The 115,343-nt window shown below is 56.6% G+C and carries 106 protein-coding genes, 1 tRNA gene and 1 pseudogene (1 of these 108 running past the window's edge); 45 read left to right on the top strand and 63 right to left on the bottom strand.

Annotation, left to right across the window (positions count from 1 at the left end):
• The 3 genes from IT444_12650 to IT444_12660 all read right to left on the bottom strand — a co-directional run.
• Positions 1 to 85: adenylyltransferase/cytidyltransferase family protein (locus IT444_12650; protein ID MCC7193618.1), on the bottom strand; the 85-nt coding region annotated here is incomplete at its 3' end.
• Between the two features lie 124 nt (positions 86 to 209).
• Positions 210 to 578, bottom strand: a complete 369-nt coding sequence (locus IT444_12655; protein MCC7193619.1) for a hypothetical protein — start codon at positions 576 to 578, stop codon at positions 210 to 212.
• Entirely contained in the window at positions 572 to 943 is a 372-nt protein-coding gene (locus IT444_12660; GenBank protein MCC7193620.1) for a hypothetical protein, read from the bottom strand. Before IT444_12660 ends, IT444_12655 begins: the two co-directional genes overlap by 7 nt.
• A 131-nt stretch (positions 944 to 1,074) precedes the next feature.
• Between IT444_12660 and IT444_12665 the strand changes: the two genes are divergently transcribed.
• The 4 genes from IT444_12665 to IT444_12680 all read left to right on the top strand — a co-directional run bounded on the left by IT444_12665 (position 1,075) and on the right by IT444_12680 (position 6,814).
• Positions 1,075 to 2,382: a DNA modification methylase gene (locus tag IT444_12665; GenBank protein MCC7193621.1), complete on the top strand. Its 1,308-nt coding sequence runs from the start codon at positions 1,075 to 1,077 to the stop codon at positions 2,380 to 2,382.
• The gene (locus IT444_12670) at positions 2,379 to 3,086 is read left to right on the top strand and encodes a hypothetical protein (protein MCC7193622.1); all 708 of its coding nucleotides are present in this window, start codon (positions 2,379 to 2,381) and stop codon (positions 3,084 to 3,086) included. The genes IT444_12665 and IT444_12670 overlap by 4 nt, the downstream gene beginning before the upstream one ends.
• Complete coding sequence (gene terL, locus IT444_12675) at positions 3,083 to 4,675, top strand: phage terminase large subunit (GenBank protein MCC7193623.1); 1,593 nt, start codon at positions 3,083 to 3,085, stop codon at positions 4,673 to 4,675. Before IT444_12670 ends, terL begins: the two co-directional genes overlap by 4 nt.
• Positions 4,676 to 4,843: 168 nt before the next feature.
• Positions 4,844 to 6,814, top strand: a complete 1,971-nt coding sequence (locus tag IT444_12680; protein MCC7193624.1) for a recombinase family protein — start codon at positions 4,844 to 4,846, stop codon at positions 6,812 to 6,814.
• Positions 6,815 to 6,862: 48 nt separating this feature from the next.
• Here IT444_12680 and IT444_12685 read toward each other — a convergent pair.
• Both IT444_12685 and IT444_12690 read right to left on the bottom strand, forming a co-directional pair.
• Positions 6,863 to 6,935, bottom strand: a tRNA-Glu gene (locus IT444_12685).
• Positions 6,936 to 7,064: 129 nt separating this feature from the next.
• Positions 7,065 to 8,276 (bottom strand): hypothetical protein, encoded by a 1,212-nt coding sequence (locus tag IT444_12690; protein MCC7193625.1) that lies wholly within the window; start codon positions 8,274 to 8,276, stop codon positions 7,065 to 7,067.
• A 147-nt stretch (positions 8,277 to 8,423) separates the two neighbouring features.
• On the opposite strand from IT444_12690, the gene IT444_12695 reads away from it, so the two are divergent.
• The 4 genes from IT444_12695 (at position 8,424) to bioB (ending at position 10,559) form a co-directional block, all read left to right on the top strand.
• Positions 8,424 to 8,606, top strand: coding sequence for a hypothetical protein (locus IT444_12695; GenBank protein MCC7193626.1), 183 nt, complete (start codon positions 8,424 to 8,426; stop codon positions 8,604 to 8,606).
• 75 nt (positions 8,607 to 8,681) lie between these two features.
• Complete coding sequence (locus tag IT444_12700) at positions 8,682 to 8,969, top strand: hypothetical protein (GenBank protein MCC7193627.1); 288 nt, start codon at positions 8,682 to 8,684, stop codon at positions 8,967 to 8,969.
• 64 nt (positions 8,970 to 9,033) lie between these two features.
• On the top strand, positions 9,034 to 9,369 hold the full coding sequence (locus tag IT444_12705; protein MCC7193628.1) for a hypothetical protein: 336 nt from the start codon (positions 9,034 to 9,036) through the stop codon (positions 9,367 to 9,369).
• A gap of 101 nt (positions 9,370 to 9,470) precedes the next feature.
• Positions 9,471 to 10,559: a biotin synthase BioB gene (bioB, locus tag IT444_12710; GenBank protein ID MCC7193629.1), complete on the top strand. Its 1,089-nt coding sequence runs from the start codon at positions 9,471 to 9,473 to the stop codon at positions 10,557 to 10,559.
• Between the two features lie 65 nt (positions 10,560 to 10,624).
• On the opposite strand, the gene IT444_12715 is transcribed toward bioB, so the two are convergent.
• The 4 genes from IT444_12715 to IT444_12730 all read right to left on the bottom strand — a co-directional run bounded on the left by IT444_12715 (position 10,625) and on the right by IT444_12730 (position 15,764).
• Complete coding sequence (locus tag IT444_12715; GenBank protein MCC7193630.1) at positions 10,625 to 12,010, bottom strand: S8 family serine peptidase; 1,386 nt, start codon at positions 12,008 to 12,010, stop codon at positions 10,625 to 10,627.
• Between the two features lie 123 nt (positions 12,011 to 12,133).
• Positions 12,134 to 13,240, bottom strand: a complete 1,107-nt coding sequence (locus IT444_12720) for a glycosyltransferase family 4 protein (protein MCC7193631.1) — start codon at positions 13,238 to 13,240, stop codon at positions 12,134 to 12,136.
• A gap of 45 nt (positions 13,241 to 13,285) precedes the next feature.
• Positions 13,286 to 14,605: an alpha-L-fucosidase gene (locus tag IT444_12725; protein ID MCC7193632.1), complete on the bottom strand. Its 1,320-nt coding sequence runs from the start codon at positions 14,603 to 14,605 to the stop codon at positions 13,286 to 13,288.
• A 94-nt stretch (positions 14,606 to 14,699) separates the two neighbouring features.
• Entirely contained in the window at positions 14,700 to 15,764 is a 1,065-nt protein-coding gene (locus IT444_12730; GenBank protein MCC7193633.1) for a LacI family DNA-binding transcriptional regulator, read from the bottom strand.
• A 256-nt stretch (positions 15,765 to 16,020) separates the two neighbouring features.
• Between IT444_12730 and IT444_12735 the strand changes: the two genes are divergently transcribed.
• Both IT444_12735 and IT444_12740 read left to right on the top strand, forming a co-directional pair.
• Entirely contained in the window at positions 16,021 to 19,020 is a 3,000-nt protein-coding gene (locus IT444_12735; protein ID MCC7193634.1) for a hypothetical protein, read from the top strand.
• 77 nt (positions 19,021 to 19,097) lie between these two features.
• Positions 19,098 to 20,033 (top strand): glycosyltransferase family 2 protein, encoded by a 936-nt coding sequence (locus IT444_12740; protein ID MCC7193635.1) that lies wholly within the window; start codon positions 19,098 to 19,100, stop codon positions 20,031 to 20,033.
• Here IT444_12740 and IT444_12745 read toward each other — a convergent pair.
• A complete protein-coding gene (locus IT444_12745; GenBank protein MCC7193636.1) occupies positions 20,030 to 20,821 on the bottom strand; it encodes a glycosyltransferase family 4 protein in 792 nt (263 codons plus the stop codon). The genes IT444_12740 and IT444_12745 overlap by 4 nt on opposite strands.
• Before the next feature lie 569 nt (positions 20,822 to 21,390).
• Between IT444_12745 and IT444_12750 the strand changes: the two genes are divergently transcribed.
• Positions 21,391 to 22,944, top strand: coding sequence for a hypothetical protein (locus IT444_12750; GenBank protein ID MCC7193637.1), 1,554 nt, complete (start codon positions 21,391 to 21,393; stop codon positions 22,942 to 22,944).
• Between the two features lie 20 nt (positions 22,945 to 22,964).
• Here IT444_12750 and IT444_12755 read toward each other — a convergent pair whose 3' ends face one another.
• The 14 genes and pseudogenes from IT444_12755 to IT444_12820 all read right to left on the bottom strand — a co-directional run bounded on the left by IT444_12755 (position 22,965) and on the right by IT444_12820 (position 37,521).
• Positions 22,965 to 23,882 (bottom strand): glycosyltransferase family 2 protein, encoded by a 918-nt coding sequence (locus IT444_12755; protein MCC7193638.1) that lies wholly within the window; start codon positions 23,880 to 23,882, stop codon positions 22,965 to 22,967.
• An 18-nt stretch (positions 23,883 to 23,900) separates the two neighbouring features.
• Positions 23,901 to 24,953, bottom strand: a complete 1,053-nt coding sequence (locus IT444_12760) for an SGNH/GDSL hydrolase family protein (protein MCC7193639.1) — start codon at positions 24,951 to 24,953, stop codon at positions 23,901 to 23,903.
• Complete coding sequence (locus IT444_12765) at positions 24,931 to 25,290, bottom strand: hypothetical protein (protein ID MCC7193640.1); 360 nt, start codon at positions 25,288 to 25,290, stop codon at positions 24,931 to 24,933. The genes IT444_12760 and IT444_12765 overlap by 23 nt, the downstream gene beginning before the upstream one ends.
• A 16-nt stretch (positions 25,291 to 25,306) precedes the next feature.
• Complete coding sequence (locus IT444_12770) at positions 25,307 to 27,151, bottom strand: carbamoyltransferase (GenBank protein MCC7193641.1); 1,845 nt, start codon at positions 27,149 to 27,151, stop codon at positions 25,307 to 25,309.
• Positions 27,152 to 27,228: 77 nt separating this feature from the next.
• Positions 27,229 to 28,275, bottom strand: coding sequence for an NAD-dependent epimerase/dehydratase family protein (locus tag IT444_12775; protein ID MCC7193642.1), 1,047 nt, complete (start codon positions 28,273 to 28,275; stop codon positions 27,229 to 27,231).
• A 124-nt stretch (positions 28,276 to 28,399) separates the two neighbouring features.
• Complete coding sequence (locus tag IT444_12780; protein ID MCC7193643.1) at positions 28,400 to 29,332, bottom strand: alpha-1,2-fucosyltransferase; 933 nt, start codon at positions 29,330 to 29,332, stop codon at positions 28,400 to 28,402.
• Between the two features lie 23 nt (positions 29,333 to 29,355).
• Positions 29,356 to 30,219 (bottom strand): FkbM family methyltransferase, encoded by an 864-nt coding sequence (locus IT444_12785; GenBank protein MCC7193644.1) that lies wholly within the window; start codon positions 30,217 to 30,219, stop codon positions 29,356 to 29,358.
• Between the two features lie 36 nt (positions 30,220 to 30,255).
• Entirely contained in the window at positions 30,256 to 31,023 is a 768-nt protein-coding gene (locus tag IT444_12790; protein ID MCC7193645.1) for a DUF268 domain-containing protein, read from the bottom strand.
• 38 nt (positions 31,024 to 31,061) lie between these two features.
• Positions 31,062 to 32,264 carry a glycosyltransferase gene (locus IT444_12795; GenBank protein ID MCC7193646.1) on the bottom strand — a complete coding sequence of 401 codons (1,203 nt, stop codon included), beginning with the start codon at positions 32,262 to 32,264 and terminating at the stop codon, positions 31,062 to 31,064.
• An 851-nt stretch (positions 32,265 to 33,115) separates the two neighbouring features.
• Positions 33,116 to 33,247 (bottom strand): annotated as a pseudogene (locus IT444_12800) (prepilin-type N-terminal cleavage/methylation domain-containing protein).
• A 319-nt stretch (positions 33,248 to 33,566) separates the two neighbouring features.
• The gene (locus IT444_12805; GenBank protein MCC7193647.1) at positions 33,567 to 34,475 is read right to left on the bottom strand and encodes a class I SAM-dependent methyltransferase; all 909 of its coding nucleotides are present in this window, start codon (positions 34,473 to 34,475) and stop codon (positions 33,567 to 33,569) included.
• A 136-nt stretch (positions 34,476 to 34,611) separates the two neighbouring features.
• Positions 34,612 to 36,192 carry a hypothetical protein gene (locus IT444_12810; GenBank protein ID MCC7193648.1) on the bottom strand — a complete coding sequence of 527 codons (1,581 nt, stop codon included), beginning with the start codon at positions 36,190 to 36,192 and terminating at the stop codon, positions 34,612 to 34,614.
• A 71-nt stretch (positions 36,193 to 36,263) separates the two neighbouring features.
• Entirely contained in the window at positions 36,264 to 36,884 is a 621-nt protein-coding gene (locus IT444_12815; GenBank protein ID MCC7193649.1) for a hypothetical protein, read from the bottom strand.
• Between the two features lie 7 nt (positions 36,885 to 36,891).
• Positions 36,892 to 37,521, bottom strand: coding sequence for an ATP-dependent Clp protease proteolytic subunit (locus IT444_12820; protein MCC7193650.1), 630 nt, complete (start codon positions 37,519 to 37,521; stop codon positions 36,892 to 36,894).
• A gap of 167 nt (positions 37,522 to 37,688) precedes the next feature.
• Between IT444_12820 and IT444_12825 the strand changes: the two genes are divergently transcribed.
• From IT444_12825 to IT444_12855, 7 genes are all read left to right on the top strand, one after another.
• Positions 37,689 to 38,567, top strand: coding sequence for an ABC transporter permease (locus tag IT444_12825; protein MCC7193651.1), 879 nt, complete (start codon positions 37,689 to 37,691; stop codon positions 38,565 to 38,567).
• Positions 38,564 to 39,400, top strand: coding sequence for an SCO family protein (locus IT444_12830; protein ID MCC7193652.1), 837 nt, complete (start codon positions 38,564 to 38,566; stop codon positions 39,398 to 39,400). The genes IT444_12825 and IT444_12830 overlap by 4 nt, the downstream gene beginning before the upstream one ends.
• Positions 39,401 to 39,455: 55 nt before the next feature.
• Entirely contained in the window at positions 39,456 to 39,896 is a 441-nt protein-coding gene (locus IT444_12835; protein ID MCC7193653.1) for a DUF420 domain-containing protein, read from the top strand.
• 148 nt (positions 39,897 to 40,044) lie between these two features.
• Entirely contained in the window at positions 40,045 to 40,980 is a 936-nt protein-coding gene (locus IT444_12840) for a hypothetical protein (GenBank protein MCC7193654.1), read from the top strand.
• Entirely contained in the window at positions 40,977 to 41,825 is an 849-nt protein-coding gene (locus IT444_12845) for a hypothetical protein (protein MCC7193655.1), read from the top strand. The genes IT444_12840 and IT444_12845 overlap by 4 nt, the downstream gene beginning before the upstream one ends.
• A gap of 95 nt (positions 41,826 to 41,920) precedes the next feature.
• Positions 41,921 to 42,760 (top strand): sulfite exporter TauE/SafE family protein, encoded by an 840-nt coding sequence (locus IT444_12850; GenBank protein MCC7193656.1) that lies wholly within the window; start codon positions 41,921 to 41,923, stop codon positions 42,758 to 42,760.
• 3 nt (positions 42,761 to 42,763) lie between these two features.
• Positions 42,764 to 43,177 (top strand): DUF1634 domain-containing protein, encoded by a 414-nt coding sequence (locus IT444_12855; GenBank protein MCC7193657.1) that lies wholly within the window; start codon positions 42,764 to 42,766, stop codon positions 43,175 to 43,177.
• Between the two features lie 276 nt (positions 43,178 to 43,453).
• Here IT444_12855 and lexA read toward each other — a convergent pair whose 3' ends face one another.
• From lexA to IT444_12890, 7 genes are all read right to left on the bottom strand, one after another.
• The gene (gene lexA, locus IT444_12860) at positions 43,454 to 44,086 is read right to left on the bottom strand and encodes a transcriptional repressor LexA (protein ID MCC7193658.1); all 633 of its coding nucleotides are present in this window, start codon (positions 44,084 to 44,086) and stop codon (positions 43,454 to 43,456) included.
• A 1,056-nt stretch (positions 44,087 to 45,142) separates the two neighbouring features.
• Positions 45,143 to 45,970 carry a Spy/CpxP family protein refolding chaperone gene (locus IT444_12865; GenBank protein MCC7193659.1) on the bottom strand — a complete coding sequence of 276 codons (828 nt, stop codon included), beginning with the start codon at positions 45,968 to 45,970 and terminating at the stop codon, positions 45,143 to 45,145.
• A 137-nt stretch (positions 45,971 to 46,107) separates the two neighbouring features.
• Positions 46,108 to 46,638: a Rieske (2Fe-2S) protein gene (locus IT444_12870; protein MCC7193660.1), complete on the bottom strand. Its 531-nt coding sequence runs from the start codon at positions 46,636 to 46,638 to the stop codon at positions 46,108 to 46,110.
• A 130-nt stretch (positions 46,639 to 46,768) separates the two neighbouring features.
• Positions 46,769 to 48,136: a glycosyltransferase gene (locus tag IT444_12875; protein MCC7193661.1), complete on the bottom strand. Its 1,368-nt coding sequence runs from the start codon at positions 48,134 to 48,136 to the stop codon at positions 46,769 to 46,771.
• Between the two features lie 254 nt (positions 48,137 to 48,390).
• Positions 48,391 to 48,873, bottom strand: a complete 483-nt coding sequence (locus IT444_12880; GenBank protein ID MCC7193662.1) for a hypothetical protein — start codon at positions 48,871 to 48,873, stop codon at positions 48,391 to 48,393.
• Between the two features lie 68 nt (positions 48,874 to 48,941).
• Positions 48,942 to 49,805 carry an RNA methyltransferase gene (locus IT444_12885; protein MCC7193663.1) on the bottom strand — a complete coding sequence of 288 codons (864 nt, stop codon included), beginning with the start codon at positions 49,803 to 49,805 and terminating at the stop codon, positions 48,942 to 48,944.
• A 61-nt stretch (positions 49,806 to 49,866) separates the two neighbouring features.
• Entirely contained in the window at positions 49,867 to 52,272 is a 2,406-nt protein-coding gene (locus IT444_12890) for a hypothetical protein (protein MCC7193664.1), read from the bottom strand.
• 123 nt (positions 52,273 to 52,395) lie between these two features.
• Here IT444_12890 and ruvX point away from each other — a divergent pair, with 123 nt between their 5' ends.
• Positions 52,396 to 52,839, top strand: coding sequence for a Holliday junction resolvase RuvX (ruvX, locus tag IT444_12895; protein MCC7193665.1), 444 nt, complete (start codon positions 52,396 to 52,398; stop codon positions 52,837 to 52,839).
• A gap of 1 nt (position 52,840) precedes the next feature.
• Here the strand turns inward: ruvX and IT444_12900 are convergent, their stop codons facing one another.
• From IT444_12900 to IT444_12915, 4 genes are all read right to left on the bottom strand, one after another.
• Complete coding sequence (locus IT444_12900; GenBank protein ID MCC7193666.1) at positions 52,841 to 53,350, bottom strand: hypothetical protein; 510 nt, start codon at positions 53,348 to 53,350, stop codon at positions 52,841 to 52,843.
• 221 nt (positions 53,351 to 53,571) lie between these two features.
• The gene (locus IT444_12905; protein MCC7193667.1) at positions 53,572 to 54,129 is read right to left on the bottom strand and encodes a hypothetical protein; all 558 of its coding nucleotides are present in this window, start codon (positions 54,127 to 54,129) and stop codon (positions 53,572 to 53,574) included.
• Positions 54,130 to 54,231: 102 nt separating this feature from the next.
• Positions 54,232 to 55,740 carry a hypothetical protein gene (locus IT444_12910; GenBank protein MCC7193668.1) on the bottom strand — a complete coding sequence of 503 codons (1,509 nt, stop codon included), beginning with the start codon at positions 55,738 to 55,740 and terminating at the stop codon, positions 54,232 to 54,234.
• A 242-nt stretch (positions 55,741 to 55,982) separates the two neighbouring features.
• Positions 55,983 to 57,311 carry an HD-GYP domain-containing protein gene (locus tag IT444_12915; protein ID MCC7193669.1) on the bottom strand — a complete coding sequence of 443 codons (1,329 nt, stop codon included), beginning with the start codon at positions 57,309 to 57,311 and terminating at the stop codon, positions 55,983 to 55,985.
• A gap of 231 nt (positions 57,312 to 57,542) precedes the next feature.
• On the opposite strand from IT444_12915, the gene IT444_12920 reads away from it, so the two are divergent.
• On the top strand, positions 57,543 to 57,935 hold the full coding sequence (locus IT444_12920; GenBank protein MCC7193670.1) for a response regulator: 393 nt from the start codon (positions 57,543 to 57,545) through the stop codon (positions 57,933 to 57,935).
• 156 nt (positions 57,936 to 58,091) lie between these two features.
• Here the strand turns inward: IT444_12920 and IT444_12925 are convergent, their stop codons facing one another.
• Entirely contained in the window at positions 58,092 to 58,352 is a 261-nt protein-coding gene (locus IT444_12925; protein MCC7193671.1) for a ferredoxin family protein, read from the bottom strand.
• A gap of 250 nt (positions 58,353 to 58,602) precedes the next feature.
• Here IT444_12925 and IT444_12930 point away from each other — a divergent pair, with 250 nt between their 5' ends.
• Complete coding sequence (locus IT444_12930) at positions 58,603 to 59,601, top strand: site-specific DNA-methyltransferase (GenBank protein MCC7193672.1); 999 nt, start codon at positions 58,603 to 58,605, stop codon at positions 59,599 to 59,601.
• 4 nt (positions 59,602 to 59,605) lie between these two features.
• Here the strand turns inward: IT444_12930 and IT444_12935 are convergent, their stop codons facing one another.
• Positions 59,606 to 60,193, bottom strand: a complete 588-nt coding sequence (locus IT444_12935) for a DNA-3-methyladenine glycosylase I (protein MCC7193673.1) — start codon at positions 60,191 to 60,193, stop codon at positions 59,606 to 59,608.
• A 105-nt stretch (positions 60,194 to 60,298) separates the two neighbouring features.
• On the opposite strand from IT444_12935, the gene IT444_12940 reads away from it, so the two are divergent.
• A complete protein-coding gene (locus IT444_12940; GenBank protein MCC7193674.1) occupies positions 60,299 to 61,228 on the top strand; it encodes an aldo/keto reductase in 930 nt (309 codons plus the stop codon).
• Positions 61,229 to 61,268: 40 nt separating this feature from the next.
• Here IT444_12940 and mch read toward each other — a convergent pair whose 3' ends face one another.
• The 3 genes from mch to fhcD are packed head-to-tail and all read right to left on the bottom strand — an operon-like array spanning position 61,269 to position 63,942.
• A complete protein-coding gene (mch, locus tag IT444_12945) occupies positions 61,269 to 62,219 on the bottom strand; it encodes a methenyltetrahydromethanopterin cyclohydrolase (protein MCC7193675.1) in 951 nt (316 codons plus the stop codon).
• The gene (locus IT444_12950) at positions 62,207 to 62,986 is read right to left on the bottom strand and encodes a formylmethanofuran dehydrogenase subunit C (protein ID MCC7193676.1); all 780 of its coding nucleotides are present in this window, start codon (positions 62,984 to 62,986) and stop codon (positions 62,207 to 62,209) included. Before IT444_12950 ends, mch begins: the two co-directional genes overlap by 13 nt.
• The gene (fhcD, locus tag IT444_12955) at positions 62,983 to 63,942 is read right to left on the bottom strand and encodes a formylmethanofuran--tetrahydromethanopterin N-formyltransferase (GenBank protein MCC7193677.1); all 960 of its coding nucleotides are present in this window, start codon (positions 63,940 to 63,942) and stop codon (positions 62,983 to 62,985) included. Before fhcD ends, IT444_12950 begins: the two co-directional genes overlap by 4 nt.
• Positions 63,943 to 64,134: 192 nt before the next feature.
• On the opposite strand from fhcD, the gene IT444_12960 reads away from it, so the two are divergent.
• From IT444_12960 to IT444_12970, 3 genes are all read left to right on the top strand, one after another.
• A complete protein-coding gene (locus IT444_12960) occupies positions 64,135 to 65,514 on the top strand; it encodes a dihydropteroate synthase (GenBank protein ID MCC7193678.1) in 1,380 nt (459 codons plus the stop codon).
• 41 nt (positions 65,515 to 65,555) lie between these two features.
• Positions 65,556 to 66,176, top strand: coding sequence for a DUF447 family protein (locus IT444_12965; GenBank protein ID MCC7193679.1), 621 nt, complete (start codon positions 65,556 to 65,558; stop codon positions 66,174 to 66,176).
• Between the two features lie 61 nt (positions 66,177 to 66,237).
• Entirely contained in the window at positions 66,238 to 67,233 is a 996-nt protein-coding gene (locus IT444_12970; protein ID MCC7193680.1) for a hypothetical protein, read from the top strand.
• An 11-nt stretch (positions 67,234 to 67,244) separates the two neighbouring features.
• Here IT444_12970 and IT444_12975 read toward each other — a convergent pair whose 3' ends face one another.
• From IT444_12975 to IT444_12985, 3 genes are all read right to left on the bottom strand, one after another.
• Positions 67,245 to 68,027 (bottom strand): hypothetical protein, encoded by a 783-nt coding sequence (locus IT444_12975; GenBank protein ID MCC7193681.1) that lies wholly within the window; start codon positions 68,025 to 68,027, stop codon positions 67,245 to 67,247.
• A 103-nt stretch (positions 68,028 to 68,130) separates the two neighbouring features.
• A complete protein-coding gene (locus IT444_12980; protein ID MCC7193682.1) occupies positions 68,131 to 68,460 on the bottom strand; it encodes a carboxymuconolactone decarboxylase family protein in 330 nt (109 codons plus the stop codon).
• A 277-nt stretch (positions 68,461 to 68,737) separates the two neighbouring features.
• Positions 68,738 to 69,076 (bottom strand): hypothetical protein, encoded by a 339-nt coding sequence (locus IT444_12985; GenBank protein MCC7193683.1) that lies wholly within the window; start codon positions 69,074 to 69,076, stop codon positions 68,738 to 68,740.
• A gap of 254 nt (positions 69,077 to 69,330) precedes the next feature.
• Here IT444_12985 and IT444_12990 point away from each other — a divergent pair, with 254 nt between their 5' ends.
• Positions 69,331 to 70,059, top strand: a complete 729-nt coding sequence (locus IT444_12990) for a DUF3467 domain-containing protein (protein ID MCC7193684.1) — start codon at positions 69,331 to 69,333, stop codon at positions 70,057 to 70,059.
• A 245-nt stretch (positions 70,060 to 70,304) separates the two neighbouring features.
• Positions 70,305 to 70,802 (top strand): glutathione peroxidase, encoded by a 498-nt coding sequence (locus IT444_12995; protein ID MCC7193685.1) that lies wholly within the window; start codon positions 70,305 to 70,307, stop codon positions 70,800 to 70,802.
• Positions 70,803 to 70,909: 107 nt separating this feature from the next.
• Here IT444_12995 and IT444_13000 read toward each other — a convergent pair whose 3' ends face one another.
• Positions 70,910 to 72,175: a hypothetical protein gene (locus IT444_13000; protein MCC7193686.1), complete on the bottom strand. Its 1,266-nt coding sequence runs from the start codon at positions 72,173 to 72,175 to the stop codon at positions 70,910 to 70,912.
• A gap of 99 nt (positions 72,176 to 72,274) precedes the next feature.
• Between IT444_13000 and IT444_13005 the strand changes: the two genes are divergently transcribed.
• Entirely contained in the window at positions 72,275 to 73,084 is an 810-nt protein-coding gene (locus IT444_13005) for a class I SAM-dependent methyltransferase (GenBank protein ID MCC7193687.1), read from the top strand.
• A 49-nt stretch (positions 73,085 to 73,133) separates the two neighbouring features.
• On the opposite strand, the gene IT444_13010 is transcribed toward IT444_13005, so the two are convergent.
• Positions 73,134 to 73,871 (bottom strand): phytanoyl-CoA dioxygenase family protein, encoded by a 738-nt coding sequence (locus IT444_13010; GenBank protein MCC7193688.1) that lies wholly within the window; start codon positions 73,869 to 73,871, stop codon positions 73,134 to 73,136.
• 181 nt (positions 73,872 to 74,052) lie between these two features.
• Here IT444_13010 and IT444_13015 point away from each other — a divergent pair, with 181 nt between their 5' ends.
• From IT444_13015 to rpiB, 4 genes are all read left to right on the top strand, one after another.
• Positions 74,053 to 76,398: a hypothetical protein gene (locus IT444_13015; protein MCC7193689.1), complete on the top strand. Its 2,346-nt coding sequence runs from the start codon at positions 74,053 to 74,055 to the stop codon at positions 76,396 to 76,398.
• 116 nt (positions 76,399 to 76,514) lie between these two features.
• The gene (locus IT444_13020; GenBank protein MCC7193690.1) at positions 76,515 to 76,883 is read left to right on the top strand and encodes a hypothetical protein; all 369 of its coding nucleotides are present in this window, start codon (positions 76,515 to 76,517) and stop codon (positions 76,881 to 76,883) included.
• 133 nt (positions 76,884 to 77,016) lie between these two features.
• Positions 77,017 to 77,415 (top strand): tetratricopeptide repeat protein, encoded by a 399-nt coding sequence (locus IT444_13025; protein ID MCC7193691.1) that lies wholly within the window; start codon positions 77,017 to 77,019, stop codon positions 77,413 to 77,415.
• A 165-nt stretch (positions 77,416 to 77,580) separates the two neighbouring features.
• Positions 77,581 to 78,030 (top strand): ribose 5-phosphate isomerase B, encoded by a 450-nt coding sequence (gene rpiB / locus IT444_13030; protein MCC7193692.1) that lies wholly within the window; start codon positions 77,581 to 77,583, stop codon positions 78,028 to 78,030.
• A gap of 110 nt (positions 78,031 to 78,140) precedes the next feature.
• Here rpiB and IT444_13035 read toward each other — a convergent pair whose 3' ends face one another.
• Both IT444_13035 and ftsY read right to left on the bottom strand, forming a co-directional pair.
• Positions 78,141 to 80,057: a S8 family serine peptidase gene (locus tag IT444_13035; GenBank protein MCC7193693.1), complete on the bottom strand. Its 1,917-nt coding sequence runs from the start codon at positions 80,055 to 80,057 to the stop codon at positions 78,141 to 78,143.
• A 244-nt stretch (positions 80,058 to 80,301) separates the two neighbouring features.
• A complete protein-coding gene (gene ftsY, locus IT444_13040; protein ID MCC7193694.1) occupies positions 80,302 to 81,234 on the bottom strand; it encodes a signal recognition particle-docking protein FtsY in 933 nt (310 codons plus the stop codon).
• A gap of 161 nt (positions 81,235 to 81,395) precedes the next feature.
• Here ftsY and IT444_13045 point away from each other — a divergent pair, with 161 nt between their 5' ends.
• Both IT444_13045 and nusB read left to right on the top strand, forming a co-directional pair.
• A complete protein-coding gene (locus IT444_13045) occupies positions 81,396 to 81,860 on the top strand; it encodes a 6,7-dimethyl-8-ribityllumazine synthase (protein ID MCC7193695.1) in 465 nt (154 codons plus the stop codon).
• Between the two features lie 8 nt (positions 81,861 to 81,868).
• Positions 81,869 to 82,363, top strand: a complete 495-nt coding sequence (nusB, locus tag IT444_13050) for a transcription antitermination factor NusB (protein ID MCC7193696.1) — start codon at positions 81,869 to 81,871, stop codon at positions 82,361 to 82,363.
• Between the two features lie 51 nt (positions 82,364 to 82,414).
• Here the strand turns inward: nusB and IT444_13055 are convergent, their stop codons facing one another.
• Positions 82,415 to 83,089 carry a hypothetical protein gene (locus IT444_13055; protein ID MCC7193697.1) on the bottom strand — a complete coding sequence of 225 codons (675 nt, stop codon included), beginning with the start codon at positions 83,087 to 83,089 and terminating at the stop codon, positions 82,415 to 82,417.
• A gap of 173 nt (positions 83,090 to 83,262) precedes the next feature.
• Positions 83,263 to 84,234 (bottom strand): hypothetical protein, encoded by a 972-nt coding sequence (locus tag IT444_13060; GenBank protein ID MCC7193698.1) that lies wholly within the window; start codon positions 84,232 to 84,234, stop codon positions 83,263 to 83,265.
• Positions 84,235 to 84,434: 200 nt separating this feature from the next.
• On the opposite strand from IT444_13060, the gene mdh reads away from it, so the two are divergent.
• The 3 genes from mdh (at position 84,435) to IT444_13075 (ending at position 90,264) form a co-directional block, all read left to right on the top strand.
• Positions 84,435 to 85,388, top strand: a complete 954-nt coding sequence (gene mdh / locus IT444_13065; protein MCC7193699.1) for a malate dehydrogenase — start codon at positions 84,435 to 84,437, stop codon at positions 85,386 to 85,388.
• A gap of 280 nt (positions 85,389 to 85,668) precedes the next feature.
• The gene (locus IT444_13070; protein MCC7193700.1) at positions 85,669 to 87,744 is read left to right on the top strand and encodes a hypothetical protein; all 2,076 of its coding nucleotides are present in this window, start codon (positions 85,669 to 85,671) and stop codon (positions 87,742 to 87,744) included.
• Between the two features lie 336 nt (positions 87,745 to 88,080).
• The gene (locus IT444_13075) at positions 88,081 to 90,264 is read left to right on the top strand and encodes a glutamine synthetase III (GenBank protein MCC7193701.1); all 2,184 of its coding nucleotides are present in this window, start codon (positions 88,081 to 88,083) and stop codon (positions 90,262 to 90,264) included.
• Positions 90,265 to 90,365: 101 nt separating this feature from the next.
• Here the strand turns inward: IT444_13075 and IT444_13080 are convergent, their stop codons facing one another.
• From IT444_13080 to IT444_13120, 9 genes are all read right to left on the bottom strand, one after another.
• Positions 90,366 to 91,631 (bottom strand): citrate synthase, encoded by a 1,266-nt coding sequence (locus IT444_13080; protein ID MCC7193702.1) that lies wholly within the window; start codon positions 91,629 to 91,631, stop codon positions 90,366 to 90,368.
• Positions 91,632 to 91,946: 315 nt separating this feature from the next.
• Entirely contained in the window at positions 91,947 to 93,509 is a 1,563-nt protein-coding gene (locus tag IT444_13085) for a F0F1 ATP synthase subunit alpha (protein ID MCC7193703.1), read from the bottom strand.
• A gap of 69 nt (positions 93,510 to 93,578) precedes the next feature.
• Positions 93,579 to 94,172 (bottom strand): ATP synthase F1 subunit delta, encoded by a 594-nt coding sequence (gene atpH / locus IT444_13090; GenBank protein MCC7193704.1) that lies wholly within the window; start codon positions 94,170 to 94,172, stop codon positions 93,579 to 93,581.
• A gap of 79 nt (positions 94,173 to 94,251) precedes the next feature.
• Positions 94,252 to 94,866: a F0F1 ATP synthase subunit B gene (gene atpF / locus IT444_13095; GenBank protein ID MCC7193705.1), complete on the bottom strand. Its 615-nt coding sequence runs from the start codon at positions 94,864 to 94,866 to the stop codon at positions 94,252 to 94,254.
• A 170-nt stretch (positions 94,867 to 95,036) separates the two neighbouring features.
• Positions 95,037 to 95,324: an ATP synthase F0 subunit C gene (locus tag IT444_13100; GenBank protein MCC7193706.1), complete on the bottom strand. Its 288-nt coding sequence runs from the start codon at positions 95,322 to 95,324 to the stop codon at positions 95,037 to 95,039.
• 235 nt (positions 95,325 to 95,559) lie between these two features.
• Positions 95,560 to 96,552 (bottom strand): F0F1 ATP synthase subunit A, encoded by a 993-nt coding sequence (atpB, locus tag IT444_13105; protein MCC7193707.1) that lies wholly within the window; start codon positions 96,550 to 96,552, stop codon positions 95,560 to 95,562.
• Between the two features lie 67 nt (positions 96,553 to 96,619).
• Entirely contained in the window at positions 96,620 to 97,090 is a 471-nt protein-coding gene (locus IT444_13110; protein ID MCC7193708.1) for a hypothetical protein, read from the bottom strand.
• Positions 97,091 to 97,136: 46 nt separating this feature from the next.
• Entirely contained in the window at positions 97,137 to 97,382 is a 246-nt protein-coding gene (locus IT444_13115) for an AtpZ/AtpI family protein (GenBank protein MCC7193709.1), read from the bottom strand.
• Positions 97,383 to 97,655: 273 nt separating this feature from the next.
• The gene (locus tag IT444_13120) at positions 97,656 to 99,047 is read right to left on the bottom strand and encodes a hypothetical protein (GenBank protein MCC7193710.1); all 1,392 of its coding nucleotides are present in this window, start codon (positions 99,045 to 99,047) and stop codon (positions 97,656 to 97,658) included.
• 292 nt (positions 99,048 to 99,339) lie between these two features.
• Between IT444_13120 and IT444_13125 the strand changes: the two genes are divergently transcribed.
• Entirely contained in the window at positions 99,340 to 102,699 is a 3,360-nt protein-coding gene (locus IT444_13125) for a hypothetical protein (protein MCC7193711.1), read from the top strand.
• 188 nt (positions 102,700 to 102,887) lie between these two features.
• On the opposite strand, the gene IT444_13130 is transcribed toward IT444_13125, so the two are convergent.
• From IT444_13130 to IT444_13140, 3 genes are read right to left on the bottom strand one after another with little or no spacing between them, the layout of a single operon-like run.
• A complete protein-coding gene (locus IT444_13130) occupies positions 102,888 to 104,012 on the bottom strand; it encodes an undecaprenyl/decaprenyl-phosphate alpha-N-acetylglucosaminyl 1-phosphate transferase (protein ID MCC7193712.1) in 1,125 nt (374 codons plus the stop codon).
• Between the two features lie 45 nt (positions 104,013 to 104,057).
• A complete protein-coding gene (locus IT444_13135) occupies positions 104,058 to 104,846 on the bottom strand; it encodes a 4-hydroxy-tetrahydrodipicolinate reductase (GenBank protein ID MCC7193713.1) in 789 nt (262 codons plus the stop codon).
• Positions 104,847 to 104,896: 50 nt separating this feature from the next.
• Entirely contained in the window at positions 104,897 to 105,187 is a 291-nt protein-coding gene (locus IT444_13140) for an antibiotic biosynthesis monooxygenase (GenBank protein MCC7193714.1), read from the bottom strand.
• 207 nt (positions 105,188 to 105,394) lie between these two features.
• On the opposite strand from IT444_13140, the gene IT444_13145 reads away from it, so the two are divergent.
• Both IT444_13145 and kdsB read left to right on the top strand, forming a co-directional pair.
• Positions 105,395 to 106,936, top strand: coding sequence for a tetratricopeptide repeat protein (locus tag IT444_13145; protein ID MCC7193715.1), 1,542 nt, complete (start codon positions 105,395 to 105,397; stop codon positions 106,934 to 106,936).
• Between the two features lie 64 nt (positions 106,937 to 107,000).
• Entirely contained in the window at positions 107,001 to 107,750 is a 750-nt protein-coding gene (gene kdsB / locus IT444_13150; protein ID MCC7193716.1) for a 3-deoxy-manno-octulosonate cytidylyltransferase, read from the top strand.
• A gap of 82 nt (positions 107,751 to 107,832) precedes the next feature.
• Here the strand turns inward: kdsB and IT444_13155 are convergent, their stop codons facing one another.
• Together IT444_13155 and IT444_13160 are read right to left on the bottom strand one after the other, a co-directional pair.
• A complete protein-coding gene (locus tag IT444_13155) occupies positions 107,833 to 108,816 on the bottom strand; it encodes a hypothetical protein (protein ID MCC7193717.1) in 984 nt (327 codons plus the stop codon).
• Between the two features lie 96 nt (positions 108,817 to 108,912).
• The gene (locus IT444_13160) at positions 108,913 to 109,665 is read right to left on the bottom strand and encodes a pyridoxine 5'-phosphate synthase (GenBank protein ID MCC7193718.1); all 753 of its coding nucleotides are present in this window, start codon (positions 109,663 to 109,665) and stop codon (positions 108,913 to 108,915) included.
• Positions 109,666 to 109,818: 153 nt separating this feature from the next.
• Between IT444_13160 and IT444_13165 the strand changes: the two genes are divergently transcribed.
• The 5 genes from IT444_13165 to obgE form a co-directional block, all read left to right on the top strand.
• Positions 109,819 to 110,859, top strand: coding sequence for a hypothetical protein (locus IT444_13165; GenBank protein ID MCC7193719.1), 1,041 nt, complete (start codon positions 109,819 to 109,821; stop codon positions 110,857 to 110,859).
• A 22-nt stretch (positions 110,860 to 110,881) separates the two neighbouring features.
• The gene (locus tag IT444_13170; GenBank protein MCC7193720.1) at positions 110,882 to 113,002 is read left to right on the top strand and encodes a heparinase II/III family protein; all 2,121 of its coding nucleotides are present in this window, start codon (positions 110,882 to 110,884) and stop codon (positions 113,000 to 113,002) included.
• Between the two features lie 90 nt (positions 113,003 to 113,092).
• The gene (locus IT444_13175; GenBank protein MCC7193721.1) at positions 113,093 to 114,457 is read left to right on the top strand and encodes an aminopeptidase P family protein; all 1,365 of its coding nucleotides are present in this window, start codon (positions 113,093 to 113,095) and stop codon (positions 114,455 to 114,457) included.
• A 147-nt stretch (positions 114,458 to 114,604) separates the two neighbouring features.
• Complete coding sequence (gene rpmA, locus IT444_13180) at positions 114,605 to 114,850, top strand: 50S ribosomal protein L27 (protein ID MCC7193722.1); 246 nt, start codon at positions 114,605 to 114,607, stop codon at positions 114,848 to 114,850.
• A 111-nt stretch (positions 114,851 to 114,961) separates the two neighbouring features.
• Positions 114,962 to 115,343 carry the 5' portion of a GTPase ObgE gene (obgE, locus tag IT444_13185; protein ID MCC7193723.1) on the top strand. The gene runs 722 nt beyond the window's last position, so 382 of the gene's 1,104 nt are visible here — the first part of the coding sequence; it begins with the start codon at positions 114,962 to 114,964; its stop codon lies beyond the right edge, outside the window.

The raw sequence follows: 115,343 nt of genomic DNA on the forward strand, positions 1-115,343 counted from the left end.
CACCGCGGCGAATCACGTCGAGGTGACCGTTTGTGAATGGGTCAAACGTCCCGGGGAAAACTGCGATCTTGGGCTTGGAGGCCATAACAAGGCGAGTATAAGGGATTTTACCCTTGCTCAGGAGGACCCGTGCGCAGCGCGAGTGACAAATCTGAAGTTCGGGTGGAAACGGGGGGAGATGATAGCCTTTCCATCAGCGAATTGACGCTTTAGGCGTGCCGCACAAATAGTGCGCGAGACAGCAGCAGAAGCCAGCCCACGACCACAATGATGGCAACAAATGACGGAATCATATAATTAAGCATTCCGCCCATTTCCTCCAGTTGCGGATTCACTGCTAGTGCAATTATGACAGCTATCTCCAGGACTACGAGATGCCACAGCGCCGCGAGAATGCTAGGGCGTCCACTGAACCACAGCAGTGTCCAGTAGATCAGCCCAAGCGTTCCGAACCCGACCAGTGAACCGACCAGCCTTCCATCGCTTCCTCGGCTACACCAATAGGCCAGCACCGCGGCGACGATGGCGAATGGCCAGATCCACCACTTGAATGCGGATGAGTGCGCCTGCGTTACCATACGCTCTTCCCAATGTTTTTCAGAGTACCCATGCTGGGATCTTTAGATATTTTGTTGTCAGGCGGACACCCCAGATCGGCACCATGAATCCGCTCAAAGAACTCAGATTTCCCCATGTAATCGCCGTGATCATACTCTTCAAAGTCACCTGTCGATGGAAGCGTATAGCCATTGATCACGGCACCCGGAGCCAGTCGCGGGGCGTCTTGGCGAGTACGGTTTCGGCCATGTCTCCATGATGCGCACTGCCACGGATAGTTCAATCGAGCGGTGGATTTTGACGCCGTCGTGAGGCGGGCGACGTTTCGTCCAAAACGCCAACATTTGAGGTATTTTCGCCACTCTCCCGTGGATGGCTTGCGCATCCACCGGCGCGGTTAATGGCGTGTTATTGCATGGCCGGGGCTACCTGCCCCATGAGGCCGGCGTTTCCGCCCGCGTTGGGCAGGCGTCTCGGCCGCCACCCCTTTCGGCACACCGCCGGAAAGGCCCCGCCATGCTCCTCCGCAAAATCCCCGCCTCCCGCATCAACCCCGCGCCTTACAACCCCCGGAAGGATTTGCAGCCGGGCGACCCCGAATACGAGAAGCTCGCCAAATCGATCGACCAGTTCGGCTGCGTGGAACCCTTGGTCTGGAATAAACGATCGGGCAACCTGGTGGGTGGCCACCAACGCTTCAAGGTGCTCCAGGCGCGCGGCGACACCCACGTCCAAGTCAGCGTGGTCGATCTTCCTCCCGACCAGGAAAAAGCCCTCAACCTGGCTCTCAACAAGATTTCCGGCGACTGGGACCCCCGGAAGTTGGCGGAGCTGCTTGAGGAGCTGACTCAAGTCCCCGAGTTCGACCTCGGTCTGACCGGGTTCGAGGTCACCGAAGCTCAGGACCTGATCGACGAGGTCCTCCGTCCTCTAGACGAGAACCGAGTGGAAGACTTCGATGTCGAGGCGGAGCTGGCGGCGCAGCGCCCGCTGGTGACCAAGCCCGGGGAGATGTTGGAGCTCGGCGACCACCGCCTCCTCTGTGGCGACTGCACGAAGGTGGAAGACGTGCAGAAGGTGATGTCCGGTTACCCCCGGAAAGCGGTGCTCTTCGCCACCGATCCGCCGTACCTGGTGGGCTACGACGGATTGAACCACCCCAGCAAGAGCACGGACAAGAAGAAGCAGAAGAACAAGAACAAAGACTGGTCTGACTCCTACGGCGTTACCTGGGACGACGCGGACGCGAACCCCGAGCTGTACGAGAAGTTCATCGGGGTCGCCATCGCCGAAGCCGTTTTTCCGGGGGCGGCGTGGTACTGCTGGCATGCGAGTCGTCGTCAGGCCATGGTCGAGGCGGCGTGGCAGAAGCACGGGGCGTTTGTTCATCAACAAATCTTGTGGGTGAAGGACCGGCCCATCCTGACGAGGTCGTGGTATCTCTGGCAGCACGAGCCGTGCTTCTTTGGGTGGGTGAAGCCCAACAAGCCACCGCGAACCAGCGATGACTTCCTGCCCACGGTCTGGCAGATTCCCACGGTGGCGGTGGGGGCGAAGACCGAGCATCCCACTTCAAAGCCCGTCGAATTGTTCGCCATCCCGATGCGGCAACACACGAAGCGCCGGGAGGTCTGCTACGAGCCCTTCGCCGGCAGCGGGAGCCAACTCATCGCCGCCGAGTCTCTAGGCCGGCGCTGCTTCGCCATTGAGATCAGCCCGCGCTACTGCGATGTCGTGGTCCGAAGGTGGATCGCCTGGGTGGGCGAAGCCAAGGCGCCCTCGGAATTGCTGAAGCGTTATCGCATCAAGAAGGAGGGCCGATGATGAACCCTTCCAATTCTCAACCCGAAGATGGCACCGAGCCGCCAGGCCTGCTGGAGCTGATCCGCAAGATCCACGCGGGCACGGTGGTCCCACGCACGCTGACCATCGAACAGCGCCGCGCCTGCGTCGAGCATCTGACCGGTGAGGGATACACCGTCGTGGAGATGGCGCAGGTGCTCAAGGTGGACGAGCGAACGATCGCCCGGGACAAGGTGGCGATTCAGCAGGCCAACGCCATCGAGCCGAGCCCCCAGTTGGTGCAACAGATCGTGGGGCGGCTAGCCAGTGAGGCGGAGCTATGCATCAGCCGCATCCGCCGGGTTACCCGCGACAAGGACACCCCGGCGGCGACAAAGGTCGAAGGTGAGCGGGCGTGCTTCCAGATCCTGGGCGCGCTGACACATCACCTGCAGAGCCTGGGCTACATGCCCACCGCGGCGCAGCGGCTCAGCGCCAACGTCTTTGTCGAAACTCCCACCGACGCCGCCATCCTGCAGGCTGAATGGGAGCGCCTCCAAGCCTTGACCCAAGACGTCGCCGGCGCCGGCCTCGACCCCAAGATTGGCCTGGTCTTCCGTCAGCTCCTTCAAGACCCCGCAAACCCAGAACCCCCGGAACCCCCGGCAACCTCGCCTTCCAAGTCTTCGGACTCGACAGAGGCGGATTCTTGCGAGGGCGACCGCGAGCAAGGAAGCAAGCCATGAATCCAACAACATCTCACCGACAATTCTTCGCGCAAAAGCTCCTGTCCACCGTCCGCCGCGATCAGGCGAGGCAATTCCTCGAGGCTTTCGGCCGCATCTACCTCCCGAAGTACTTCCAGCACCCGCCTTCGAGCATGCACAAGGAGATGCTCCAATGGCTGCAAGAGGCAACCCGGGAGCGTGGCCAGCGGATCGCGGTAGCCGCACCCCGTGGCCACGCCAAGAGCACGTTGGTCAGCCTCACCTACGTGCTATGGTCGATCTGCTTCAAGACCGATCCCTTCATCCTGATCATCTCCAGCACCACGGGTCAGGCGGAGGACCTCTTGAGCCATCTAAAGGTGGAGCTCGAGGGCAATGCGCTCCTGCAGGCTGACTTCCCCGAGGCGTGCGAACTGCCCAGCAAGCCCGGAGGCCCCCCTCGCTGGAAACAGGGCGACATCATTACCCGCAGCGGCATCCGCGTGGTCGCCTTGGGGGCCAGCAGCCGGGTCCGCGGCAGGCGGCACCGGTCACACCGGCCGACGCTCATGATCCTCGACGACCTCGAAGGCGACGAGCACACGGACTCTCCCTTCCGCCGCGCCAAACTTCTTCACTGGTTCGAGCGGGCGGTGCTGAAGGCGGGAGAAGCGCAGACCAACGTGGTGGTCGTAGGCACGCTCCTGCACTATGACTCCCTGCTGGCGCGGCTCATCGACCCCCGGAAGTCGCCGCGGTGGAGGGGGAAGAAGTACCAGGCGGTGACGGCGTGGTCGGCGCATCCCCATCTCTGGGAGAAATGGGAATCAATCTTCCACCACCGGGAGGAGCACGAGGGACAGAGCGGTCCAGATGCAGCGGGAGAGTTCTACCGGGAGCACGAAGACGAGATGCTCGAAGGCACCCAAGTGCTTTGGCCCCCGCATGAGAGCTACCTGAAGCTGATGGAGGTTCGCGCCGAGAACCGGCCGGCTTTCGACGCCGAGAAGCAGAACGAGCCGATTGACCCGGCAGACTGCCTGTTCCGGGACGAGGACTTCCACTACTGGGACGACCAGTACGCGGATGCCCAAGAACTGATCACGACGATCCGTGCCAAAGGCAGGGCCCGAATCTACGGTGCCTGCGACCCCAGCCTGGGGAAGGCCGGCCGCCACCGCGACGACACGGCCATCGTCACGCTACTGCGGGACGACAAGACCGGCATCCTGTACGTGGTGGATGCGGAGATCAGGCGGCTGGTACCGCACGAGATCATTGCGACGATCATTCAGTACGAGAGGGCTCGCTCCTTTAACTGCTTTGGTGTGGAGGCGGTGCAGTTCCAGGAGGTGTTAGCCGATCAGCTCTACAACCAGGCGCGGATCGAAGGCGTCTGCCTTCATGTCCAGAAGATCCACCACACCACCGACAAAATCGCTCGGATCCAGAAGCTCCAGCCCCTGGTCAAGATGGGCACGATCCGCTTCAGCCGGCGGCATCGGCTGCTCTTGGATCAGCTAAGGCAGTTCCCCAAGGCGGCGCACGATGACGGGCCGGATGCGCTCGCCATGGCGGTGGACATTAGTGACCGGATCTGGATCGGGCCGCAGCGGGTGGGGGTCTAGGCGTGCCCATTCGCTTACCCAACCCATAATGAAACCTATGCTTCTCAGGCGTGCGCAGGCTAGTTCTCGTTCGATATAACACGAATTTAGCCACGAATCGGCCTTGCTATCCGTCGCGATATCGACCCTATATGTCCAGCTGGATAACTACCCCGCTGGAGCTAACCCGTGCCCCAAGCAGCCGTATCTCCCAAGCGTTTTCAAGAAGGCATTACATCCGCTGGCGACCAACCCCGCTTCGCCGTTGGTTACCTTCGCCGCTCGACTGACCGCCAGGAGCAGTCGATCCCTGACCAGAAGAAATCCATTGAGCAATACGCCGAGCAGCACGGCTTCAAGACTCTGCGCTTTTACACCGACGACGCCATCAGCGGTACCAGCACCGTGGGGCGCCGGGCGTTCCAATCGCTTATGGCCGACGCCAAGAGCCGCACTTGCGACTTCCGCTTCGTGATCGTCTACGACGTCAAACGCTTCGGCCGCATCGACAACGACGAAGCGGGCTTCTACCGCCATACCCTGCGCACCTGCGGGATCGAGGTGAGGTACGTCACCGAGAACTTTACCGGCGACCGCACGGACGACCTCCTTCGCCCGGTCAAACAATGGCAGGCCCGAGAAGAATCCAAGGATCTTTCCAAGGTGACCATCCGCGGCCTGCTCTCCAAGAGCGAAAGCGGCGCCTGGATGGGGGGCGTTCCACCCCTAGGCTATGACCTCCGCTACCAGAGCGAGTCGGGCAACTTCATCACCCACGTCCGCCACATGCCCGATGGCTCAAAGCAGCTCTTTGATGAGCAGTGGAAGCGCCTGCGGTCCTTGGGCAGAGGCGAGAGCCTGGCCGTCTCCCGAAAGGACCGCTGCTTCCTGGTCCCCAGCGAGCAACCCCGCCAAGACGCCGTGCGCGAGATCTTCCGGCTCTACGTGGAAGAGAACCGCGGCTTCAAGGCGGTTGCCGACGCGCTTAACCGTGCCGGCATCCCCAGCCCACGCAGCGCAGCTTGGTCCGAAAGGATGAAAGGTAAGTGGAGCACCACGACGGTGCGTGCAATCTTGGTCAACCCCGTCTACACCGGCGACATGGTCTGGAATCGAAGGACCGACGCCCGGTTCCATCGCATCGTCGAAGGGCAAGCCATCCAGAGAGAAGACGTCTACGCCAATCGCTTGGAGCCCAACGAAGAGAGCGATTGGATCGTGGTGCCCGACTCCCACCCGGCTCTAGTCAACCGACGGATCTGGGAACTGGCCAAAGCAAAACGTGAACAGCAGGAAACCTCCAAGCAGCAGCGGGGGATCAACCCACGCACAGGCGAAAAAGCCGGCAAGCTCGAACCGGGTGGCTCAATGGGTGGCTGGACAGGCCCCAAGGCCAAGTACCTGCTCTCGGGTCTAGTCACCTGCGCCAAGTGCGGGAACCGCTACGAGGGGCACAGCCAGTACCTCAAGGGTTTTGACGAAGAGGGGAAGCGCAAGCGTCACCTGGGCTATGCCTGCGGCGGCTATATCCGACACGGTGCGAACACCTGCCAGATCGGGCGAATCGGCAAAGAACAACTCGAAGACTTGGTTGTGGCGGTGGTGCTCGACTTTTACGGCACCTACACGGGCAAGAACGCGCGCGACAAGATCGCCAAGGTCTTTGCGGGAGAGATGGGAGGAGAGGTCAGAGAAGTAGGCAAGATCCGCCAGCGATACGAGGAACGGCTCCAACAGATCGAACAGACCGTGCGCAACCTGCTGGACAATATCACCAGCGACAATCGAAGAGCAGCGGATCGACGACTGCTCGAATTGGCGGGCGAGCGGTCGGAGATTGAGCAGAAGCTCGATGACCTCAAACATCTCGCACTCAGCACAACTCAAGCCAAAGAGCTGATCGAACACACTGCGCGGTTCATTGCGGGTCTCAAGACTGCACTCATCGAGGCGCCGCTTGATCAGCGCCAAGCTGCCATCCGCCGCTGCGTGGACACCGTGGTGATTGACTATACGGCGGGCAAGGCCAGGCTGGCTCTGCGCTCTCTTCCGACCGTGGCAGGCAGCTCTACCGCGCGAGAGGTTGAGCATATCGAGGCGAATCTGTGCATATCCCCCGCAACTGCAGAACAGGCGAATGACGCACCTAAGCGCAAATAAAATGGCTCCTTACGGAGCCAGTTATCGCATATCGTTCGCGCTGGACAATACCCCCTAGGGGAGTCGAACCCCTGTATGCAGACTGAGAATCTGCTGTCCTGGGCCACTAGACGAAGGGGGCGTTGAGACCACGAATCGTAGCTATTTCACGCTCCTGGTCAACCTTGTATCGCTTCATTACGGCTCAGATCGTCAGACGGGCTTTCAGCGGTTTCCACGAACAGACGAGGTGAAATCCCACTGCGAACTGTCAGGCCAGCCGAATCAGTTGGTCCGGATCAATGGACAGATTCTTCAGCTCCGGCTGGATTTCTTTCCAGAAGCGTTTCGCGTCAGCAGCGTATCCAGCGGTCGGGCTGATGTGCGGAGCATGAGTGAGAAACCACGCTTGAAAGCGTGACATGAGCAACTCTCGCGTGTACTTGCTCACCATGCTCGCTAGTGCTACGGGCATGTGTTGCTGTTCCGAGTCCACTTCAAAGCTGATGGTCATGGCGCGTGATGTTTTTATCGCATTGCTGTCTATTGTTTCATGGATTGATTTCTTGGGCTGTGTCGCGCGCGGAGCTTTGGCTTCCAGCCGGTAGCTGCTGATCGCAGGAGTCTCGTTGAGGATGGTCAGGCTCGCTTCGGGAAAGGTCATCGACAAAAGCTCGCGGTAATGCATTCGTCCTGATTGTCGATCTACCACTACCCTCGGGTGGCACTCCCCGAAGCGATCCCAGATCGAGCGGAGGTGGCTGGCTACAAAGGTGAAACTCACCGCAGCTTTCGATCGTGTCGCTGAAACCATTTGATTGAAGCGATCCTCAAAGGTGACTGCGGCACCCAGATCCAGAACATTCACTCCCGCTTTCCGGATAGAGCCTGAAAGCAGACTGCGCGCGACTGCTATTTCACCTTCGGAGCATGTGCGGGGTAGAGATTCCCACGGCCTGTTTTCAGATGCTGCATACCAGGGCAAGTGATCCAGCTTGTGATGACTTCTTTCACCCAGCGAGTCAAGCCATTCGCTTACGTTTGCGCATTTAATACCCGCCTGTGCTGCGAATGCGAGGGCACCTCGTTCCAGATGTTCGATCGACTTGAGATGGGCTTCGCAGAACGATGGAGTATTTTCGCGACTGGAAAGGGGTTCCGTATTACCTTGTAAAGAATCAAGGCAGACGGCGGATTCATCGCTGCCATGTTTCCTTGTGGATGAGACTTTTGCAGCGGTAGTTGTTTTGGCTTTGCGTAATTTTTTAGAATCATTGACCGCGATGCGACCCTTCCGGTTTGTCAGGTCGCGGCAGACAGCATCCGCGAGCCGGTTCCAGAGCTGCGGCCCCGTAAACTCATGGATGTCCGTGTCGGAAGAATCCACGGAGAGATGCGGGATACCCAGAACCATGCGACCAACGAGCAGCGGACCAAACATAGGGCCGTATCCTGCTTCGTCAATGCCCGCGTAAACGTACATTTCAATCCTCTGACGTGATCATTCTGCCGCCGGTCCTGCCGAACTGGAATCGGAGGCGAGACGATTCTCGCTCCTTGACGAGGCGGCGGGTTCGATCATATCGGCCGTAGAAACATTTGCACCTCTTTGTGCGACTATTATGATGCGATGATGCTGACTCGCTTTTCAGCCATTGCTTCTCTGTTCGCATGGGTCGCGCCTGTGATGGCGCAGGATACCGGCCACGCCGAACGGAGCGACGGATGGCTTGGCGCAGTGTTTGCGATTGTGCTGGTGTTATGCGTAGCTGTGGTGGCGTTGAAAAGTTCCAAGCGAGGGCATCAGGATTGAGTTTCTGTTCCGCTTCATGAAAATAGCTGTGCAGTAATCGCGGAAAGATTCACTTACTCGAAAAGGAGAGCCGTCATGAACAAGCGGTCGTTAGGCGCACTGATCGCGCTGAACATCGTACTGGTGGTTGCATTGGCACTGGTGAGTTTTCTGCCTCAGCCGGCGGCGGCGCAGGCGTTTGGCAGGGCGCAATACATCATGGTCGCGGGCAGCGCCGTGGGGCGCGAGCTCGAATCGGTGATCTATATCATCGAGCTCAATACCGGGCGAGTCGCGGCGATTATCTTCCGCGGCAGCGATAATACCTTCGAGCCTATTGCAGGCCGAAACATCATGGAAGACTTAAACTCTGGAAAGCGTTGATTGTTATCCGTGTGATGATCTCTGATTTCACTGAACCCAAACATCAAGCGTTAAGGAACGCACCATGAATCGCATCCAACTTGCCTGCTTCGGATTGCTGACCTCTGCCTTTGTCCTCTCAGGAATCTTGCTGAGCGTACTGCCTGCCCGCCTCGAACCGCGTGCCAATGCGGAGTCACTCGTGGTGAGCCGGGATAACTTCACGATCATGACCGCCAAGACCCGCCAGAATGAAGAGTCGCTCTTTGTTCTGGAGAACTCATCGCAGAAGATGATCGTTTACTCGGTAGATCTTGGCCGTAAACGGATCGAGCCTTCCGGAGTTGCGGATCTGGCGAAAGTTTTTGGAATTTCCGATAAGTCGAACCGCAACGATAAAGGCGGGCGAGGCAGCCGGTGAGCAGGGGCATTTGGCCCGACATTCGATAAGATTAGAGAAATTCGATGCACGCCCCTGGTGTCATGGAGTCACCGGGGGCCGTGCTGTTTTCGAGTCACCCTATGACTTCACCAAGCTATAACGGGAATGATATCGACGCCGATCGTATCGCCGCACTCGGTCAGCGCGTGCTGGCCGGACATCTGCTATCGCGTCAGGAAGCCAGGGAGATCGCAGCTGTTCGCGGCGAAGACCTCTACGATCTCTTCTTCTGGGCAAACAAAATCCGCATCCGGTTTGTGGGACGTCAGGTGAAGTTCTGTTCGATCGTGGCAGCCAAGGTGGGTAATTGCAGCGAAGATTGCGGATATTGCTCGCAAAGCAGACATCACAAAACCCACGTTGCGCCGGCAAAGCTCACCGTGGATGAGATGATCGGCGCGATGGACCAGGCACTGTCGAACGGAGCTAATTCGTTCGGCATCGTCAACTCCGGACGCGGACCAACCGATCGAGAACTCGATTGGCTTGAGCCGTTCTACAAAAATGCGGTTGAAAACGGCAAGATTCGCCCGTGTGCGACGCTGGGGGAGCTTTCCCCTGAACACGCAGCCCGGTTGAAAGGCATGGGTGTCTTGCGGGTGAATCACAACCTTGAGACATCGCGCCGACATTTTGATCAGGTTGTTTCCACGCACAGCTACGAAGATCGTGTACGGACAATCGAAAACGCCAAGGCGGCCGGCTTATCGGTTTGCTCGGGTGGGATTTTCGGGATGGGTGAGGACTGGGAGGATCGCATTGACATGGCCCTCGATCTGCGGCGACTCGGCGCAGATGTGGTACCGATCAACTTTCTCAATGCAATCGCGGGTACACCGCTGTACAAGAAGCAGCCCGACCTGACGCCGATGGAGGCACTGCACATCATCGCACTGTATCGCTTTTTATTGCCTGATAAAGAGCTGAAGATCGCCGGTGGCCGGGAAAAAATCCTGCGGGATATGCAGAGCTGGATGTTTTTTGCGGGAGGCAGCAGTTTCCTGATCGGCAACTACCTTACGACCTTTGGTCGCTCGGCGCAGCAGGATCATCAAATGCTCGCGGACTTGGGTATGCCGTTCGAGACGTTCGATGAAGTCGAACATGAAGCGGAGCCGGTGATGAGAAACGCGGGACCAAGACAGGTTGCTCTACCAGTGGTGGGGTGAGCAGAGTTGGGTTCCAGCGGGTCGAGTTTTGTCCGGTGCAGGGCGGATAAGCCCCTGAGACAAATCTATTTTTCAATCCGCCACGCCAGTGCGTAGTCCCACTCCTCGTCGAGCTTATCCTTCCGCGTCACTTCGATGCGATACCGTCCGCGCGGCAGATTTTTTCGGTAAATCAACTCAACATTGTCGATCGAGCTGGCGGACTCATTCAGTACTTTCTCTCTGCCTTCGTCGTCTATCGCTACGAGCCGCAGATCGAAGTCGGCCAGACGCGGTGAATGATTCCAACGGGTGATGCCGGTCATCAGATCGGGAACTCGGCGGCCGTCGATCCTGCGGTTCCATACCAGCATGAGCGATGTTTCAGCCAGATTTTCTGAAGCCTCGAATCGGTAGCCGTGCGTCTCTCCGAGCTTCAAGGGTTCAAACGCCCAGCCATAGCGATTCTTCGCCACCTCCGGCTTGGCCTGACCCGCCATGAGAATGTCATACGCACGGTCGATTCGGACGATGCCAGCTCCGAGGAAGCTATCCAGTGGTTTACCCGGTTCCTGTTTCCATCCCGCGGTTCGCTCTGCGCCGGCCATCAACAGAGCCTTGACGACTTCACTGTGATGCGCGGGGTTGTCTGGGCCAAGTCTGTCAATCGCCTCCAGCAGTCTTGCGACACATGCTGCGACGATGGGTGTCGAATAGCTGGTTAGATTCATTGGTCCGACGAGGTCGGGCTTACACCGTCCATCACCGTCAAATTTCGTATAGCCACCGCTGCTGTTGGAGTCGGAGTTACCGACGGCAATCACGTTGTAAGCACTGGCAAGCAATACCGGCACGGGTGTGCGTTTGTTATTCACCCCGACGACCATGATGACGTTCTGCTGATCGATCGCGTAATCCAGTCGGTGCAGCACTTCGAGCGAGCCATTGCCCTGACCTCCGATCCAGCTATGAGTAAAGACACGGATAGGTGATCGGGTGGGCGGCTCACTGGTACCCCCGTGCAGAAACCCGCTGGTAAGCCAATGATTACTGTCGAAAAAATATCCCTGCGTCACACCCGGAGCCATCCCGCCGGGTCCGAAGATCAAACTCGAGGTCGCGTTCGAGTGGTCATTGGACTTGCTTGGCCCGCTGACGCCGATGAGCTCTACGTTTTTGAAGATTTTGTCGTTGCCATTGGGCATGTAATCGCCCGGCGAGCCTTCGACATGACCGACAATCACTCCGCTGCCGGTTGGTGTCAGTTCTCCCAGGTGAGATTCGAGCGTGGTCAAGCCGATGATCTCGCGTGGGGTTGGCGCGGGGGCTTTGGCAGTGGAAACGGGCGTAGCGTCACCGGCAAGCGTGCGCGCGGGATGAAGCTGCGTAACAACCGCCAGTCCTGCAACTGCGCCGACGACGATCGCCGCCACATTCCATAACCGATGCTGCCGTTGTCTCTTTCGCGTCACCCGTACTGCTCCGCGTCTCCATCTGTCCAATATTCAAACTACCGAAGAATACATCGGCCAAATTGCCGCTTTTCACGCTGCATTTGCATGGAGTTTATAGGTTCAAAGGTCGATTCAGGTTCGTCATTTCACCAGCATTGAGCGATAAAGATCGAGCGTATGGCTGAGTTGACGATCAAAGGTGAACCGCTGTCGTACCAGGTCCGCACCGGCACGTCCCATTTGCCGTAATTTTTCACGACCTTGAGCCAGAAAACGCAGACTCGCGCTGATGAACGCCTCACGGTTAATCTCCACGGAACAGCCGGTAACACCTTCAATGATTTGCTCGCTTGTACCGGCTGTGCGGGTGCGGAGGACTGGCCGGCCAGTGGACATAGCCTCAGTGTTGACGAATGAAAAACCTTCAGCCCCGGATGTGAGCAGAATCGCATCCGAAGCGCGATAGACGCCGCGCGGATCGCCGTAGGGCAGAATCGTCACGCGATCTTCCAAACCCTCTCGCTTGATGCGTTGTCGCAGCGCAGGTTCGTGCGGGCCTTCACCAATCAACACCACATGCAGAGCAGGTATGACATGCCGAGAAGCTTCGGCAAGATCGATCATCCACTCCTCATTTTTTGGATAGTCAAACCGTCCTATGAAACTGGCGACAAGTTTTTCCGCGGATAAACCCAGCTCGCGTCTCGCTGCCAGTTGATCGTCAGGCAACGACAAGGGGAATTTTGCGGGATCGATGCCGTGGGGGATTACGACGATCTGCGATTCAGGCACTCGAGCTTCGTCGATCAGCCATCGCTTCGCCTCGGATGACGCTGCATGGGTCACGTCACCGAAATTTGAAAGCAGCCGATTGACGCCTCGCAGCGAAATCCCTGTCACATGAAGGGTGAATAGCACCGGCAGGCCGAGCCTGCGTTTAAGGATTTTAGAGACGAGCGTCGTTCTCCGGTAATGGGCGTGGATGAGATCGATTTGATGATCGATGCAGTAGCGTTCGAGAACGGCTGCGCTTTTCCAGAGCGAGATCGGGCCGCGTTTGAGCGGCAGTTCGATCCATGGAAATGGCGCAGCTTCAAAGAGCGAATGCCACGCCCCGCGTTCACCGGCGACGGTCAGGTCGTGTCCCTGAGCCTTCATCGCCGTACACAGGTCGTAGATGTAACGGCTAAGTCCTCCGGCGTCCGAGCCGGCGGTCAGATGAAGAATTCGGAGGGGACGATCGGTCATGGGCATGCAACGTCGCGGCCCGCCGCTGCTCGATCAAATTGAGAATCACTTCATGAACAACTCGATCACGGGTACGGTCACGTTAGGCTTTTTCACCGGCAGGCGCAACGCGACGGTGTTGCTGGCAATCTCGGGGTCTTTGACCAGGGCTGTCTGCCACTCAGGAGGATTATGGACCTGAACCTCGGAAGCGTCATTCAAGAGCTGTGCATACTCAATTTTACCCTTGAAGCCATCGAGGTGAATCTCAACGAACGGCCAGGCAAAGACGTGAACGTACATGCGCTTGGTGTCAGGATTGTAGGTAAGTCGGCAATCCTGCGGGGCGCGAAACTCGGCTGGTGCCTGCGTACATCCGTAGATGCTGCGGCTGTGTCGGCGCATCCACTCACCCATACCGGTGAGCCGGTTGAGTGCGCGTTCATCGAACTCCCCACGACCAGTGGGGCCGACGTTAAGCAGAAGGTTTCCTCCTTTGCTTACCGTATCAATGAGCATCTGAATAAGCTGTTCGAGGCTTTTCCACGATTCCTCATCCCGATGGTAACCCCATGACCCGCTGAATGTCTGGCAGGCTTCCCACACGACGGGACGGCCTTCGTGCATGACCCATCCACGCACCTGAAATTGCTCGGGGGTCTTGATGTCCCAGCCCTCGGGCAGATCAAGCCGGTCATCAAGGATGACATGCGGCTGAAGCTCGCGGATCATTTTGTAAAGCTCCTCGGACCGCCAGGCTTCTCGCCCCTTGCCTTTGGTGAAGTCAGTCCTCGCGGCACCTGCCAGTGGCGGGTAAGAGAAGTCGAACCAGAGGATGTCGATCTTGCCAAACTGCGTGAGCAGCTCGCGCGTCTGTGCGTGGAGGAAATCAGCGTATTTGTTCTGGTCGCGGTTCAGGTTCATCTTTTCACGATCAGCATGCGCGCGGTACGGACCGATGCGATCGTCGATGACGTAATGCGGATGGTGCCAGTCGATGAGCGAGTGATACAGACCGACCTTCATATTCTGCGCGCGGAAGGCTTCAATCATGGGGCGCAAAAGGTCACGCTTGGCGGGGGTGTTGGTTGCTTTGAAATCCGAGTGCTTGCTGTCCCAGAGGGCAAAACCTTCGTGATGCTTGGTCGTGATGACGAAATACTTCATCCCCGCGCCGCTGGCGGCTTTTGCCCAGAGCTGCGGGTCATAGAGATCGGGATCGAAGTGCTTGAAGTACTTTTCATAAACTTCAGTGGGCATCGACTCGTTGTTCTGTACCCACTCATGTCGAGCAGCCAGGGCGTATGTCCCCCAATGGATGAACAGGCCGAACCGGTCATGGACGAACCAGCGGGTATCGCCAGGGGTCTTGATCGTCTCCAGCATGAGTTACTCCGCGTAAATAAGAGGCGAGGATAATAACGGACGTGGTTGAGTTTGACATATGGCCGTGAGGCCGAGGCACACGACAGCAGGGGATTCAGGTTAGTCGTGCGGTCGTCTTTCCCTCGACGACAGCTCCGCGATAGACACGTGACGCCTGTGGTTTGCCTTCTTCCGTGACTTTCTGAAGCACCATCTCCACCGCCCAACCGGCGATCTCGCGTCGGTCATAGGTGACATAGGTCATGTCCGGCCAAACCGTCCGAAAGACACGAACCTCCGAGGCGGCGATCACGGACAGATCGTCGGGACATCGGAGCCCTAACTGGGTCATCAGCTCGATCAATCGGACAGCGAGGATAAATGTGCCGACGACGATGCCAGTCGGTCCGTCCTTACTGCTGCGCGTGTCGCGCAGATGTCGCAGCCATGTTCTGAGTTGTTCGTCACTGGTGAAATCAACGATATTTGGTGCGCGATTTACCCGCGCCATCGCCTCACAATAGCCAGACTGGCGGTCCTGAGCAGCATGGGGACGTGTGAGACCGCTCAACGGTGTCGCAGGTTGCGCAATCAAGAACGCAATGCGCTCGTGGCCAAGTTGCTGTAAATGCTCAGCCGCTACACGGCCGCTGTATTTTTCATCAGGATAGACGCAATCCACATCACTGTGACGCTCGGTATTCAGCCAGACTGTGATAAGCTCGTAATCCGCAATGTGCTGTTTGAGCGATTCAGACAGGCCGGACTCCACGATGATAATCCCGTCCACAAAGCGTTCCAGAAGGATGCGTGGGGGTTTATTCGCGGCGCCTTGATTTAGAATTGGTTTGGCGACAACGAGGATCTGGTCATGCACGAGCAGTCGCTCATTGACCCCGATCAGGTACTCCTGGGCGGAATCATCGATCAGGTGTTCAACGGAGCCCGGTGCAGGATCAATCGCTTCCGGCATGATAAAGCCGATGGCATCACGTCGCGCCCCGGCCCGGCCCATGCGACGCATGACCATATCCGGGCGATATTTGAGTTTGCGAGCAGCTTCTTCGACAGCCTGACGTGATTCGGTGCGGAACTTGTGCCCGTGGCCTCTGAGGATCAAGCAGACACTGGGGACTGACAGACCGGTGAGCTTGGCGATGTCTTTGAGCGTGGCTGGCATGAACGGACGCACCCTTCAAACCGAAGGCATCGGACGCCTTACGCTGTTTCAGAACACGAATGGGGAATTTTTTCAAGCAGAGAACTGGTCAGCATGTATCTTAACCGCTGGATGTCTCTTTTGCTGGCAGGGTGACAGGCGTTGAATAAGGTATCGGGTTTTGGAGAGTAAAAGGTATTCATCGCGTAGGATCAACGTGTAGAATGACTTGCCTCGCCGAACAGGCTTAATTCCACCATTCATTTTCGAGAAGAGCATGAGACGAATCGCACGAAGTGTGGATAACTGGATTGTTCCGTGGATCATTGCGCTGTCGGTGCTGATATCCAGTCCGCTCCGGGTGCAAGCCGAAGAAGGCCAGGCGGCTCCACAAGAGTCTTCGACGATCACGATCCAGCGCGTCGCGCCTCCTGAGATTGTTGAGGACAAACCTCTTTCCGCACCGCATTTCGATATCGACTTGTTTGCGTTTTTGGCAGCTAGAGATGCGCAGGGTGACTCAGCGAGCGACAATGTTTGGATTGTAAAAGCTGCGCCGGGGATGAAGTTGCTTCAACTTCCGATCATTGTTGAAGCAGGGCGTGAGGAAACAGCACTGAGTGCATCGACCTTCAGGATCAAAGGCGGGCGTTTTCTCGCGTACAAACTGGCTGACGAAACGGAAAAGGCTGTGGCAGGCAGTGAAGCCGAGCGTCAGCTTGAAGCGGGTTTGCCGCCGGGTACGCCTCGAATCACACGGAAGATGATTATCACGCCCAAGGGTCGGGTGAAGTGGTCGATGGATCGCACGATCAGTAGTTTTGGCGGCACGCTCAAACCTGACCAGCTTTATTCATTAAAAATCGACTACGAATTACTGTCGAAGAAGCAGCCGCCTAAACCTGAACGAGTGGTGCCGAATGCCGGCGAATCGATGCGTGATTATCGAGCGCGTAAAGCCGAAGCGGACGCTCGGAATCGTGCAGCAAGCAATGCATATCGAGACATTTCAAAAGCTGTGCGTGAGTTGCCGGATGATTTTGAGATGCCGATCCCGGCAAGGATATGGGTACTCTTTGAGTACAACCGTCAATCGATTGAGATAACTGGCCCGGAACCGCTGCCTTGGGAGTTGACTCAGACGCAGCTCAAAATGTTGCGCGATGGGATGACGGCAGTCCAGGTAGAGGCCGGCGGAACCGGCGGTGCGCCTCGTCTGCCGCGCTCCGCGCTCGAATCAATCGCTTTGATGACCACGATGATCACGGAAGACAAGCACCCCTTGACGGCGCGGGCGATCTCATTTGTGCTCTCCGAGTCGCGTCTCGTCCCCTATGCAGAGCGAGGCGATTCGCTTTACAAACTCATGGAACAGGTGCTCAAGTCCAGCGATCCCACCGCGCGACAGGTTGTGATCAAGGAATTGGCACGTACCTTCCCTCCGACGGCGGCATCGCTCTCATTGTCGAAGCTGGCGATGAAAGACATGGATACCCAGACCCAGATGGTCTGGCTCAAGTCGCTGGCAAAAACGGATAACACTTCGAAGTCGCCTTCTCCAACAATGGGTAACGCCGAAAGCGGGCGAGCGCAGGCGGTGCAACTCCAGCAGATGCTCAATCAGGTGAATGAGTTGCTGGCCTCGCCGACCGGCCCACCACCTCAGGAAGTCGTCGCGCTGTTGGTCGAGTATGTCAAGGGTAATCCTGAAACCCTTGATATGACAGTGGAAAAAGTACGCTTTGAGGATATAGCTGAAGGTCGGCTTGATGATGCGATTGTGGCTGTGGTGAATCAGGCATCAACGGAACCCGTCGCCGCCGGATGGCTGGACAAGAAACTGATTGGTTCATCTGATCCGAAAATAATCCGCCGTACACTTGAAGTGATTAGCAAGGCAGGCAGCGGCGCGACTGTCGCAGCTTCAGGAGTCAGGCCCGCTGAGTTTCTATTAGATCTAACCTTTGGACCAAGCCGTACGTCTTCCAAAAATGTGGCTGGTGCGACAATCACCGAACCGATTCGTCTCTCCTCAACAAGCCACAGTCTCTTCCGCGCATTACAGAATGGAAACCCGGAAATTCGCGCACTTGCGTGGGGAGTGTTGCCTCGTTTTACGCTCGATGATAAACCCCTTGGTAACAATCCCAGCCAACAGCCCGGTCTGCCTGCTGGGCAAACCGGGATGGATCAGGATTCAAATCCCGCTCAGGCGTTGTTGAATGCTGCATTGGCTCAAAACCCAACGCCGCTTCAGGCAGTAGAGGTTCTCAGCCGTCAGCATGACACAACCGCAGCCGCCAGCGCAATGGTGATGATGGTTATTCGTGGAAGCACGGACGCATCACGACAGGCGACCCGCGTCCTCCTGCGAAGCAAGAACAACTGGCCGGTGGACAAGGCACTGATGGAGCAAGGCTATTCAGACCGTCAGGCCTTTGCAGCACGGACATACGAAAACCTTACCGGCAAAGCTCCCCTGGTCGCGGGCTTGATGCGACAAAAGTTGGAAAATAATCCTCTGGTGGAATGGTTCGGTAAAGAACTGGCCAATGGCAGTACACCCAGCACGGGCGAGTGGGCGAGCCATGCGGGAGGTGAGGATAAGCTTCTTGATCTGGTGATGTCTGCTGATGCGGAATTGTCGCGCGGTGCGATGGCGGCACTGGTTGCCGAGGCGGGCGGTGATGACCGTATCGTCCAACCATTGACGCAGAAACTTACTCAGTTGCCTGATACGACACTCGCAAACCTGAAAACCCAGTGGGCGTCGGCACGACGTGACATCTACACGATGCGTTTAAGCCGTTCAGACGGTCCGTACATGCTCGTAGTTCGTGTTGCCAATCAAACTTCCAACCAGCCACCAGTGGGGCCGCAAGGTGTGCCGCCCGGAGCTCCGCCGATGCCCATGCCTCCCGGTCCGCCGTTGGGAGGAAAGCCCGGAGAAGAGGCTGGCAGTGGTATCGCTGATGCCACCACGATCGAATTGGGACTGGTACAGCTTCAGGCCGATGGCCAGAGCATCAAACTGGCTAATCAGGCACTGACACTGAGCGTTCCTTCAGACAAAATGGCTATCCGGGTGGATAAGCCCTCCGAATTGAAAAACTTCAACAACCCTCAGATCGATAAACTTTCCATCGATCAGGTGACCACATCAGTCGATCTGCTGCCGCAACAGGATGGCTCGTGGCGCGGGTCGTTTGTGCTGCCTCCGGAGAATCGACAGGCGGAGCTGGTCCTGATACCAGCATCGGAGGAATATCGCCGATAAGGTGAACCGAGTGTCGTCTTTCCGGATGGCTGAAAAATCTATTTTGAGCTTGCAGGTCAGTTCGTCGGAGCCGAAGCATGGTAGATGCGCCCGTCAGTGCGGTCCTCGCCACCGTGGTGATCACCACCAAGAATCGAAAAGAAGAATTGCGTCAGGCGATCCGCTCCGCCCTTGATCAGGACGTACCGATCGAAGTGCTCGTGATTGATGATGGATCAACCGACGGGACCTCGGACATGGTGAAGCAGGAGTTTCCATCGGTTCGTCTGGAGAGGGCTGAAGTTTCACGCGGGCTCATCGTGCAGCGAAATCATGGTGCTCAGCTGGCTGCGGGGCCTGTCATTTTTTCCATCGACGATGACGCAGTATTTACAACTCCCCAGATCGTGCGCTACACACTTTCGGAATTCGATCATCCTCGCGTCGGAGCGGTTGCGATCCCTTTTATCAATGTGAAACAGGATCAAATCGTCCGACAGAAAGCACCGAATGCGAGTGAGATATATGTGTCAGCGTCATACATCGGCACAGCCCATGCCGTTCGACGTGATCTATTCCGACAATTCGGAGGTTATCGAGAATACCTGTTTCACCAGAATGAAGAGGCGGATTTCAGCATCCGTATGCTGAATGCGGGCTACATGGTGAGAGTTGGGAACGCGGACCCGATTCACCATTTTGAATCACCTCGCCGAGATAACAAGCGGATCATTCATTACGGCCGACGTAACGACGTGCTATACGCATGGCATAACGTTCCGATGCCTTATTTGCTGCCGCATATGGCTATGACCACTTACCGAGGTGTGATGTTCGGTCTCCGAAAGCGTCGCGTGATGTCAGATATCGTTGGTCTGGCTAAGGGCTACGCGGCCTGTTTTCACGAGTTTCGGAATCGTCTTCCTGTGCGTGCGGTTGTGTATCGACTCAGTCGCGAGTTAAAGCGTCGAGGGATGGTTCCAATGCGTGAGGTGGAAGAGAGATTTCCGAAGGTCGTAAGCACAAAGAGCTAACTGTTTCGCGCTTCCGCGGCAGCAGCTTCGACCCTAGATGCGTAATTTGCGAGCGAAAACTCAGCACACTTGCTCGGTGCGCGGCGCACCATATCGTTCAACAGGGATCGATCCGAATCCAGCCTTGCGATCGCCTGCGCCAGTGCCTGACCATTCGCGGCGGGAATAATCAGTCCATCAACTTCGTGTGACACCACTCGGCCGCAATTCGGCGTGGTAATCACCGGTACGCCATATGACATCGCTTCAAGTTGAGTTAAAGCAAATCCGTCTGAAAGGGTGGGTAACACGAAAACGTCAGCATCACGATAAAGGTCACCCACTCGATCCCGGCTTACTGCGCCTAGAAAGGTTATGTTTGCCGGCGCTGTGTTGATGGCGTCCTTGGAAATACCAAGTCGTCCGGCTACCACGAACCGGATGTCCGTCTCGCACAACAACTTTGCCGCTTCGATGAGGTATTGGATGCCTTTGGTCAGGTTGACATTACCCACCCAGAGTACGGTGAGCGGGTGGTTGGCTCGTGGTTCGCGCGGAGCGACAGCATGTCCTTCCCACGCCAAGGGAACTACAACAATTTTTTTGATGGGTACTTGCTGACGAACCAGTGCGTCGCGGGACCATTCTGAGTTCACCAGCACCCGCGTAGCCAGACGCCATTCAGCTGATAGACGGTCAAAATAAAAATCAGGAACCACAGGCGGCACTTCCTGCCATCCTGGCCAGCGACGCACTTCCGCCGTGGTGATCTCGTAATGCACCCGGGCGGCATCGGCTTGATCAACCATGGTGGTTATTCCCCGAGGCGCGAGATACTCAAGCGTCTCCAGGCAACCGGTGAAAAAACCGAAAAAGGCATCCCGATTGGGATCAAGACGTTCACGTGCAAGATGATCGCGAACTCGTAAGGCAAACCATTTCCCCTCGTCGGCGTATTCTTCGTAGTCCGTCCGTGTGGATTGATTGCGTCTCCGCAACATGGCAGCTACAGAGAACCCGGTAACGAATTTTGAAGGCAATCCGGGGTGATACCGACCCGCGAAAGAGCGGAAGGTATGAGGGCCTCGCTTGAGTATTGACGAGCCATGGCGACACCACAGGTCGGTGTACAGCTGGCGGAGTTTGTTCTCAAGAAATAGTGCCCGCGGCACAGCGTAATGTTCACGCGCACCGATTTGGGCAACCGTCCACTGCATAGAGACTCGTTACAAGTCGTTATGGGACTGCAAAGGTTGTGAGGTCAAGCCTATGCGCCCCGACGACGATATAATACTTGCCCGCTGGGGCTGTCCCAGCTAACTCCTTTTTCTCTATCGGCCTACGTTAGCAGATCTCGCTGACACCTTACGGTAGATCTTTGGCATCCGCCTACACTCAAGCCGCTGCATATTCGACGACTCCCATGGATATCAGCGGGACGGCGCGATATCCATCATGGATGCCCGCTCTGCCGGCATCGGCTGCACTGCTGGCGTTTGTCTCTTGGATCGGCGGCGGCGCTCCTTTCATCACCGAGCTCGCATGGATTCTTGTATTTGGTACCTGCATCCTGTTTATCGGGATGGACCTGAAAAACTTTCCTCGGTTTTTCGGGGTCGGAGCAGCAGTCTGTTTTGGCGGTTTTTTATTCTGGCTGGGAATCGACTATTTTCAGACGTGGTCTTACTTTTTCTCAGGCAGCGATGAAATCCAGCGCGGCTTGGCCCCCGGAATGCACTGGGGTGAGCAAAGCCCCGAACTCATCGCCAAGGCAAGCTTCTATCAATTTCTGTTCCTCACCTTCATGTCCATCGGTCTGATGCTGCCCGGGGGGAAATGGATCGTTCAACTAATAGGCAAAACACCCCAGCCGGCGAATAGCAACACGTTTTTTGTCATTATCTGCGGGCTATTTGCTTTCGGTCTCCTTCCTTATTTTCTGTTCACCACACGAGCACCCCATGTCGCGATCTGGCTGTCCATTACAGGCATGCGTACTGGTGAAGCGGGTATCTGGACCGTAGGCCGAACTGGTACGATCAATTTCAGTTGGGGTGGTTACGTCGTACAGTGGCTCGAAATTGGATCTTTCGCAGGTTTGTTGGCTGCTTTCTATGGGATTTTTCTGGCGAAGACGGGTGTCACAAAGATCGCCTGTTCGATCATGTGGCTTTACACCCTGGCGATGGCATTCGGTACCGGAACTCGCGGAAATATCGGTTTTGCGTGCTTCCCGCCCATGGGCATGCTTTTTATTAAATACCAGGCCCAATCACTCGTGACTCGAAAATGGTGGAAGCCCTATGCCATTTGTCTTGTGTTCATCATGTTCATGTATCCGTTGGTTGTCATTCAGGGACTGTTTCGTAATACCGGTTTGGCAAAGGTAACCGCACAAGACCTGACTCAAGGACTGCGTGACAATTCAATGTTTTCGCACTCTCTTTTTGTTTTTTACAAAATACCTGATCAGCACGAGCCTTTTTATTCGGGTTTATTTCCGGGTTCGAGCTGGATCATGCCGATTCCGCAGGCAGCGTTTTATTTTGCCATCGGCCCCATTCCTCGCACCCTCTGGCTCGACAAACCGACAAACCCCGCTATGGCCTGGGCGTCGAGGGAGCGAGCAGGTGTTGCGCAAACTGAAACAGTGTACACGGGTATATCCAGCAGTCTTGCAGGAAGCTGGTTTGCGACTTGCGGCATCGCAGGCATTATCGAAGGCGGTCTGCTCTGGGGTTGGCTCCTTGCGGTCTTCGATCGCGCGACGTGGTACGCACGAACCAAGCCGCTTGTCGTGCTGATCGTACTTGCTCTCCAGACATTCATGTTCCGGTCTTTCCGTGACCCGGACTACAACATGATCTACCCGATTCTCATCGGTATCGCTGTCTTTTGGGTGGCATCGCTGTTTATCCAGAAACAACGATGAGCTTGGTCTTCAGGATGTAGTTAGCGGTCAGCAGTAGGTGCTCGAAAGAGCCCGCGTATTGAAAGCAGCGGGAACACCATCAAGTAGGCGAACTTCCCCAGACGGAGGTTCCAGATAAACATCCGTCGGTAGAGAGACCACGCACGGGAAAAATCTCCTCGTCTGCACAGTTCGAGTGTCAGTGGACGTAGATATCGAGAGATAATTTCAGTTCGTTCGCGGCTGCGCTTTGTACCACCCGGATAAGCCCCGCTGCGCTCCAGCCGCAGCATTCGGTCGAGGCCTTGATAGGTTTTGTCGATGTTTGCTATCGCGCTGACGGCATGCTCTCGGTATGCAAAGAGATAGGGAGCCTTGATATTGACAAAACCCGGAAACTCACCGATCCGCATCGCCAGGTCTGCGTCTTCCGCGTTAACCCACTCATGGGTAAAGCCACCCACTTTTTGTAATACATCACGACGAATCACGAACGACGAGCAGCTATACCAGCACCAGGCTTTGCTTGACGCGAGGTAATCGGGGAAAGCTACGGTGCGCAGGTCTGCCCGTGTGACGGTTTGAATTGCTGCTTCATCGGAAAAGATAAATGGTGCGCCGGTGATGTAGCTGGGTTGTTTGAAGTCGTCGATGACTTGTCGGTAAGTTTCGAGTGTCCACGGAAACCACAGGTCATCGCTATCGAGAAAAGCGACATATTCGCCGCGTGCATTTTTAATTCCCGTATTTCGAGCTGCGCCTGGCCCGCCGTTCTGTTGGCGCAGCACTTTCACGCGATCACCGTAGCGGCCGATGACTTCGAGTGTCCGATCGGTGGAGCCGTCATCGACCACGATGACTTCAAAATCATGGAAACTCTGCGCAAAAATGGAATCAATGGTTGCGGAGATCAGCTTCTCACGGTTGTAAGTCGGGATGATGACTGAGAAAAAGGGCATGAAGCGTGGTTTCCAGACTCAGGGGAGCAGCTTGAGCTGTGAAAGCTCCGCTTGCAGTATGTCGGCGACCACAAGGTTTCCCTGAGGAGAATAGTGGCAGTCGTAAGGATCAAGGAAAGCACGCCAACCGTCCTCACCGAGACGTCGAAAGTATGGCAGCATGTCAATGACATGAATTCCTGGGATCTGGGTCAAGCTGCGAAAGCGATCAAGATAATTAGTAGCAGTCCGTTGTCGGAGATAGCGGCTGTAAAACACGGGTACGATGACAAGCGGCTTGTCACCAGCAGACTCTTTGAATCGCCGAATAATCGCAGCCATTAGCTGCCATGCGGGTGTCGAGGAATTGCGATATTCGGGAAATGGTTCGACATCAAAGAAAAGATTGGCAAATCGCTTGAGGGACCGGCCGGCAGCAGACTTTTGCAGAAACGCTTTGATGCGCGCCTGTAACGATTGATTACGATCAGAATTCCGCAGAGTGCGTTCATCTGCGGTACTTAACAGTATGGGTTGATCCGTCACCGGAACATTACGAAGCTCGAGTTTCCCGTTGACCAGTTCGAATCTTGGTTTCGGACGCAATATTTCCTGGTGGGTTTTCGGGTCATACGCCGTACGGCTGTCGGCGAGATTTCGCGAAATGTTCTGCAGAAAAGGGAAGAGAAGCACGAGATCAAACTCATATGATCGCGCGAATTCTTCAAACAGCAGCAGTTGCTGATCCGTACCTGTTCCCTCTAGCGCGATGTTGATTACCTCAAGATTTGGTATGCGGCGTTCAAGCAGCTCAGAGAACCGTTGGTTATTCGACACGTATTGACCCGCTGCGAAAGAATCACCGCATACCACGACACGAAAGATTCCCGGCGGTTTTTGCGGTGTGTACTCGCGGTCACTGCGGATCCCCTGCGCGTTGATGCGGATGGTGTAATGACCACCGCCTGGGCGCGGTAATGTTTCTTCCGCCAGTGGAATGTATCGGTATCCGATCAGCGGATCGTGTCGGACGTAGGGCTTGATATCGAAAACGATCGGCGGGGAAGACTTACCAGAGGGTGTAGATTTCATCGGGAATTCCCTCGGTCGCCTGTTCGCCATGAATTTCACCGGGACGCAGCCGCTTGGGTGCGTAGAACTTCCCTATGAAAGTAAAGATCGGCATAAATCGCCGTGATACTCCGGCGGATGTGCGTTTATTGCCGTTGAGGTGTACGACCGGCTTGCCTTCCGCCAGCGAGTCTTCGGAAAAATAACTTTGCATGTCATTGACCGGTTCACGAACCAGCCAATAGCTCGCTTCACTGGTCGGCTCACGGAGTTGGAGAGTGTCTTTTCCCAACAGATCGCGCACGACTCGCGCGACGAGGAACCACGGATAGATCAGAATAAGCAGAAATTTCACCATCGGCCGGGGTTCTCCATCAATCCAGCGAAAACTGTGCTTTGTACGCCTCGCTGTCGAACTCCTTCACGTTCGGCTGCTCGTCCTTGAGTAACAGCGTATTCTCCAAAACAAGTACGTCCATGAACGTACCGAGAAAACAACGATACGCATCCTGTGGTGTGCAGACGATCGGCTCACCGCGGATGTTGAAACTCGTGTTGATGATGACCGGACAACCCGTTTGGTTATGGAACTTTTTGATAAGACGGTAATACCGGCCGTTGGCGTCCTCACGCACGGTCTGCACACGGGCGGAGTAGTCAACATGGGTGATGGCGGGAATCTCAGATCGTTTGACGTTCAGCATGTCGATGCCTGTCAGGTTGCGCATCGCGTCCGCACTTTCCGGAGTCCGTTTTTCCTGACGGACGGGAGCCACGAGCAACATGTAGGGACTTTCGACCTGTGGTGACAGCTCAAAATATTCCGAAGCTTTTTCGCTCAACACGGAAGGCGCGAAAGGTCGAAATGACTCGCGGAACTTAATTTTCAGGTTCATCACCTGTTGCATTTTCGTGGAGCGTGCATCGCCGAGGATCGAGCGCCCACCCAAGGCTCGCGGCCCGAACTCCATCCTCCCCTGAACCCAGCCGACCACCTTATCGCTGGCAATGAGATTTGCCACCCGGTCGAGGAGTTCATTCTCATTGTCGAATACGTGGTATCGGGCGCCTTGCTGATCGAGAAAGGCGCGTGTTTCGATGTCGTTGACGGCTGGCCCCAGTAGAGAGCCGGCCTGCGAGTCACCCGGCTCCGGCTTACGCGGCTGAGAGAGAAGGTGATGCCAGATCAGTAGAGCAACACCCAGTGCGCCGCCGGCATCTCCCGATGCCGGTTGAATCCAGATATTGTCAAAGATTCCTTCGCGGAGAATTTTCCCGTTACCGACGCAGTTGAGCGCGACGCCGCCGGCCATGACGAGGTTTTTTGATCCGGTGGTTTTCCGTAGAAACCGTGCTGCTCGGACCATTACCTCTTCGCAAACGACCTGCACAGAGGCCGCAAGGTCCATTTCGCGCTGTGTGACTTGTGATTCGGGTTTGCGTGGCGGCGAGCCGAATAACCGGTGAAACTTTTCACTGGTCATCGTCACGCCCTGGCAATAGTTGAAGTAGGACATGTCCATCCAGAACGATCCGTCGTCCTTGACGTGAATCAGATGCTGGAGGATCAAATCTTTGAACGTCGGTTTGCCGTAGGGGGCGAGGCCCATCACCTTGTATTCGCCCGAATTGACGCGAAATCCGGTGTAGTAGGTAAATGCTGAGTAAAGTAATCCCAATGAATGCGGGAACCGGATCTCGTGTGTAAGCGAAATCTTGTTGCCCTTGCCGTGACCGAGCGTCGTGGTGGACCATTCACCGACGCCATCGAGCGTCATGATGGCCGCATCGTCGAACGGTGAGGGAAAAAACGCACTGGCGGCATGCGATTCGTGATGGTCGCTGAATACATATCGGCCGCGGTACTGGTTCCCTAATGCGCGATCGATCTCAAGCGGCAGGTGCAGCTTGGTCTTGATCCAGATCGGCAACGCCTGCATGTAGGAACGAAATCCCCGCGGCGCGAAAGCTGCGTATGTTTCGATGAGCCGGTCAAACTTGGCGCGAGGCTTGTCATAGAAGCCAACGTAATCGAGGTCAGCGGGGGAGATACCCGCCTCGCGCAGGCAATACTCGACCGCACGGTGTGGAAATTGATGGTCGTGTTTTTTTCGGGTGAAACGCTCTTCCTGGGCCGCCGCCACCACTTTGCCGTCCACCACCAGCGCCGCCGCCGAATCGTGATAAAAGGCCGAGATTCCTAGTATTCGCGTTGACAACGAGACTCTCCTGGTCGCGACGGGCGATGCTTTGCCGGGCCGCTTTCAGTGGGTGGCGCAGGCGTGTGATCTTTATTCTAGCGGGTTAGCCAGGCTTCATAGATTTCTCGAAAGATGTCATCAAGGCTCTTGGTGATGTTCCACTTCGGATAATCAACCCTCATTTTTCGCAGATCGCTGATGTAGCAGATATGGTCGCCTTCGCGATTTTTATCGACATATTCGTACTGCATTTTTTTACCGGAAAGTGCCGCTATTTTGTCGAATGCCTCAAGGATGGAGCACGAATTACTGCGCCCGCCGCCGAGGTTATAAACCGCGCCGCTGCGCGGGTTTTGCCAGAACTCGTGCATAAATCGCGCTACATCGAGCGAGTGAATGTTGTCTCGAACCTGCTTTCCCTTGTAACCGAAAACTTTATAGAGCCTGCCCTCAAGGTTGCACTTGATGAGGTAGGAAAGAAAACCGTGCAGTTCGACGCCGCTATGGTTAGGCCCGGTCAGACAACCGCCGCGCAGGCAGCAGGTGTTCATATTGAAATATCGGCCATATTCCTGCACCAGTATGTCACCCGCCACCTTCGAGGCACCAAAGAGGCTGTGTTTCGATTGGTCAATGGAAAAGTCTTCCGCGATACCGTTGGCGTACTTCGGGTCATCGTAATCCCAGCGGGTAGGCAGCTCTTTGAGCTTGATCTCGTTGGGTTTGTCTCCGTACACCTTATTGGTGCTCATGTGGCAGAACACCGCATCAGGTCGGTGCCGACGGACAGCTTCGATGAGGTTGAGCGTACCTACCGCATTGACATCAAAATCGTCGTACGGCCTGGTTGCCGCCAGATCGTGACTCGGCTGCGCAGCCGTATGCACGACCATGTCCGGCTTGAGTTCTGCGAGGCATCGGAGCACCGCGGGTCGGTCGCGGATATCAAGCTCGTGATGGTGAAAGTTCCGATGAGCTGCCTGTAGCCGTTTTTGATTCCAGCGAGTATCGCCCTGCGGGCCGAAGAAGTCGGCTCGCAGGTTGTTATCGATGCCGTGGACCTTCCAGCCCTGATCGCTGAAATATCCGACGACTTCCGAACCGATCAGACCGGAGGAGCCGGTCACCATTAGCGTATTCATGCTCTAGCCTTGGCCTAAGCTCCACCTGTTACATCACATCCTTTGATCGTAAATCCGGGCACGGGGCTTTACCAGCCATAGGTTTGGCAGGCACCCCATATCCCCTCTCCGCGGTAATCAACGATCAGATCATCTCCCAACTCGGTGGGATCAAGTCATCTGTCACCATGGATTCGCCGGGATTGGCCCAGACCCTGGGCGAAATGACGCGCTTATCGGGTCTTGGGTTGAGCCACGCCGCCCACCAACTGAACGTACTGTTGGCGATGATATGGTGGTCACATGCACTCATAATCATCATATCCTGAATATCGGAGTGACCTTCGGAGAAATGGAGCCGATCAGCCTTGATGTTGCTCTTGCACCATGCGATATCCGCTGCCGAGTCGGAAAAAACGAGGAATTTGCAAGCATGCTCAAATTGGCGGATGGCCGCATGGATGTAGTCAAGCCCAAGGGGTGATGCGTGTACGACTTTGGAGTTTCTGAGCTGCTCTGCCGCATGCGCCAAGTCACCGCGACGCACATGCAATGAGACAATCGCAGAGCCGTCGGATTTGAGGTTGTCCACGTATTTCCGTGCATAAGGAAGCACCGAATTATCACATGGCGTCAGGTCGCGACGGATGATCTCAGCTGCATCAATGAAGTATTTTTCCGACTGCCAGTAGCCGCTGAGGTAGCAGTCATTCGGCAGATCGAGGATGGCGGGGTCAAAGCGATACTGCCGCTCAAGGATGTGTGAATCGGGCCAGCCAAGAGACGGCCAAATCCGCCGCAGACGTCGGACGATCCGATCTCGCGCTGTACGGGTTGAGTAGGGGTCCTTGAGGCGTGCGATTTCCTCGGTCGTCGCTTCCTGGGCTTCGATGTTGAACAGGTGTAATGACGCTTTGCGTCGGAACGCTTCAAGTCCTCTGGCTCGTTGATCCCCGTCGGAACCGTAGTTGGTCAGGTCGAGTTTGAGTTGAGTCTGATGGCGATGTGCGAGACGCCGTCCCATCGCGTACTCAAACATCTGGTTACCCAGCCCGCCTAAGAGTTTGACAATAATCATCTCGCAGGATCCGAGGCGGTGCCCTACGTCCGGGGTACAAGTACCACGTTGGTGTAGTGTTGTTGCCAGAAATCTCCGGAGAGTTCAGTGAATGTCTTCCGGTTCGGATCGAAGAATTTCACGTCGTAGTTCAGCTCTTTAGCCAGTTTGAGCAGATCGTCCGGTTTAGCTCCGAATGCGCCCCACGTGACGGTCCCGTATTCAAGAACCACGTGCGGACGAAACCGTTTGAGTGTTTCACGACTTGACCGTAACACGCCTAATTCTGCGCCTTCGACATCGATCTTGATCCAGTCCACACGTGAAAGGCCAGCCTCGTTCACGATATCGTCGAGCCGCCGCCCCTGAACTTTAAACGCTCGCGCCCCCTTTTCAGCGACCAGTCCTCCCGTCCGAACACTTGAGTACACATCGCCGTCATCAGGCATGAATAAAGTAACTTCGCCAACCTCTTCGCCGATTGCGGCATGAATACCAGCCTTGAGATCGTTGACCGCTAGATTTTGCTGAAGGAGTTTGAAGGTTTCAGGATTGGCCTCGAGTGAGATTAGCCGGCCTTCTTGACCAATGATTCCGGCCGCCAGCATCGAGAAGTAACCGATGTTTGCTCCACGGTCGATGAAGGTCATCCCTGGACGAAGATATTTCAGCAACAGCTCTCGAACCTCTGGTTCATACTTCTCAACAGCCGACCAAAAGCAATGAGTAAACGAATGGCCAGGCTCTAACAGAAGGGTTGTACCCGTAGAGAGTCGATAGCGAAGCGGTTTGTTCGGATTGAGCTTGACGTGGACTTGATAACGAATGCCCCTTGCGACCAGCTTAGCACTCTGCATGGCAGCCGGTGGATCAGTAAGACATTTTTTAAGGAAACGGAGCGGATTCAAAGGTAATCCTTTCTGTCCCGAGGCATGCTGGATTAGCTAGCGAGTGAAGCGATACATCCCGCACGCATACCACGCATTGGCAACGCTGTCAGGCGTCGTGTTTTCGATGAACTTGTCTTCATCCGTCACGCAGTGGAAGCTCACGAGCTTCAGATCAGGAACGGTGTCGATCGGGCGTCGTGGATCCCAGATGCGTTGTGCATTGAACCATAACGCTTCCTTACCCACCGGCATGGCAAAGAGTAACGTGCCCCCCGGTGCGAGCACTCTGGCCAATTCCCGCAGTGATTTGGTTGTACCTTCGGGGTCGATCGGATCGCCATAACGTCCCAGTCCAATATGCTCTGCGACGTGCAGACACGAGAGGGAATGGATGCTCTGGCTTTCCAGCGGTAACTCCAGGATGGATCCTTTGCGGTATTCAAAGCGAGGGATGGAAAACGATGGGGGGCGGATATCCCAATAAACCACGGGACAGATGGCGGTGACCTGTCCGACGAACCCATCAAGTCGTGACCCGACGTCGTGATGAACGGGCGGCTGAAGCTCGCCGAGTGTTCGTAAAGCCCAGACATCCTGGAAGAAATAGTGCCCGCCGCCGGAGTTGGTCGAGGGGTCCTGGTCAAAAAGACAAGGGGCCAGTAACTCGAAGCGTGCTTCGCCCCCCATACGCTTGAACTGCCGCCAATCTCGAAAAAATCGGGAGTACAAGCGCGGCAAGCGGTAGAACCGTCTGCCGGAGTTGCGCAGCGGCTGGTAGATGCGCCACATGCCACGGGCAAATGGACGCAGCGGGTTGCTCATTCAGGTGTTTCCTTCAGTCTGCCGCGAAAGGCGGTATCTTATTGCAATGAACTCGATTGCCCCGCTCGCCGGAGGGCGTTGAAGAAGCGATCCGCTACGTTTGCATGACCGAACATTTCCGCACCCACCCGTATCGCGTTATCACCCAGACGTCGTCGATGGTCGGCCGACTTTAAGCGGCAGATCACTTCGCGCAGTGCGGCCGGGTCTGGCGAATCGACCGCTTCTGCAACGCCGGGATTTTCCTTTGCCCAGCGGATCGCTGAGCACCAGGGGGGGCCCCAGATCAGCAGGGGTAGTCCCGTTACGGTGTAATCGGCAATCTTGCTGGGAAAACTGATTTCCATATTCGGCCGGTCTGCCGGTGCAAAGCTCATGGGTACAAACAAAACATCGGCTGATTCACGCATCCGGCGAAGGAGATCCTGGAACGGGATAAATCCACGGATGGAGATGTTTGGCTGCGCCAGGCCGATACGCTGGGCTTCTTCCGGTCGGATAGTCGAATAGATGACCAACTGGTCGCCGTCTCTTTCAGCCTCGGCAGCCAGAGCGACAAGTCGCGGGATGTAGTCTGACGTATTGATGGAGCCAGCGTAACAATACAGGAGAGATGCTCCCTCTTCGCGTGGAGGAGAAGATTCCCATGCCGGGGTATCCGCGGCACGGGATGGGTAAAGCACTTCCGCCGCAAGACCATATCGGCGGGTATAGGTCTCCGCCATCGAAGGTGAAACGCAGAGTCTGGAGGCGGCATTCTGGTAAACGCGACCAAACTCTCGCTCTACTTTGGGCCAGTGTGCTTTTCGAATATGAGTGCTTAGCGGAACATCATCGTGGATGATCAGGTGCAGCGGAATATGCATTCGGCGAGCAACAGAGTCGGCAGTCAGCCAGGTTGATCCATGGGCCACGGTCATGACTGCTTCGGGTTGAAACCTTCGAATCAGCGTTCGAATGCGCCAGTAGCGCCATCGTGCGATGCGGAAATTCAGCAGTGCGTACTGTGTTGCCAGTCGGGAGTTCTGTAAACGAAGTCCGGCCAGATGGAGTTTTTCATAGCGAACACCGGAAATCTGCTTCGACGGTGTGGCGGAGGTCAAGTCGCTTTGAATGATGAAAAGCTTGTCAGCGGGATAAGTTTCGAGCAGACGATAAATCAGTGCGGAACCGGCCATCGTGGACTCGGCCGGCACGTCGGATAGATAAAGCAGTCGCGGCAGCGATGCGGTTTCGACCATGAAAATCCTGTAACACGGAACGGTAGAATGCCGATCCAAGTCATCATTTCACGTTTCAGGTTACAGGATTTTTACAAAAGCGGCGAGTGCGAATTTCATTGCGTGTTCTATTTTTCACAGATGAGAGGAGCGAAGAATGTTCAGTAGTACTCGTTGGTGGCGAGGAGTTGCTCGTCTGTGATGGAACTGCTGAGATTGTCAGCCATAAGTGGATCGGTAAATTGATTCGAGACATCTTTACGTGCCTGCTGTTTTGCGTGGCCGTCAGCGAACAGGATGCTGGCTTTGAGAGGAGTATCCTTGCCGTGCCACTGGGACATCGAACTGGTAGCAGGACGCTCGTCCATCATTGACGAAGTCCATACGGCAAAAAGCGGAAGATCAGCGATAATCAGCTTCATTGCAGGATTTTTGATAGAGGCGTCATTCTCACCTTCAATGACCCATGCCCCGCCGCTCACGCGACGAGAGCCGTAGTAGATTTCAGCAGCCGAACGATTGGGATATTGATAGGAACACCCAAAGAGGCTGTAGGCAGGTATGTTTGCAGTATTTGGCCCTGCCCGCCAATCGCCCAGATCAAGGGGGCATCTGGCTGCTTTGCTTGCATCGCTCAGGTAGCTATTGAGGAGTCGCCGCGAAGTATTGGAATCCGCATCGCACCAATAGCCATTGACCCCACCGGTTACCAGAGTGCCGGTGACACCTAGCAGGTCGTAGTGGCCTGGTGCGGAATGCCAAAAGAAACCTGTAAGTGACCCTCGATTTCCCGGATAGAAAAACTTATTTTCTGTCAGGTACGCGCCGGTTGCCACCCCGATACTCCTGACGTTTGAAAGACAGGAGGTGGTTTTTGCGGTCCGTTGAGCAGCTCCCAGCGCAGGCAGCAGGATTGCAATAAGCGTAGCGATGATGCTGATTACAACCAGCAACTCGATGAGGGTGAAACCTCCTCGTCCAACATATCGTTGCCTAGCCGACATTCGACACTTTCCCCGTTGTTCCAGGACACATGCTCCCGGAGAGCAAATCACAGAACATCACGGCTCGATCATTCATCCTCAGACGGAGACAGGATCGCAGTCCCCTCGCAAACAACTTCCCTTTGAAGACGAATTATAACCGCAGAATCGGCAAAATGTCAGGGTTTTTATCAAGACTTTATGGTATGACGTTAAGCTCATTGTTGTCAGCACTTATAGACACAACTGGTTTCAGTTTTCAAATATTCGTAAAGGAATATGGATAACTGTTGGGAAGATTAGGGAAGATAATTGTCATTTATAAAACCGTTATAAGTACCTATTGCCCTTTAATCCAAGCTGCGACTACGTGATCATTTGAGCACGGGTAGGCGGGAGGAATCGGCCATTTTTTGGCGCGTCTTAACACGGGGATCAGGTTTACCAGCCACACCCATTTAGCACGTTTGGGATCGTGATAAGACCAGTAGGCGAAATCTTGAATCTCCATCCTGATTTTTTCATGAAAGGACCAGTCGTAATGAGGCAGCAACTCCCAGGACGCGAGTCGAGCACCGAGCTTCCCGGCAAGAAACTCTGCATAACCGCGACTGATCATGATCAGATGTTCAATGTTACTTAGATACCAGAAGTGAGCGGGGTCGCGCTGGCAGGCTGGCGCATCAGCGTTTCCTGTTGAGAGCACAAGCATGCCGTTCGGATTCAGCAACCCGAAAAGTTTTTCGAGTGTCTGGGTCGGGCGGGGCAGATGCTCAAACACATCAGCGAGGACGATGGCATCGAAACGATATTCCCCGCGCGCCAAATCTTCATCATTCAGAATGGTGATGCCTTTTTGTGCAGCAATACGTGCTGCGGAATCATTGATCTCAACTCCAAATCGCCGCTGACCTGTTAGTCGATCAAGCAGTCGGCCGGTACTGCAACCGTAGTCCAAAATCGAGCTTTGAGGTTTTAATCTGGAGAGAAGGCGCAGGGTAGCACGCTCGGTTGGATACAGGCCGGGGATCTCCCACTTGGCAGCATCCGTCAGCGCGTAATAGGTTTCCAGTTCCGGCCAATCCAGTGCGTGGGACTTGTAATAAAGACCGCAATTCCGACAGCACCGCATTGAAAATTTGGGCTGAACAAATCTTCGTCCGCCTAACTGCACAGGGACTTCACCGGAAGGCCTGCCGATCGTAACGAAATCGTGAGCATCGCAACCGGGGCAACTGACTATCTCCATGCGATGATTCCGATCCGAGAGGGTGTCAGAAAATTGGAAAGCTCGCTGCTGGTCATGCGGTCGAACGGAGTATGGGCATACACATGGAATCGGAAATATTTTGTGGTTGAATCAATCATGATATGAGTTTTCAGGCTCAGCCCGGTTTGGGAATCTGTCGTGTCCGCAACCGATTCCACGCTGCGCTTGTAAGCCGATGGATCAGTTGTTTTTCCGCAGGATCCATTCCCGTCAGCCAGATCATGCCGGCCATGATTACAGCGGAGGCGAAACCAACGGCAAGCAGGCGAAGAAACCCCTCGCGCATCTGAAAGTGAATCAGCATCGCAATGGCGACACCCATTGCACTGACCATCGCGACCGGCAGAACAGCACGGCGAAACCACTCAAAAAACGGCAGGTTGATGAGTCGCCCGATATAAGCTGCCTGAAAAATAAGAATGATCACGCCACCGCCTACAGTCACAGCCGGCAAAGCCCAGGGCGGAGCACCCAGCCAGAGCACAAGCAATGCGACACCCAGTGAGCCGAAGAGAAGCCCGCACATCACGATGGTGTACACGCCGACACGGTTGATCGCGAAGGAGGCGAGATTGAACCCTGTGCCATAAACGCTGATCCACATCCAGAGCAAAACCAGGCGTACGAAAATCGGGGCGAAGGCATAGAGGGATGCGAAGTCATTTCTTTTACCGAGCCAGACTCGGAGTAGGTATTCCGCTTCAAACTGAAGCGGCACGAGATAAAAAAGAGTAATCAGTGCAGCCCATTTGCCGGTGCTGATCGTGAGGAGACGGACGTTCGCGCGGTCACCCCGAGCTTCGACGCCGACCAGTGCCGGAGCCGCCGTTCGTGAAATAACCCCGCCAAGGCTTGCTTGATAGGAACTGATCTGCATTGCCACCGCGTAGGCAGCATTTACCACCGTTCCATAAAGCGGAAAGAAAAAGAGATTGAGGATAATGTCCGAGCTCTGCATGGCGATCTGATAAGCAACCGACCCAAGAAAGGACCAGCCGGCGAGTTGCGCCAGCGGCCGCAGTTCACTACGGTCGAACAGTCGGAGCTTAGGCCGACTTTCGGGAAATCGCTTCAGGCACAACAGCATTGAGACGGTCTGCGTCACCGCCAAAGCGGCGAATAACAGCCCGGCGTAGAGCACGAGCTTGTCACCCGATGAAGACAGGAGAATCAGCAGGATCACGGCTGTGAGTTTGAGCAGCACATCGAGAATGTCGAAGACAGCCGAGAGCAACATCTCCTGATGGGCGATGAATAGACCGCGAAACGGTGTCCCGGCAAAGGAGAGTGACAGGCCGGCGACGGCAAACTCGTAAACCCAGAGCGATTCACGTTCGCGGCCGTGGGGGATCTTCAGCCACGTGATGATCCAGGGTCCGAGGATGCCGCCGATCAGTGCGACGAGCACACTCAGGCCGGCAAAGAGAATGAGACTGGTGTTGAAGACGACGCGGACACGCTCGGGATTATTTCGACCGATCTCATACGCCAGATGGCGTTGTGCGCTGCTGTTGAGGCTGCCGGTGATGACCAGCAGAAACGAGCCGGTGGCGCCCAGCAGGGTTAAGAGTCCGAAGTCTTCAGGTCCCAGCACATGAAATGCCAACCGGGTAATGACCAGACCGATACCAACGGTGAGCACCATGCGGCCGTAGGTGATGGCCGTGTTGAGGATGAGACGGGTTGATTGACGCAATCCTGATTCCGTCGAGAGTCACCGGCAGCGTGACGTGGCGGCCAGCATTCCATGTGTATCGGTTGGGTGGGTCACTGAACCCGCAGCTTCACCGAAGTTTCCGCGCTCAGTGTCGCATGGGTCGCAGCATCCGTGAAAGTGAGCTTGGCGGTAGCTTGTCCCACAGATGGTTTTGCGGGTAGTGGCACCTCGATCGTGTAGTGCGTTCCCGTCATGCCGCTCCGGTAAGCTGCATCGAACTCGCGCGGATCGAAAGTCTTTTCGGCAATCAAGGTCGGTGTCGCCCCCGGCGCGATGGCGACCAGTTGCACCACAGCCTGGCCTGCTGCGGGCAGGAAACGGCCTTGCTGATCGAGTGTTTTGAGATAAATCCGCAGCGTATCGTCGGTGCCGTCGCCGTTGGTGTCGATGGTGCCGGTATAGCGGCCGAATTCCAGTTTTACAGCGTGAGGAACCTCTGCGTCCTTAAGCTCAGGCTGGGTCGCCGAAGTGCGGCTGGCGTTGAGCGTATCAATCTGTGCCAGTCGAAGCTCAATTTGCTTTTCCAGGTCATCAACTTTCTGGCGTAGTTCCAGATTTTGACGCCGGAGGTCGTCGTTCTCGTTGAGATAATTTCGTGGGCCGCTGTGACAGGCGGATGCCGCCAGGCAAGCGATTCCGAGGATCAGCAGCAATAAATTGCTCAAGCGCATCTTTTGCTTATTCCTCATCATCTTTCTGATGCGACGAGGACATACTCTCTGGAATGTGCTGAAGAACCATATCCGCACAGCCGTATTCAACAGCTTCTTCCGCGTCGAGCCACTTATCGCGTTCAAAGTCCTTGGCGATCTGATCGTAAGACTTGCCGGTGTGATGCGCGGAAATCTTGTAGAGCCGCTCTCGTGTGCGGATCATTTCCTTTGCCTGGATTCCAAGATCGGTCGCCGGTCCCTCCATTACACCCCCGATGAGCGGTTGATGCAGGAGCACCCGCCCGTTGGGCAGCATGTGCCGTTTACCCTTTGCGCCAGCCATCAACAGGGTTGATCCCATCGAAGCTGCGACACCGATGCAGTACGTTGCCACGTCAGGTCGGATGAACTGCATCGTGTCATACACACCCAGTCCCGCACTGACCGATCCGCCGGGCGAGTTGATATAAAAGTGAATATCCGCCTTGGCGTCCTCATTGGAGAGGAAGAGGAGTTGTGCGATGATCAGGTTGGCGGATTCATCGGTTACAGGTCCACCAAGGAAAATCACGCGATCCTTCAGCAGTCGGGAGTAAATGTCATACGCCCGCTCGCCTCGGCCGGTCTTCTCAATCACCATCGGGATCAAAGTCATAAGCCATCCTTGCTTTTGATAACGGCGGCATCATCGGCCGCACGGCATGAACGGACGGATTGTAGCAGCGTGACATGCGGGCGGCGATCTGGAGCGTCATCGACTGATCGGGAGAGCCTAGGCCACTGGCCCAAGACCGGCCGTAGTCCTACCATGACTCATCCTGTATGACTCACGTTGCTCTTCAATCGCTCGATCCCGCCGCCTCCGCGCCCGCCGCCCGGTCCGGTAATCTCTGGCTCGCCAGTGCGACGCTCTGGCGCCGTGAGATGGTCCGCTTCTTTCGACAACGAAACCGAGTGGTCAGTGCTGCGGTCACACCTCTGATTTTCTGGTTATTTCTCGGTTCGGGGCTTAATAATTCCTTCTCAATGAGTCCAGCGCCATCGGCTGGAACTCCATCCTCAGCTACTCAGAGCATCGGCTACCTCCAGTATTTCTTTCCAGGGGTGGTCATGCTTATGCTGCTCAATACCGCAGTTTTTTCGACGGTTTCAGTAGTTGAGGACCGCCGCGAAGGTTTTCTTCAAGGTGTGTTGGTCGCGCCGATTCCACGACTTTCAATCGTACTGGGCAAAGTGCTGGGCGGTGCCAGCATTGCTACGATTCAGGGCATTATTTTCTTGGCTATCTGGCCTTTTGTTGGATCAGGTTTCAGTGCAGCGTGGCTGGCAATATCGCTGGTGGTCATGTTTGTCGTGGCCCTGGGGTTGACTGCGATGGGGCTGTGTGTGGCTTGGCCGATGGATTCGACGGCTGGGTTCCACGCGGTGATGATGATCTTTCTGATGCCGATGTGGTTTCTTTCCGGCGCGGTTTTCCCCATGACCGGACATACACCCCTGTGGCTTAAAACATTGATGTGGTGTAACCCAATGACCTATGGCCAGGCTGCTTTTGCCGAAGCACTCAGCGGCGGGCGGGACCACTCAGGCCTGTCCATCGGATTTCCACTCGCAGCAATGCTGACGGTGGTGTTGACTGTCATGACTATCTTGCTGGCAAGTTGGCTGGTCAGTCGGCGGCGAAAGGACGGCTCAGCATGACGCAGACTCCGCGCCCTGATTCGCCTCGCTCCACCCCGCATCCAGCCACGTCGCCGCCGACGGCGCAATCTCCTGCGCGTAGAGTGCCGATCTGGATTTTCATTGGCCTCGTGGCGTCGGCATCGCTGCTCATCACACTGCTCATCACGATTATGGTTATCAATCGCCCCCGTGATAACGGCAGCACGGGTGTCGGTTCCGCATCAACTGATAAAAAAGATACGTATCTGCACGGTGGGACACTCAGTGAGCCAGGTGCTGATGATCCGCCTGTCCTGGGGGTTGTCCCCGCGTTTCGTCTGGTTGAGCGCGCAGGTGGCGTCTATGCAAGCACAGAGTTGGCCGGCAAAGTCTGGGTGGCGGATTTCATTTTTACACGTTGTGCCGGTACTTGCCCTCGGATGACGCAGGAACTATCAAATTTACAGACACAACTCAGCACCCTGCCACGCTGGAAGGAGATCCGACTGGTAAGTTTTACGGTCGATCCGACCAACGATACGCCGGACGTGCTGCGTGATTACGCTGACTCTTACAAAGCTGATCGCCGTCAGTGGATTTTCCTGACCGGTTCACGGCAGGATCTGTGGAAGTTGACAAAAGAAGGCTTCAAGCTGCCGGTTGGAGAAGACACGGAAAATCTCCAGATGCCGATCACCCATAGCTCACGCTTTGCTTTGGTGGATCAGCAGGGACGAATTCGCGGTTACTACGATGCCTTTGATGCGAACGTGCTCGATCAATTGAAAAAGGACATCGACAAAGTACTGGCGGAGGTTCCACCCGTTGCGGAAACGCAGCCATCCACTCAGCCGGCAACGCAACCGAAATAGTTCTGATCCGCACAGCTACGATGATCGAGCGGTATCCAATACAAGGTCATTATCCTTGGATCTTTCATTCCTTCCCGCAGTAAACGCCTCACTCAATGCCATCGCCATCGTGCTTTTGGTTCGTGGTGTATGGCTGATCAAGCGAGGTCGAATCGACGAGCATAAACGGATGATGCTTGCCGCGTGTATCTGTTCATGTGCGTTTCTTGTGTCGTACGTGATTCACTACGTATGGCGTGCGACGGTCCACGGCGGCACACACACAAAGTTCAATGCTGAAGGCGCCATCAAGCTGGCTTATTACCTCATGCTGTTTTCGCACATCATGCTGGCGACGACCGTACCGGTTTTCGCCGTGTGGTTGATACGACTCGGTCTGCGCCGTGAAGATCGAAAGCATCGCCGCCTCGCCCGGTGGGCATACCCGATCTGGCTGTACGTCTCGATCACGGGGGTGTTGATATTCGTGGTACTGACGTTTTTTAATCAAAAGTAACAGAGGTTGGCCGTTCAGTGATGTGCTGCTTTAATTTATTTGATTACCCCTACTCATTGTGCTTCTTACCACTGCGGCTTGCCGCAGCATAAAAACAAGACGTGTTTCATCCCTTCTGCTGTTCCTCGCTTCTATAATCGCCCGTCTCATGCCCGCGAATCAATCAAAACCTTTTTCACCACCCAGCGCTGCGCAGGTACAAGCGCATCTGGATCGGTATCCGCCGCGCGGACCATCGAAGGTTTCACTATTACTGCCGACGTTTGGGTTGGCGCTGATCGTGTTTCTGATGCTCCGTGCGCAATCAGCCGCGACGTTCATACTCTCCTGGTGTCTCCTGGGGGCATTACTGGTTGTGATGGGGGTGCGAGCCCGGTTAGCAAGATCGCTCGAGTCCGAAGCAGCGCAGATACAGGAAATGACGATGTGGCGTCGTCGTGAGGACGCTCTGCGCCGAGCATGGCGGTTACTTCCAAGATTAGTTGTCAATCCGGAGCTTCATGGCCGTACGGTTGCCGCGATAGCGCATAACCTTGAATCTCTGGGTGCTCATGACGCTGCTATCGTGGCTTACGATCACCTCATCAAGCGTTTGCCGGATGATCACCCGGTATCCGTTCAACTGCGTGTCCATCGCACCATGGCCGAGCTTGGAGCGGAACGACTGACGGATGCCGACTCCTCATTGCGTCGGTTACGCAGTGCGGTTGAACCTTACCGTGGTACACCTATCGGCGGTTCCTACCGGTTGGCAAACCTTATTCAGCAATCTCGTACTCATCACGATGCGGATGCAGTTGAAGGAGCCGGCGAATTGTTAGATGAGCTGCGCCCCCTTGGCATTGATGCGGGGTATGGTCACGCATTGATGGCATTGGCGTATGTTCGACTTGGTGAAACAGAATCTCCGCCCGAAAACTGGCGCGGTCATGCGTTGCAGTGGTGGTCGCGTGCAACGCTGCTGGTCCCCGTAGAACGGTTAATCGAGCGATTCAGTGATCTGCATCTCGCAGCCCAGAGGCTCGCCGCGCAACATCAGGACGCATCATTACAGGGAATGGATGCCACGGGAGCAGCAGGATGAGTGAACCGATGGTCAATCCGTCGCTGACTTATCCCTCGCCGGTCGCTTCAGGGGTTGTGAAGCCGAGTGTCGCATGCGCGACTTTTGCGATACCAAGATTTCGCCGCGAATTAGCGGTGGACAGGGCGATCCGTGTTGTGATATTCGTTGCCGTATTGCTGGCGATGCTTTTTTTACCCGCTCATTTTTCGAACATTGTCCTGATTGTCGGTGCCGTGGTATGGATCGGGCTGAGTGTAATCAGTGGTAAAGTTTTTCGTCAGTTGCCTCAGATCACGAGTTGGATTGAACGTGACCCCGCAGCAGCCGAGAGTGCGATTGCATTGGCTCTGCCTCGTCATCCGCTTCAGCGGTCGGTACGGCTGCTGCTCTATCACCGTCTGGCCATCCTTCGTCACCGGCAGCAGCGGTTTGCTGAATCGGCTGCAATCTCACAGGCATTACTTTTCGAGCGACTGGAGCCTGCGGTTAACATTCGCACCAACCTGCTCCTGATGCTTACCGAAGCCAATCTCGAATGTGGAGACCTGGGCGGTGCCTACACAGCTTTGGCAGGACTGTCCACGCTGCCGCTGAGCCACATCGAAGATTTACAGCGAATGGCTTTACAAATCCGCTATGAAGTAGCCTGCGGCCATGATGGGTATGCGCTGCAGGATCTTGAGCGAAAAATCGCCATGATTGAGATGCTTCCCGGTCCGCCTTGCGGCGTGCTTCACGCCTTACTCGCGATTGCTGCGCAACGACAAAATCAAAAACCCCTGGCTGACTGGTTGTGGCGACGTGCGGAGCTTATCTCCACACCACAGGCACTGGCAGAGGTCAAGCGGCGGGCGGGTCGGTAAATCCAAGGACTGTGTCGCGATACGACAGACATTGTCGCTTCCGACACGTTGGCCATGTTTTCGCTAACAAGTCGCAGTTGTCCTACCATGGCCACATGAGTGCAATCGAGTTCACCCTTGCCTCTTTTTCCATTTCCGTGGCTGCGGGGTTGCTCGGATCGATGCTTGGTATTGGAGGCGGGATCATCGTCGTGCCCGCGCTGACACAACTCCTGGGCGTCGATATGAAGTATGCGGTCGCTGCGTCGTTTATCGGTGTGATCGCAACGTCCAATGGGGCGGCAGCGTCATATGTCCGCCAACACCTGACCAATCTTCGACTGGCAATGGTGCTGGAAGTGGCGACAGTGGCGGGGGCACTAGGCGGCGCTTATCTCGGCGGGATTGTTTCGGATCGATTTCTCCTTGTTCTTTTTGGCTGTATTCTCGGCTATGCGGCTTTTGCAATGTTCATTGATCGCCTGCGCTCAAAAGTTCAATCTCCAGAGCAGGAAGATCGGTTGGCTGGCCGGCTGAGACTGCACGGGCAGTACTTTGACCAGTCGCTAAATGAACATGTCAATTACCGCGTCATTCGTGTATGGTTTGGTTTAGCGGTCAGTATGACGGCTGGCATCATCAGCGGGCTGCTGGGTGTCGGCGGGGGCATCCTGAAAGTACCCGCGATGCATCTGGGGATGCGGGTTCCCATCAAAGTCTCGACAGCTACCAGTAATTTCATGATGGGTGTGACCGCTGCCGCGAGCGCTGCTGTCTATTTCTCGCGTGGCCAGATCGTGCCGCTGATTGCCGCGCCGGTCGGAGCGGGTGTGTTACTGGGTGCTGTGACTGGCTCGCGCATGCTGCCGAAGGTTAAAAACGCCTACGTCAAAATGGGCTTCGTCGCGGTGTTAATCGCGGTCGCAATACGCATGTTTTACAAGGGGCTGGTTTGAGAGATGGTCGACCCGGAAGAAATGCACAAAGGTTTGAGCAGGGAGCAGCTCAGATTGGATGGGCTGATCAGTGCGATCCTGCGCGTCGGCATGCTTACCAGCGTGACACTGATCGTGCTGGGGTCCGTATTATGCTTCACGCGCGATTCTCGTTATGGATCCGAATCAGGGCTTGCGGCTTTGATGCAGCATAGAGCTTTTCCGCATACAGCAACGGCAGTCTGGAGGGACGCGATTCACGGTGGTGGGATGGGTTTAGTGATGTTAGGCGTGCTGGTCATGGTGGCGACGCCGATTCTACGCGTGATCGTGTCAATCATTGCGTTTGCTTGGGAAAGCGATGTCGTTTACACGTTGTTGACGGCTGCTGTTCTGGGGTTACTGTTGGTTGCTTTGATCGCGGGTAAAGCGGGATGAGTCTTTCCGTACCGAGTCATTAAGTTGCGCCGAATTGCAGAAGCAGGCACACAGGTTTCGAGTTCGACTTCTGCATATTCCTATAGGGTTTTCGATTCAATAGCAGCGCATCGCAAAAAAGAACCGCGCCGGGCAGCAGGCGTCAGCCACGGCGAGGTTCCGGAGTCAGGAGATAGAGATCCAGTCCAGACACATCCCGGCAATCAACATCCCAGAACCCCTCACTCAGGCTTTCTCTGAAATTATTTGAAAGGGTGGAGGAGCTTTCCAACCTGCTCAGTAGGTTCTCACCACACCAATGACGATCCCTTGAATTTGGCAGTCATCTACGATGATCGGCTCGTATTTGTCGTTGGCGGGTTGAAGACGAATACGGCCGCTTTCTTTGTAGAACTTTTTCAGTGTTGCCTCGCCGTTTTCCAGCAGGGCGACAACAGTTTGGCCGTTTCGCGCTGCGTTGGTGCGTTGAATGATGACGTAGTCACCGTCACGGATTTGCTCGTCGATCATTGAGTCACCACGGACCTTGAGGACGTAAGTGCTGCTGGAGGCTCCGAACTCCAGTGAAGTTCTGGTTGGTGGAGCGAAGAGAGATTCGAGGTCGAGCGTCTGGCGATCTTCAATGGCTTCGATCGGATGTCCTGCGGCGATGGAGCCAACCAGCGGCAGACGGGTATGGCGTTCCTCGTGAGGAAGCTCAATCTCAGGATTAAGCTCCAAAGAGCGAGCTTTGTTGGGCTTCCGCGAGAGCGCGCCTTTTTTGATCAGTGCTTCGACGTGCTCGAAGATGGTGACCTTGCTGACCTTCAATTCGTCCGCCAACTCCTGCATAGTCGGTGAATAGCCGCGAGCTATACGCAGATCGCGGATCCGAGTGAGGATGTGGAGCTGTTTGGGTGTGAGGTTCATGTTCGATCTCCCAATGTTCGACGGATGTTTGTCGTGCGGCTGAGTACTGCAAACCAGTCGGGGCCGCTACGCGGGCTAGTTGTACCGCGGCTGGGGATGACGAGGCAGCTACTTCGTGGAGAGAAGCATGTCGCGGCCGACTGCTTCGATCGGCCGAATCCATCGTGACTCGCCGGAAAGGAATCGGCTGGAAGCTCGAGAGCGTCATGGGTGCGGCAGCACGATGAGTCTGGTGTGGCTGAGTTGATTTTTCGGTTGAAGATTTCGACGGAGAAGTCAGTAGCCGCGAAAATTCGCGGAGCGAACGCTGCTGAGCGGCAAGCCAGGCCTCGATCGAAGCCAGAACTGACGCTAAAGCTTCTCGGCTGGTAACACATGCTGCCTGCTGGTGGGCTGACCGTACATTTGGTTGGTAAATGCCGGGAGCGGTAGAGGACTTTACGGAGTTGTGCTCGAAGACGTCCGCACCGCGCGTCACCGAGACGCGGTTGTCGGCTTGCAACGTCCGAGAATCGGATGAACCCTCCCGTGGCTTGCGTCTGGGCATCCGGCTGTACCCCGCAAATGAACCCGCAGTTTCGGTATCCGATTGCTGCTCCATGGACTGTCCAACGCTGCGGAGCAGGTCGTGCCCCTTCACATCGAAGCGAGTTACGAAGTCTCCGCCAGGTCCGATCATGACAAGTGGGATGGCCATGGTCTTGTCGTCTCCATTGGGGGCTGCGGTTGGCCATGCCCCAACATCTTGGGGATGGCATCCGTGTGTCCGCTCTTGATTCGACGTTCACCATGGCTTCACTTGAAAACTTAAGCAGTATTTGTTTGGTAAAAGGTAGGCTACAAAACACCAAACGTCAAGAGAAATGATGAAATATCTTTGTTTCGCATGATTTATGGGGAAAACCAGTGGGAAACACGAATTGAACGGTACGGTTTTATCGGGCGAAGATTTGAGTCAAAGTTTTGATGTGGTTGTTGATTTGTACGTTTAAGGCGCACAAAAAAGGCTGGGCTTTTGACAGCCCAGCCGTGTGTTTGCGAACTCTTTTCGGCTAACTACTCTGACTTTTCTTTTTCGCTGTTTTTGGCGGCTTTCTCTGCAGCTTTCTCTGCAGCCTTAGCTTCTTTTTTAGTTTGTACGACTTCCTGTTTGATTTCAGTCTTGGCTGTCTTTGGTGCGGCATGTGCCGCTGCGCGTTTCGCGGCCGCAATTTCTGCTTCTTTTTTCAGTAATTCGCGCTGTTCAGCGGTCAGCACATCAGATTCGATCGATGCTCGGATACCTTTTTTAATCTCTTCCTGTTGCTTGGCGTCAGCTGCATTGAACTGGGCACCGGCTTCCAAGCACTTCTTTTTGATCTCATCCTTTTGTGCATCGGTGAGTTTGGCAGCATTAAAAGTTCGGGTCATTCCCGAATAAATACCCAAGCCAGCCCACTTGGCCTTCTGCTCAGGTGTCAGGATCGCCTCGATTTTATCCTTATAGTCCTTGTCGAGGCTGGCCCGCTGTTGCTTCAGAATACTCAGCTCTTTCTGCTTGGCGGCGCGTTCCGCCTTATCGGTTGTTTCCGCGATGGATTTCTCGATCTCCGTTTTGCGCGAGGCATGCTTGGTGTCAAACTCAGCTATTGCGGCCTTCTTCTCATCAATCAGCGATTCAAGCTTTGCTAACTGTTCTGGAGTCATGTCAGCTGCGATCTGCGCGTAGCCGCCATAATTTTTGATGTTCTTACGGGTGGTCTTGCCGTCGGGTTTCGTGGTCGGTTTTTCTTCAACCGCTTTTGTCTTTGTGGTTGTTGATTTTGCGCCTTCCTTGGCGAAAACAGCTCCGGTCAGCGGCAAAGCAAACAGGACGGCAACCGCAATCGGGATCAATCGTTTCATGACAAGCTCCAAAAAAATTTTATAAAGGTAAATCTAACGCTCACCTATGTTGACAACAGCATAGCAGCCGGGGGTCAGGCAACTCCACTGCATGTCAGTCCGCGCAGAGAAATCCAGTTGCTTGGAAGTTTATAAAGTCAGCTCAGAGGTAGTGATGCGCCGTCATTGCCCCATTCATTCTTGTCTTTGCGAAAACGATGTTGGGGATCGACCTCGATTTCCTCTTCGCCGTGAGCATTCGTAATCAGCTTGACGGCACAACGCTCAAGGGGGCGGTCAGCCTTGCCTTCAATACGGTTGCCTTCCCCATCAAAAATGCTGCCGTGGCAGGGGCAGACGAACTGCTTTTTTTCTTCTTCATAATTCGTCGCACAGTTACGGTGTGGACACATTGCACTCAAGGCGACAAGCGTTTTGCCATCGCTGATGATGAAGACCCCTTTATCGTCGTGATATTTCAAAGATACGACAGCCTGTTTGTAATCGCTCTTGCTGCCGATAGTGAAGGGTTCAGTGGCGAGTTTGATTTTCTTTTTGTTGGCATCAGCGGAAGACGTGGTTTCAGCACCTGTTGATGTAACAGGATCCGCGTGGCTGTCGCAGCCGAGAACAGTCAATGCGACCGCAACACTGGACAGAGCGGTAAACTCGCGGCGAGTCAGTGGCATAAAGGGCCTCATGAAAAAATCAGGATTCCATGGAACTCCGTAACAGGCGACAGCGGGATCAATGCTGAGCAGGGGGGCTTAGCGTGATTATCAGCCAGGAAAGATTCAAACACGCCCGTTGATACATCCGTCATCCTATGCCGGGCATTGCATGAATGGCTTGCTCGTAAACACCGACACATTTTTCCGCAGCACCTTCCCATGTCAGGCGGCGGACCTCCATATCCGCGTGTTCGCGCAGGGTGCTGGAGAGCGGCGGGTGGCGTAGTACAGCGAGGATCTTATTGGCGATTTCATGCGTGTCCCAGAAATCTACCTTCAATGCGTGGGTGAGTACTTCAGAAACGCCGCTGGTCTTGGAGATAATCACAGGTACATCATGGCTGATCGCTTCGAGCGGCGCGATGCCGAATGGTTCACTGACGCTGGGCATGACGTAAACGTCTGCCATCTTAAAGATCTTCTCGACATCACGACCTCGGAGGAATCCGGTGAAGAGTACCTTGTGGCCGATACCCTGAGCTGCGGCGAGTTCAATGATGTCGCGGATTTTGTCACCGGTGCCCGCCATCACAAATTTCACCTTGTCGTACTTCTCCAGCACTTTTTTGGCGGCATTGACAAAATACTCCGGCCCCTTCTGCATGGTGATTCGACCCAGGAAAAGAACGATTTTGTCACCGCGTTTGATATTTGTCCGCGAGTGTGCATCCGGTTCAGCGGGAGGGCCATTCTCAATACCGTTGTAGATCACACGAATTTTGTCGGCATCAATTCCGTAGCGATGCTCAATGATTTTCTTGGTCATGTGACTGACCGCGATAACGCGCGTCGCCGCACGCATCCCTCGCCGTTCGATCTCATATACCTGCTGGTGCATGTGGTCCCCAGAACGGTCGTATTCAGTTGAGTGAACATGGACAACCAGAGGCTTACCTGAATAGGCGGCTACAGCCAGACCAGCGGGGAAAGTCATCCAGTCATGGGCGTGGATGACATCGAAATCCTCACCATGCGCCAGAGCTACGCAAAGATGTGCGTATCGCTGAGCTTCCGTGAGCAGGTCACCCTCGTAGGCGATACCTGCACCCGGTGCGTGAAAAGAACCCGGCCCTTCGAGGATACCCAGCGGTTGATTTTCATCGTCGCTGATGATGGACTGCCCATGCAGTTTTCCCCCCGCAGATTGATAGGGGCTGCCCAGTCGAGAAGGGACCGCCTTGAAGGTGACGTTGATAAAAGGGTTATCCACTGGGGGATAGTCGAGGCGGTACGTGCTGGCGACACTACCCGGAGAGCGATCACCCGTCGCGGCATGGATTGCCTGAGGTGAAAGCAGCCGCACATGCATGGCATAGTCGGAGCCGATCGGCTTGGGCAGGACAAAAATAACTTCCACTTGCTGCCTGCTGAGAGCTTTGGTCAAGCCGTAACAGGCTGTACCCAGCCCGCCGCTGATAAAGGGCGGAAACTCCCAGCCGAGCATAAAGACGCGCATGACCCGCTCACCTTCGGCGGAACTCTAAAAACTCTAAAGCCTGACCGCGCAATCGACGTCCGCGCGTCGTGCCTTTCTCCGTTCCGTCTTACGCAGCCCCCTGATTTGCAACTCTGGCTTCGTTACATCACTTCTCTTGTCGCATGATATCGGCGCAGCGCAGTAAGGGTCAATATTACGAAACAAAGAAGATGATGTTCACCATTGAACAAGGACGAAGGAAAGATTTATCAATTTTCTTTCGAGGTAACCCTTCACTTCGTACGCTGTTGGTGCGGAACCATGTTTCCGAGCTGGCGGAAAAGGGCTTCGTAGCCCAGCAGAACCTTGGTTACGCGGTTGGCCATCGGCTCGCTGTCGAGTTTTTCACCCTTATGAAGAAAAACGGGTGAGCGGAAAACAAAGTTCTTTTCCTCATCGCGGAAATGTTCGACCGGCAGGCGGGCCTCAAAGCCTTGATCGTATAGCTCCTCTTCAAGCAGTTCCTCGACCTTATCACCACGGTTGAGAAGGTCCGCTTCAATCGATTCACTCAGCCAGCGGTCGGGGGTGTATAGGCCGACCCAGACCAAATCATGATTTTCGGCAACGGTGACACGATAGCAGGCTTCGATTTCGAGCCTCTTAACTCGACAGGAGAGGTAAGAATCGTTTCGCCGAACCTTGTCAAAGACTTTGGGTTCGCGAGCGCGGTCGCCGACTTCTTCGTACAGAGCCTGACATTCATCGCAAATCATGACGTGGAAACCTGCCGTGTTATCTGAATAGTGGACAATTATATCGTGAATGGATGGATACGGAACAGCTAATCACTTTTTGACGACCTTTGCCGCAAGGCCTCGAAAAGCAGGATCCCCGCGGTGACGGATGCATTGAGTGAGTCCACGATCGAGCTTTGCATCGGCACGCCGATAGTGTCGCCGCCGGAAGGGGCTGCCGCATCGATCCAGCTCTTGGGTAACCCTCGGTCTTCCGCTCCGATGACCAGTGCTACCCGGTCAGTGAGATCAGCCTGTGTGTAAGGCAGTTTGGCGCCGACCGCTGCAGCGAAAATTTTTACTTTTTCTCTACGCAATGCTTTGATCACCTCGTTACTGGTTCCGCCGACGACAGGCAGTGAAAAGACAGCCCCTGTAGAGGAGCGGATGGCGTTGGGATTGAAAGAATCCACCACGCCATCAGCAACGAGCAGCCCTGCACAGCCGGCAGCCTCAGCACTGCGTGCCATCGCGCCCAGATTGCCCGGCTTTTCCACGCCGACCGCCACGAGCCACAGGAGGCGGCGTGAAGCACCAAGTCTTAAAGAACGCTCATCAGACCGCAGATTAGGAAAGTCACTGAGCTTCCATGCTGGTTGTTTGAAAACAGCAAGGATCGGTTCGGGATTTTCGCAGTAGGCCATCTTGCGCAGGAGCGGTTCCGTGATGTTCCAAAGATTTGCACCATGTGTTACCGCTTGCTGTGCCAGGGATGTGACTTGGGATGATGCGATCGCGGAAGCCAGATAAATTTCGTGTGGTTGCAGCCCCGCCGCCAATGCCCGTGATATTTCTCGTTCGCCTTCCGCGATGAAGAGTCCGGTTTTCTTCCGCTGGCGATGTTCGCGCAGCCGTACCACTGCCTTCACGCGCGGGTTATCGAGGCTCGTCAGCGGATCTCGGGTCGGCATGTAAACATCGTAACGATTGATTCAAACATGTATGGTTTCTCACGCCGCGTTAGTGGAGACTTCACCACACAAATCGCTGTGCTTTCCACGCCTCCCAGGTATTTCCATCCAGCAGGCTCTTAACCTGTTCAATTTTCGCAGCCGTGATCTCTGCGAGCGATTTTGCGCACATATCAAGACGCCAACTGATATCCCATTCGGCGTACTTCTTTACGAGAGCAAGGTCTTTTCGCGCGATTCGAGTTTCTACTCGCATCAGTTCTTCCATTCGTGCGATCCGGCTTTTATTGACTTCCCGTAAACCGTAGCGAGATGTGGGGCGGGAACCGTCCGCGATGACCTCATTGCGCAAGCGCAGCCACTCCTCGACATTACCTGCCGAGGTCCAGACATATTCCAGATGTTCCGCCAGATCGGCGAGTCGGCCGACGTTTTCTTTGTGTGGCGGGCGAGTTTTGCGATACGCCTGTCGCAGCAGCGAGACACCGGGTTTCCAGAGCTTGACGAGATTACGGAACTCCTCCACCGCTACATCCATCCCGGTGAGTTGACCTTCCTTCACAACAGCCGTGTAGTACGGCTGCACGAAAAAAAGCGGCTGCGGTTCGACCAGGCTGCGTGAGTCTTCGTGCAGTTCTCCTTCACACATCCAGTAGTAGATGCCAAAAAACGCACGATCGAGATCGCTCAGATCATTTGGATCCAATGGCAGCGGGCTTCCTGTTCCGATGAAGTTCGCCCCTTTGTAATACGCAAGGCCGGGATGATGGCTGAATGCACGGCCGAACATGATCGACGCGCGGATGACCGATGGCCCAGCCGGGCCGTACTCACGTCGGCAGATTCCCTGAAGTGCGACGATTGGCTCAGCGTATTTGGTTCCCTTGCCCCATTGTGCCCAGTAACCGATTTCCTCACTGGGCGAGCCCCAGGTTGAACCGCCGCTGAGCCATTGCGTGTGCATGAACGCAGGATTCAGCGACATCGCATCTTTCCACTGTCGCGCCTGCCGCTCAAAGAGTGGTAAAAATGGAAGGCCGGTTGTCTCCCAAGTCACGTTGGTTTCGGTTTTCAGACCAAACCCTATCCCGCGTTTTTTACAGATTTCCCTTTGCGATTTAGCACGATCGCTTACGGGTACGTCATCCATCGAGTAGTCCCAGAGGTACTTGTAATAGCCCGCTGGTTTGAGGACGAATTGGTCTTTCTCGATCTCGGTCTGAAACCAGACAGCATCGGGATCGAGCAGTTCGATCATCGATCGCTGATCGCGCTGATTACTCCAAAGTGAGGAGGCGCTATACGGCCAACCGATGAGCCGGGCGTGGGGGTTGGCTTTACGGATGGCACGTGCGGTCAGATTGAGCAGGTGAGCTGCGGATTCGTGAGAGTTAGCGGAGTTACACCGTGGACAGTCGGGTATCTCATCCGAGCGCATGTGGCAATGGTAAAAGCCTTCGCCGCCATTGATCGCCATCACTCCGCCGAGTTCAGGAATGTCGCGGCAAAGCCCGGCCCAGGCGTTGGCGAGAAATTCACCGGTGGGGGGATCGTTCCAGCAGAGCACTCGGAATGTACGGTTGAATTGCGCTGCGCCGCGGGCCTCCGCGCGACCTCCGCATGCCGGGTCGAAAACCGCAGCATTGAGCGCAAGCTTGGGGTTGTAACCCATGAGAAAAAACTGCACACCGTATTTCGCACCCTGCCGACATAATTTTGCCAGTCGATCCCGTCGCGCCTGTGCTTCAGGATGCGCAAGGCTCGCGTACGGAGCCGGGGCATCCTGAGGCCGCAGATAGTCAGTCAGGTGGGTCATGATCGGCAGTGCGTTGACGCCATACCGCGATAATTCAAGGAAATTCGTGTCGTTTTCGCGACCATCGATCCATGCGGGACTGGTGGAAAAGCCGCCGGGTAAATCCGCGGAGAGACGGACTGAAAAGCGAGGTCGAATGTCGAACTTTCCACGCGGAGTGAACGGCGCGCCACGGAGCCGCCAGAGGTTTGAGAGGTAAAGAGATCCGCGCAGCAGGCCGGTCTGACTACCTGAGGAGACGACGATACCTTCACGGGAAGCGTCGAGGACAAAACCTGCCTCAGCCGGGTGCGCATCGCGTTTCGCACTTTTGAGGTCAAGTTCGAAGCGTACCGAAGGCTGGCTGAATCGGCTGGTGCTTGTGGAAGTGGTATCCGCGAATCGAATCTGTGGATCGGTTACCGTCAGATCAAAACATTGCTGAAGACAGGAAACCAGATCGCGCACGCCGATGGCTGCGGGGCCGTCATCATCAACTCCTTCAGGTTTGCAAACCTCCAGAGCTGGCGTGAGTTCAACTTCATCATCATCCGGCTGGGCTTTCTCCCAATTGATGCTATGGGACGGCGGCATGGAAACCTGCGCCCACAGCGGCAGGGCGCGGACTTCCCTGATGCGTTGAGAAAAATGGTCTTCGAAGGACTGTGACATAAATCCTCCACCAATCAGTGCGGGTTTATCCTAACCTTTGGCAATCGCAACATACCGTATCCAGTCGAAACAGAATAAACTTTCCGCGCCGTTTAAGGCTTCCTTCCGCAAGAGAAAATGATCATGCGATATCTGGCGATCGATCATGGCGAAAAACGTACCGGTATGGCGGTCGGCAGCGATACGACAGGTATTGTCTCGCCGATCGGTGTCATCGTCACAACCAGCGACAGCGAGCGGATGCGGCAGATCGCCTTGGCGATTGCGGAGCATGTCATAGATGAAATTGTCTTGGGGTTGCCGCTCAACATGGATGGCAGCGAGGGATCGGCCGCTCAGCGAGTCAAGGGGCTTAAGGGGTTCATCGAACAGCGGCACGGCATCCCTGTACGGCTGATGGATGAGCGGCTGACCACTTTCGCTGCAGATGAGCAAATGGCTGGAAAGAAGCTGACTCGCGGACGAAAAAAAGAACTGCGGGACGCACTGGCGGCGGCGGCGATCCTGAGGGATTTTCTGGAGCTACGGGAAAAATCCAACCCAACAAACCCAACCGATCCCAAGTGAGTCACGCTGTCGGCCGGTCAACCATCTCTCGCGCCCGTCGAATGATCTCACTCGTGACTTCCGGCATCGGGTAGTGCTTCTTGAGAAACTGACGCAGTTGATCGGATTCCGCAACACGGAAATACACGACAGGAGTGAACCGGTTGGCGACGAATGTCACCGCACGCGCCAGGCGGGCACGCGATGCCGCCATGAGCAATTCGCCGGAAGGCTCGTAGCGGACCGGCAGGATTTCAAACTGCCAGGCTTGACGTCGATTGATGAGTTTCAAGGCTTCAGCATCCACCTCGACCTCACGCAGATCGAGTGTGCCGGTGAATCGAAAATATTGCTCGATCCACGCGCGCTCTATTGACTCGATCGTGGTGTCAAACATCTCCTCCGCCAGCACACCGAAGGGCAGACCGCGCACCTTCTGGGCCTCGACGATCTCGAACACCTGTTGCTCACTGAGAACACCCTGTTCGATGAGGATTTGCCCGATACGGACGGTTTGAGAATTCTCTGGCACGCGTAGCCCCTTTGCGTGTAAATCAGACCGCGTTGTGCGGCTGGAAAACGCATCGGCATGCCGACGGCGGGGCTTAATCGGCAAAGGTCTGGAAATTCAGTTCAATGGTAAGAGAAATGGGATAAACGGCATGGGACGATTCGTCTCATGGTATTACCCGGAGGTAACAAAGGTTTTATCGCTTTGGCTAAGTACGGTAAATGTTGTCGCTGCAAACGGAATTAATTAAGCAGATCTACGTTTTCGCTCAAAGGATGCGCAATACGCGATACCCTCTCGAAGGTTTCTTCAAGAGTAGTAATGGCGGGGGGCAGAGGGTGCTTGGTTTCTTTTGATTCCGGCCGCACCCATGAAGCGCGACCGCTTGCGGGCTTGTCGCCGTTGTAAACGGTCAGGCTGTACCAAGTCGGCTCGGTCACATTTTTATCTGCAGTGCGTTCACCGACTTCCCATGTGCGTGAAGTCACAATCCCTTTCAGTTCCTGAAGCTTGGTGGGATCGATGTGTGTCACGTATGACCGGCCATCTGCATCAGTGAAAGTTGCCAGGCCGGAGTTGAGATCTGCCACCAGTTTTTGATTACCGTCAGCTCGGAGGCTGTCACCAGCGTTTACAGTTGGTGCGCCTGCCGACTGTGGTGGTGTTCCGACGCGGCGAGTCATTTGAAAACTTGTCGCTGAAAGTGAGCCTCTGGAATTCATCTTCGCCGCACAACAGCCGTCAAGGGTTAGAGCCAGAAGAGCGGCGATGATAAGTAAGACGCGGCTGGTGTGTGGCATGGTGGTCTCCCTCTTGGTAGAGGCGGTTGTGCCGATCGCTGGACGCACGTGGATAAAAAATAAAATGCCGATCAGCCATCACAGTCGGAACTGTGGATGACTTTATTTCATTGGCTCATCCGCAGTATTGGTCGTTGGAGTTACCTCGGTGTAAACGCCGTCATCCTTGGGCGTGGCGGATGTCGGCGTTGAGGCGGCTGGTGTCTGCTCATCAGATGATACGACCGAGCGTACTTCGGTCTCTGCCTCGAGAACATCCACACGCTCAACCGTAATCACTCGGAGCCTGAGGGCGGGATCGTATCGTTGCGGCCCTTTGATACCGACGATTTTGCCCAATGTCTGTGCGGGATCGAGTTTTCTGCCGCCCTGAACGTAGGCAATCGTCCGCATGTTGCTTGGCTCGACGAGGCGGTAAAGCCGTGGACCTGTCTCGCCGTCATACACGCCGCTGGCCAGCAGTTGACCGACTGCATCATAGTCAGCCGGGTTGAATACTCCGGGACCGCGCGGCTTAGGCTCATCGATTTTAATCTCCGTGGTGCCTTCCTTACGTGCCGATTCTATTTCACGGAGGCTGTCCTGAATGGCAAGGTTCCGCTCTAGCTGTGAGATGCGGAAGTTCACGATCCGGTGATCACTCGGCGACAAAGCTGCGTTATTCGATAACGATCGATAGTTCGTTAAAAGATCCTTGATGGGCTGATCCTTAATGGGTTGTTTCCCGGCTTCGGCGAGGCGGGCTTCAGCGGTGGTCAGATCGGATGCCTCAGGCGTCCAAGGCTTGGGCTTAGGTGGCTCCAGAACGACCGGTGCGGGCTGGGGTGCGGGCTTCGGTGCCGGCTGGGGTTCAGTGACAGGCGCTGCCGCCTCCGGTTTGGCGGGCTCAAGTTGAGTCCCGGTCGTTGTGTCCGCAGGATTCGTCGCAGGGGATTCAACCTTCGCGACTGGCTCCGCCGTCGGCGTGCTGACCACCGGCTCAGTGGTCTTTGCTTCGGTTGCTGTGGAAGCTGGTGCGCTTACAGGCTCGGGAGATGATCCGGTACTTGTTTCAGCAGGGATTACTTGAGCGGGAGCGGCTCCTGATTTTTCGCGGCGCACTGAGGCTGGCGGCAGATAAACAAACGCGCCCTTTGGCGGCACGATTTTGTAGTTGCTGCCTTCTTCCCCAACGATTTCAACCGTGTCGCCTTTCTGGAGATTAACTTGGCGGCGGTAGGCGTTTTCGTTGTTCAAAGGAGCAGCGAAAACCGCGTTGGACTTGGCATCGGTGGCATCGCTGTTGACCACACCTGACTTGCCGTCACCCTTGGCATCGACAAAAGCCTTGGAAATCAAACTATAAACACCAGCTGGCGGCACGATCTTCACGTAGCCTTCGACAACCTCGATGACTTGCACCTGTTGTCCCCGAGTAGCTTCGCCGACAACATAGAAGCTGGCACCCGCTCCAGCGCGGATAGCAACTTTGTCATCGACGACGACGCCCGTGTAACCCGTCGTCTGTGCTGAGGCGCGTATTGGACTCATCGCCAGAAGTACGCCGGCAAGAACCGCGGCGGTCAAAGTCGGCCACGTAAACACTGCCCGATTGGAAATCCCTTGATCCATGGCATACTCCTCAGAGGAAAAGGCGCAGATTCTCGTACAACCGAGGCTATCAAATATGCGGGTCGCGTCAAGAAATCCGAAAGGATTCAGGATGGTGGATTACCACGGCCATTACGGCGAGTTCGATGATTGTTGGTGAAATATAGAACTGCGAGACGTGTTTACGTCGTCGGCGGTACGGTGCGATTCGCTCGATGGCGTTTTACCGGTGTCCGTTCCATCCACCAGCGAAACCGTGCGAATCAGGATGAAATACGGGGCAGGTTCAGATCGAGCATATCAATGATGCCAAGCGTGCCGAGACGATTTCCAGATTCACGCCATTTCCGCATGTGAAGGTTCGCCAGCGCGAAGGTTTCCGGGGCCAGATCAACAAAATAGCGTGTGAGGTTACCGTCGAACTGCGTGCCGGCGCATCGGGCAATTTCTTTTTGCGCCACGTCAAATGCCATGCCCTTGCGATAAGGACGATCGGAAGTCATCGCATCAAACATGTCGGCGATAGCGGCGACACGGGCGACCAGCGGGATGCGTTCACCCGAAAGACCATCGGGATATCCTGCCCCGTCCCACCGCTCGTGATGAGAACGGACGACCGATCCGACCCACATCAGTTGCGGAATTTCAGAAATGATCTGGTGGCCGACAGACGCATGGGCTTTCATGATTTCAAACTCGGCGTCGTTCAGTTTGTCAGGCTTTCGGAGAATGGCATCGGGTACCGCGACCTTGCCGATGTCATGCAGAAGTCCGCCGAGGCGAAGGATGGATTTGTCGGAGTCGCTCAGGCCGGCAGCGTTGGCCAGCAGAAGCGAGTATGCGGTGACACGCATCACGTGGCCGCCCGTGTAGGGGTCTCGTGATTCGATCGCCAATGCCATGGCGATCACCACATCAACGATCATGCCGCTGAGTGTTTCAAACAGCCTGGCGTTTTCGCACGCGATGGCAGCCTGCTGGAGCAGGCTCTGAAGCAACCGGATGTGGTGGCTGTCGGTGACGGTTTCGGGCGGCGCGTAAATGATCGCGACGCTCATGAGGTGCTTGCCGGTGGCGACTTTTTGCGCGACGAAGAGTTTGTCGCAGGCTTCGGGATCGTAATGCGGAAGGATCAGGGGATCGTTGGGTTTTTCCTGTACGACGCGGTCGTACAGATCACGCGCTTCGAGTGGGAGCTTGCTGGGGTCGGTCAGCGGGCCGTGAGCGGTCTGGATCGCACGGATTTTTCCGCTGGCGTCCGGCTCGATGATCCACGCGCTGGTGCCCTGCATGATCGCCAGCGCCTCGCTTGCGGTTTCCAGCATGACCTGGGCGAAGTTACGGCGCTGTCCCAGCGCGTCTGCTGCACGATTGAGCACTGCCAGTTCGCGCAGATGCTGGATATCCGCCTGGATGAAATTGAGCTGCTGAGTTTCGAGACTGTTGACCTGTTCGGTCAGTCGCTCGACAGTCGAGACAAGCTCGCGCGTGTCAGGTGAGCCGCCTGAAACGAGACGACCCGTGTACTCCGGGTCGCCGATCAGAGGCGATGCGGTCCCGGCAGGCGACCTGGCTGAAAGGTCATGCGACATGCGCGCAAACTTCCCATCATGGAACAACACGTTCCTGTATGGCTATCGGCGATTATGTTGGTGATCTGAAGAAAGCAGTTGGAACCTTAGAAATATCAATTTTCCCGCTGGTATATCGGGCTGACTGTCGGTTCTCAGACCTTGTCGAGGTATTGCACACGTCATTAAGTGGCTCCCCTGCGTGGCCGATGTTTCTAATCGGTTTCAATCAAACGAATCTGGAAGTGCCAAGTGTCTAAGCCTCTGGTGCTCATCGCGGACGAACAGCCGCACATCAACCTGACGTTGCAGTTTCTCGTCAAAGGTCTGGGTGTGGAAGTGATTTCCGCCTACACCGGCATGGATGCGATAAGGCTTGCCATTGAGCGCAAGCCGGCGCTGGTGCTCATGGATGTGATGATGCCAGACACTGACGGCTACTCCGCTTGCAGAGAGGTACGCGCCGCATGGGGCGACTACCGAGGGCAGATCTGGTTCATTACTGCACGCGGTTCCAATACCGATCTTTCACAGGCTCGCGAGGTGGGTGCGAACCGCTGCATCACCAAGCCGTTTGATCCCGATCAGGTGGTCAAGGCTGTTCGTGAAGCATTGGGTGGGACTGCACAGAGCAGCGCTGCGTAGTACAGCGTGATCGCGCTCTCCCGCCATGCGGGTATTCCAGTCATTTGCCGCAAAATGAAATAGCAATAGAAAAGCGCCACGCTTTCGCGCGGAGCTTTGAAGTATTCCGGCTTGCCGCACACTATCTCAACCGTCTGCGGCAAATCACCGGGGGTACTACTTCTTGTAATACTCCGCGTTTTTGGCGATATAGGCGGCCCATTCGGCGGGCAGATCTTCCTCAGGGAAAATCGCCTTGACCGGGCACTCGTCCACACACAGACCGCAGTCGATGCAGGTGTCGGGATCGATGTAAAGCATCTCGGCGGTGGCGAACTCAGCCTCATCCTTTGTGGGATGGATGCAATCCACAGGGCAGACCGCCACGCATGCGGTATCTTTCGTACCGATGCAAGGCTCGGCAATGATGTGCGGCATGACACTTCCTTTCTTTCCGCGGACTTACAACTTCACACGTCCAGCGGGCCTTTAAGTATAGGGCAACCACTCAACGGTTCCAATCGCTAGTCCGGCGCAGCAGCGTGGCAATCAACCGAATGCCGTTTAGATTTATTAACTCCTCGAGCCACCACGCCGGAAAACTATGCAACTAATTCTCTTCGTAACACTTGGGCCTAACTAGAGCATTCAACATTGCGCCCTTAAAAGCCCTCTGTACAATCCCGCTATGGCTGATAATCCGCTCCCGAATAATCAGATCGTGACGGGTGATTGCATCGCCGCCATGCGAAAGTGGGCTGAACATGGTGGAGCCGGCAGTATTGACCTGATCTTCGCCGATCCGCCGTACAACATCGGCTACAAATACGACGCCTACGAAGACACACGCGACGATCACGAGTACCTTGACTGGACCTTTCGCTGGATTGACGCCTGCGCTGAACTGCTCAAGCCCACCGGTTCGTTTTACATCCTCATCGGCGATGAATACGCAGCGGAAACGCGGCTGCATCTCAAGAAACTTGAACACGATCGCAAGCTGGTGTTCCGCAACTGGATCATCTGGCATTACACATTCGGACAGAACTGCAAAGCAAAGTTCAATCGCAGCCACGCGCACCTTTTTTATGCGGTGGGAAAAGCAGCGTTTGATAAATCCAGATTCAACGTCAAAGGTTCAGTAGGCGGCCAGGTCGAGTTACCTTTCACCTTTAATCGTGAGGCGGTGGCTGTGCCCAGCGCGCGACAGACGACATACGCTGACGTCCGCGCCAACCCTGCCGGCAAACTCCCTGATGACACGTGGTATCTGCGTCCGCAGGTCGCCATTGAGGATCGCCGCAGTGCGCCCCAGTGGCTCTTCGATGCTGAGGGTGATACGTGGTATCTCTCGCGTCTCTGCGGCACGTTTAAGGAAAGGCTTGGCTGGCATCCCTGCCAGCTTCCTGAGGCTCTGCTGGAGCGCATCATCAACCTCTCCAGTAATCCGGGTGATCTGGTGTTCGACCCGTTTGTTGGCAGCGGCACCACGCTCGCAACCGCGGCCCGGCTGAGGCGGCGATGGCTCGGATGCGAGCTGAGCAAAGAATACGCCCGCAAGGCTGACCAGCGTGTCCGTCATGCGATGGAGACCGGCCAGATTCTGACCACCACCCAGTCCCAGAAGGGCATTGAGCGAGGCAAACCCAAGAAGAAACCCGAACGCAAAAAGTCTCTCGCAGTATGAGGATTTACCGCGACGATTTTTTTTCTGATCGCTCCGGAGCCGCGCGGAAGCATGTCACGAGATGGTCATTCGTCATGCCCACGGCCTGCATGAACGCATAGCAGATCGTCGGCCCGACAAACTTGAATCCTCTGGTGAGCAGGGCTTTGCTCAGGGCATGCGATTCAGGTGTTGTCACGGGTATGTCCTTGAGCGTTTGCGGGCGCAGACAGATCGGCTTACCGCCCACAAAAGACCAGAGATAAGCATCGAAAGAAAGGCGTTGACGGCGGAGTTCCTCCTGAAGTGTCAGAAATGCGCGGGCATTACCGATGGCTGCGGCCACTTTGGCGCGGTTGCGGATGATGCCCGGGTCCGTCAGGAGTTGTCGTACTTTGCGAGCGTCGTATCGAGCGATTTTTTCGGGATCGAATCCATCGAATACTTCTCGGTAGCGGTCCCGCTTGCGGAGCACCGTATCCCAGCTTAATCCGGCCTGTACCCCCTCAAGGATGAGCATCTCGAACAGTCGCCGCTCATCATGCAGCGGGATACCCCACTCGTTGTCGTGATAGGCAGTCAGTCGATCGTTCGTAGCCCATGGACATTTCATAGTCGAAGGATTGTCGATGGTCAGCGGTTGGTTGGCAAAGTTCCGAGAATCTTATTTTCAAACGATTGTCGGCGAATCAACATTCCCCGGCTACGATTGCAAGTGATGAAGAAAACACCCTTAGGTAAAACCGGTCTTCAAGTGACAGCACTGGGTTTCGGCGGGGCGGAGATCGGCTATCTCGCCACCGACAAGGCTCGTGTCAGCAGCATTCTTAACCTGCTCCTTGACGAGTGGGTCAATGTTATTGACACCGCTGCCAGCTATCACGGTTCCGAAGAACTCATCGGCCAGACGATTTCGCATCGCCGTGGTGAATATGTGCTGATTTCCAAGTGCGGCGGTTCGGTCCCGCAGGTGGAGGGCGAACCTTGGTCGGAGAAACTCATCACGCAGACGATCGACCGCTCACTCCAACGGTTGAAGGTGAATCGGCTCGATGTCATGTTGCTGCATTCGTGTGATCTGAAGGTACTTCGTCAGGGTGAGGCGGTTGGTGCGCTGGTCAAAGCACGCGAGGCAGGGAAAATTCGCTTCGCTGGTTACTCCGGTGACAACGAAGCAGCTGCCTATGCAGCGACGCTTCCCGATATCGCTGTGATTGAAACTTCCATCAACATTGCCGATCAAGCCAACATCGATTTAGTTCTGCCGGCAGCGCGAAAACATAACGTCGGCATCATTGCAAAACGTCCACTCGCCAATGCACCCTGGCGGAGTGACCACAGCGGCGTGTATGCAGGCTATGTCAAGACCTACAAGGAGCGTTTTACCGCAATGGGTCTGAACCTCGCTGACCTCGGCTACGCTAAGGTGAAGCCCGAGTCCGCATGGCCGGGGATTGCGCTGCGGTTTACGCTCTCGTTTCCGGAAGTCAATACCGCCATCATCGGCACCACAAATCCTGTAAACGCCAAAGCCAATGTCGAGGCCGCCGAAAAAGGCAGTCTGGATCCTGAGGCAGTAACGAAAATACGTGCTGCATTCGCAGATGCTCAGCGGCAGAGCGGGCAAACCTGGACCGGGCAGACTTGACCATCTAACCCGACAATCGCATTTGCCTGTACCGTCAGCATCAACCAAAGAACGAATCCGCCAATACGTTTTCGTTTACTTTGCCGAAGGTCTGCACCTTGCCTGTCTGCACATTCTGAAGACTCACGACGGCGGGAGAAAACAGCAGTGGATCAATTTTGTAAAAGTCGTACTCGTAGCGTTTGAAGATTTGTTTGAAAGGCTCGCCGTAATCCGATGACGCGCAGGAGGGCAGTTTAGTGCCGATCTGGGCAAGAGATTCGTCGTCACCGGTGACACAGAGTGTGACTTCACCGCCGTAGAGAACCGCGTCGTTTGTCCGTCCAATCGCAGCGAGATCGTTTTTTGCGACCGGCGGCAGCGTCGCACTGCCGAAGCCAGCAACAACACGACTAAGATCGAAGCGAAGTGTGTGGAGTTTATGCAGCGCGGTCTCAACACTCCGGGCGACGACCTGCACCCCGCCAGCTAAGCTGGCAGTGCGTGCCGCAATGAGTGTTAGGTGGGTGGGTAGCACACCTGTCTTTTCGCTGATGTATTGAACGACTTCAGCGGTCGGTGCTTCACTGGTTTCCAGCACCCCGACGGCCACAGAGGACTTTTCGCGCAGACCAATGTCGTTAAACAGCTCTTCTTTGCCATAGGCTGCGCGCATTGGACCTGAACCCATGGCGAAATACTTACCCACTTTGATCTGCCATCCCGCATATTGCGAGGCCATGCACCCAGCCAGTGGTTTGTCGCAGGTGACCGTGACTGCCGGCAGGGGGATGTTTTTGATCCGCGAAGGCACTAAGGCAACGCTTCCCAGGTCCGCCATGCAAGTGCGAGCGACCAGTAATCCTGCGCCAAAGCTGCCCGGTTGAGCCACACCGGAGTCGATGTACCGAGCACCACCAATGGTCTGTACGCTTACTCCCAGTTCGGCTGCCCGTGCTGCCAGTTCGTCGGCGACCCGCATCGCTCGCATGTTGAGGTTCAGTTCACCCACTGCCAGATCTCTCCTTTACCCAGCTCAAAATGGTCACCCGTGAACAGTCGCATCCGCTGAGGCAATCTGCCGCGCCTGGCGAGGATTTGCGGCAACTTCATGTCCCCAAGCATCAAACGAATGATCGGAAATGACACGGTGTCAAAGACGCCTTCTTCACGGAAGTTCGGCGTTTTCAAAACAGCGGCGTAAGGATCAAGCAGCAGCAGTGTGCCGCGCCTCATCTCAAGTCCTGGATAATCAAACGGCCCGCTCCCCAGCGCGATAGTTCCTGCGAGCATCCGATAGCCGGGACTCAAGCCGACTTCGCCGGCAATGGCGATGGTTCCACGCCGCATACGCAGGCCGACATGGTCGCCCGCGTTGCCTTGAATGATGATGCGGCCGCCAGTCATGCCGCGATCACGAGTTGTGTCCGGCCCGCCGACACGATCACCCGCACTGCCCCGTATATGGATCGTGCCTCCGCTCATCGATGCGCCGAGATCATCTCCCGCATCGCCTTCAACGATGAGCTTTCCCTGCTGCATCTGCGCACCGAGTCGATGGAGTCGCAGATCGGGACTGACTCGAAGCGTCAATTGCGGCTCACGCTGCGTCTCGATACCAAAAAGCTCACCCAGGGCCACATCCGTGCTGCCGATTCGGATTGTCTGTTGCCTCAGACTTTTTGTGTCGAGCGCACCGAGTGTGTCCGGCCGGAAGATGCTGCCATCGACTGGGTAAGGGGCCGCAGCGCCTTTCCAGGTGAGCGTGTATCCATTCATGGTTTGCCCCCGATTCGTTGCTGCTCACCTGCTGCTCCACTCATGACTTCATGCAGCCGGAAATGGAATTTGCCGAGGTTTCCTCCATAGTTACCTGCGCTGATCGCGATAATTCCCTCACCACACGCCGCCTCGATTCCCATACGCATTGCGCGATTGATGGCTTCTTTGGTCAGACCGTTTACGACAATTTCATAGACGCAGCCGACACCGTCGCGAAGTTTTGATTTACCGCGTGATCGAAGGGTTGGGCAGTATTCGTCGTTGGTCGAAGCGAACATTCCCTTGTAGCGTGAACCGACTTTTGAGCCGCTGCGCACAATGCCACCCGGAAAAGGCGTAATGACATCGGGTAGCGAAGCGATGGCATCCACTGCGCGGCGTGTGGCGGTGAGCGTTGTTTTCTGATCGGTACCGCAAACGAGAAAGTTTCCGCCGCCAATCGCCTTGACCGCACCGACGGAATCTTCACAGACAAACTCGCCGTCCATGACGGGAACGCGCCAAAACCGTCTGCCGCCGAGCACTTTGCTTTTTTGATGGCTGTCACCAAAAAAACGTAACTTTGCTCCAAGGGGGAGTCGGGCGGTGTCCTCTGTCACCGTCGTGTCGGTTAGACCGTCAAACACAGCGGTCGTCGGGCATGTCATTAAACATTGACCGACTCGGTTGGGCAGTGCCTTACCAAGTTTGTCAGCGTTGAAGGCAAAAAAGAGCAGCGACGCGCCGGCTCGGTCATCCGGCGTTTCCTCATCCGTATCTACATGGTCTGGATTTAACCACCGCTCGACACCAGCCTCTGTGTCACAGCCGATCACACTGGTCCCATAGCCGCAGACCTCCTGCGCAGCGATCTTTACCCAGTCGAGGTCGATGGCAGTTACGATCAACCTCGCCGCCCACATCCGGAAGGCTTCGGCAAAAGTGTCTTCGATAATGGTCCCGCGGATTTCCATGACAGCGCGATTGTAACTCGACGAGGTACGATGAAAGTGGCTGACAGGCGTCCGAATACATGAAAACTTACGCTGGTTCGGCTCAGCCCACCGGAGGGAAAGCAGATCAGTTGCAACGTCAGGAGAAAAGCCATCGGTCGTCGATCCTCGGTCATCGATCAACCATCCAAGTTAGTGCCACGAGTCGCGTTTGTGACCGGCACACTTGCTGAGCCTGCTCTACGGCGTGTAGTCGGTGGACTGGCGGAAAGCGGTGTTGTCACACCGTGTGTGCTGACGCTCAACATTCAAGTTGCTGCGTTGATGACTGCCGACTGGGTCGCGCGAAAGCTGGAATTACCCACGGGAGTGGCTGTCGATCGTGTCATCCTGCCCGGTCATTGCCGTGGCGATATATCGCTGATCGCGCAAAAGCTGGGAGTGCCGGTTGAGACGGGGCCGACTGACCTGCATGACCTGCCTGAGCTGTTTGGTCAAAAGCACAGCAGCGGTCATGATCTGGGGAAGTACGACATTGAGATCATCGCGGAAATCAATCATGCCGCCCGCCTGAGTATGGAGCAGATTATCGAGATAGCGGAGGGCTATCGTGCAGACGGCGCGGATGTGATCGACATTGGTTGTGATCCGATGCCGCCGGGAAGCGGGCGTGTCGCATGGATGGGAGTACGCGAGGTGGTCCGTCAGTTGCGGGCTTTGGAGTTTCGTGTATCCATCGACTCATTCCATCACGATGAGGTGGCCGCTGCCACTCAAGCGGGTGCGGAACTGGTGTTGAGCGTTAATACCTCGAATGCCACGACCGCCCAGGTTCATGGTGCACAAGTCGTCGTTGTACCGGATGAGCCGAAAACAATGCGCGGACTTGATGAGACGGTCGCGGTACTCGAAGCGCGCGGCATCCGATACCGCATCGATCCGATCATCGAGCCGATTGGCTTTGGTTTTGCCGAATCGCTTGGCCGATATCTCGAAACCCGCCGCAAGTATCCTTCAGCAGAATTGATGATGGGTGTCGGCAATCTGACGGAGATGACGGGAGTCGATTCTGCTGGTGTAAACACGTTATTAGCCGGCTTCTGCCAGGAAGTCGGCGTGCGGAGCGTGTTGACCACACAGGTAATCAACTGGGCACGATCGAGCGTCAGGGAACTGGATCTTGCACGGCGGGTGATGCGATACGCAGTAACACGTCAAACCCCGCCAAAGCGGATTGATGACCAGCTTGTCATGCTGCGTGATCCGAAGCTCCGCGTGGTTCCGGATGATGAATTGGCACAGCTTGCTGCTGGATTGACGGACCGTAATCTGCGGATCTTTGCCGCGGGCGGCAAGTTGCATGTGATGAACAAAGATTTTCACCTGACAGGAGACGATCCCTTCGAGATATTTGATCGTCTGCCGTCGGGGACGCTCGACCCCTCACATGCGTTTTATGTCGGCTATGAAATGGCCAAAGCGGTCACCGCTTTGACACTCGGAAAAAACTACACTCAGGATCAGTCGTTGCGATGGGGCATGCTGACACGTCAGGAATCGAGTGCCCATGAACGACGCAAGAAGGGACAGTAGTCCCGTGTCACACTCATTGGAGGACAAAGGCTGCTGAGTGTATGAAACCTCCCTATCCGTCAGACTGGTTATTACTCGAAGGCGTGATGACGACGCTGGCACCTGGCGATGCGCCGGCTGTGTCGCGGGTGAATATCGCACCCATGGGACCGATTGTTGATCCCGGTCTTACACGATTGATCCTTCGTCCGTTTAAGACTTCGACGACCTACCAAAATCTCAAGGCCACCGGACAAGGCGTGTTCCACATCACTGATGACGCTGCAATGATCGCCCGTGCAGCGATAGGAAAGATCACACCCGGTCCAGGCGTGCCGGTGCGAGCCGCGGAGGTGATCGAAGGCATCATCCTCATGGGTGCGTGTCGATTTTATGAACTGCGCGTTACGGAGCTTGAGGATCAGCAGGAACGAACGACGATTCGGGCGGAAGTGGCCCATGTGGGTGTGCTGCGTGATTTTCTTGGGTTCAACCGTGCTCGCCATGCGGTGATCGAAGCGGCGATTCTGGCGACACGTGTCCATTTGAGCGGCGTGGAGCCGGTGCTCGATGAGTTTTGTCGGCTACAGGTGATTGTGGACAAGACGGGTTCTGATACTGAGCAGCAGGCCATGGCAGAATTGCGCCGTGCGGTTGAGTCCCGTGCGATAGCCCGTTCGTAACGTAGAATGATGTACACAGCCAGCATTTTTCCGCATTCGGTTGTCATCCCAATTTCACGCCATGATTGAGGTCCGTACTCCAGCTCGATTGCACTTTGGACTGCTCGCGTACAGCCGCGATGATCGTCGTCAGTTTGGCGGAGCTGGTCTGGCGGTGCAGCGGCCGGAGGTGGTGGTGCGAGTCCGTCAGGCGGGGGTCGGTTCGACCGGATTTACCGCCACCGGCCCGCTTGCTGATCGTGCGAACGAGTTTGCGCAGCGATTTGCCGCCAACGCCGCCGCTGCGGGTTGGGGTGAGATTCCACCAATTGAAATCGAGATTGTCCGTGCGCCTCGGCCGCACACCGGCCTTGGAAGCGGCACGCAACTGGCGATGGCGGTCTCCCGTGCCATCACAAAACTCATCGAACATGATGATCTTTCATCGGTCGAGTTTGCAGCACTGGCCGGTCGTGGCAAGCGTTCAGCGATTGGAGTTCATGCATTTCATCATGGTGGTTTTATCGTTGAGGGCGGCAAACTGCCGTCATCAAAACTTTCACCCATGGTGATGAGACATCCCTTTCCGCAGGAGTGGCGGATCGTGCTTATCAGGCCCCGTGTATTGGAAGGGCTTGCCGGGGAAAGAGAGCACCACGCATTTGCTGATATGCCAGCGATCCCCACAGAACTGACCGCTCGGATGAGTCAACTCGTACTGCTGGGGTTAGCTCCCGGGTTGATCGAGCATGATATCGACGCATTTGGCCAGGCACTCTTTGAACTTCAGCAACTCGCCGGACAATGCTTTGCAACAGCACAGGGCGGTATCTACGCAGACCCGCTTCTGGCTCGGATCGTCGATCATGTACGCGGCACGGGGGTGCGCGGCGTGGGGCAGAGTTCCTGGGGGCCGACACTCTACGCAGTGATGAGTAACGAAATGTCCGCGGAAAAACTGGCGAACGATATAGAGTCAGAGTTTGGATTAGCCAAGACGGGCGAGGTGATCGTTACCGCTGCGGATAATCACGGATCAACGGTTCGGAGCATTGCTGCTTCCCGTGAGACGCGATAATTCATGTGATTTCAGCGGCTGCCGACTTCACCCGTCGGCGCAGGTTTTCCGTCGATCGTCCACAGATATGACAGCACCGGCCAGATTGTCGGCGGGAGGAGTGCCCGTACCATCGTTCTTGCAAGAGGTCTCCCCGCAAAGATGCCGATGATGCCGCCGACCACGTTGGCACCGGTGAGCAACCAGACGAAGGGCAGTGCTGCATCGATCTGATTCCGCATGTTGTTAATCATGTAAAGCCAGATCATCAGCACGGCGAGCGTAGGCCAGATCAAAGCCGCCAGCAGGAATGACCACCACTTCCAATGTGAAAAGCCCACAGTGCAGATTGAGGATGTCAGCAGCCCCAGCAAGAGAGAGAGCACAACGGCTGTTCCGACTACAGCTACCTTCGCCTCTGTTGGCACATTCGGTGCGCCATAGAGCATCCACATGCGAGCCTGATCGAACATCAGCGTGATGATGCCGACCTGGGCAATAACGATGACGGTTGCGGCACCCCAAGCTGCCGTTAGCCAGAGGAGCAGCAGGATGCGGCTGACGCGATAGAGCCAGAGCCGACCGGAGGTACTGGCGTCATTGGCAGCGTGAAACTTACCGCATTCGGGGCAGCGACAAAAAGGTACGGCTGTGCGCGGATCACGCCGTATCGGCACGAGCCGTAAGTTGTACCCGCATTGGTCGCAGAATCGGTCGGTCTCTACGTGTGTCAGGATGGGGAGTTGCTCGAACTCCTGAGCAAACGACGCAGAGGCGGAGTCTGAGGTGTCGGCGAGATGCAACGCTTGATTCATGGCTCTCACTCCGGGATATAGACCAGCCGGGCTGAAAGCAACGAGATGTACGCTGAAGTTGATACGTAACCGGGTGGGATGAGGTTTACGAAAATCGAACGGATCACACTCCGCGCTCGATTTGTGTTCGAGCCCAGGTCCACGCGGCAACGGTGCGCGGCAGGCCGAGCGTGTTCATAGCCAGGAGCACCGCCTGTTCGATTTCCTTTTCCGTGGCTCCAGCCTGCATTGCCTTGCGCACATGGCTGCGGACAGCCGATTCGAGTCCAGCTCCGATAGACAAGCCGATTTTGACTAGTTCACACGTTTTTGCGTCCAGAGGGCCAGCCGCGGCGACCGCGTGGGCGACTTGCTCATGGGCTTCACCGAGTTCGGGGAACTTCGTGATGAAGTCTTTGAAGGTAGCCGGCAGTTTGGGTTCTGGATTTGGCATCAGGGCATTGTATGCGGATTACGGCTGTCTTCTTTGTCGAAGTCGAGTCGGTTCGTAGTGGCGAGGGAATTTTCAAATAAAAAAGGTGGCTCGGCTGTGAAGCCGAACCACCTTTCGTTGTGATGCAAACCTAGCCGGATTCCCTGCCGAGTGCGGAGTGATCCTCCACAGAAGTCGTTAGGACTGTCACCGAGTGCGGAGTCGATCCGCTTCGGTGAGTTTGGCCAAGTTTGTGCTGATGCCGTTCGTGACCGATACAGGATCGGCACGTCCTGGATCAGTGCATGCTGTCCTGAACCTTCTCACCCGCTTCGTGAGCAGCGTCTTCCGCGTGCTCTTTAGCGTCCTTGGCTACTTCTTCAGCCTTTTCTGCTGCATCCTTGGCTGTTTCCTCGACCTTCGCAGCGGCGTCCTTCGCTGCATCTTTGGCTGCATCAGCGGTTTCCTTCACGGCTTCTTTAGCTTGCTCAGCCTTTTCGTGAACTTGCTTGTTCACTTCTTTGGCCTTGCTCGCAGCCTGGTCGATGGCGTTGTCCGTCTCGCTCTGTTCGCCACAGGCCGTCAAGCCAAGTAATGGCAGACCCATGAGTACCGCTACCAACATGATCTTTCGCATTCGTCAATCCTTTCCTTGAGCTTTCTCACCTATACCAGCTCGATCCAAGACCACGCTGGCCCCGGGCATCGACTGTTGACCATTGTAAAAAAATCCCCCGTCCGTGCTGTGAATCCGGGCATCATCTGCCCGGAGGTATGTCCCGGGTATTTTCCCGGTACTCCCATTCTAATCGGGATTGACGTAGGATGCAGGGCTGATTTATCTGTTTTTGATTCAACGGGGGGAAAGCCCCCGCGTCCATGGAGTGAACGATGAGCGGTAACCCCATGCCACCCGGTTCAGGCGGCGGCTTTGACTCCGGTTTTATCACCGGGGAGTTTCGACATCAGCAGGTTTCCGCACGTGTGCCCGATGAGGTTGCCCGTGGTGTCTTCAGCACCGGCGTGATCGTCCTGTCCAATCCCACCGAGTTCGTTCTCGATTTTCTGGTCCGCATGGCCCGACCGCACCAGGTCGTCGCTCGCGTCGTCATGGCAACCGGTGTTGTTCCCAGCGTGATTGCGGTACTTCGGGACAACATCCAGAAATACATCAATCAGTATGGGCCTATTCCGCCGTTACCAAAGCCCTCAACCGACCGACGACCGACCATCCAGGAAATCTATGACGACCTGAAACTGCCTGATGAGCGACTCAGCGGTGTATATGCCAACGGCGTGATGATCGGTCACACACCCGCCGAATTCTGTCTTGACTTCATCACGAGCTTTTTCCCGCGGTCGTCGGTTTCATGTCGAGTCTATCTCGCAGCACCTCATGCTCCGCGACTGCTTGACTCCTTAGCGCAGACTTTCAACGATCATCAAAAGCGGTTGCTTGCGGCGAGGCAAAACCTGCCGCTTGGGCAGCAACAACCTCAGCCCCCAAGCCCAGGCTCCATTCCACCATCGTCCCCCGGCACCCCTGATACGTCTGGAAAGGGTGGTGGAGATGCAACGGATTCGTCGTCATCGGCTGAGCACCCACCGACGGACGGTTGACAAGTTTTTCGCATAACAATTCCGGGAGACCGCAAATGCGCAGATTCACTAGCTTTCTCATGATGGTTGTCGCCGGACTTGCCATGATCGCGTGTGTTAAATCCAAAACACACAGCACAGCTTCACCGTCACCTGTTTCCGCGTCAGCTAAACAACCTGAGTCTGTTGTCCTGCCTGTTGCTGCGGCAGATAGGATGGAAGCAGAGACACCAGCCGCTCAACCACAATCACAGGAGAACCCACACATGCCCGCGGTACTTGACTACACGATGAAGAGCCTTGACGGCCATGACGTGAACCTTTCCAAATATAAGGGCAACGTCGTGCTGATGGTGAATGTTGCCAGTCGGTGCGGGCTGACCCCGCAATACAAGGGGCTTGAGGCCCTGCATGAAAAATACAAGGATCAGGGATTTTCAATTCTTGGGTTTCCTGCCAACAATTTCGGCCAGCAGGAACCGGGAACCAATGAAGAGATTCATCAGTTCTGTCAGAAAAATTACGGCGTCAAGTTCGATATGTTTTCCAAGATTTCCGTCAAGGGTGATGACAAAGCTTCGCTCTACAAATACCTGACAGAGCAGGATCCGATCGGTAAGACAAAGGGTGACATCTCGTGGAACTTCGAAAAATTTCTCATCGGTCGCAATGGTCAGGTTGTTGCGCGGTTTGAGCCTAAGACCACACCTGAGTCACCCGAAGTCGTCAAGGCTATCGAGATCGAGCTGGCGAAGAAGCCGTAAGAAATCGGGCTTGCTCGAATCCGTCTCTCGCGGACAGACATTCTGTGGTGCGCGCACAGCCGCCTCCTTCGTGTATGTGGAGAGAGGGTGGATTAGACACGAGCACCTCATGGTCTGGCTGGGCCTTGCGTGATGGTTTCCGGCACTTGGCAGCACCATTTCTTCCACGGCTTCCAGCGGCGTATGTAGGAAGTATTGGTCGTGATGTTGGTCATTGTGGATGCCATCGTGACCGATGTGTCGTAAGCGGCGGTATCCGGCCCGCCGTGACGACAGACAGCCCGTGGAAAGGGTGCGTGGTCGGTCATGACACGCCGCAGGTGATCCAGACCCAGCCCCCACGGCTCGTGGCACAACTGGCCGATGTGTACGAACCGTACCGCGGAATCCGTGAAGTACTCGTTATCCGGCGCGCCGAGATGTTTGCCGGCTTGATTGAAATATTCCAGCCGCCTTGCGCGGATAAACGCATTCATCTCCGGCGATTCGAAATGTCCCTCGGTACACCAGATCACGTCCGCTTTGTTACGGTCGAGTCGTCGGAACCCAACGCGACGGAAGCTATGTTCGACAGCCACCGCATTTCCCGCCGGGTCGCCATAAATCGCCGAATGTCTGCCCCAGTTATGCAGCGCGTACCGCGCGATCAGTTCTTCCAGGTGGCGTACGTCGCGCGCAAAGCGCAGGAGCGGTACCTGATTCACCGGCCAGGTGTCCTCAATCGGATCATCCAGAAATGTGCTGCACGAAGTGGCGCAGACTCCAGCGACACCGCGTTCATTGCCGACACCCCATTCCATGACATAACCAGTGCGCGGCCTGCGGAGAATGATCTTGCCCTGTCGAACGATGTTTGGTTTAAGTCGGCGGAACGGCTTGGCGGGACGGTGACGATAGCTGCGCGGCTTGGGCGGGGGAGCGGACTCCAGACTGTGCGCGCCGATCACACCGTCAGGGCCGACCATCAATGCCCCGGAGCAATGCCCTTCCTCCATGCGACGGCTCTGCGGAGGAAAGCACTGAAGACTGCGCCACCAGTTATCGTGAAGAACGCGCATCTCCAGGTACTGAAGTGTTGCTGCCTCCGCCAGCGGACAATCCGCCCCTTGTGCGAATCCGCGAAGATAATCAATCCGCTCGGGGTAAATATCAGCCAACTCGGGAAGTTGATTGAAGTCCGGCGGCGTCTCCAGCCTGTTGATGACGTATCTCTCAAGTCCTGCCTGGCTCATCGCACCCAGCGTTTCTCGCAGTGCAATATGCTTGAGAGCTGCTCGGATTGCCTGACGGACTTTTTGACGTCCCAGTTTCTTGCCCTCAGCCTGACCGTCATTGAAGGGGATGATCGGAACGATTTCAAAGTCAGGATGCACGCGGTATCTCCGGTTGATAGCGACCAATTGTGGTGAACTCAAGGTGAATGCGGCGAAGTTTACCCGTTTCCTTCCCTCCGTCGTGGTAATCTTCAATCTATGAAACCGCGTTCCGACCGTCGCCCTCCGATCGCCAAACGCCAACGCCAGCCGTCTAATTGGGGAAACATCGCAGATTGGTATGACAATCTTGTGGGAGAGGCAGGCAGCGAATATCAGCGCGAAGTTGTCCATCCCGGTGTGCTGCGATTGCTGGGAGCTCGGAAAACTCAGCGCGTGCTTGATGTGGCCTGCGGTCAGGGCGTCTTCTGCCGGCTGCTGCATGAACAGGGAATCAAAGCTGTCGGCGTAGATGCCGCGGCTGCATTACTCCACCTGGCACGCAAACGCAGCGACCCGGCTATCGAATATTTCAGTGGTGATGCGCGGGAGCTTGCATCCGTACGCGAACTGTCGGGCAGGACATTTGACGCGGCAGTGTGCGTGCTGGCGATACAGGACATGGACCCGATTGCCCCTGTATTTGAAGGCATCTTCCGGCTGCTGGTACCCGGAGGTCAGTTGGTCATCGCCATGATGCATCCGGCTTTCCGTATTCCCAAGCAAAGCTCCTGGGGATGGGACGTACAACGCGGTGTGCAGTACCGACGGGTTGATCGGTATCTCCTTCCACGCAAAGAGCCGATCATCACTCACCCCGGCAGCGCACCGACTCAGCATACGTGGACATATCACCGGCCGATTGAAGCCTATGTCAAAGCACTCACCCGTACAGGGTTCGTGATCGACGCCATGGAAGAATGGGTCAGTCACAAGATCAGCGACAGCGGACCTCGAGCTGTGGCAGAAAACACAGCTCGACGGGAAATACCGATGTTTCTCGCACTGCGTGCAAAAAAGATGTCGTAAGTCTCCGCCGCTGATCGGTTGGCTTTGCTATTGGATTGGTTGTTTGTTTCTACTCGACTTTTTTCCCGCCGCGCAGCACCGGGTACTGATCGCCCCAGGGCGTGCGTGTGTCAGCACGGACCATGCGGGGGGTGTGGTACTGCGGCACATAGGCGTAGCGGAATTCTCTTGAGGTGTTGGCACCGCTTCGGTGCAGCGTCAGGGAGCTGAAAATCACCACCGTACCCGCCGGCACTTCGACGGGAATCGCAGCGGAGTCGTCGATGCCCTTGGGTATCTTCTCGCCTGTGACTTCATCCCGCTCATGAGGCAGCAGACCAAGACGATGCGAGCCGGGAATGACCCAGACGCAGCCGTTATCGAGAGTGGCTGGGCCGATCGCAGTCCAGCAGGTGATGTATTCCACCGGGTCAGTCACCACGTAGCCGGAGTCCTGATGCCAGGCAAAGCTACGGCCTTTTTCAGGAGCCTTCATTACCACCTGGTTGTAATAAAGATTTGCATCAGGGCCGACAAACTTCGCGCAGGCCTCAAGGTAGATCGGACTCTTGATGAATTTCGTCAGCAATTCGCTCTTGCTGTGCGCTGCGCCGATGAATGGTCGTAACCGAGTCATCTCAATGAGTTTCTGATCGCCTGTCGCCTCCGCCTGTGTGATGGCTTGATTGTGTAATCGATGAAACTCGCCGATGACATCGCGCAGCTCCGCTGCACTCCACATCGGCTCGGTGATAAAAAATCCCTGTTCGTGAAACTGACGGACCTGCTCGTCGGTAATCATGCTCATATCGTGATTCTAGTAGAGAAAAAACGGATCCGTGCAACCCCGATGGGTATGTTACACCCCGTGCAGGTTATTCATAAGGCAGATGTTTTTGAGCGTCAATAGATTCGGCCAGGGGGTTAAGCTTGCGGCCAGCCCGCATCATGACGACACTTTTGATCCTTAACCTCCGAAGGATCCCGCCATGCCCGATGTCAAACTCGATATTCCGTTCAGTCTCAGCAATCCGTGGGAGTTTCCCATCCACGGCATGCCGCTGCGTGTGAGTGTCCCGCTGCCTCGCGGCGCCGTGCGTGATCCTGCGAAGGAGTTGGTCCTGCTCGATCAGGAAGGCAGAGATGTGCAGGCGCAATGGCGCGTGTTATCTAAGTGGAAGGATGGCTCCGCATGTTTTGCGTTGATGGACTATTCCGCTGCCACGATCGCGCCGCGCACTCAACTTAATTTCAAGCTCGCACGCCGTCTGGGAGAACTCCCCAAAGCACCGATTCAGTCCGTGATCAAGGTCAAGGAAGACAGCAAGTCGATTTCGATCGACACCGGTCCGCTGCGCTGGGTTTTTTCCAAGGGTCGGTTTTCACTGGCTGAGGAAATTCACTTTGCCGGCCGCGATTGGATCGGCGGACAGGAATCCGATGCTACGGTTCTCGACACAGCCGGCCAGATTTACCGCGCATCTCAGGGCGAGTACCGCATCACGGTCGAGGAACAGGGGCTTCACCGTGCGGTGGTGCTGATCGAGGGAGATTTTCGCAATCCGATGCAGCGATTTATGAACTACAAGGCCCGCATCACCTTTGTCGCAGGCGGGTCACAGGTCCACCTGTCACACACGATCCGCAACCGTGAGCCGGGACGTCAGGGACGCGATGTACTGCGGTGGGGAATCTCCGGCGGTCTGGCTGTCAGCGACAAAGCGATTCGTCGCCTGATGCACAATCAGCGCGGACAGATGACGATCTACGCTGCCGTTGAAGTACCTGAAAATGTGGACCTCGACACAGGGGTGTATGAAACGCATCTGCGTCACGGGCCAAGTCTGCGCGAAGATATGAACGATGTCTGCTATTCGATTAAATCGGAGCTGGAATTAAGTCGGTACGGCTCGTGTGATGCGCTGATCGACCTGCACGAACCGGGCGTCGGCGGAATGCTCTTTTCCTGGGCGATGCCTGCGCCGACGTATGAAGGACCGATGCACCTGGGCAGCGATCGCAATCGTTTCGAGATCGATTTTTACTACGACGTGCTTTGCGATATCCCCGGACAGCCGCCGGAAGCCAAACCCAAGCCTTCAGGTCCGATGCACCTCAACGAGGGCATGGGTAAGACTCGGGATTTTCTGATTAATTTTCATGACGATGCGCTGCCGATGCGCGAACTGGTCCACGACTCAACTCACGTGAGCTATCCGGGTGTCGTAGGTGTACCTGCGGAGATCTACCGACAGGCGGAGTTTGCCGACATCCACCTGACCTTGCCGCAACAGCTCAACAAGTATCCGATGCTTGAGTCGAAGATCGACACATTGTTGGCGGCACAGTGGGCGTATGACTGGCCCAAGGCCAGCGGTTGGCGCGACTATGGCGATGAGATCGGCGCACGCGGACGATGCCCGGAGTTCGGCGTCAAACAGTTCATCAACAACGAAGAGGATTATCTCTTTTGCCTGATGACCGACGCATGGCGCACTGGTCGGCCATATCACAGCCAATCGCGTGCCGTTGCGCGGCATCTCATGGACATCGATTACATCGACTTTTCGACCGATCCGGGACGCGATGGCGCAGATTGTCCGCACTCGACCGGCCACACCAATGGCGAGTGTTACACCAGCCATCAATGGTGTCAGGGTCTTCTGTACTGGTACCTCGCCACCGGTGACAACGAAGCCCTGCGCATCAGCAAACGCATCGGTGACAACCTCATCTGGTGGATCACCGGGCCGCACAAGTCGGCACTGACCGCCAGCGGTCGGGAGTCGGCATGGCCCATGCTTTCACTCGCGGCACTCTACGAAGTCACCGGCGAAGAAAAATACCGCGATGCAGGCATGCTGATTGTTAAGGACCTCCTCGAATCCCACCGACGCCACGGCCAGATCATGTGGGAATATCCGCTGGGTTCAGGCATCTTCAGCAGTTATATGGCTCTGATGACCTTCAACGGTATCTGGGCCATGTACGACGTCACCGGCGATGCGACAGTGCTCGATCTGTGGAAGAAGGCATCGGGTCCGTATGTCGAACAACTCAGCGACCCGCGGCATTGGGGTTATCTCCACTTCCGAAACTGGCCGATCAAGTGGGCTGACCTGGGCACGCTGATGCGGTGGTATTACCTCACCGGCGATAAGAAATACGTGGAACTGGGACGTAATGGTTTACGGCTCATCATGGCTGGCTGTCCGCAGCCACTCAACCAGACACAGGGGTTTATTGCGATGGGGTACCGACACTTCATTTACTTCCTCAAGCTGGCTGACGAGTTTGGCATGATCGATGATGATAAGTGCGTGCTGGTGTGGTAATCGCCGTATGACGAAAAAGATTTCCGAAGGAGGATTCGATCGAGGACATGGCTTGTTTGGGACAAAAACTCAACGAGCCTGCCTAAAATCGATGAAGCACAGGTTGAGCAGTACGAATGAGTCAGCTTAAAAAAATTCTTATCGTCGGTCATTGTGGTAAAGACGGTCCAATGCTGCAGGATGCTCTTAGTAGCCTGAAAGGTGTGCCAGCCCTGCGTATCAATGACACTGCGACGCTGAAGAAAGAAGCGACATCCGATGCGCTGCTGCTGGTAAACCGCGTGCTGGAAGGGCGATTCGATTATTCGAGCGGGATAGAACTGATCGAGTCAATGAAAAAAAGTGCGGGTGTCAAAATGCTGATCTCTAATCTCCCTGATGCTCAGGCACAAGCGGAAAAGGTCGGCGCGGTGAAAGGCTTCGGAAAAGCCAAGGCGTACGAACCCGCTACGCTGGCACTGGTACGAAAGACTATGGGAATCTGATAATGCTGTTTTGATTTTCCACTCGATTGCTGTCATCAGACACGGGAAATTAAAAATTCATCTTCAGCGTTGCGGGCTCGCGTGGTAAACTCTTCGTTGTTCTGATCATCTCTATTTCTATCGGAGCAGGCTTATGAGCAAATTGTTGATTCTTATCGTGGTCTTGGCGGCGATTGCGGCAGGACTTTATTACGGAGGAGTCTGGCCCAAACAGACGACCACTTCCAACGCGCCAGCCGCGGGCACACCCGCTCCGGATGATCTGTATCTCAAAGGTGACCAATATTTTGCGAGTAACCAGTATCAGGCTGCCGCAGACACCTACCGTGAGGCGGTGCAGAGAAACCCGGACAGCCCGCGTGCAGCAGAGGCTCGCTATCGCATTGGCAAAACGCTGGAAGATGCAAAAAAGCCCGCAGAAGCACTGGCCGCGTACAAGGAATACATCGAAAAAAATCCGAACGACGAGAGTTCTCGCATCAATCAGGCTAAGAAACGCATCGACTTTATCACAGGCACCGGCGCTCAGTAAAAGATGCAGAGGGTTGCCTGATCCTCGGACAATCCAGCTAGCAAGCGATGCCACGCTGTGTCGTGGAGGGTTTGTCCTGTCCTGAGTTTTTTGAGGGACATGGAAAGTGTTGAGCAAGATTGCTGCTTTTCTCTACACTTGCGGTTCACTCCCGGATTGATCGTTATGAAAATTGCGATCGGATGCGACCATGGCGGGTTCCCGCTCAAGAAAAGCACGACTGACCTTCTGCGTTCTCTTGGCCACCAGGTGATCGACAAGGGGGCAATGATCGACGATCCGAAGGATGACTACCCCGACTTTGCCGAGGCGGTTGCCCGCGCAGTGCAAAACGGCGAAGCGCAGCGCGGCATCGTCATCTGCGGTAGCGGCGTCGGGGCATGCGTGGCGGCCAACAAACTCAAAGGCGTTCGTGCCGGTCTGTGTCACGACACCTATAGCGCTGCCCAGGGTGTCGAGCACGACGACATGAATGTGCTCTGCCTCGGCGCTCGCATTGTCGGCATCGCACTGGCGGAGCAACTGATCCGCGCATTCGTCGGCGCAACATTCAGCGGAGAGGAACGTCACCGACGACGGCTGGCCAAGGTTCTTGCAATCGAAGCACGCGGCTGAGCATCACCTGTCAATCGCTCCGTAACGCTGTCGAGTTAAGCAAAAACAACTGCTGCCGGTTTAGCACCAATCTTGGTACGCGGATTTTTCCCTTTGCGTGTTAATGTTGCTCAAAGACCTCTGCGGATTCGGCGACTCAGGGTTGCTATGGTTCCCAGTGCCAGCAACGCAGCGGAAGCAGGCTCAGGTATGAACCACGCCAAGCCGTACGTTTCCGTGGCATTCGAGCGATTCAACACATCCAGACGGTAGTTACCCAGCGGCAGGTTGGGTACATAGATGTGTTCCACGTTATCGATGTCACTCGTGGAGAGACTGACACGGGTCATGGTGCCCATATCCCAGAGTTCCAGATCGAGATCGCGCAACGCAGTGGCATTGAAAGTGTCGGCGTCGAGAATCAGGTTGGCGTTGAGATCTTCGCCGGCATCAAGGATTCCGTTTGTGTTGGTGTCTTCGGTATTCCAAAGTCCATCGGGAGCGCCCACGACTTCATTGAGTGTCACGAATCGATCCCAGGTGAGCGTCGCGGTGAACAAGCCCATGACGTTATCAAGGGAGTAATGGTTAATGACATTGGAACCCAAGGTGGCGATATCCCAACCTACCGGGCGAACCAGTCCCGGTCCCTGTTCACCCGCAGCGTAATTCATGGCTGATTTTTTGACGTCCATCTGGCCCGTACCCAGGAGCGGGTCGAGACCGACTTGAATATCCACAGTAGGTCCAGTCACCGTGAGGGGATCGACTTTTGTAAATGTGCCGGCGTTAAGAGCACGCCCCCAGACAGCGTTGTTCTGGTCAGTCAGGGGAGCACCGGTAGGCGCATTTTTGTCTGCACCGTTGAGCAGGACCGCTTTGAGGACTTTGTGATCGGTGGACATACCCAGCGTGGTGCCGCCTTCGTAGAGCAGGGCGGCCGCGCCAGCAACGAGAGGTGCGGCAAAGCTGGTTCCGGCAATTGTGTTGGGACGAAGCGTGTCACCACCGCCAAGATTGGCACCGGGATTGGTGACGGGGAACGGAGGTCCGGGAATTACAGGGGCCGTGTCGTCTATGGCGAGCATGGCATCATCAGTGAGGCCTCCGCCATTGAAGTCATCTTTGTCGAAGATCGGATTCCCCGCGTTGGTGCCAGCATATTCCCACACGCCGCCACCCGTCGTGACAAATTGATTCACCCCGGCGGGCACAGCATTGAATGTGCCAGCTGCCCCAAGAGGGCCGGGGTCTCCACCCGGCGCGACGATATCTGTTTTTTGCCTGCCGAGATTGGTGATGGGACTGACGTCGGAAGTCGTGTTTGACTTGTTGTAGGAGGCCCCTTGGTCGTAAACCAGTTTCCCACCGACGCGCCTTCCTGTAGCGCCGACGTTGATGTTGTTGAATGCGTCAGAGGGTGAGCCATATTCGTTGCCGGTTTCATTTCCAGCTACGATAAAAAGTACATCTTCGATGGTCGCCAGCGGTGCGGAACGGGCTGCCCAGTCCATCCACAACGAACCTATCAAGGATCCGTTGTTAGTTCCCAGTGCCTGTGCAAATCCAAGACTCATATTGACGATTGGCGTTGCTGATCCAACGGCTGTGTCGATCGCGTCCTGACTATTCAGTATGAACTCACTGCTGATGCCGATACCTGCTGCCTCAATTCCCGCTCCGGGTGCGATGCCGACAAACGTCGGCCCCTGGCTGACGACCACACCGGTGACATTGGTTGCATGGTTGCCGATGGAATCAGCCGGGCGGGCGCCTTGCGGGATGGCGAGATAGCCAACGGGGGCGAGAAACAGGTTGGCCATATTTGGCACGTTTTGTCCCGCCTCGATGACGCCAACGGTCACGCCCGCGCCGGTCACCACCCCCAGCCCGGTCTCAGCGAGATCGGACGGCTTCGCGTTGACCGCATCCACCATCTTGTCTAGTCCCCAAGCTTGTCCCGTCGCCACCAGGCAGACACCTGTGGCCAGCATCAGTGACAACCGATGTGCTGCAAACATGATTTTTTTTCCCTTTGATTTGGACATGACTGTTCCTCCTTTGTGTTGACGTGAAAAAGCGCATTGCTGCTATTACCCCGGAAACTTCGATATTTTGGGACTCAGGCGCGAAATGAGACAAACATATCCCTGATAAGAAACAAGGATATCGAGGTCTCGTATTTGAGATCAAGAGATTTTTTTTGAGGTAACCGAAAAAATAATCGCGTTTATCAGATACGCGAAGAGGTTGAAATCTTAGAAAATGAGGCCGGTTAGCAGTTGTGCGTGATCACGCAGCGAACATGGCATCGACAAACTTCGCCGGATCAAAGGGTTCCACGTCGTCGGGTGTTTCCCCGACACCGATGAATTTCACGGGAATGTTGAGGTTTTCGCGGATGGCAACGACGATCCCGCCACGGGCAGTGCCGTCAAGTTTTGAAAGAAAGATTCCCGTCACGTCGGAGGCTTCGGTGAAAATTTTTGCCTGATTGATGGCATTTTGTCCGGTCGTGGCATCAAGCACGAGGATCACCTCATGCGGCGCACCCGGTATTTTTTTGCCTAGCACGCTTTTGATTTTGGTGAGCTGGCGCATCAGGTTTTCCTGTGTATGCAGGCGGCCGGCCGTATCGACGATCAGCACATCCACGCCGCGGGAAACTGCCGCCTCCGCTGCGTCAAATGCCACTGCTGCCGGATCGCCGCCTTGCTTGCCCTTAATGACGTCCACACCCAGACGCTTGGACCAGATTTCGAGTTGCTCAACCGCCGCAGCACGAAAAGTGTCGCACGCCGCAAGCAGCACGGTTTTTTTTTCATCCCGCAGACTCTTGGCGATCTTGGCGATGCTGGTGGTCTTTCCTGATCCGTTGATGCCCGCGACGAGAATGACGGTCGGCGTCGCTTTGCCGTCCGTCGCAGGGGCAAAGCGCAGTCGCCGATCCTCAGCCGGCCAGTAGGCGTTGAGCTGGCTCTTGAGGTGTTCGAGTGCCTGATCGCCTGATTCGATTTCGCCTCGCTCCCACGCAGCCTGGAGGTCTTTACGCAACTCGATAGCCGTCTTGATCCCCACATCCGCCTGGACCAGCCGACGCTCGACCTGATCGAGTAGGTCAGCGGATAGCTTCTTGCCGCTGAGGATGGTGCGCAGCGAAAGCGCCTGCGTGGTCTTGGTGAGGCCAGCCTTGACCTTCTCGAAGATGGAACGAAACAGACCCATGAAGGCGAAGGATTCTAACGTGTCCTCCCGATCCGGGAAGCAACGGACCTGAAATCACCGAGGCAAGGATTCTCGCTGCCGACATCATGCGATGAATCCCGCGGCGCGGTAAGATGTTCAATCCGCGATGGCGGGCTGTAATTCGTTTCAAGAGTGTGCTTATGTCTCACCAGATTGAAGGCGATTGGCTTGCACGCGGTGCTCAGATCGCCATTGTTGTCAGCCGGTTCAATGACTTCATGACCAGGCAACTTGTCGATGGCGCAGTGGACACCTACACCCGTCTTGATGGCAATCCTGATGCCTTGACCATCGTGTACGTTCCCGGTGCGTTTGAGCTGCCGATTACCGCATTGAAGCTGGCGCAGACACGAAAATATGCAGCAGTCATCTGTCTGGGCTGCGTGATACGCGGCGCGACGGATCATTACGATTTTGTCGCAGGTGAAGCGGCGCGGGGAATCGCGCAGGTCGGACTCCAGACCGGCGTACCTACGATTTTCGGCGTGATTACGGCTGAAAACATGGAACAGGCGATTGAACGCTGTGGATCCAAACAAGGCAACCATGGTTCCAAGGCGATGTTCGCCGCGCTGGAAATGGCGAACGTCTGGAAGAAGCTCTGAACCTTCCCATGGCCAAACGCCGCGATATCCGCCGAGCCGCAATGCAGATCCTTTACCAGATGGACGTGCGCGGTTTGAATGACCGTGAGGCGATCCGTGAGGGATTGGCGGATGGACCTGATCCCGCGGAAGTCAATAACGAAGCATTCACCATCGCCGAAGCCGCATGGGCATGTCACGAGCAGGGTGATTCATTGATGCAGGAGTTGGCACCCAAGTGGCCGACGCATCGTCAGCCGCCGGTCGATCGCGCGATTCTGCGGTTGGCTTACTACGAGATCACAGCAGGAGTCACCCCGCCGAAGGTGGCGATCAATGAAGCGGTCGAGCTGGCCAAAGCATTCGGCTCCGAGCAAAGCCCGACCTTCATCAATGGCGTGCTTGACAAGGTCATCAAGCGGACCACTCCATCCACTTCAGCAGGTTCGTCATCGAGTGATTCCGCCACCGGTGATGCGTGGCTCGACGATGCATTGAAAGACGACGCCAAGCCCGATGCGTAAGCGTTTCCGCATAGGCGGCCAGGGTGAGATTCAGGTCCGATTACCTGCGATTTATGCCGGCCAGATGCGGTAGCATCCCTTGCCGATTAAATGCGGCGAGCGACGCTGATTCGGACAGAGGGTAATCACTGCGAGAGGGCGGCCTCTGAAGCGGATCCGCGCCAGATCCATCACGCGATCAATTTCCCGGTGGCGCGGGTAGTCGTACGTTTCCAGACCAATGGCGACGACGTAAGTTCTCCCCGTATGCGATAGGGCGATCTGCTCCACGTCGGTCTGGCAGGCTGCCCAACCGCGCAGCCGCGTAGCAACCGCCGCCAGCGAGATCGCATCGCGGCGGAGACGGTGGATGAGCAGTCGCAACTCCTCACTGAGATTTTCTGCCGGGTTAAATCGCGGCGATGTCGGGGTGACACGCCGGGCGCGACTGGGAAGGCAGTCGATGATCCGTGCTTCAGGTAGATCGGTGTCATCAATGATGGACCACACCGGCAGGCCGGATGCGGGCAGCCCATCACGCGAGACATCCGCCTCAAGTTGGAGCAGCCCTGAGAGCCCTGACAGGTAATCGACGCGATGTATCGGCGTGTTCGACGCCAGGTGTGACAGCCCGGACGGGCCTGCCTCACATGCCTCCAGCGGCGCGGAAGTAACCGCCACCGGCCGTGGACGCTTGAAAAGTCGATCAGATGTTTCGACAGGTCGCGGGGTCGGCGGATGACGCATTACTCACTCCGTCTTGGGAGGAGTAACATCGGCCCGCATGCACCGAAAACGCCAGTGTCAACCGTTATCGGGCGTAGGTCACGTCTTCCGGATGGCAGGACTTCCGCTGAGGGCCGAGTGGAGCTTTCTGGAATGCGCAGTTTGCGGGCGCTTCATCCTGTCCTGAACGCGCCTCAATCTTTCACCAGTTTCCACACGTCGCTTTGCATGTTGTTTCCTGCGACCATCCATAGTGCGCCGTCGTGGACAAAGACGCTCGCCGCATGCCGCACCGCCCAGGGCGTGTCGGGTACTTCTTTCCAGTTCACGCCATCTGTTGAGTGCCACACGTCGTTGCGATTGCCGTGATTCCAACCCTCAAGCACCCAGAGTCGATCGTCGAAAACCGCCACATCGTGATATTCACGCGGTTCCCACGCTGCTTTTGGGGTGTGACAGGTCCAGTGGAAGCCGTCGTCGCTGGACCAGACATCGTTGAATAAATTACGGCTGGGGATGGTAGGGGTGTCGTAGGTGCCGCCGCCGAGGAGCCAGATGCGATCTTTGAAGACGGCTGTGCCGCCGATCATTCCGCGTTGCGGCCAGCGTTTATCTTGCGGCTGGATTTTTTTCCAGTCCTTGCCGTTTTCAGAAATCCAGATGTCGTCGTAATAGAACTGCTCAGCCGGCGCGAACTGTGGAAGCGTTTGTCCGCCGATGATCCAGAGATTTTTTTTGAAAGCGACTGTGTAGTGCAGGCAGCGTGGATGCCAGGGTACACCGGCATCGCCGCTTTCACGGCGCCAGTTGACGCCGTCATCGGAACTCCACACATCGTTGTGATAGTGTCCCTGATTACCGTCTCCGCCGACAATCCACATGCGATCCTGATGGATGACATACCCTGCGGTATGCCTGCCTTCCCAATCTTTGTGAGGGTCAAACTTTGGCGTGCCGAAGGTATTGGGTTTGACGCAGGTCCACTCCTTGCCGTTGGCAGAGCACCAGACATCGTTGGAGCAGATGCTTGGGAAGTGGGTTTTGTCGCCGGGATTCCACCCGCCGATGAGCCACATTTTATTTTTGTAGGTCAGCGCGCCTGCGCCATCGCGAGGAGCAAACGCGGCATTCATTGTGATCTGTTGCCAACTATATTTTGAGTCCATGCGCTTTATTGTCGATGGACAGCCGATGTTTGTCGATCCGCATTCCGACATATCCGATGGCAGCATCGGAACGGACACCCATTTTCTCTGAATTACGGATCGCGGCGATTCCCCGCGCTTGAGCGAGCCAGCCGTTTCCCTATCATGTCTGGTCCGACCCACCTGTTTTCAATCCAGGCAATAAAAGAAGGAATTCACTTATGCCAAGGCGTCCCAAGATCACCATCATCGGCGGCGGTAATGTCGGCTCCTCCTGCGCTCTCTGGGCTGCAGCCAAGGAACTCGGAGATATCGTCGTCCTCGACATCCCCCAGGCCGAAAATGCCATCAAAGGCAAGATGCTCGATCTGGCGGAGTGTGCCCCCATCGAGCGGTTCGACGCTCGCATTACCGGCACCAGCAACTACGAGGACATCAAAGACAGCGATGTGGTTGTCGTTACCGCCGGTCTGCCGCGCAAGCCCGGCATGAGCCGTGACGATCTCATTGATACCAACGTCAAGATCGTCCGCAATGTTTCCGAAAACATCAAAAAGTACGCGCCCAACTCTGTGGTCATCGTCGTTTCGAATCCCCTCGACGCGATGGTTTACACCGCGTGGAAAGTGACCGGTTTCCCGACGAGTCGCATCGTCGGCCAGGCAGGCGCGCTGGACGTGGCCCGCTACCGTACATTCATCGCGTGGGAAATCGGATGCAGCGTCGAGGATGTCAGTGCTCTATTGATGGGCGGGCACGGCGACGACATGGTTCCTCTGCCTCGCTTCACCAGCGTGCATGGCATCCCGGTCTCGATGCTCCTCTCAGAAGAAAAAATCACAGCCTGCGTCGAGCGGGCGAAGGTCGGCGGGGGCGAAATCGTCAAACTCCTCGGCACCAGTGCCTATTACGCGCCGGCCAGCGGTGTCATCCAAATGGTCGAGGCCATTGTCAAAGACAAGAAGCGCATCATCCCCAGTGCCGCTTACTGCGATAAGGAGTACGGCGTGGGCGGATTCTTTGTCGGTGTGCCCTGCACATTAGGCAAGGATGGCGTAGAGAAAATCATCGAGCTAAAGCTCGAACCGGGTGAGAAACAACTCCTCGATACCTCGGTCAGCCATGTGAAAGAACTGGTAGCGGTTGTGACGAAGCTGTATCCGGATTTGAAGTAAAGTGAGCGAGGTCTATCCGGCTCAGCACAGCGCGGCAAAGGTGAGGATCACGAGCAGGAGGATCTTCTTCTGATTGTCGCTGAGATTGAAAAGAGCAAGCATCGCAACTTCCTTGATAGATGCCTTTCTCTTTCAATGCCAGTGCCAGGGTTCGTAACGGCATGACGATGATTGCGGTAATATCCTGAAAAGGCTGGGGTTACGCATGATGTCGTGTACGAGCAACTCGGCCGGTCGTCCAAGCCGGATGTTGCCGCCACGCAACACGGGCAGTTTCCGCATGTCCAGCGCGGACAACATGTACGCAGGCTCTCGGTCGAGTATCCGCCCACGGAATTACTCACGCCGTTCGGTCTGTTTGGGTATCTGGGTCTGGATCAGCGTCTGTATCTCGATTGTTTCTCTTGTCTCGGCTCAGCCAGCCGGATCTTCAGCCGCATCGGATAAGGAAATCAAGATCGACGCGCCGCGTGTGGACTGGTCACATGCGATCGAAGTACACCGACAAATCGAGTCGTGGATTGCTGCTCGACGTACTGGCGGTGCAGAGGACAAACCCATTGAGGTGACCGGACTTTCCGGCGTCAAGGTTACGCTCCGATGGAACGGAAAAGTTCTCGGCAGCGGTGAGGCGTATCCTGACGATCCGACGGCTGAGAATGCAGTCGTGAATCTCAAGGCCCTCGCGGCACATGCGACACAACTCGCGCTCGAAGCCAGTGAATCCACGTTACAGGATCTTCGTCGTCGCGCACTGGCGCGGCCTGAGGCCCAGCCATCTACTCAACCCGATGCAGATAACAAACCCCGGCGGGATCCCGCTCGGTATCTGCTGGCTGATCCGACAATACGCCTCGTGGCGGAGCTTCAGGTGGGCCTGCGACTCGAACCGATTCGCCTGCCAGCCGATGCGAAGGATGCCGCGATTTATGAGCAGTTCGTTCCTGATTTTCACGGCCTGCGTCTCTGGACTGATGCGGGAAACGCACCGGCGTCGCCGCGCGATTCGTGGATATGGCCCGGTACGGCTCTGGCATACAACATGTCCCCGAATAATCAGGTACTCCGCCTGCTCATCCAGGCACGACTGGATATGAACGATGTGCGGAAACTTGGCCGACCAAAGGGGCCGTCGTTCTGGCGTTTCGAGATTATTCACGTAGTGCGTCCTTCGCCGGACTCAGCGGTCACGCGGCTGGTGCGCGGCAACGTGTTACTGCCGTTGACGAGTCTTGATGAGGCCACTCTCGACGCGATGGCGTTGCGCATGGCTGACAATCTTTCCGGTCGATTCGTGGAGAAGCTGCCTCTTCCCAATGCGGAGCAGAATGAACGCGCTACCGAAGACCTGGCATTAACAGCCTACGTCCTTTCCCAATGGCTTAGGCAGTCAGACAAAGCCAGTCTGCCGGAAAAAGTCCGCACCCAGGCTGAAGCGGTCGTGAAGCGCAACACTGAAATACTGCTGGCATCCATGACACAACTCAAGGGTGTGCCGCAGGCGTTGCTGCTTCTGACCATGATCGACTCGCCGATGTTGAATGAACGCAAGGTGCAGCGTGACTCGCTCGCCAACAGTTTGCTGCGTCACTGGAATGCGGAGGGTTCCTTCACAACAGGAGATTCAACGGGTAAAGAACCCGCAGGGGGAGTGAAAAAAGGAACCGATACGGCATCGGCACAGGCATTGATCGTGTCAGCACTGGCGCGGCTGTATGAGCAGACCCGCGATGTCGAGCTCGGCAGAAAAGTGCAAACCGCCCGACTCATGCAATGGCGCGAGTTTTCCGCCGATCGAATCATCGCAGCTTTGCCCTGGATGATGCGGACAGAAAACAGCGGCACACTTTTGGATGCCATTCCCGGCCCGGCAGCAGGTGATGCCAAGCAGACAACGCAGCGACAGGAAAAAATCAAAAAACTCATGGCAGCTCTCCGTGAAAGGCAGATCGTGGACCCGCCTGACATGGGGCCATCGGATGTGGTGGGGGGCTTCGAGCTTAACGGCTGGCCGCCTGTCGGTGCGCCAAACCCTGATTGGCGCAGCTCTCTGGTGGTGAGTTTCCTCGCGTCGGCCATGCGCGATCCGGCAATCGTAAAGCCAGCGGATCGCTTGTCATGGCTGCTGACCTGCGGCCTGGGTGCTCGTTTTCTTGCGCAGTTGATGTACGACACGCCGAATGCCTATTACGTGCAGTTCCCCAGTGAGGCAATCGGTGCAACGCGCGTCTCGCTCTGGGACAACGACACGCCTTCGTCAGTGACTGCGATGAGCCTGCTGGCGGTGCTGGATCTGAAAAAGACGATCGCAGAGATTCAGGCCGCGGGCGGATTCAGCCCGACCACCACGGACTAAGCCGGCGGACTGTTCACAATTTAGGCACCGAATGTCGCCAGCCGGATCACGATGCGCGCTTGATGTGCGGTTGTCTGACGGCAGGTGAGATAGATCCGACATTATCGAATTACGTAACACCCAACAGATTCAATACTTGAGTCGTCTTACGGCGTTTAGTTTGAGCTGTGGCATCGGTGTTGCAAAGGTTGTGAGTCGCGCGATCCGCGCGCCCAGTGTGCAACGCGATTCCAAGCCGCAGGATTTTGCTCTTAGAGCAGTTTCGAGGCCCCGGAACCGCCCGGAAAGCTTTAAGATCACCACCCTCACTAACTTTAACAGGAGCGGATTTCGTCCATGAAAACCAGCAACGCACGCCAGGAGGCCATCGCGGCCGTCACGAACTACAAGCCTCACTCGACCCCGCTGAATTTCCTCCAGACTCCCGCGAAGGAAATTTTCGGGTCAAACGTCTTCAACGATGCGGTGATGCAGGATCGCCTGCCCAAGCACGTTTACAAGTCGCTCCAGAACACGATCAAGAAGGGCGAGAAGATGGATGCGTCCATCGCCGACATCGTCGCCGCCGCGATGCGTGACTGGGCGATCGAGAAGGGCGCGACACACTATGCTCACGTGTTCTATCCGCTGACGGGGATCACCGCGGAAAAACACGACAGCTTTCTGGCCCCGGACGGCAAGGGCGGCGCGTTGACAGAGTTCAGCGGCAGTCAGCTCATCCAGGGTGAGCCGGATGCGTCGAGTTTCCCTTCAGGCGGTATCCGCGCGACGTTTGAAGCGCGTGGATATACAGCCTGGGATGTCACCAGCCCGGCTTACATTCTCGAAAACCCCAACGGCACGACGCTGTGCATCCCAACCGCATTCGTTTCATGGACCGGCGAAGCTCTCGACAAGAAAACACCCGTGCTGCGGTCCATGCAGGCACTTTCCAAGCAGGCTACGCGGCTGCTGAAGATTTTCGGCCACAGTGATCCGGGCTACATCTACGCCACCGCCGGTCCTGAGCAGGAATATTTCCTGATCGACCGTAACTTTTTCTTTGCCCGGCCGGATCTGATGATCTGCGGCAGAACACTTTTCGGCGCCCCGCCGCCCAAGGGCCAGGAGTTTGAGGATCAATACTTCGGCGTGATCCCTGAGCGTGTGCTGGCGTGCATGCTGGAAGTCGAGCGCGAGCTTTACAAGCTCGGCGTGCCGGTCAAGACTCGTCACAACGAGGTCGCGCCCTCACAGTACGAAATCGCTCCGCTTTATGAGAACGCCAACGTCGCCACCGATCATCAGCAGCTTGTGATGATCACGCTCAAACGTGTCGCCGAAAAGTACGGTCTGGCCTGTCTGCTGCACGAAAAGCCCTTCGCTGGCATCAACGGATCAGGCAAGCATCTCAACTGGTCGCTGGGCGGGCCTAATGTCGGCAATCTCCTCGACCCAGGGGACACGCCGCACCAGAACATGCAGTTTCTGGTCTTTTGCGCAGCCGTTATCCGGGCTGTGCACAAGTTCCCCGGCCTGCTTCGCGTTGCCGTTGCTTCTGCGGGCAACGATCATCGCCTCGGTGCCAACGAAGCACCGCCTGCGATCATCTCCGTCTTTTTGGGTGACATGCTTACCGATCTGTTCACGCAGCTTGAGAAAGGTAAGCTCAAGGGATCGAAGAAGAAGGGCGAATTGACCGTCGGCGTCGACACGCTGCCGCCGCTGCCCAAGGACGCGGGCGACCGTAACCGGACCAGTCCGTTTGCCTTTACTGGCAATAAGTTCGAGTTCCGCGCGGTGGCGAGCAATCAATCGATCGCCGGCCCGCTGGTCGTGCTCAACACGATCGTCGCCGAGTCGCTGGATTACATTGCGACGAGCCTGGAAAAAGCCACCAAAGGCGATCCGAAAAAGCTCGCCGATGCTGTGCAGGACTTGCTCCAGCAACTCGCCAAGGATCACAAGGCGATTATTTTCAATGGCAACGGCTACTCGGAAGAGTGGCACCGTGAAGCGGAAAAGCGCGGCCTGCCCAACTTCAAGAACACGGTTGACGCCTTGCCGCACCTGATGGATAAGGAAAACGTCGAAGTGCTCGCTAAGTACGGCGTCCTTACCGAACGGGAGACGCACAGCCGCTGTGAGATTTATCTTGAGCGATATGTCAAAGATGTGAATACCGAAAGCAGAGTTTGCCTGACCATCGCCAAGACGTTCATTCTTCCTGCGGCGTATCGCTATCAGGGTGAGTTGGCGCAGACTGCCGCAGCCATGAAACAGGCTGGCCACCCCGGCGATACCAGCGGCCTGGGTCAAATCACCAAACTGGTCGAGGGTCTCGAAGGTGCCGTCAAGACGCTGGAGAAAAACATCGGTCATCACCCCAATGGCAGCCTGACTGAACACGCACGCCACCTGCGGGATCACGTCATCCCGGCCATGCTCGAGGCACGCAAGTTCAGCGACTTGCTCGAATCAGTTATCGCCGACGACCTCTGGCCGCTGCCCACTTACCGCGAAATGCTGTTCATCCGGTAAGCGGAGATCGGCGGCAGCATCAAATCCGGAGATCATCCCCAAGCCCAGGCATCAACATGCCTGGGTTTTTTTAATTGAACGAAGTGTCAAGAAGTTCGAGGTCAGCGCTTTTGAATGGGTACGAAATCGCGCAGAGCTTTACCGACATAAATCTGTCGAGGACGATAGATTTTGCCCTTGGTGTCCCGCACTTCCTTCCACTGCGCGATCCATCCAGGCATGCGACCAACGGCAAACATGGCAGTGAACATCGCAACGGGAATACCCATTGCCCGCATGATGATGCCCGAATAAAAATCGACGTTGGGGTAGAGCTTGCGGGAGACGAAGTAGTCGTCCGCCAGAGCTGCGCTTTCCAACTGCTTGGCCAGGTCGAGGAGCGGATCATTGACGCCGAGTCGGGCGAGCACCCGGTCGGCAGCGGCTTTGAGGATACGGGCGCGGGGATCATAGTTGCGGTAAATCGGGTGCCCGAAACCAAACAGGCGGTATTTCTTGGCCTTGACGCCTTCGAGGAAGTCCTTCGCGTTGACGCCGCTGGCCTTGATCTCCTGAAGTTGCTCCATGATCTCGACGTTTGCACCGCCATGAAGCGGACCCCACAGCGCACAAATGCCCGCCGCACAGCTCGTGAATAAGTTCGCGTGGCTTGAACCGACCATGCGAACCGTCGAAGCGGAACAATTCTGTTCGTGGTCAGCGTGGAGCAGGAAAATCAGGTCGAGCGCAGCCGCAGTCTCTGCCCGATGTTCCCCCGCGCCGAACATCATGTTGAGGAAATCAGCCGTGTACGTTTCACCGGGACTGGAAGAGGCAGGTGCCTGGCCGTTCCGGTGACGAAGCACTGCGGCTGTGATTGTTTTGATCTGGCCGATGAGTTTCATGGCCGTCGAGTCGAAGTGCTTGCCGTAGTCCACGTCAAGAGCTTCGGGATGCTGCCCGCACAGACCATTGACGCAAGCGGAGATCATCGCCATGGGGTTGGCGTCGCGCGGGAACCCCTTGAGGATGTTCAGGAGTTCCGGGCTGACTGCCGATCCGTTCGCAACGCCACGGGTGAATGCGTCGAGCTGTGCGCGACTGGGCAGTTCGCCATAGATGAGTGTCCAGGCTGTTTCGAGAAAGCTCGAATGCTGCGCGAATTGTTCGATCGGTATTCCGCGGTAGCGGAGGATGCCTTTTTCGGGATCGATAAAGGTGATGGCCGACTGACACGAACCTGTGTTGCGGTATCCGTCGTCGAGAGTGATGTAGCCGGACTGGGAACGCAGCGAGCTGATGTCGATGGCGTGTTCGTGTTCCGTACCCGTGATGACGGGCATTTCCACAGACTTACCCTTAATCAGAATGTTGGCCGTATCCGTCATGGCTTTCTCGGTAGGCGTTGCACTACTGGTGAGGCGAGCGTTCATCTCCGTAGTTTAGGGGCAAATCAGGCGCGCTGCCAGTCACCGACGAGGCTTATTTTTAGCGGATTTAGCGTGATCGGCGCATGAGGCGGGAGTGCTTAAACGCTCCTGCCTTGATGTCACCCGCAAGGATGTTGCCCCGGAGCCGATGCCCTTCCTGATCCAAAACATGAGGAGCGAGCGCATCGATTGCCATTGATTCAAATGAAGAAGGCAGGAGTCGTGATGGACTCCTGCCTTCTGCTAGCGGATCAAGTTGTCAGAGGTGAGTACTTACTTGGCGTTCTTGCTCACCCAAGTGGTTTTCACCTCGCCGATGGCTGCTTTAAATTTTTCCTCTACGCCGCCCTTGAACGACTGTGACTTTTCCAGCTCTGCACGGATCGCCGCACCCGGCCCTTTGAAGTGCTCGACCAGTGCCTTGGCGAAGGGATTGACCTGATTGACCGGCATGTCGTCGTAGAACCCGCGGCTGCCGGCGAAAATCTGGATGACCTGATCGATCACGTCCATCGGTACGTATTGCGGCTGCTTGAGCAGCTCCACCATGCGGGCACCGCGATCAAGCTGCCGCTGCGTGGCTTTGTCGAGTTCGGTACCCAGCTGGGCGAAGGCTTCAAGCTCGCGGTAGGCCGCCAGGTCGAGTCGCAGCGAGCCGGCGACTTCCTTCATCGCCTTGATCTGTGCGTTACCGCCGACGCGCGACACGCTGATACCGACGTTGATCGCCGGGCGCACGCCGGCGAAGAACAACTCCGGCTCCAGATAAATCTGGCCGTCGGTGATCGAGATGACGTTCGTGGGGATGTACGCCGACACGTCACCTTCCTGTGTCTCGATGACGGGCAGCGCGGTCAGTGAGCCGCCGCCATTCTCGTCGGAGAGCTTGGTGGCGCGTTCGAGCAGACGGCTGTGGAGATAGAACACGTCGCCGGGATACGCCTCACGACCGGGCGGGCGACGGAGCAGCAGGGAAAGCTGGCGGTAGGCGACTGCCTGCTTCGACAGGTCGTCGTAGATGCACAGCACGTGCTTGCCCTTCCACATGAAATATTCGCCCATCGTGCAGCCGGAGTACGGCGCGATGTACTGCATGGGTGCCGAGTCAGCCGAAGACGCGACGACGACCGTGGTGTACGCCATCGCCCCGTGTTGTTTGAGCGTCTCGACGACGCCGGCGACGGTCGATTCCTTTCCGCCGACAGCGACGTAAATGCAATACACCGGCTGGTCGGTTTTGTGGGTGTATGCCTGATTGATGATCGCGTCGATGGCGACGGCGGTCTTGCCGGTCTTACGGTCGCCGATGATCAGCTCACGCTGACCGCGACCGATCGGGATCATCGAGTCGATCGCCTTGACGCCGGTTTGGAGCGGCTGCTTGACCGGCTGCCGGTCGGCGATGCCGGGGGCGATGATGTCCACCTTGCGGCGTTCGTTGGTCTGGATCGGACCTTTGCCGTCGATGGGTTCACCCAGGGCGTTGACCACGCGACCCAGCACCCCCTCGCCGACAGGTACGGAGAGGAGCTGGCCGGTGGAGCGTACCTGCATGCCTTCCTTGATCTTGAGGTAGTCACCGAAGATAACGGCACCAACGACATCGTTTTCGAGGTTGAAGACCTGACCGATGACGGTTTCCGCGGCGCGGCCACCCTCTGCGGGGATCTCAAACTCGAGCATCTCGCCCGCCATCGCCTTCGACAGGCCGTACACGCGGGCGATGCCGTCGCCGACCTCGATGACCTGGCCGATCTGCGAAACTTCCAGCTCCTGCGAGAAGCGCTGGACTTCCTGTTTGATGACACTGGTGATTTCGGATGTTTCGATCTTCATGAGAGACTCCGGAGGGCCCGTGATTGAAAGCCCAAGGTTATTCGTTTGAGACTGGTAGTACCCGCCTCGTTAAACTCTGCCCGCCATTTCGCGTGCCTTTGTGCGGCCCGCTTCGATCAGTTTTTCCTTGATGAGACGAATCTGCGTCGCCACCGAGCCGTCAATAAGCTCATCACCGACGCGAATTTTCACCCCGCCAACCATGTCCGGCTGAAGCGTCTGTCGCAGGCGAACCTTGCGGCCGGTCAGCTCGCCGACGCGCTGTGTGATGCGGTTGGAAGATTCGTTATCGAGCGGCTGTGCGACATAGGCTGACACTTCGAGGATGCCGTGTTTCTGATCGACGAAGTGACGGAATGCCTGCGCGATACCGGGAAACTCATCGAACCGGTTTTTTCTCACCAGCACGCGGAGGAAGCGGAAAACCAGATCGCTGACTTTCCCCTGAAACGCCTTGACCAGAACTTCGTCGCGTTGTTCGAGGCTCAGTGTTCGGCTCGCCAGCAGTTGCGTGACCTGCGGCTCTTTCTGTACCAGGTCATAAATCTGGGCGATCTCATCGGCCACCGGCTCGACCTGCGCGGCTTCCTCGGCCAGCTCCAGCAGAGCACGGGCATAGACCGCTTCGACCATATGAAAGAGATCACTTGATTGCTCAGCCATACATAGCTCCGATTGCCGATGGTCGTTGTGAAGACACGAACTGCCGCGGGATCGCTTGATCCCGACCGGCAACGGTCATTCAGTTGAGGTCCTCTTTCTTGAGAGTCGCCAGTGATTCCTGCACGAGCCGCTGCTGATCCGCGGGGTTGATTTCACGGCGGAGAATCTTGCCTGCGATGTCCGATCCGAGCGTTGCCGCCTGTGAGAAGATGTCAGCCAGCGCTTGCTCCTTGGCGAAGATGATCTCGGCGGTGGCGCGTTTCTTCATGGCGTCGATCTCAGCCTGAGTTTCTGACTGGATGCGGGCCGCGACCTTTTCCGCTTCGCGCCGGCCGTTCTCCATGATTTCAGCCGACTGCTGCTTCGCTTCGGCGAGCTGACGCTGGTAGTCGGCGAGCGTGGTGGCTGCCTTTTTCGAAGCGGACTCGGCGCTGTGAAGGTCGGTCCTGATTTTGTTCTCACGGTCCTGCAGACCCTTGAGGATCGGTGCCCAGGCGTACTTGCGCAGCAGCACGAGCAGGATGACGAATACGAGCACCGCCGCTGCCGACTGATAGATCGTGCCAGCGAAGGGTGAAGCGGGTGCTTCCGCGCCGCCGTGTGACGCTTCTGTTGCAAAAGCGACGGCGGCTTGCGCCAGGACCAGCAGGGAGGCGAGGCAGAGTTTCGAGCCGGGTTTTGAGCCGAGTTTCATGCGTAATCCTTCATCGCGGTTGTGGCCGGTGCTCGCGCGTCCGATGGTCGGGCGCGGGAGCACACGGCCGGAGCCGTGTGCGAGAGACGGTCGGGTGAGACAGTTTCAGATGCCGGCGATGCGAGATCGCGTGTCGCCGGGTCTGTAGTCAGCATCCCGTTTTTCCAAACTCAGGCGGCGGACTTGAGGGCGATCAGCAGCGTTACGACGACACCGAAGAGCGTAAAGCCTTCGATGAGGGCCGCTGACAGAAGCATGGAGGTAAAGATCTGTCCGCCGGCTTCGGGCTGACGAGCGATGGCTTCGACTGCCGAAGCGCCGATGTTGCCGATGCCGCGTGCCGCACCAATGACGATCAGGCCGGTGCCCAGTGCCGCACCGAGCCACGCCGTCGCCAGACCACCGGGGAACACCCACCAGCCTGCGCTGGCGGTCGCCGCCGCGTGCTCCTGTGCCATCGCCGGTACCGCGCACATGAGCACGGCCAGCGCCGCAAATACGAATGCCTTCTTCATAACCAGACTCCTGACATTGATGCGGCGAGATCGCATCGGTTGTTACCCCTTCCCTCGCGGGCACGGCCGGGCGTCTCACTCGCCGGGCAGGGGCGGATAAACAGTTCGTTGATCGTCGAGCATCGTTTGAGCGAGAGGGCAGTCTCTCGTTCAAGTCGATGACCGGCCAACCGGTCATTCACGCATGAGGCGCTCCGTGAGCCGGATGGTTGGGACGATCGAATCCTACGGTGTCATCGTGAGGCCCCGTATGCGGCAGGCCGTCGCCGTTGCCGTGTTCCTCGCCATGCTCGTGATGATGCACGACGAGTTGACCAAGGAAGAGACACGTAAGGAACGTAAAGAGATACGCCTGGATGAACGCCACCAGGATCTCCAGCAGGTTGATGACCGCGCTACCCAGCAGGGGGATCACCGCCAGGCCGTAACCCACGCCGCCCAGCGCCTGAATGAGCGAGACGACGAAGGACAGCAGGACCGCGATGATGATGTGACCGCCGGTCATGTTGGCGAAAAGCCGCAGAGCCAGAGCAAAGGGCTTGACGAACATGCCCAGGATTTCGACGGGGATCATGATCGGCCACATCAGGACCGGAGCACCGGCAGTCAGGTGCTTGAAGTAGGCGATCGGATCCTTGACCAGTGCGACGAAGTTGTAGAAAAGGAAGGCGATGACAGCCAGTGCGCCGGTGACCCAGATCGACTGCGTCGCCGTACCGCCGATGCCGTGTCCGTGGTGGCCGATCTCCGCTCCCATCAGATGGCCGATGCCGGCCGTGGCGTCGAGGATCGGGACCAGGCCGAGGATGTTGTTAATCAGGATGAACCAGAAAAACGTCCAGAGCATCGGAACGAAACGATCCGTCTGCTCGTGGAGTACGGGGCGAAAGACCTGATCGCGGAGATAGAGGCAGATCGTTTCGACAAGGTTCGACCAGAGTCCCTGTGTGCGGTAGTCGTCGATGGTGCGATGCCCATGCTGACCGCCGGTGGCGATTTTGCGGGCTGCGGGAATGACTACCAGTGCAGTGACGATACCCGAGAGCACCAGCATGACGGTCACGTTGCTGATCACCCAGCCATGACCGAGGCCCCAGTCACCCTCGATGATGGGCTTGTCAATGACGTGATCGACGGGATTGGCAGCGAGCATCGGAACCAGAGAATCCATCACGCGAGGCATCCTTGTTTCATGGAGCCGACACCAGCCGGCCGGCTCCTGCATTCAGTTCAATGCGTCAGTGCGATCCATGCGGCAGCGCACCGCCGGGTACGTCGCCGTTCTCATTTCCTAAAAAATCCTTCTTCCACAGGTACAGGCCGACCAGTGCCGCTTCGACGAACAACAGCGGCAGGTACATTGCCGCCAGCGTCACCATGACTGGGCCAACAGGGAGCAGTGCCGCTTTCACCAGCACAACACCCATGATCAGGCAGATCACGACACGGGCGGCACCGCCGAGGAAGTAGCCGTACACCGTGGGCATCACGCCCAGTGGTCCGAGCATTCCGACAGGCAGAATGCTGAGGATGAGGGAAAACCATGCGATGACCGCCATCAGCATTACGCCGCGCTGTGCGCCGTCCGGATGATTGAAAGCAGCGGGAACCGCCCATAAACAAATGAGACCGACCACCGCCGCCACGAGTGTCAGGAGGCCGATGGCCTGAAGGAGGGGGAATGCGGGTTGGCGTGGTCGGGAGTTCACGATGAGTCGCGGGTGGTTACGAGGTGTCGGTAAGGGTCGCGAGAGATTACTTGAAGTATCGTTTTCCTTGGCGATACACGTTGTAAAGGCCGCCGACGATGCCGATGAACGCTCCGGTCAGCATCAGCCATGGCGTCAGGTCGTACCGACGGTCGAGCCACCATCCCAGCAGGGTCAGTATCGCGACGATTCCACCCAGCTCAAGCCCGGTACCCACGAGGGACAACGGATTGGCCCGATAGTTGGAATCCGACCTGCGACCACCAGGCGCCTTGAAGGGCGGCTCGGCCATGACTTCCGATCATTATTAAAATTTAAGCGACACCAGCGAGGGCATAAAGTCGGACGTTAACCGCCCTTATGGACTCACCGCGAACGCCCCCGAACGCCGTACAGCGTCGGGCCGCAAAATGTAATGGAACCGCGCGCAGGCGTCAAACATCAGAAAACAGGAATGGGGCCTGTTGGCAAGTCAGGATCGGTGTCCAGATCACTTAAAAATCCGCGAGCGAACTCCATCATCAGCGCAGCCCACAATCGGGGTCATCATTTATGACATGCCGGTTTATTGGAACATGCTCTGGATCAGTCTGCCTGCCGCATCCACAACCAGGTCCAATGCCTCTGGCTGGAACTTGGCCCAGTAGCTCGTGTCAACCTCGTGCCCGCCGTGTGGTATAGCCTCGCGAGTCGGCAGATAGCCGACATATTGCGTAGTCATGTGTGCGGTGATGGTCAGTTTGGCGGGGCTGGCCATCTTCACCCGGAGGCCGCCGATGGCGAACGGCTCGCCGGGCATGCCGACGATCACCGCATCACCGAGTCGCAGCACCTGAACCTCGTACTCAAACCGAGGTGACCTTTGATGCAGCAGATGCACACTATAGGTGCTGGCTGCACGCATCCATTCTCCGCTTACGCCGCGACCATTGGCGGCCAGTACCGGGGTAGGTTGTTCACGGAGTATTTTCTCCGCAGCAGCGAGCTTTTCAGCCTCAACCGGGCGAACGGGCAAGTGAATCCGCTGCACCTTCCAGTCCAGAACATCCGGGTCGTGAAAACTCATTGACTCGATCACGCGACGAGACATTTTGCACAGTTCACGACCCATGGAGAGATGGTCGAACGTAAAGTCCGGTTGATAGAAAGGCCAGGGATGTACATCTCCGCAGCAGCCGTTGAGCACGGTCGCCATACCACCGAATGATGCCATACCGCCGAGCCGTTCGACCTCATCACAGGTCGCACCGCACCAGTCTGCTGAAATCACCGGACGAGGGAAAAGCCAAACCGGGTGGCAGGTGTAATGGATGAGCACGGACCGGAGCTTCATATCGTTGCTCCGCGCAGCGAGGACGCCGACCTCGGGGTCCATGGGGCCTTCGGCATATTTGACGTGAGTAGGCCCCAGCGGACCGCCCGAACCATACCAGGGCATGACTGCGCAGCCATCTTTAGTGATTCCACGCCGGTTAAACGCCAGCCGACCCTCGTAGCCGCTGCCGATGCCCAACTTCACCGGATGGAGCGAGGTATTCGCCTGACGCAGTGCGTTTACCGCTCCGCGAACCGCTATCTGGTCAAAGGTCGGGTCATTGCCTCGAATAAAGTCGAACTCCGCGGGGAACGGCATAAAGGCGTCATCAAGCATGAATTGTCCCAATCCCGGCGCGGTATGCGTCTGCGTGGCCTGAACCATGACCGCATCGGGGGCGAAGCCCATTTCAGCTGCTGCTGCACGGACCGCCTGGGTGATCGGGAGCGTAATGATCGTGGCGTCAAAGACGACGATCGTCAATTTTCGGCCGCCAAGCTCGAAGACGTTAGCTCGAACGTAGAGCGGATCGAGGGCAAATTCAGCGATACGACGAGCACCGATGCCGCCTGCGACCTGGGTACCCGCAGGCGGGGTGATATCAACTCTGGCAGTGCCGACGCGGAGGCTTGTTGAAGGCATGTGGAAATTGTCAGCGGGAGTGGGCCGATTGTCGAGAATCAGGAAACGGCATGGATTGCTGCCTGAAGCCCGATGTGGAAAGCGGGATTGGCCGTATCCTCGGCGCGGCTGATAACTTGCGGCGTGTCAATGCTACTTGCGGCGATTTGTCCCGATGCTTATGCTGCCCACTTCTGGAACCCTCGGTTTTCCCCTTGGTGGCGTCGCGTGATCCATCAGAACCGTAGTCAATCAAGCACGGCAGTCGAACGGCCATAAGCCGCCGACATTCATGACTCAGGGAGGCTCTCCTTTGCTCCACCGTAAATCCTTCATCGTCATGGCGCTCTCAGCATCGCTGCTTTCCAGCGTCGCACCTTCGATGGTGCGAGCAGACGAGCCGGCAGCGGAACAATCAGCGGAGCAGCTTTACGAAGAGGGCATGCAGAAGTTCGCCAGCGGTGACTACGCAGCAGCCGAGGCGATCTTCAACCGAGTGGATCCGGTCCAGCTTCCTTCTCAGGACCGAACCCGGATGAAGGAAGTGCTGTCGCAGATGGCGTCCTCCAACGCCGCTGGCACCAGCGCATCGTCTCAGCTTGCACAGGCTGCCGAAGCCCGACAGAACGGCGAGCTTAAGCGGGCCGAGTCGCTGTATGAAGCAGTCCTGAAGAATCCCAACGCCAGCGATGCCGAACGCTCGACCGCTAAATCCGGCTTGGCTGACGCAAAACGCGCACGCAAACCTGAAGTCGCCAAACAGCGGGCGATTGTGGATTCAGCCGCGAACGATATCCAGGAAGGCAAGCTGGATTCCGCCGAAAAGAAACTAACTCGCGTCAAGAAGAGCGGCGTGGACTTGGGCTGGTTCGACAATCAGCGAGTGGACAGCCAGCTGCAGTTGATCGCGGAGCGTCGCGCGGAGATGGGCACCATCGCAGCAGCGGCGGACAGCTCCAGCAGCAGCGGGCCGGTTTATGTCGAGACGACCCACGGCATCTCCGCCCCAGCCCCGCAGGTGAACAAGGAAGCCGAAGCCGCTCCTGTCAAGACCTCAAGCGTTGTGACTGAAACGACCCAGTCACCAGCCGTTGTGTCCGAAACCACGCCTGTCGCCGGCGCCAGCGACGACCTGCTGGCCCAGGCTCGTCATCTTCGGGCGCAGCAGCAGTTGGCGGAAGGACGTCAGGCTGAAGAAGCCGGCCAACTCCGCGCCGCAGCAAGCAGCTATCAATCCGCTCTATCACTCGATCCGAGCAATGAACAGGCTAAGGCAGCACTGGCTGCTGTTCAGGCCAGGACTGGCGGTGCCGCCGATGCACCGCGTGACATCCTCGACACGCAGCTGAGTGCCGAAGCTCTCCGCACCCAGCAGGTAATCGCGGAGGTGCAGGCTCTGATGAACAAGGCGGAGTCATTCCGTCAGGAAGGCAAGTATTCCCAGGCCATCGAAGCAGTCCAACAGGCGAAAGTTTCGCTCGATCGCAATGAGCAGCGTCTGCCCAGTGCCCGTTACCGTGCGATGCGTGAGGAAGCGGTGAACTTCGGTGCCCGCCTCCAGGACGAGCAGCGTCTGGCCGAGGCCAAGCAGAAGCAGGAAACCGAAAAGACCAAAGTCGTCGAGGAGCAGCGCGAGGAAGCGCGCATCCTCAACGAGCGCGAACAGGAAGTGCAACGCCTCATTCGTCGTGCGATGGCCCTCCGAGCCGAGCAGAAATACGACCAGACTATTGAGGTGCTCAATCAGGCGTTGTTCATCGACCCGAATAATGATGCAGTCGATGCCCTCAAGCAGATGGTTGAGGACTCCAGGCTCTACGTCAAGACCAAAGCGGCTCTCCGGAACCGCGAGCTGGCGATCGCCCATCAGAGCACGGAAAACATCGAAGCCACCATTCCCTTCACAGAGCTGATGGTTTACCCGTCGGATTGGCCGCAACTGACGCAGCGTCGTCTTGCCGATCTGGGTGCAACCGGCGGCGAGTCCAAGGTGAATCTCGATGTCATGGCCAAGCTTCACGAGCCTGTTCCTGTGAATTTCACCAATAACAAGCTCGTGAACGTGATCGAATATCTGAAGAACACGACCGGGCTGAATTTCTTCGTCAACTGGAACGCGCTGTCCGAAGCCGGTATCGAGCAGGACATGCCGATCACTCTCGAACTGACGAACGTCGCTGCGGATGAAGCTCTGGCACTGGTCATCAAACTCGTCAGCCGTCCCGACCGTCCGATTAACTACGCCATTCGTGAAGGCGTGGTGAATATCGACACGGTTGAAAACCTGGTTCGTAACCCCGACACTCGTGTTTACGACATCCGTGACCTGCTCCACCGCATTGAACCGATCAAGAGCGTGCCGAGCTTTGACATCGGGAACGCATTCGAGTCCGGCTCCGACCGCGACAACAGCAGCGGCAGCGGTAGCGGCAGCGGCAGTGGCAGCAGTAGTGACAACGGCCTCTTTGGTGATGACAGCAGCAGTTCCAACAGCACCAGCGCGCAAAGCAGTGCTGAAGATCGCCAGAAGCAGATTGATGAGCTGATCGAGCTGATCCAGACCACCGTCGGCAATCCGGAAGACTGGAGCGAGGCCGGCGGCGGAGGCGGCTCCCTCAAGGAACTCAACGGGAACCTCATCATCAAGGCCACCGCGGAACTGCATCAGGGCGTCACCAAGCTCCTCACCCTGCTCCGTGAAACCCGCGCCATGCAGATCGCTGTCGAAGGACGCTTCCTCCTCGTCGATCAGAACTTCCTCGATGAAATCGGTGTTGACCTCGACGTGACAATCACCAATCCGGGCGGAAAGTTCGGTCCGATCTCGATCAATAACGACACGATTGGTCTGGCGCAGCGGCAAAGCTCGTCCATGGGTAACACCTTCCCTGCGACCGGAACGCTGACGACCACTCCCACCATGACGATCCCCGGTACCGGCGGACCGACAGGCACCGGACGGTCATTCGACATCGGCATCAATTATCTGGATGACATTCAGGTCAACCTGATCGTCACCGCGACACAGGCCAACCGCCGGTCGATCACTCTGACCGCGCCGCGTGTCACATTCATCAACGGCAACGACGCCTTCGTCTTCGTTGGTAAAGAACTGACCTATATTGCTGAGCTTGAAGCGATCCCCGGCACCACAGCCCTTCAGCAGACGCCGGACACCGTTACCAGCGGTATGCTCCTCTACGTCAAGGGCACCATCAGTGCCGACCGCCGTTATGTCACACTGACCGTTCGGCCGCTGCTGCGTAATGTCTCGCGTCTGCGTGCGATCGAACAGACCGTCGTAACGACGCCGACGACCGGCACTGGTACTGGTACCGGCAGCGCGATTCAGACAACGACCGGCACGATCGAGTTGCCTGAACTGGAAACCACCACGGTGGACACCACGGTTAGTGTGCCGGACAAGGGCACCCTGCTGCTGGGCGGTCAGCGGCTTGTGGGTGAAGTGGAGGTCGAAGCAGGCGTTCCCGTGCTCTCGAAGATTCCTCTCCTCAACCGCGTATTCACCAACCGCAGCATGGTCAAAGACGAGCGCACCTTGCTGCTGCTCATCAAGCCCACGATCATCATCCCCAACGAGCAGGAAGAGGATCTGTTCCCCGGCCTGTTGGCGAATCCCGCTGCGTACAACGTGACCAAGCCGTTGGATTGATATGAGAAAAATCTGATCCGAACCCAAAGCGGCGTCGAAAGACGCCGCTTTTTTTGTGCCGATTTCAATGAACCAATACGCCGCTTGTGTTCAAGTTTGTTCGGAGGCGGTCGCCCATACCTGCGTGCAATCTGCTTGAAGCTCCCCAGGTGGATCGTCAGGGTTCTTGGTCATATCTATCGAGGGCTTTACGGGTCGCGGAGACCGCTGCGTTCGAGGATAGCCAGCAGCACGATGACGCCGGCAGACTGGCCTGCGACCACTGCGGCTTTCCAGCCGTCGAGTGATCCGAGGATCACCCCGCCCAGTCCCGTAGCGAGGGTGCAAAGCCAGATGGTGATGACAGCCGCACGTTTGCTCAGACCCCGCCGCACGAGTCGGTGGGAGAAATGATTTTGATCGCCCTGAAATGGGCTTTTACCCTGCGCCAGACGGATGAGGGTGACGCTGGTGAAGTCATAAAGCGGGATTGCCAGGACCATCAGGGGCATGAGCACGCCGTACCAGGCTCCCGGCATGTGGGTCGCGTCCGCTGCAAAGTAAGTCGTGCGGATGCTGACGATCGCCAGCAGCAGGCCGACGACGAGCGAGCCGCCGTCACCCATGAAAATCTTCGCCGGCGGAAAATTGAACACGAGAAATCCGACCAGTGCTCCCGCCAGCAGTGCCGCGGTTCCGGCAACAAACCACTGGCCGCCGATCAGCGTGGCCGCCAGATAGAGTGCCGCACAGATGGCGCCGATGCCGGCAGTCAGGCCGTCCATGTTGTCGAGAAAATTAAGAGCGTTGACGATGACGACAATCCACAACACGGACAGCACGACGCTGACCAGCTCGCCCGGCATTCCGTAGCGGCGGCCAAGAAATTCGAGTATTCGCAACTGACAGAACAGCACGAGTCCCAGAGCGATCAGCAGTTGCACGATGAGCTTGGAATAAGGCCCCAGACGTTTACGATCGTCGATGAGTCCGAGCACGTGAACTGCCAGCAGTGCTGCAAGCACACCAACGGCCATCGGAGTCTGGCTGCGAAGTCCCTCGATGTGCGGTGCGACCGCAGCCATCGGACCCGTCCATGTGTTTTGCGGCACCAGCCAGATCGCCGCCATCAGCAGGGCGATGGGAATAGTGATAGCTGAAAAAATCGCGATGCCGCCGGTGTTGGGAGTCGGCCGGGCGTGATTTTTACGGCCTCCCGTCAAGTCGGGCGCATCAACGAGTCCGCGGCGATGGCTCAGGCCGATCAACACCCACGTGAGCGGGGCACTCAGCAGAAATGCTGCTACCGCGAGCATGAGACAGAGAACGATCATGGGTGCCGGGTTTCTCCCGTGCGTCGAATCATGCGCCGAAGTGTCCTACAAACCCAGCACGTCCGCCATGCGATACCGTCCGGGTTTCCGATCCGGGGCAGCCAGCCACTTGGCGGCCCGCAGTGCGCCGCGTGCAAACACATCACGGGTTGTAGCCACGTGTGTCAGCTCCAGTCTCTCGCCCAACGTGGCAAAGCTCGCGGTGTGTTCGCCGACGACATCACCCATGCGCAGGGCGTGCATGCCGATCTGTCCGCGCTGTCGCATCACCTCATCCCCGTGTCGGCCATGCACGACATCTTTTGTGATGCTTTTGCCGGTCGCATCGCAGATAGCCTGTGCGATCCCCAATGCGGTGCCGGAAGGGGCGTCCTTTTTGAAGCGGTGGTGAGCTTCGGTGATCTCGATGTCGTAATCATCGCCCAGCCGTTTGGCGACCTGGGCTGCAAGCGCGAATAGCAGATTGACGCCCAGACTCATGTTTGGTGCCTGGAGGACGGCGATTTTTCCAGCGGCATCATCGATGAGTTTTTGGTCAGCTTCAGCCAGGCCGGTGGTTCCGATCACCAGGGCGGAACCGGTCTTGACGCACGTTTCGATGGCGGCGCGCGTACCCGCGGGAACGGTGAAATCAATTACCGCGTCCACTTTCCCTGACAGCGAAGGTGTCACGGGAACGTCCAGCTTCTTAATCCCCGCCAGCAGACCGGCATCCTGGCCTACTTCGGTTCGGTCCAGCGCCCCGACGACCCGAAGATCGGAATCCTCAGCCGCCAGTGCGACCAGACGCCGACCCATTCGGCCCGCGGCTCCGTTGATAGCAATGGAAATCATGGGTAATCCTGCTCGATCAATTTGCTGTTGCGCAACCGCGAATCGTGGTTTTACGCGTTTTTCTCGTAGTACTCGTGTGTCGGGCGACCGGCAAGGATCTGTTCTTTGCCCCAGTTGGCGACATTGCGGAACTGCTCCGAGCGGATGAAAGCATCAAAGGCCGCCCGGTCGCTCCAGTCCGACACGATGAGATAGCGTTGAGCATCAAAGGCATCGCGGTACAGGTTACTCCGAGAGTGGCCGGGCATTTTGCTCATGGCCCCGACGACAGCCCGAAAGACATCCTCGAAGGTTTTTTCTTTGCCGGGAATAATCTGGTAATTCATGCCGACGGTAACCATGACTGCGGTTTCCTTAACAATCGCGCCCGAAGATTACGTCACACCAGACGGCCGGGCAAACATCCACAACGAGAGCCGCACTGACGCGGGTCTGCTTCGGATACCGTCCGGTAACGTCTTGGCCTTGATCCTACGCTAGAATTACGCGACAATCACGGGCTACGGAGCAATCATCAACTGTCTCTTCCGGCGGCCTGAAAATCGAGCATGGCCTTTAACTTCTTTAAGAAAAGCAAAGACGAAACTCCCTCCCCAGCCGGCGGGAGTGCCGCAAGCGCAAAATCGTCAGCCGGTTCCGCGCCGGCAGGCGGAGCCGAGGAAGGCGGCGGCTTCAAGCGCGACGAGCGCAAGGCTGAAAAATGGTTCCATCATGCGCAGGCCGTGGCCGACCATGACTTCGCGATCGAGTGTTACATCCACGGCTTAGAGCACGACCCCGACAACATGAAGTCGCACGAGGCCGCTTACGATGTGGCCCGTAAACGTAAACTCAGCGGCGGTAAGTCCGCAGGGCTAGGTGAAAAATTCGGCGGCGGCAAAGGCCCCGTTCACAAGTTTCTCCACGCGGAGAAAATCTGGCTCAAAGACCCCGACAACATCGGACAGATGATTGCGACCATGAGCCGTGCTGTCGAGGCTGACGAGGCCGAACAGGATCTGCAACTCGGTGAGTTTGCCTATTGGATCGGCTCGCTCATCATCCAGCCGCGTGCCAAGCATTTATCCGTATCGCAACTGATCGAAGTGCGTGAACTCTTCGCGCGAGTCAACGCTTTCGATAAAGCAGCTGAAACCTGCAAAATGATCCTCGCGCAGGATCCCGCCAACAGCCAGCATCTCCAGCGTCTGAAGGACCTCGAAGCGGAACGAACGATCCGTGACGGCAACTACGGCGGAGGCAAGGAAGGCGACTTCCGTGAAAACATCAAGGACTCGGAAAAGCAACGCCAGCTTGAGCAGGATGACGCAATCGGCAAGACCGAATCGGTCATCGAGGAGACGATCACCCGACGTCGTGCTGAGCTTGAGGAAGCACCCGACGATCTCGACCGTGCCCGAAAGCTGGTCGATGCGCTGCTGCTGAAAGAATCGGATTCCACGGACGACGAGGCGATCAAGCTTCTGCACGATATCTGGGGCAAGTCGGGTCAATACCAGCACAAAGCCCGCATCGGCGATGTGAAGATCCGCCAGTACAACCGTCAGCTTCGGGTTCTCAAACCGATCGCTGAGGCTTCCGCGCCCAACTCCGAAGATCGCAAGGCTTTCATGGAGTTAGCGAATAAGAAGCTCCATTTCGAACTGACCGAGTTCACTGAGCGGTCACAGAACTACCCGACCGACATGGGTGTGCGTTATGAGTTAGGCCGCCGTCTTTTTGCCATGAAGCGATTCGACGAGGCGATCAGCGCGTTTCAGCAGGCCAAGGTGGACCCGAAATGGCGTGCTGCGTCGAATGAATACCTCGGCCAGTGCTACATTCATCAAGGCTGGCTCGACGAAGCGATCCAGACTTTTGACGAGGGCCTCAAAGCCAACCCCGACGATAAGCGAAAACTCGAATTGCTCTATCACCGGATGGATGCGTTGGAGCGTTCCGCAATCAAGAATCACAATCTCGAACACGCACGAGAAGCGCAGAAGAGCGGTTCGCAGATCATGCAGACCAACATCGGGTACAAGGACATCCGGGCACGCATGGAAAAAATCCGCAAAATCGTGGAAGACCTGTCCAAGCCTGCGACGTGATTGATTTCGCTCCGCAGCCTCCCGCGAGAATCGGCGGGTCGTCATACCAGCAAACCAAACGGTTATGTCCAAAGCCCTCGCTGTCATCCCCGCGCGGTTCGGCTCCACCCGCTTCCCCGGCAAACCGCTGGCGTCAGAGACGGGTAAGCCGCTCATTCAGCACGTCGTCGAGCAGGCGCGTCAGGCAAAGCGGGTCAGCCGGGTGATCGTCGCCACGGATGACCCACGGATTTTTGACGCTGTGCGTCGCTTCGGCGGAGAGGCGGCGATGACCCGTGCTGACCATCCCAACGGCACGAGCCGTATCGCCGAGGTCGTCCGCGCGATCCCGCCGGCGGAGTCCGCCATCGTCGTCAATGTGCAGGGCGACGAGCCGGAGATCGAGCCGGAATTGATTGATCGGCTCATTGATGGTCTCGCGGCGGATGCGGGCGCGCCGATGGCGACACTCGCCAGCCCGTTTGCTCCCGATGAGGATCCGAGTAATCCAAACATCGTGAAACTGGTGCTCGATCAGCGCGGCCGGGCGATGTATTTTTCACGATCTCTGATTCCGTTTGATCGTGATCGTCGCGGCAATCCGGGAAGTCGTCCGCTGAAGCATCCGGGCATGTACGCCTATCGCCGCGAGTTTTTGCTTCAATACGTCACTCTCCCGCCGACACCGCTGGAGCAGGCCGAGCAGCTTGAGCAGCTCCGCGCGTTGGAGCACGGCCATGCGATCGCGGTGATTCATGCCGAGGCACGTCACCACGGCATCGATACGCCCGAACAGTACGCGGCATTCGTGCAGCGTCACCGCATGCGCACCTGATCGAGCATTCACGGACAACAGTTCATTTCACGTGGCAGTGATGCTCTACGGCTGATGTTGATTTGAATGTGACAGGTTACTTTCAACGGTACGCGCTGGCGGCCTCTTCAACCTTAGCCCAGGATTCATCCACGGCGGCCTGAAGTTTTTCGCGTGGCGGCAGAGAGGGATGCTTGGGTGCCAGACGCCAGAGTCGGAAAAATCGCTCGTCAAATTCACCGAAACTCTCGTAGAGTTTCCGGCTTTTTTCCGCAGCTTCAAGGGTCGGAGGCTTGACCGAGATCGCCAGAGCTTGCCGTACCCGGCGCATCCGTAGCGGCGGCAGGGGGGACCAGCCCACGGACTCAAGCATCTTCGGCGTCACGCCCACGCCGCGCAGCACCAGACTGGCGATCACGACATGCGCGACCTCGCTGGGCATACCGGCGCGGGTGAGTTCTTCACCTTCGGCTTGTCGGGCATCGACATAAACCTGCCGCAGATGACTCAGCAGCTCGATGTAACTCGATTTCGTCCGGCCCGCGACGCGGAAGGCTGCCTTGGATAGTTCAGCCAGTGCCAGGTTGTCATCGCTCCATCGCTGCGCGGAGTCACGCGAACGTTCGACGGCAGGGGGGCTGAGAATGATGATCTGACGCACCGTGGTGCTGGCGCGGATGCGACCGATGAGTTTTTCGAGGTTTGTTTCAAAGCTCTGCGTAATCGCCGCGATATCGCCGCCGACCTTGATGTCATTAGAGCCGAGACAGATGAAGACCACGGTCGGTTTGGCCAGCCCCATGAGGTCGTCGATCCATTCCAGCGCGCTGCCGGAGGTCGCGCCCTCGTAGCCGCCGTTGATGAACCGGATGTCCTGTCCGGGTCGCAGCGCCAGGACCGCGGTTCCGATGCCGCGCGTGTAGAACATCTGCTGCGTCAGCTCGTCGCCGACGAACAGGACACGGTCGTTTTTCTGAAAAACCTGATCAAAGTTAAGCGTCTCCGGCAAGGGTTCCGTTGACGGCTGTTCCGCAAGTACGAACGGAGCCAGCACGAGTACCATCAGCAGGGTAAGAGCATGTTTCATGATTGAAGTCCACAGAGGCCGGTCGCCGCCTGATCTGACGGGCGAGTGATCGGAGTCTTTACTTTCAATCGGCCATCCGCGACCTGTCAGCGACAATTATCTGTCCCTAGCCCCTTCCACCATCAGCCGCTTCATCTCCGCCACCGCGGACCGCAAACCTGTAAAAATCGCCCGGCTGATGATCGAGTGGCCGATGTGCAGTTCTCGAATACCCGACAGGGCCGCGATAGGTTTGACGTTCACGTAATTCAGTGCGTGTCCAGCGTTGAATCGCATACCTGCGGCGATGATCCGCCGACCCGCGTCGGCGACTTTCGTCAGTTCAGCCGCCACTGCTGGATGGTCGAGGTTTCCGCCGTGCTCATGGAAAGCGTGTGCGTATGGCCCCGTGTGGATTTCGCACACGGAAAAGCCCGCTTTTCCGGCGGCTTCGACCTGAGAAGGCAAGGCGTCGATAAACGCACTGGTAATGATGCCCGCTCCGTTGAGACGCCGCACGACTTCGGTCAGCCGCGCCAACTGGCCGGCAACATCCAGCCCGCCTTCAGTCGTCACTTCCTGTCTGCCCTCGGGTACGAGCATGGCGAGACTGGGACGGATGCGACAGGCGATGTTGACCATCTCATCGGTTGCGCCCATTTCCAGATTGAGCTTTACGTGACACATCGCCTTGACGCGCTCAACATCATGGTCCTGGATATGACGGCGATCTTCACGCAGGTGCATGGTGATGCCGTCGGCCCCGCCGAGCTGTGCCTCCGCGGCCGCCCATACGGGATCCGGTTCATAGGTCCGCCGCGCCTGGCGTACCGTGGCGACGTGGTCGATGTTGACTCCAAGTTCGATCATGATGAAAAAGAGAATAACAAGGTGCTGTGGTTGTGTTTATCTTCGGAAGTTTCAGCTTCCTCCGAAAGTGCTGCTCAATCCTAGCTCGACGGAGTGCAAGGGGAAATCCGCTGCGTCACGCGATGCCGGTTTGTCCCGTATCATCCTTGCGTCATGCAAACACTCTCATTGACTCAAGGCCCGGTCGTGTTTGAAGGTGCTGTCTCGCTCGAAGTCACCCCCACCTCGGTGAAACCCTGGCGGCTGCGCTTCGAGGAGATCGACCTGTTCGAGTCTGCACTCTTGCCGCGTGCGGAAAGTCCATCAGGCGTGCGCATGACGTTCATGAGTGACACGGATCGTGTGGTCGTCGAGGCTGAAGCTATTGAACACTGGGAGCAGCAATGGAAGTGGGATCTGCTCGTAGATGGAGAGCTTCACTCCCGCGTTGTGCAGTCGTGCCGACAGGGTCGGGTGGAGTTTGCCCCGCTCTCGACTGGGAAGGGCGTGAGCCGAGGGAAGCTCCGGCGGATCGAAATCTACATGCCGTCCCAGTACCTGCCGGTGCGTGTCCGCAGTGTGGAGATTGATAAAGGTGCGACAGTTGAATCCTGGAAGGATGTCCGTCCGCGCTGGGTGGTGTACGGCAGCTCGATCACACATGCGAAGGAAGCCGCCGGCCCCAGCGAGACCTGGCCGGCGATTGTCGCCCGTGAGCTTGATCTGCATCTGACGAATCTCGGTTACGGCGGGCAGGAGCATCTCGAACCGATGGTCGCCGAGATGATTCGTGACCTGCCGGCGGACCTGATCAGTGTGTGCGTCGGCGGTAATGCATGGTATCCGCCGACACTCAACGAACGGACGTTTCGCGCCGCGGTGATCGGCCTGGTGAGGACGATTCGGCAGAAGCACCCGCGCACCCCGCTGGTGGTCTGCTCGTTCATCTCCACGCTTCATGACGGACAAGCTAATTCGCAGGGTAAACGCCCCGAGGATTACCGTGCATATACCCGTGAAGGAGTGGAAGTGCTTCAACGATACGGCGATGCCTCTCTTTTTTACGTGGATGGCAGAGAGATTTATGGTCCGAGTCTGCGGCATCTGGCGGCTGACGGCGTGCATCCCGGCGAGGAAGGCCAGCATGTGTTGGCGCGGAATTACATCCAGCTCGTGATGCCGCGGTTGATCCCGCCGGCGACGGCGCGTGTCTGATTTCTGCTGCTACTATTTCCCTATGTTCACTCGAATATCGCGGATCGTTCTGGTCCTGATCCTGTCGGCGTGTTCCTCCGGGCACACGTCTGCTGAGGCACAGCAGGCAAAAACCGGGGGTGAGGCATCCAAACCTGTATTCCCTGCGCCGCCACGCACTGCGACCTCCACCGCCGAGTGGGAAGCGACCAAAAAATCCGACAACTTCGCCGCCCGACGAGCTGCCGCCATCGCCGCCGCCCAGCCGCTGGTGGATAAACCCGTACCGCTGCCGGACGGATACGGCGAGTGGATTTTTTACTATGCGAATATGGAGACCGGCACACCGCTGGTCTATGTCTCGCCGACTGAGCATAAAGACCCTGTCACCGGCAAAATCTTCAGCGATGAACGCACCATCGCCGCTTATCGCTGCAAACTGCACTACGACTCCGAGCGGGCCGCACTGGCACTGGGCTGGGCGTATCAATACACAGGCGACGATCAATACGTCGCGGGGGTCAAGCGCATCCTCCTCAAATACGCCGATGACTATCACACGTACCCCGGTCGTCTCGATCGCTGGGGGCACAAGGGCATTTTGGCCCCTCTGGGCGGCCGGCGATATGTGCAGAGTCTTGACGAGGCGGTCGGCGCGATCAGTCTTGCGCAGGCTTACGACCTGACGCGCAATTCACCAGCCTGGAACGTCGCGGAGAAGCAACACGTTGAGGAAGATTTTTTCCGCGCCACCGCTGACTCGCTGCTGCGCTTTAACCAGGGCATCAACAACCACCAGACCTGGTACAACGCCGGCCTGATCGCCATTGCCTCGGTATTGCAGGATGCCGACCTCGTCGAGCGTGTGCTGACCATGAATGGCGGCGTCTATTTCCAACTGGAGAAAAGCATCGGCAACGACGGCATGTGGTACGAAGGCTCCATGGCCTATCACAACTACGCACTGCAACCCATGGTGCAGATCGCTGACATGACCCGACGCCTCGGCTTGGATATCTACCGTAATCCCAAGCTCAAGTCGATGATCCTTGGTCCGCTCCACGCGACCTATCCCGATGGAACTTTTCCGGTCATCAACGACTCTGACCCGAACAACATCGCCATGCTCGACTGGGCGTTTGAGTGGGGATGGCATACTTATCACGAAATGGAATTCGCCCAGGCGTGGGCACGCGGTGACAACGCCAAACTCAAAAAACTGGTTGGTGCCGACGTGCAGGCGGTCTGGCCTCCTCATTACGGCAGCGAAGCCCTTGCAGATGCCGGCCTGGCAATGCTCCGACAAGGTGAGGGGAAGGACGCCAGTTGCGTCGTCATGGATTATGGTCCTCACGGCGGCGGACACGAGGGCGGCCACGGACATTACGACAAGCTGAGCATCACCCTGTTTACCAACGGCCGCGAGTGGTTGCTCGATCCCGGTCGGCTCGACTATTCGCATCCCGAATACAAGACCTGGGTCAAGAAAACCGCTGCGCATAACACGGTGACGCTCGGAGGCGTCAGCCAGGAAGCGACGACCGGCAAACTGCTCTGGCTCAAAAACGGCGAAGGTTGGACCGCCTGTGCCGCCCAGAGCGACGAGGCATATCCCGGCTCCATGCTGCGCCGGTACCTGATGCTGACGCCGGAGTTTTTTGTGGATGTGTTTGAGGTCGAGGCCGATCGTCAGACGCAGATCGACTTGTTCGCCCATGCGACAGCCGACGATCTTGTGCCGAGCCAGTCGCCTGCGAAGGCTGAGCCTGCGACGCTGGGCACGGATGACGGGTATCAGCACTTGAAGGAAACCCAGCGCATCACACGCGCGGAAAACGACAACCCGTGGCGGTTCGTGCGCGGCAAGGATTCGCTGCCGTTTTATTTCGTCAGTCTGCCCGGCGAGCAGGTTTTCACGACGCGGGGGATCGGCTATTACGTCCACCAGAAAACCCCGACGCTGGTGCGGCGGGTCAATGGGAAGTCAGCACGGTTTGTGACGGTGTACGCGCTACGGGGCACGGAGTCGATTGAGTCGATCACGCCGGTGATCGGAGACAAGGGTGAAACCCGCGTCACGGTGATCGAACGGGTCAACGATCAGCGTCGGACCTGGCAGATTGATCTTGGGCCGACCAAGGTTGAAGTGACGCAGCCGAAGTGATCCGCGACAGCCATTGCGGATTTCGCACCCGGAAGCGGTTCCCGCTACCTTATTCGCCGTCTTTCCAAACATCCCCCACGAGGTTTTATCATGGCCAAAGGAATCGGTGCCGCACGACTGCGAAGTTTTCGGAACGAGTACAAGGCGATTGAGAAGATTCTCTCCTCGACGCCGACGGTGAAGAAAGATCTGGCGGTGCCGACCGCGGAGTTCAAGGCTCGGCAGAAGCGCGTGGCCGGCGCGCTGAAGAAGGCGGGGTATGATGTCGGCTTTGTCTTTTCCGATGAGCATTACAACGGCGACGTGCCGTATCTGGGCGGCAATACCAACATTTCCATCGAGCAGATCGCGGGCGTGATCGGCGCGACGGGGTTCCACATCACAGCAGGGCTTGAAGGCGGCTACATCGCTGAGCAGCTCGCCTTCCGCGCGGGTGCGAAGGTGCATAAGGTCGAGTTGCTTCAGTTGGCGGACGAGAAATATCCGATCCGCGCGGTGCGGATGGAGGAAGTCATCGAGGCTGCGGCAGGTAAGCCGCTCTCTCAGGTGAAGAAGATCGCGCTGCTGACGCCGCGACAGGTTGTTCCCGCGGGTGTGGTGGATTATCTGAACCGCCTGTTCGGCGCGAAAAATGTCGTCGATGCCCAGCTCATTTATCAGAAGATCAAAAACCTCAAGAGCGACCGCGAGATGGAGCTGATCCGTGACGCCAACGTCATCGCCGACGCGATGATGCGTGCCCTGCTGGCAGTGCTCCGACCGGGAATGCTGGAAACCGAAGTCGCCGGCTGGGCTTATCTCGTGGGGATGGAATTAGGCGGCGAGGAGAATGGCTTCGATGTCATGGTTGGTGCCAACGAGGCCAATCGCACGCTCATCGGCAAGGCGCTCAATCGTCGGATCAATGAAGGCGACTGGGTTCACCTGGGCTGTGCGCCCAAGCGTGACGGACTGACAAGCTGCATCCGGCGCAGCGTGGTGGCGGGCAAGCCGACGAAAGATCAGCGGTATTGGTTTGATTTCGTCAATGAGGCGTATCAGGTCGGTTACGACGCCTACGTGGATATTGTCAAGCACAACAAGCCCGCCAAGCATCAGGAGCAGGCACTGGTCAACTACTTCCGTGCGCATACCAGTGAGGTCAATCAGCGCTTTGGTCTGAAGCTCGATGATCTGTCGAAGCTCAAGCCCTACACCGGTACGCATAACTCCGGCTACACGGAGTGCCAGGAGTTCTACGGCGCGATCACGCTGGAGAGCGAGGAGCCGTTGGCCAAACAGGTGGTGACGATGCTTGACGTGGCGATCCGAGGAATCGGCGACCATTGGCACGCCAAAATCCTGCCCGTGGATTTCGTCGTGGTGGAGAATACGCTGGGCAAGTTTGACCGAAAGGTCGTGCAGTTCAACAAGGTTCCCAACGACTGCCAACCGCTGGTGGGTAAGGGGATTTGACGACTGCCTCGCCCCGCAATACCCGCCAAGCGTCCCACTTTCGAGTAAGCGGTGACTTGCAAATAGTCCTCGATAGTCGCTATCATGTGGGACTCAAAATACCCCGACTCTCCGCGTAGGCGGGGGGTTCATCCGCAGAGGTGGCAAATGGCGCATAAAAAAGGTCAAGGCAGCACGACTAACGGCCGGGACTCAAATCCGCAGTACCGCGGAATCAAGCTCTACGGCGGACAGTCCGCCAAAGCTGGCGCAATCATTATCCGTCAATGCGGCACGCCCTTTAAGGCCGGCCACGGTGTCGGCATGGGTAAGGACAACACGCTCTTTGCCCTGACGAACGGCGTGGTTGAGTTCCAGGGCCGACGAGTCCATGTCCGCCCAACTGCCGACTGAGTTTTCGCCACGCGGCGACACTCAACCAACTGATTTACCGATGGGCGTCTCGTGGCGCCCATTTTTTTTGGACCTGAATCGAACTAAAAGGCCAGTCCTCTCCGATGGTCTTTGCCGGGGCTTGCTCCCAAAGATTTTGGGGCTGTCCCACGATCCATCCCGCATACGATGCTCGTCGATCAAGCTACCATCATCGTTCGCAGCGGTCGCGGAGGCGACGGACACGTCAGCTTTGCGCGGTACAAATACATCCCCAAAGGCGGGCCGGACGGCGGCGACGGCGGTAATGGCGGGGATGTCTGGCTCGTCGCCACCCCGGGCGTGGATACGCTCCTCGATCTGGCGGGACGGCACCATTGGGCGGCAGGCAACGGCGAACCCGGCGAATCCAAGCAATGTCACGGAAGACGCGGCGAAGATCTCGAAATCCGGCTGCCCCCCGGCACGCTCGTGTATGACGACCACACCGGCGAACTGATCGTTGACCTCCATA

This window comes from Phycisphaeraceae bacterium, assembly GCA_020851465.1.
Lineage (GTDB): Bacteria > Planctomycetota > Phycisphaerae > Phycisphaerales > Phycisphaeraceae > JADZCR01.

Coding starts and splice junctions, on each gene's coding strand:
- IT444_12830 (MCC7193652.1), top strand. CDS start 38,564: ATGACGCAGACTCCGCGCCCTGATTCGCCTCGCTCCACCCCGCATCCA.
- IT444_12940 (MCC7193674.1), top strand. CDS start 60,299: ATGAAGAAAACACCCTTAGGTAAAACCGGTCTTCAAGTGACAGCACTG.
- IT444_13115 (MCC7193709.1), bottom strand. CDS start 97,382: ATGGCCGAGCCGCCCTTCAAGGCGCCTGGTGGTCGCAGGTCGGATTCC.
- IT444_12690 (MCC7193625.1), bottom strand. CDS start 8,276: ATGTACGTTTACGCGGGCATTGACGAAGCAGGATACGGCCCTATGTTT.
- kdsB (MCC7193716.1), top strand. CDS start 107,001: ATGTCCAAAGCCCTCGCTGTCATCCCCGCGCGGTTCGGCTCCACCCGC.
- IT444_12845 (MCC7193655.1), top strand. CDS start 40,977: ATGAGTGAACCGATGGTCAATCCGTCGCTGACTTATCCCTCGCCGGTC.
- atpB (MCC7193707.1), bottom strand. CDS start 96,552: ATGGATTCTCTGGTTCCGATGCTCGCTGCCAATCCCGTCGATCACGTC.
- fhcD (MCC7193677.1), bottom strand. CDS start 63,942: ATGGAAATCCGCGGGACCATTATCGAAGACACTTTTGCCGAAGCCTTC.
- IT444_13135 (MCC7193713.1), bottom strand. CDS start 104,846: ATGATTTCCATTGCTATCAACGGAGCCGCGGGCCGAATGGGTCGGCGT.
- IT444_13060 (MCC7193698.1), bottom strand. CDS start 84,234: ATGGACTCAAAATATAGTTGGCAACAGATCACAATGAATGCCGCGTTT.
- IT444_12760 (MCC7193639.1), bottom strand. CDS start 24,953: ATGAAATCTACACCCTCTGGTAAGTCTTCCCCGCCGATCGTTTTCGAT.
- IT444_13170 (MCC7193720.1), top strand. CDS start 110,882: ATGTTCACTCGAATATCGCGGATCGTTCTGGTCCTGATCCTGTCGGCG.
- IT444_12985 (MCC7193683.1), bottom strand. CDS start 69,076: ATGCGAAAGATCATGTTGGTAGCGGTACTCATGGGTCTGCCATTACTT.
- IT444_12975 (MCC7193681.1), bottom strand. CDS start 68,027: ATGAATCAAGCGTTGCATCTCGCCGACACCTCAGACTCCGCCTCTGCG.
- IT444_12720 (MCC7193631.1), bottom strand. CDS start 13,240: ATGACCGATCGTCCCCTCCGAATTCTTCATCTGACCGCCGGCTCGGAC.
- lexA (MCC7193658.1), bottom strand. CDS start 44,086: ATGAACCTCACACCCAAACAGCTCCACATCCTCACTCGGATCCGCGAT.
- atpH (MCC7193704.1), bottom strand. CDS start 94,172: ATGGCTGAGCAATCAAGTGATCTCTTTCATATGGTCGAAGCGGTCTAT.
- IT444_12935 (MCC7193673.1), bottom strand. CDS start 60,193: ATGAAATGTCCATGGGCTACGAACGATCGACTGACTGCCTATCACGAC.
- IT444_13145 (MCC7193715.1), top strand. CDS start 105,395: ATGGCCTTTAACTTCTTTAAGAAAAGCAAAGACGAAACTCCCTCCCCA.
- IT444_12820 (MCC7193650.1), bottom strand. CDS start 37,521: ATGACTTTGATCCCGATGGTGATTGAGAAGACCGGCCGAGGCGAGCGG.
- IT444_12910 (MCC7193668.1), bottom strand. CDS start 55,740: ATGGATCAAGGGATTTCCAATCGGGCAGTGTTTACGTGGCCGACTTTG.
- IT444_12970 (MCC7193680.1), top strand. CDS start 66,238: ATGATTGAGGTCCGTACTCCAGCTCGATTGCACTTTGGACTGCTCGCG.
- IT444_12805 (MCC7193647.1), bottom strand. CDS start 34,475: ATGGAGATAGTCAGTTGCCCCGGTTGCGATGCTCACGATTTCGTTACG.
- IT444_13085 (MCC7193703.1), bottom strand. CDS start 93,509: ATGAAGATCGAAACATCCGAAATCACCAGTGTCATCAAACAGGAAGTC.
- bioB (MCC7193629.1), top strand. CDS start 9,471: ATGACTTCACCAAGCTATAACGGGAATGATATCGACGCCGATCGTATC.
- IT444_12890 (MCC7193664.1), bottom strand. CDS start 52,272: ATGTCACAGTCCTTCGAAGACCATTTTTCTCAACGCATCAGGGAAGTC.
- IT444_12990 (MCC7193684.1), top strand. CDS start 69,331: ATGAGCGGTAACCCCATGCCACCCGGTTCAGGCGGCGGCTTTGACTCC.
- IT444_12700 (MCC7193627.1), top strand. CDS start 8,682: ATGAACAAGCGGTCGTTAGGCGCACTGATCGCGCTGAACATCGTACTG.
- IT444_12855 (MCC7193657.1), top strand. CDS start 42,764: ATGGTCGACCCGGAAGAAATGCACAAAGGTTTGAGCAGGGAGCAGCTC.
- IT444_13020 (MCC7193690.1), top strand. CDS start 76,515: ATGAGTCAGCTTAAAAAAATTCTTATCGTCGGTCATTGTGGTAAAGAC.
- IT444_13005 (MCC7193687.1), top strand. CDS start 72,275: ATGAAACCGCGTTCCGACCGTCGCCCTCCGATCGCCAAACGCCAACGC.
- IT444_12930 (MCC7193672.1), top strand. CDS start 58,603: ATGGCTGATAATCCGCTCCCGAATAATCAGATCGTGACGGGTGATTGC.
- IT444_12840 (MCC7193654.1), top strand. CDS start 40,045: ATGCCCGCGAATCAATCAAAACCTTTTTCACCACCCAGCGCTGCGCAG.
- IT444_13010 (MCC7193688.1), bottom strand. CDS start 73,871: ATGAGCATGATTACCGACGAGCAGGTCCGTCAGTTTCACGAACAGGGA.
- IT444_12865 (MCC7193659.1), bottom strand. CDS start 45,970: ATGAAACGATTGATCCCGATTGCGGTTGCCGTCCTGTTTGCTTTGCCG.
- IT444_13070 (MCC7193700.1), top strand. CDS start 85,669: ATGTCCAGCGCGGACAACATGTACGCAGGCTCTCGGTCGAGTATCCGC.
- IT444_13045 (MCC7193695.1), top strand. CDS start 81,396: ATGTCTCACCAGATTGAAGGCGATTGGCTTGCACGCGGTGCTCAGATC.
- IT444_12980 (MCC7193682.1), bottom strand. CDS start 68,460: ATGCCAAATCCAGAACCCAAACTGCCGGCTACCTTCAAAGACTTCATC.
- IT444_12825 (MCC7193651.1), top strand. CDS start 37,689: ATGACTCACGTTGCTCTTCAATCGCTCGATCCCGCCGCCTCCGCGCCC.
- IT444_12905 (MCC7193667.1), bottom strand. CDS start 54,129: ATGCCACACACCAGCCGCGTCTTACTTATCATCGCCGCTCTTCTGGCT.
- atpF (MCC7193705.1), bottom strand. CDS start 94,866: ATGAAACTCGGCTCAAAACCCGGCTCGAAACTCTGCCTCGCCTCCCTG.
- IT444_12780 (MCC7193643.1), bottom strand. CDS start 29,332: ATGATTATTGTCAAACTCTTAGGCGGGCTGGGTAACCAGATGTTTGAG.
- IT444_12730 (MCC7193633.1), bottom strand. CDS start 15,764: ATGCCAGCCACGCTCAAAGACATCGCCAAGCTCACCGGTCTGTCAGTC.
- IT444_12915 (MCC7193669.1), bottom strand. CDS start 57,311: ATGTCGCATGACCTTTCAGCCAGGTCGCCTGCCGGGACCGCATCGCCT.
- IT444_12735 (MCC7193634.1), top strand. CDS start 16,021: ATGAGACGAATCGCACGAAGTGTGGATAACTGGATTGTTCCGTGGATC.
- IT444_12725 (MCC7193632.1), bottom strand. CDS start 14,605: ATGCTGGAGACGATCAAGACCCCTGGCGATACCCGCTGGTTCGTCCAT.
- IT444_12740 (MCC7193635.1), top strand. CDS start 19,098: ATGGTAGATGCGCCCGTCAGTGCGGTCCTCGCCACCGTGGTGATCACC.
- rpmA (MCC7193722.1), top strand. CDS start 114,605: ATGGCGCATAAAAAAGGTCAAGGCAGCACGACTAACGGCCGGGACTCA.
- IT444_13160 (MCC7193718.1), bottom strand. CDS start 109,665: ATGATCGAACTTGGAGTCAACATCGACCACGTCGCCACGGTACGCCAG.
- nusB (MCC7193696.1), top strand. CDS start 81,869: ATGGCCAAACGCCGCGATATCCGCCGAGCCGCAATGCAGATCCTTTAC.
- IT444_13140 (MCC7193714.1), bottom strand. CDS start 105,187: ATGGTTACCGTCGGCATGAATTACCAGATTATTCCCGGCAAAGAAAAA.
- IT444_13080 (MCC7193702.1), bottom strand. CDS start 91,631: ATGACGGATACGGCCAACATTCTGATTAAGGGTAAGTCTGTGGAAATG.
- IT444_12950 (MCC7193676.1), bottom strand. CDS start 62,986: ATGAATGGATACACGCTCACCTGGAAAGGCGCTGCGGCCCCTTACCCA.
- IT444_12925 (MCC7193671.1), bottom strand. CDS start 58,352: ATGCCGCACATCATTGCCGAGCCTTGCATCGGTACGAAAGATACCGCA.
- IT444_12875 (MCC7193661.1), bottom strand. CDS start 48,136: ATGCGCGTCTTTATGCTCGGCTGGGAGTTTCCGCCCTTTATCAGCGGC.
- IT444_12705 (MCC7193628.1), top strand. CDS start 9,034: ATGAATCGCATCCAACTTGCCTGCTTCGGATTGCTGACCTCTGCCTTT.
- ftsY (MCC7193694.1), bottom strand. CDS start 81,234: ATGGGTCTGTTTCGTTCCATCTTCGAGAAGGTCAAGGCTGGCCTCACC.
- IT444_12870 (MCC7193660.1), bottom strand. CDS start 46,638: ATGCCACTGACTCGCCGCGAGTTTACCGCTCTGTCCAGTGTTGCGGTC.
- IT444_12695 (MCC7193626.1), top strand. CDS start 8,424: ATGATGCTGACTCGCTTTTCAGCCATTGCTTCTCTGTTCGCATGGGTC.
- terL (MCC7193623.1), top strand. CDS start 3,083: ATGAATCCAACAACATCTCACCGACAATTCTTCGCGCAAAAGCTCCTG.
- IT444_12670 (MCC7193622.1), top strand. CDS start 2,379: ATGATGAACCCTTCCAATTCTCAACCCGAAGATGGCACCGAGCCGCCA.
- IT444_13025 (MCC7193691.1), top strand. CDS start 77,017: ATGAGCAAATTGTTGATTCTTATCGTGGTCTTGGCGGCGATTGCGGCA.
- IT444_13055 (MCC7193697.1), bottom strand. CDS start 83,089: ATGCGTCATCCGCCGACCCCGCGACCTGTCGAAACATCTGATCGACTT.
- IT444_12850 (MCC7193656.1), top strand. CDS start 41,921: ATGAGTGCAATCGAGTTCACCCTTGCCTCTTTTTCCATTTCCGTGGCT.
- IT444_12745 (MCC7193636.1), bottom strand. CDS start 20,821: ATGGTTGATCAAGCCGATGCCGCCCGGGTGCATTACGAGATCACCACG.
- IT444_13175 (MCC7193721.1), top strand. CDS start 113,093: ATGGCCAAAGGAATCGGTGCCGCACGACTGCGAAGTTTTCGGAACGAG.
- IT444_12995 (MCC7193685.1), top strand. CDS start 70,305: ATGCCCGCGGTACTTGACTACACGATGAAGAGCCTTGACGGCCATGAC.
- IT444_12880 (MCC7193662.1), bottom strand. CDS start 48,873: ATGATTTGCGATGAATGTCAGGCTCTGTACGAAGAAGTCGGCGACCGC.
- IT444_13100 (MCC7193706.1), bottom strand. CDS start 95,324: ATGGCACAGGAGCACGCGGCGGCGACCGCCAGCGCAGGCTGGTGGGTG.
- IT444_12790 (MCC7193645.1), bottom strand. CDS start 31,023: ATGAGCAACCCGCTGCGTCCATTTGCCCGTGGCATGTGGCGCATCTAC.
- IT444_12660 (MCC7193620.1), bottom strand. CDS start 943: ATGCGCAAGCCATCCACGGGAGAGTGGCGAAAATACCTCAAATGTTGG.
- IT444_12765 (MCC7193640.1), bottom strand. CDS start 25,290: ATGGTGAAATTTCTGCTTATTCTGATCTATCCGTGGTTCCTCGTCGCG.
- mdh (MCC7193699.1), top strand. CDS start 84,435: ATGCCAAGGCGTCCCAAGATCACCATCATCGGCGGCGGTAATGTCGGC.
- IT444_13015 (MCC7193689.1), top strand. CDS start 74,053: ATGCCCGATGTCAAACTCGATATTCCGTTCAGTCTCAGCAATCCGTGG.
- IT444_13075 (MCC7193701.1), top strand. CDS start 88,081: ATGAAAACCAGCAACGCACGCCAGGAGGCCATCGCGGCCGTCACGAAC.
- IT444_12755 (MCC7193638.1), bottom strand. CDS start 23,882: ATGCCCTTTTTCTCAGTCATCATCCCGACTTACAACCGTGAGAAGCTG.
- rpiB (MCC7193692.1), top strand. CDS start 77,581: ATGAAAATTGCGATCGGATGCGACCATGGCGGGTTCCCGCTCAAGAAA.
- IT444_12655 (MCC7193619.1), bottom strand. CDS start 578: ATGGTAACGCAGGCGCACTCATCCGCATTCAAGTGGTGGATCTGGCCA.
- IT444_12965 (MCC7193679.1), top strand. CDS start 65,556: ATGAAACCTCCCTATCCGTCAGACTGGTTATTACTCGAAGGCGTGATG.
- IT444_12815 (MCC7193649.1), bottom strand. CDS start 36,884: ATGCGCTTGAGCAATTTATTGCTGCTGATCCTCGGAATCGCTTGCCTG.
- ruvX (MCC7193665.1), top strand. CDS start 52,396: ATGCGATATCTGGCGATCGATCATGGCGAAAAACGTACCGGTATGGCG.
- IT444_13155 (MCC7193717.1), bottom strand. CDS start 108,816: ATGAAACATGCTCTTACCCTGCTGATGGTACTCGTGCTGGCTCCGTTC.
- IT444_12775 (MCC7193642.1), bottom strand. CDS start 28,275: ATGAATACGCTAATGGTGACCGGCTCCTCCGGTCTGATCGGTTCGGAA.
- IT444_12665 (MCC7193621.1), top strand. CDS start 1,075: ATGCTCCTCCGCAAAATCCCCGCCTCCCGCATCAACCCCGCGCCTTAC.
- IT444_12795 (MCC7193646.1), bottom strand. CDS start 32,264: ATGGTCGAAACCGCATCGCTGCCGCGACTGCTTTATCTATCCGACGTG.
- IT444_13120 (MCC7193710.1), bottom strand. CDS start 99,047: ATGCCTTCAACAAGCCTCCGCGTCGGCACTGCCAGAGTTGATATCACC.
- IT444_13035 (MCC7193693.1), bottom strand. CDS start 80,057: ATGTCCAAATCAAAGGGAAAAAAAATCATGTTTGCAGCACATCGGTTG.
- IT444_13130 (MCC7193712.1), bottom strand. CDS start 104,012: ATGATCGTTCTCTGTCTCATGCTCGCGGTAGCAGCATTTCTGCTGAGT.
- IT444_12885 (MCC7193663.1), bottom strand. CDS start 49,805: ATGCCGACCCGAGATCCGCTGACGAGCCTCGATAACCCGCGCGTGAAG.
- IT444_13165 (MCC7193719.1), top strand. CDS start 109,819: ATGCAAACACTCTCATTGACTCAAGGCCCGGTCGTGTTTGAAGGTGCT.